At 38.1% G+C, this 102,437-nt stretch carries 104 protein-coding genes, 1 other RNA gene and 2 pseudogenes (1 of these 107 running past the window's edge); 73 read left to right on the top strand and 34 right to left on the bottom strand.

Annotated elements, in window-relative coordinates; all coding sequences use genetic code 11:
• The 4 genes from CVS84_RS04160 to CVS84_RS04150 form a co-directional block, all read right to left on the bottom strand.
• Positions 1-341 (bottom strand): Rrf2 family transcriptional regulator (locus CVS84_RS04160; RefSeq protein WP_107691280.1); only part of this gene is annotated, 341 nt, incomplete at its 3' end.
• Between the two features lie 116 nt (positions 342-457).
• A complete protein-coding gene (locus tag CVS84_RS09610; protein WP_234411892.1) occupies positions 458-601 on the bottom strand; it encodes a hypothetical protein in 144 nt (47 codons plus the stop codon).
• Between the two features lie 57 nt (positions 602-658).
• On the bottom strand, positions 659-1,078 hold the full coding sequence (locus tag CVS84_RS09605) for an NAD(P)H-binding protein (RefSeq protein ID WP_265094310.1): 420 nt from the start codon (positions 1,076-1,078) through the stop codon (positions 659-661).
• 40 nt (positions 1,079-1,118) lie between these two features.
• Positions 1,119-1,493 (bottom strand): cupin domain-containing protein, encoded by a 375-nt coding sequence (locus tag CVS84_RS04150; protein WP_107691279.1) that lies wholly within the window; start codon positions 1,491-1,493, stop codon positions 1,119-1,121.
• Between the two features lie 148 nt (positions 1,494-1,641).
• Between CVS84_RS04150 and CVS84_RS04145 the strand changes: the two genes are divergently transcribed.
• The 7 genes from CVS84_RS04145 to CVS84_RS04115 all read left to right on the top strand — a co-directional run bounded on the left by CVS84_RS04145 (position 1,642) and on the right by CVS84_RS04115 (position 7,596).
• Positions 1,642-2,526 carry an ABC transporter six-transmembrane domain-containing protein gene (locus CVS84_RS04145; RefSeq protein WP_107691278.1) on the top strand — a complete coding sequence of 295 codons (885 nt, stop codon included), beginning with the start codon at positions 1,642-1,644 and terminating at the stop codon, positions 2,524-2,526.
• Positions 2,504-3,424, top strand: coding sequence for a cation diffusion facilitator family transporter (locus tag CVS84_RS04140; RefSeq protein WP_107691277.1), 921 nt, complete (start codon positions 2,504-2,506; stop codon positions 3,422-3,424). The genes CVS84_RS04145 and CVS84_RS04140 overlap by 23 nt, the downstream gene beginning before the upstream one ends.
• A gap of 79 nt (positions 3,425-3,503) precedes the next feature.
• On the top strand, positions 3,504-5,294 hold the full coding sequence (gene lepA, locus CVS84_RS04135) for a translation elongation factor 4 (protein ID WP_107691276.1): 1,791 nt from the start codon (positions 3,504-3,506) through the stop codon (positions 5,292-5,294).
• 217 nt (positions 5,295-5,511) lie between these two features.
• On the top strand, positions 5,512-5,742 hold the full coding sequence (locus CVS84_RS04130) for a 2-hydroxymuconate tautomerase family protein (protein WP_087585995.1): 231 nt from the start codon (positions 5,512-5,514) through the stop codon (positions 5,740-5,742).
• The gene (locus tag CVS84_RS04125) at positions 5,736-6,458 is read left to right on the top strand and encodes a hypothetical protein (protein ID WP_107691275.1); all 723 of its coding nucleotides are present in this window, start codon (positions 5,736-5,738) and stop codon (positions 6,456-6,458) included. Before CVS84_RS04130 ends, CVS84_RS04125 begins: the two co-directional genes overlap by 7 nt.
• 11 nt (positions 6,459-6,469) lie before the next feature.
• The gene (locus CVS84_RS04120) at positions 6,470-7,027 is read left to right on the top strand and encodes a YajG family lipoprotein (RefSeq protein WP_107691274.1); all 558 of its coding nucleotides are present in this window, start codon (positions 6,470-6,472) and stop codon (positions 7,025-7,027) included.
• A complete protein-coding gene (locus CVS84_RS04115; RefSeq protein WP_107691273.1) occupies positions 7,027-7,596 on the top strand; it encodes a ComF family protein in 570 nt (189 codons plus the stop codon). Before CVS84_RS04120 ends, CVS84_RS04115 begins: the two co-directional genes overlap by 1 nt.
• 83 nt (positions 7,597-7,679) lie before the next feature.
• Here the strand turns inward: CVS84_RS04115 and CVS84_RS04110 are convergent, their stop codons facing one another.
• The 11 genes from CVS84_RS04110 to murJ form a co-directional block, all read right to left on the bottom strand.
• Positions 7,680-8,318, bottom strand: coding sequence for a YggS family pyridoxal phosphate-dependent enzyme (locus CVS84_RS04110; RefSeq protein WP_199906104.1), 639 nt, complete (start codon positions 8,316-8,318; stop codon positions 7,680-7,682).
• Positions 8,315-9,424 (bottom strand): RIP metalloprotease RseP, encoded by a 1,110-nt coding sequence (rseP, locus tag CVS84_RS04105; RefSeq protein WP_107691272.1) that lies wholly within the window; start codon positions 9,422-9,424, stop codon positions 8,315-8,317. The genes CVS84_RS04110 and rseP overlap by 4 nt, the downstream gene beginning before the upstream one ends.
• A gap of 76 nt (positions 9,425-9,500) precedes the next feature.
• Complete coding sequence (locus tag CVS84_RS04100) at positions 9,501-10,397, bottom strand: hypothetical protein (RefSeq protein ID WP_107691271.1); 897 nt, start codon at positions 10,395-10,397, stop codon at positions 9,501-9,503.
• 2 nt (positions 10,398-10,399) lie between these two features.
• Entirely contained in the window at positions 10,400-10,945 is a 546-nt protein-coding gene (pgsA, locus tag CVS84_RS04095) for a CDP-diacylglycerol--glycerol-3-phosphate 3-phosphatidyltransferase (RefSeq protein WP_107691270.1), read from the bottom strand.
• A gap of 31 nt (positions 10,946-10,976) precedes the next feature.
• The gene (locus CVS84_RS04090; protein WP_107691269.1) at positions 10,977-11,765 is read right to left on the bottom strand and encodes an enoyl-ACP reductase; all 789 of its coding nucleotides are present in this window, start codon (positions 11,763-11,765) and stop codon (positions 10,977-10,979) included.
• On the bottom strand, positions 11,765-12,634 hold the full coding sequence (gene dapA / locus CVS84_RS04085) for a 4-hydroxy-tetrahydrodipicolinate synthase (RefSeq protein ID WP_234411895.1): 870 nt from the start codon (positions 12,632-12,634) through the stop codon (positions 11,765-11,767). Before dapA ends, CVS84_RS04090 begins: the two co-directional genes overlap by 1 nt.
• 26 nt (positions 12,635-12,660) lie before the next feature.
• Positions 12,661-13,902: a M16 family metallopeptidase gene (locus tag CVS84_RS04080; protein ID WP_107691267.1), complete on the bottom strand. Its 1,242-nt coding sequence runs from the start codon at positions 13,900-13,902 to the stop codon at positions 12,661-12,663.
• An 11-nt stretch (positions 13,903-13,913) separates the two neighbouring features.
• The gene (locus CVS84_RS04075; RefSeq protein WP_107691295.1) at positions 13,914-14,987 is read right to left on the bottom strand and encodes a quinone-dependent dihydroorotate dehydrogenase; all 1,074 of its coding nucleotides are present in this window, start codon (positions 14,985-14,987) and stop codon (positions 13,914-13,916) included.
• Between the two features lie 53 nt (positions 14,988-15,040).
• Positions 15,041-16,765 carry an ABC transporter ATP-binding protein gene (locus CVS84_RS04070; RefSeq protein ID WP_107691266.1) on the bottom strand — a complete coding sequence of 575 codons (1,725 nt, stop codon included), beginning with the start codon at positions 16,763-16,765 and terminating at the stop codon, positions 15,041-15,043.
• Complete coding sequence (gene cysS, locus CVS84_RS04065) at positions 16,758-18,152, bottom strand: cysteine--tRNA ligase (protein ID WP_107691265.1); 1,395 nt, start codon at positions 18,150-18,152, stop codon at positions 16,758-16,760. The genes CVS84_RS04070 and cysS overlap by 8 nt, the downstream gene beginning before the upstream one ends.
• The gene (gene murJ / locus CVS84_RS04060; RefSeq protein WP_107691264.1) at positions 18,139-19,539 is read right to left on the bottom strand and encodes a murein biosynthesis integral membrane protein MurJ; all 1,401 of its coding nucleotides are present in this window, start codon (positions 19,537-19,539) and stop codon (positions 18,139-18,141) included. Before murJ ends, cysS begins: the two co-directional genes overlap by 14 nt.
• 123 nt (positions 19,540-19,662) lie before the next feature.
• Between murJ and CVS84_RS04055 the strand changes: the two genes are divergently transcribed.
• The 7 genes from CVS84_RS04055 to CVS84_RS04025 all read left to right on the top strand — a co-directional run bounded on the left by CVS84_RS04055 (position 19,663) and on the right by CVS84_RS04025 (position 26,128).
• Entirely contained in the window at positions 19,663-21,576 is a 1,914-nt protein-coding gene (locus CVS84_RS04055; protein WP_107691263.1) for a flagellar assembly protein A, read from the top strand.
• Between the two features lie 17 nt (positions 21,577-21,593).
• Complete coding sequence (gene ruvA / locus CVS84_RS04050; protein ID WP_087578896.1) at positions 21,594-22,148, top strand: Holliday junction branch migration protein RuvA; 555 nt, start codon at positions 21,594-21,596, stop codon at positions 22,146-22,148.
• Positions 22,149-22,159: 11 nt separating this feature from the next.
• Positions 22,160-23,200, top strand: a complete 1,041-nt coding sequence (locus tag CVS84_RS04045; protein ID WP_107691262.1) for a D-alanine--D-alanine ligase — start codon at positions 22,160-22,162, stop codon at positions 23,198-23,200.
• A gap of 64 nt (positions 23,201-23,264) precedes the next feature.
• Entirely contained in the window at positions 23,265-23,495 is a 231-nt protein-coding gene (locus tag CVS84_RS04040; RefSeq protein WP_021091404.1) for a type II toxin-antitoxin system Phd/YefM family antitoxin, read from the top strand.
• Complete coding sequence (locus CVS84_RS04035) at positions 23,485-24,270, top strand: alpha/beta fold hydrolase (RefSeq protein WP_107691261.1); 786 nt, start codon at positions 23,485-23,487, stop codon at positions 24,268-24,270. The genes CVS84_RS04040 and CVS84_RS04035 overlap by 11 nt, the downstream gene beginning before the upstream one ends.
• Complete coding sequence (locus CVS84_RS04030; RefSeq protein ID WP_107691260.1) at positions 24,267-25,691, top strand: Mur ligase family protein; 1,425 nt, start codon at positions 24,267-24,269, stop codon at positions 25,689-25,691. The genes CVS84_RS04035 and CVS84_RS04030 overlap by 4 nt, the downstream gene beginning before the upstream one ends.
• Positions 25,688-26,128, top strand: coding sequence for a hypothetical protein (locus CVS84_RS04025; RefSeq protein ID WP_107691259.1), 441 nt, complete (start codon positions 25,688-25,690; stop codon positions 26,126-26,128). Before CVS84_RS04030 ends, CVS84_RS04025 begins: the two co-directional genes overlap by 4 nt.
• A gap of 9 nt (positions 26,129-26,137) precedes the next feature.
• Here the strand turns inward: CVS84_RS04025 and CVS84_RS04020 are convergent, their stop codons facing one another.
• The gene (locus CVS84_RS04020) at positions 26,138-27,151 is read right to left on the bottom strand and encodes a hypothetical protein (protein WP_107691258.1); all 1,014 of its coding nucleotides are present in this window, start codon (positions 27,149-27,151) and stop codon (positions 26,138-26,140) included.
• Between the two features lie 61 nt (positions 27,152-27,212).
• Here CVS84_RS04020 and CVS84_RS04015 point away from each other — a divergent pair, with 61 nt between their 5' ends.
• The 4 genes from CVS84_RS04015 to rnpB all read left to right on the top strand — a co-directional run bounded on the left by CVS84_RS04015 (position 27,213) and on the right by rnpB (position 30,680).
• Positions 27,213-28,034 carry a thiamine-phosphate kinase gene (locus CVS84_RS04015; RefSeq protein WP_107691257.1) on the top strand — a complete coding sequence of 274 codons (822 nt, stop codon included), beginning with the start codon at positions 27,213-27,215 and terminating at the stop codon, positions 28,032-28,034.
• The gene (gene truD, locus CVS84_RS04010; protein ID WP_107691256.1) at positions 28,012-29,136 is read left to right on the top strand and encodes a tRNA pseudouridine(13) synthase TruD; all 1,125 of its coding nucleotides are present in this window, start codon (positions 28,012-28,014) and stop codon (positions 29,134-29,136) included. The genes CVS84_RS04015 and truD overlap by 23 nt, the downstream gene beginning before the upstream one ends.
• A 454-nt stretch (positions 29,137-29,590) precedes the next feature.
• Positions 29,591-30,208 carry a Type 1 glutamine amidotransferase-like domain-containing protein gene (locus CVS84_RS04005; protein ID WP_159070064.1) on the top strand — a complete coding sequence of 206 codons (618 nt, stop codon included), beginning with the start codon at positions 29,591-29,593 and terminating at the stop codon, positions 30,206-30,208.
• A 146-nt stretch (positions 30,209-30,354) separates the two neighbouring features.
• Positions 30,355-30,680, top strand: an RNA gene (rnpB, locus tag CVS84_RS04000) — RNase P RNA component class A.
• Positions 30,681-30,694: 14 nt separating this feature from the next.
• Here rnpB and CVS84_RS03995 read toward each other — a convergent pair.
• The 4 genes from CVS84_RS03995 to CVS84_RS03980 are packed head-to-tail and all read right to left on the bottom strand — an operon-like array spanning position 30,695 to position 33,454.
• Complete coding sequence (locus CVS84_RS03995) at positions 30,695-30,922, bottom strand: hypothetical protein (protein ID WP_084041079.1); 228 nt, start codon at positions 30,920-30,922, stop codon at positions 30,695-30,697.
• A complete protein-coding gene (gene fliS / locus CVS84_RS03990; RefSeq protein ID WP_035167483.1) occupies positions 30,915-31,286 on the bottom strand; it encodes a flagellar export chaperone FliS in 372 nt (123 codons plus the stop codon). Before fliS ends, CVS84_RS03995 begins: the two co-directional genes overlap by 8 nt.
• A 9-nt stretch (positions 31,287-31,295) precedes the next feature.
• The gene (gene fliD / locus CVS84_RS03985) at positions 31,296-33,056 is read right to left on the bottom strand and encodes a flagellar filament capping protein FliD (protein ID WP_107691254.1); all 1,761 of its coding nucleotides are present in this window, start codon (positions 33,054-33,056) and stop codon (positions 31,296-31,298) included.
• 2 nt (positions 33,057-33,058) lie between these two features.
• Entirely contained in the window at positions 33,059-33,454 is a 396-nt protein-coding gene (locus CVS84_RS03980) for a FlaG family protein (protein WP_072594311.1), read from the bottom strand.
• Positions 33,455-33,574: 120 nt separating this feature from the next.
• Here CVS84_RS03980 and CVS84_RS03975 point away from each other — a divergent pair, with 120 nt between their 5' ends.
• From CVS84_RS03975 to CVS84_RS03910, 14 genes are all read left to right on the top strand, one after another.
• Positions 33,575-33,919 (top strand): ornithine carbamoyltransferase, encoded by a 345-nt coding sequence (locus CVS84_RS03975; RefSeq protein ID WP_107691253.1) that lies wholly within the window; start codon positions 33,575-33,577, stop codon positions 33,917-33,919.
• On the top strand, positions 33,916-34,482 hold the full coding sequence (gene rsmD / locus CVS84_RS03970; protein WP_107691252.1) for a 16S rRNA (guanine(966)-N(2))-methyltransferase RsmD: 567 nt from the start codon (positions 33,916-33,918) through the stop codon (positions 34,480-34,482). The genes CVS84_RS03975 and rsmD overlap by 4 nt, the downstream gene beginning before the upstream one ends.
• A 64-nt stretch (positions 34,483-34,546) precedes the next feature.
• Entirely contained in the window at positions 34,547-35,599 is a 1,053-nt protein-coding gene (locus CVS84_RS03965) for a flagellar basal body P-ring protein FlgI (protein WP_107691251.1), read from the top strand.
• Positions 35,599-35,898 (top strand): rod-binding protein, encoded by a 300-nt coding sequence (locus tag CVS84_RS03960; protein ID WP_107691250.1) that lies wholly within the window; start codon positions 35,599-35,601, stop codon positions 35,896-35,898. The genes CVS84_RS03965 and CVS84_RS03960 overlap by 1 nt, the downstream gene beginning before the upstream one ends.
• 58 nt (positions 35,899-35,956) lie before the next feature.
• Entirely contained in the window at positions 35,957-36,160 is a 204-nt protein-coding gene (locus tag CVS84_RS03955; RefSeq protein WP_199906103.1) for a flagellar biosynthesis anti-sigma factor FlgM, read from the top strand.
• 13 nt (positions 36,161-36,173) lie between these two features.
• Positions 36,174-36,605, top strand: a complete 432-nt coding sequence (gene flgN, locus CVS84_RS03950) for a flagellar export chaperone FlgN (protein ID WP_021091397.1) — start codon at positions 36,174-36,176, stop codon at positions 36,603-36,605.
• 3 nt (positions 36,606-36,608) lie between these two features.
• A complete protein-coding gene (gene flgK / locus CVS84_RS03945) occupies positions 36,609-38,480 on the top strand; it encodes a flagellar hook-associated protein FlgK (protein WP_084107861.1) in 1,872 nt (623 codons plus the stop codon).
• Complete coding sequence (locus tag CVS84_RS03940; RefSeq protein ID WP_107691249.1) at positions 38,477-39,244, top strand: TIGR02757 family protein; 768 nt, start codon at positions 38,477-38,479, stop codon at positions 39,242-39,244. The genes flgK and CVS84_RS03940 overlap by 4 nt, the downstream gene beginning before the upstream one ends.
• Before the next feature lie 66 nt (positions 39,245-39,310).
• The gene (locus CVS84_RS03935; RefSeq protein ID WP_107691248.1) at positions 39,311-39,847 is read left to right on the top strand and encodes a superoxide dismutase family protein; all 537 of its coding nucleotides are present in this window, start codon (positions 39,311-39,313) and stop codon (positions 39,845-39,847) included.
• Between the two features lie 154 nt (positions 39,848-40,001).
• A complete protein-coding gene (locus CVS84_RS03930) occupies positions 40,002-40,763 on the top strand; it encodes a TSUP family transporter (protein WP_107691247.1) in 762 nt (253 codons plus the stop codon).
• Between the two features lie 65 nt (positions 40,764-40,828).
• Positions 40,829-41,512, top strand: a complete 684-nt coding sequence (locus CVS84_RS03925) for a F0F1 ATP synthase subunit A (RefSeq protein ID WP_054196701.1) — start codon at positions 40,829-40,831, stop codon at positions 41,510-41,512.
• 162 nt (positions 41,513-41,674) lie between these two features.
• Positions 41,675-43,096, top strand: coding sequence for an Asp-tRNA(Asn)/Glu-tRNA(Gln) amidotransferase subunit GatB (gene gatB / locus CVS84_RS03920; protein ID WP_107691246.1), 1,422 nt, complete (start codon positions 41,675-41,677; stop codon positions 43,094-43,096).
• Positions 43,097-43,108: 12 nt separating this feature from the next.
• Complete coding sequence (locus CVS84_RS03915) at positions 43,109-43,999, top strand: NAD(P)H-dependent glycerol-3-phosphate dehydrogenase (protein WP_107691245.1); 891 nt, start codon at positions 43,109-43,111, stop codon at positions 43,997-43,999.
• Complete coding sequence (locus tag CVS84_RS03910) at positions 43,996-45,051, top strand: glycoside hydrolase family 3 N-terminal domain-containing protein (RefSeq protein ID WP_107691244.1); 1,056 nt, start codon at positions 43,996-43,998, stop codon at positions 45,049-45,051. The genes CVS84_RS03915 and CVS84_RS03910 overlap by 4 nt, the downstream gene beginning before the upstream one ends.
• Positions 45,052-45,067: 16 nt before the next feature.
• Here CVS84_RS03910 and CVS84_RS03905 read toward each other — a convergent pair whose 3' ends face one another.
• From CVS84_RS03905 to rarD (CVS84_RS03885), 5 genes are all read right to left on the bottom strand, one after another.
• Complete coding sequence (locus CVS84_RS03905; RefSeq protein ID WP_107691243.1) at positions 45,068-46,273, bottom strand: McrC family protein; 1,206 nt, start codon at positions 46,271-46,273, stop codon at positions 45,068-45,070.
• Positions 46,274-46,289: 16 nt separating this feature from the next.
• Positions 46,290-47,975, bottom strand: coding sequence for an McrB family protein (locus tag CVS84_RS03900; protein ID WP_107691242.1), 1,686 nt, complete (start codon positions 47,973-47,975; stop codon positions 46,290-46,292).
• Between the two features lie 64 nt (positions 47,976-48,039).
• Entirely contained in the window at positions 48,040-48,492 is a 453-nt protein-coding gene (locus CVS84_RS03895) for an aryl-sulfate sulfotransferase (RefSeq protein WP_107691241.1), read from the bottom strand.
• A complete protein-coding gene (gene rarD, locus CVS84_RS03890; RefSeq protein WP_107691240.1) occupies positions 48,485-49,372 on the bottom strand; it encodes an EamA family transporter RarD in 888 nt (295 codons plus the stop codon). Before rarD (CVS84_RS03890) ends, CVS84_RS03895 begins: the two co-directional genes overlap by 8 nt.
• Positions 49,360-50,244 carry an EamA family transporter RarD gene (rarD, locus tag CVS84_RS03885; protein WP_107691239.1) on the bottom strand — a complete coding sequence of 295 codons (885 nt, stop codon included), beginning with the start codon at positions 50,242-50,244 and terminating at the stop codon, positions 49,360-49,362. The genes rarD (CVS84_RS03890) and rarD (CVS84_RS03885) overlap by 13 nt, the downstream gene beginning before the upstream one ends.
• Before the next feature lie 145 nt (positions 50,245-50,389).
• On the opposite strand from rarD (CVS84_RS03885), the gene CVS84_RS03880 reads away from it, so the two are divergent.
• The 12 genes from CVS84_RS03880 to lpxD all read left to right on the top strand — a co-directional run bounded on the left by CVS84_RS03880 (position 50,390) and on the right by lpxD (position 62,919).
• A complete protein-coding gene (locus CVS84_RS03880) occupies positions 50,390-51,730 on the top strand; it encodes a class II 3-deoxy-7-phosphoheptulonate synthase (RefSeq protein ID WP_107691238.1) in 1,341 nt (446 codons plus the stop codon).
• Between the two features lie 24 nt (positions 51,731-51,754).
• Positions 51,755-52,711 (top strand): NAD(P)/FAD-dependent oxidoreductase, encoded by a 957-nt coding sequence (locus tag CVS84_RS03875; protein WP_107691237.1) that lies wholly within the window; start codon positions 51,755-51,757, stop codon positions 52,709-52,711.
• 2 nt (positions 52,712-52,713) lie between these two features.
• Positions 52,714-54,966: a vesicular transport factor Uso1p gene (locus CVS84_RS03870; RefSeq protein ID WP_107691236.1), complete on the top strand. Its 2,253-nt coding sequence runs from the start codon at positions 52,714-52,716 to the stop codon at positions 54,964-54,966.
• Positions 54,963-55,670, top strand: coding sequence for a tRNA1(Val) (adenine(37)-N6)-methyltransferase (locus tag CVS84_RS03865; RefSeq protein WP_107691235.1), 708 nt, complete (start codon positions 54,963-54,965; stop codon positions 55,668-55,670). The genes CVS84_RS03870 and CVS84_RS03865 overlap by 4 nt, the downstream gene beginning before the upstream one ends.
• On the top strand, positions 55,667-56,032 hold the full coding sequence (locus CVS84_RS03860) for a YkgJ family cysteine cluster protein (RefSeq protein WP_084107877.1): 366 nt from the start codon (positions 55,667-55,669) through the stop codon (positions 56,030-56,032). The genes CVS84_RS03865 and CVS84_RS03860 overlap by 4 nt, the downstream gene beginning before the upstream one ends.
• The gene (locus CVS84_RS03855; protein WP_107691234.1) at positions 56,011-57,276 is read left to right on the top strand and encodes a tetratricopeptide repeat protein; all 1,266 of its coding nucleotides are present in this window, start codon (positions 56,011-56,013) and stop codon (positions 57,274-57,276) included. The genes CVS84_RS03860 and CVS84_RS03855 overlap by 22 nt, the downstream gene beginning before the upstream one ends.
• Positions 57,273-58,058, top strand: a complete 786-nt coding sequence (gene trpC, locus CVS84_RS03850; protein WP_107691233.1) for an indole-3-glycerol phosphate synthase TrpC — start codon at positions 57,273-57,275, stop codon at positions 58,056-58,058. The genes CVS84_RS03855 and trpC overlap by 4 nt, the downstream gene beginning before the upstream one ends.
• Positions 58,058-58,540: an HIT family protein gene (locus tag CVS84_RS03845; protein WP_021091390.1), complete on the top strand. Its 483-nt coding sequence runs from the start codon at positions 58,058-58,060 to the stop codon at positions 58,538-58,540. The genes trpC and CVS84_RS03845 overlap by 1 nt, the downstream gene beginning before the upstream one ends.
• Entirely contained in the window at positions 58,527-59,534 is a 1,008-nt protein-coding gene (gene mnmH / locus CVS84_RS03840; protein ID WP_107691232.1) for a tRNA 2-selenouridine(34) synthase MnmH, read from the top strand. Before CVS84_RS03845 ends, mnmH begins: the two co-directional genes overlap by 14 nt.
• A gap of 270 nt (positions 59,535-59,804) precedes the next feature.
• A complete protein-coding gene (locus CVS84_RS03835) occupies positions 59,805-61,499 on the top strand; it encodes an acetolactate synthase large subunit (protein ID WP_199906108.1) in 1,695 nt (564 codons plus the stop codon).
• A gap of 5 nt (positions 61,500-61,504) precedes the next feature.
• Entirely contained in the window at positions 61,505-61,966 is a 462-nt protein-coding gene (ilvN, locus tag CVS84_RS03830; protein ID WP_223154204.1) for an acetolactate synthase small subunit, read from the top strand.
• Positions 61,966-62,919: a UDP-3-O-(3-hydroxymyristoyl)glucosamine N-acyltransferase gene (lpxD, locus tag CVS84_RS03825; RefSeq protein ID WP_107691229.1), complete on the top strand. Its 954-nt coding sequence runs from the start codon at positions 61,966-61,968 to the stop codon at positions 62,917-62,919. The genes ilvN and lpxD overlap by 1 nt, the downstream gene beginning before the upstream one ends.
• 148 nt (positions 62,920-63,067) lie before the next feature.
• On the opposite strand, the gene CVS84_RS03820 is transcribed toward lpxD, so the two are convergent.
• Together CVS84_RS03820 and pta are read right to left on the bottom strand one after the other, a co-directional pair.
• Entirely contained in the window at positions 63,068-64,264 is a 1,197-nt protein-coding gene (locus CVS84_RS03820) for an acetate kinase (RefSeq protein ID WP_107691228.1), read from the bottom strand.
• Between the two features lies 1 nt (position 64,265).
• Entirely contained in the window at positions 64,266-65,633 is a 1,368-nt protein-coding gene (gene pta, locus CVS84_RS03815) for a phosphate acetyltransferase (protein ID WP_107691227.1), read from the bottom strand.
• A gap of 68 nt (positions 65,634-65,701) precedes the next feature.
• Here pta and flgH point away from each other — a divergent pair, with 68 nt between their 5' ends.
• The 16 genes from flgH (at position 65,702) to hypA (ending at position 80,923) form a co-directional block, all read left to right on the top strand.
• Positions 65,702-66,409, top strand: coding sequence for a flagellar basal body L-ring protein FlgH (gene flgH, locus CVS84_RS03810; protein ID WP_107691226.1), 708 nt, complete (start codon positions 65,702-65,704; stop codon positions 66,407-66,409).
• A 345-nt stretch (positions 66,410-66,754) separates the two neighbouring features.
• Positions 66,755-67,900: a hydrogenase small subunit gene (locus tag CVS84_RS03805; RefSeq protein ID WP_107691225.1), complete on the top strand. Its 1,146-nt coding sequence runs from the start codon at positions 66,755-66,757 to the stop codon at positions 67,898-67,900.
• A gap of 9 nt (positions 67,901-67,909) precedes the next feature.
• Positions 67,910-69,628, top strand: coding sequence for a nickel-dependent hydrogenase large subunit (locus tag CVS84_RS03800; RefSeq protein ID WP_107691224.1), 1,719 nt, complete (start codon positions 67,910-67,912; stop codon positions 69,626-69,628).
• Between the two features lie 9 nt (positions 69,629-69,637).
• On the top strand, positions 69,638-70,318 hold the full coding sequence (cybH, locus tag CVS84_RS03795) for a Ni/Fe-hydrogenase, b-type cytochrome subunit (RefSeq protein ID WP_084107890.1): 681 nt from the start codon (positions 69,638-69,640) through the stop codon (positions 70,316-70,318).
• Positions 70,318-70,860, top strand: a complete 543-nt coding sequence (locus CVS84_RS03790; protein ID WP_107691223.1) for a HyaD/HybD family hydrogenase maturation endopeptidase — start codon at positions 70,318-70,320, stop codon at positions 70,858-70,860. Before cybH ends, CVS84_RS03790 begins: the two co-directional genes overlap by 1 nt.
• Positions 70,857-72,329, top strand: coding sequence for a hypothetical protein (locus tag CVS84_RS03785; protein ID WP_107691222.1), 1,473 nt, complete (start codon positions 70,857-70,859; stop codon positions 72,327-72,329). Before CVS84_RS03790 ends, CVS84_RS03785 begins: the two co-directional genes overlap by 4 nt.
• A complete protein-coding gene (gene hypF / locus CVS84_RS03780; RefSeq protein WP_107691221.1) occupies positions 72,313-74,529 on the top strand; it encodes a carbamoyltransferase HypF in 2,217 nt (738 codons plus the stop codon). Before CVS84_RS03785 ends, hypF begins: the two co-directional genes overlap by 17 nt.
• Positions 74,530-74,583: 54 nt before the next feature.
• On the top strand, positions 74,584-74,997 hold the full coding sequence (nikR, locus tag CVS84_RS03775; RefSeq protein ID WP_021091291.1) for a nickel-responsive transcriptional regulator NikR: 414 nt from the start codon (positions 74,584-74,586) through the stop codon (positions 74,995-74,997).
• Positions 74,998-75,013: 16 nt separating this feature from the next.
• Positions 75,014-75,382: a Na+/H+ antiporter NhaA gene (locus tag CVS84_RS09810; protein WP_107691220.1), complete on the top strand. Its 369-nt coding sequence runs from the start codon at positions 75,014-75,016 to the stop codon at positions 75,380-75,382.
• 95 nt (positions 75,383-75,477) lie between these two features.
• The gene (locus tag CVS84_RS03765; RefSeq protein WP_107691219.1) at positions 75,478-76,737 is read left to right on the top strand and encodes a DUF2157 domain-containing protein; all 1,260 of its coding nucleotides are present in this window, start codon (positions 75,478-75,480) and stop codon (positions 76,735-76,737) included.
• Entirely contained in the window at positions 76,734-77,339 is a 606-nt protein-coding gene (locus tag CVS84_RS03760; RefSeq protein WP_107691218.1) for a GDYXXLXY domain-containing protein, read from the top strand. The genes CVS84_RS03765 and CVS84_RS03760 overlap by 4 nt, the downstream gene beginning before the upstream one ends.
• Positions 77,340-77,441: 102 nt before the next feature.
• Positions 77,442-78,254, top strand: a complete 813-nt coding sequence (gene hypB, locus CVS84_RS03755) for a hydrogenase nickel incorporation protein HypB (RefSeq protein WP_107691217.1) — start codon at positions 77,442-77,444, stop codon at positions 78,252-78,254.
• Positions 78,254-78,493, top strand: coding sequence for a HypC/HybG/HupF family hydrogenase formation chaperone (locus CVS84_RS03750; RefSeq protein ID WP_054196671.1), 240 nt, complete (start codon positions 78,254-78,256; stop codon positions 78,491-78,493). The genes hypB and CVS84_RS03750 overlap by 1 nt, the downstream gene beginning before the upstream one ends.
• A complete protein-coding gene (gene hypD, locus CVS84_RS03745; RefSeq protein ID WP_107691216.1) occupies positions 78,493-79,581 on the top strand; it encodes a hydrogenase formation protein HypD in 1,089 nt (362 codons plus the stop codon). Before CVS84_RS03750 ends, hypD begins: the two co-directional genes overlap by 1 nt.
• An 8-nt stretch (positions 79,582-79,589) precedes the next feature.
• On the top strand, positions 79,590-80,582 hold the full coding sequence (gene hypE / locus CVS84_RS03740; RefSeq protein WP_107691215.1) for a hydrogenase expression/formation protein HypE: 993 nt from the start codon (positions 79,590-79,592) through the stop codon (positions 80,580-80,582).
• Entirely contained in the window at positions 80,582-80,923 is a 342-nt protein-coding gene (gene hypA / locus CVS84_RS03735) for a hydrogenase maturation nickel metallochaperone HypA (protein ID WP_107691214.1), read from the top strand. The genes hypE and hypA overlap by 1 nt, the downstream gene beginning before the upstream one ends.
• Positions 80,924-81,145: 222 nt before the next feature.
• On the opposite strand, the gene CVS84_RS03730 is transcribed toward hypA, so the two are convergent.
• A complete protein-coding gene (locus tag CVS84_RS03730) occupies positions 81,146-83,611 on the bottom strand; it encodes an AsmA-like C-terminal domain-containing protein (protein WP_107691293.1) in 2,466 nt (821 codons plus the stop codon).
• 73 nt (positions 83,612-83,684) lie between these two features.
• On the opposite strand from CVS84_RS03730, the gene mltG reads away from it, so the two are divergent.
• The 11 genes from mltG (at position 83,685) to sdhE (ending at position 95,150) form a co-directional block, all read left to right on the top strand.
• The gene (gene mltG, locus CVS84_RS03725) at positions 83,685-84,629 is read left to right on the top strand and encodes an endolytic transglycosylase MltG (protein ID WP_107691213.1); all 945 of its coding nucleotides are present in this window, start codon (positions 83,685-83,687) and stop codon (positions 84,627-84,629) included.
• Positions 84,630-84,712: 83 nt separating this feature from the next.
• Positions 84,713-86,887 (top strand): NADP-dependent isocitrate dehydrogenase, encoded by a 2,175-nt coding sequence (locus tag CVS84_RS03720; RefSeq protein ID WP_107691212.1) that lies wholly within the window; start codon positions 84,713-84,715, stop codon positions 86,885-86,887.
• A 4-nt stretch (positions 86,888-86,891) separates the two neighbouring features.
• On the top strand, positions 86,892-87,785 hold the full coding sequence (locus CVS84_RS03715) for a lactate/malate family dehydrogenase (protein ID WP_107691211.1): 894 nt from the start codon (positions 86,892-86,894) through the stop codon (positions 87,783-87,785).
• A gap of 8 nt (positions 87,786-87,793) precedes the next feature.
• The gene (locus CVS84_RS03710) at positions 87,794-88,105 is read left to right on the top strand and encodes a 4Fe-4S dicluster domain-containing protein (RefSeq protein ID WP_107691210.1); all 312 of its coding nucleotides are present in this window, start codon (positions 87,794-87,796) and stop codon (positions 88,103-88,105) included.
• Entirely contained in the window at positions 88,102-89,232 is a 1,131-nt protein-coding gene (locus CVS84_RS03705; protein WP_021091355.1) for a 2-oxoglutarate synthase subunit alpha, read from the top strand. Before CVS84_RS03710 ends, CVS84_RS03705 begins: the two co-directional genes overlap by 4 nt.
• Positions 89,222-90,067, top strand: a complete 846-nt coding sequence (locus tag CVS84_RS03700) for a 2-oxoglutarate ferredoxin oxidoreductase subunit beta (protein WP_107691209.1) — start codon at positions 89,222-89,224, stop codon at positions 90,065-90,067. The genes CVS84_RS03705 and CVS84_RS03700 overlap by 11 nt, the downstream gene beginning before the upstream one ends.
• Complete coding sequence (locus CVS84_RS03695; protein ID WP_107691208.1) at positions 90,064-90,615, top strand: 2-oxoacid:acceptor oxidoreductase family protein; 552 nt, start codon at positions 90,064-90,066, stop codon at positions 90,613-90,615. Before CVS84_RS03700 ends, CVS84_RS03695 begins: the two co-directional genes overlap by 4 nt.
• A 4-nt stretch (positions 90,616-90,619) precedes the next feature.
• On the top strand, positions 90,620-91,075 hold the full coding sequence (locus CVS84_RS03690) for a heat-shock protein (protein WP_234411891.1): 456 nt from the start codon (positions 90,620-90,622) through the stop codon (positions 91,073-91,075).
• A gap of 377 nt (positions 91,076-91,452) precedes the next feature.
• The gene (gene sdhA, locus CVS84_RS03685) at positions 91,453-93,315 is read left to right on the top strand and encodes an 8-methylmenaquinol:fumarate reductase flavoprotein subunit (RefSeq protein WP_107691207.1); all 1,863 of its coding nucleotides are present in this window, start codon (positions 91,453-91,455) and stop codon (positions 93,313-93,315) included.
• Between the two features lie 9 nt (positions 93,316-93,324).
• Positions 93,325-94,290 (top strand): 8-methylmenaquinol:fumarate reductase iron-sulfur subunit, encoded by a 966-nt coding sequence (gene sdhB, locus CVS84_RS03680; protein ID WP_107691206.1) that lies wholly within the window; start codon positions 93,325-93,327, stop codon positions 94,288-94,290.
• A gap of 2 nt (positions 94,291-94,292) precedes the next feature.
• Positions 94,293-95,150, top strand: coding sequence for an 8-methylmenaquinol:fumarate reductase membrane anchor subunit (gene sdhE, locus CVS84_RS03675; protein ID WP_107691205.1), 858 nt, complete (start codon positions 94,293-94,295; stop codon positions 95,148-95,150).
• Between the two features lie 136 nt (positions 95,151-95,286).
• Here the strand turns inward: sdhE and htpG are convergent, their stop codons facing one another.
• A complete protein-coding gene (gene htpG, locus CVS84_RS03670) occupies positions 95,287-97,143 on the bottom strand; it encodes a molecular chaperone HtpG (protein WP_107691204.1) in 1,857 nt (618 codons plus the stop codon).
• A 248-nt stretch (positions 97,144-97,391) separates the two neighbouring features.
• Here htpG and CVS84_RS09805 point away from each other — a divergent pair.
• Together CVS84_RS09805 and CVS84_RS09800 are read left to right on the top strand one after the other, a co-directional pair.
• A pseudogene (locus tag CVS84_RS09805) lies at positions 97,392-98,288 on the top strand (Cache 3/Cache 2 fusion domain-containing protein); the annotation flags it as partial.
• A 27-nt stretch (positions 98,289-98,315) separates the two neighbouring features.
• Positions 98,316-99,368: pseudogene (locus CVS84_RS09800) on the top strand (methyl-accepting chemotaxis protein); the annotation flags it as partial.
• Between the two features lie 145 nt (positions 99,369-99,513).
• Here CVS84_RS09800 and CVS84_RS03660 read toward each other — a convergent pair.
• The 5 genes in view from CVS84_RS03660 to purC are tightly spaced (at most 8 nt apart) and all read right to left on the bottom strand, a layout consistent with a single transcriptional unit that may run on beyond the window.
• Positions 99,514-100,188, bottom strand: a complete 675-nt coding sequence (locus tag CVS84_RS03660; protein ID WP_199906102.1) for a lysophospholipid acyltransferase family protein — start codon at positions 100,186-100,188, stop codon at positions 99,514-99,516.
• Positions 100,169-101,464 (bottom strand): SH3 domain-containing protein, encoded by a 1,296-nt coding sequence (locus tag CVS84_RS03655; RefSeq protein WP_107691201.1) that lies wholly within the window; start codon positions 101,462-101,464, stop codon positions 100,169-100,171. The genes CVS84_RS03660 and CVS84_RS03655 overlap by 20 nt, the downstream gene beginning before the upstream one ends.
• The gene (purQ, locus tag CVS84_RS03650; protein WP_107691200.1) at positions 101,458-102,123 is read right to left on the bottom strand and encodes a phosphoribosylformylglycinamidine synthase I; all 666 of its coding nucleotides are present in this window, start codon (positions 102,121-102,123) and stop codon (positions 101,458-101,460) included. The genes CVS84_RS03655 and purQ overlap by 7 nt, the downstream gene beginning before the upstream one ends.
• A complete protein-coding gene (purS, locus tag CVS84_RS03645) occupies positions 102,120-102,356 on the bottom strand; it encodes a phosphoribosylformylglycinamidine synthase subunit PurS (RefSeq protein WP_107691199.1) in 237 nt (78 codons plus the stop codon). Before purS ends, purQ begins: the two co-directional genes overlap by 4 nt.
• A gap of 8 nt (positions 102,357-102,364) precedes the next feature.
• On the bottom strand, positions 102,365-102,437 hold the 3' end of the coding sequence (purC, locus tag CVS84_RS03640) for a phosphoribosylaminoimidazolesuccinocarboxamide synthase (RefSeq protein WP_107691198.1). Its footprint extends 638 nt past the window's final position; only the last 73 of its 711 coding nucleotides appear in the window; its start codon lies off the right edge, out of view; it ends in the stop codon at positions 102,365-102,367.

The raw sequence follows: 102,437 nt of genomic DNA, 5'->3' as shown, positions 1-102,437 counted from the left end.
TTTAAAAAGTGACCGGTTAAAAGTCCCTCGATCTTGCCGCCAAGTGGGCAGGCTTTAGGTGAGTCAGAGTGGATCTTAAAAAGTTTTTCTTTATCATTTACTGCGTTAAAAATTTGAAGGAGGGTTATATCTTTTGGCTCTTTTGCAAGACTCACACCACCAACTCCAGCTACAACATTCACAAGTCCTGCAGCCTTTAGAGTGCCAAGCAGACGCCTAACTATGACAGGATTTGTGTTTATGCTACCTGCTATAAATTCGCTTGTGACTTTTTCGTCTTTAAAAAAACAAGCTGCTAAAACTACATGGATCGCGGTTGAAAACTTGATCCCTACTTGCATGATTGTCCTTGAAATTTTCTCTGATTATACTTTAAATTTTTACTAAAAAGTAGTTTATTTTTTAGTTTAGATTTGACAAGCCGGCTTTTTGTGCCAGATATGTCAAATCTATAATTTTATGCTCGCTCGCCAATTGCTGTGAAACGTTTTTGTGTAAATTTTTTGTTTTTTAGCTCGTCTATGATCGCAAGCGTAAGGTCTGCATAGCTTATATAGCTCTCATTGTTTGAGTTTAAGATGAGATTGTCTCCACCAAGCACGTATTTACCAGTACGAGCACCATTTGCGTCGTAGTCACCTGCTGGACTTACATACGTCTAAAGTACGTCCGATTTAGTTTTTAGCTCGAAAAACGACTCCGCAGCTGCTCTTGCCACTCCCATATATTCATGTGGGAAGTCAGGCGTATCCATAGCCATCGTACCTTTGTCATCCACCAGTAGTGTGCCGGTGCCACCAACTATGATGAGCCTTTTACTGCTACCACTTAGTAAATTTGTAAGATGGATTGCTACCTTTTTATATAAAGGGAAGGTCACATCAGTAAAAGTGCCAAGTGCGCTAATAACGGCGTCAAGGCCCGCCAGATTCGCCTTTGTAAGCTCAAATATATCTTTATAAAAAACCTTAACACTACTATTTTTATACTCTTTGTTTCTAACGATCGCTGTAATGTCGTAACCTTGTTTTATGGCTTCATTTACTAAATTTACGCCGCTCTTGCCGTTTGCGCCTATGATTGCTATTTATATTGTTTATCCTTTGGGATTTTTAAATTTATAGCCAACTTGGCTTGATGTCTGTGACTATCACACCATCGCTCATAGTGTATTGCTCTAAGCTACCTTTTTTGCTCTGTATGCAGATCATTTTTATGCCGTTTTTGCCAGCTCTAAAACACCTTTTACCTTCTGGGTCTATGCGTAGTGCGTCACCTTTGCTTACTTTTAGCACTTCACCGTCGATGAAAAGCTCACCATCACCTTCTAAGATAATATAAAGCTCCTCGTTTTGTTTGTGTGAGTGGACAAATGGTACGCTCACATTTGCTGGAAGCTCGTTTATAGAAACTTCACAGCCGCTTAAATTTAAAGCTTCTTTTAGCTCGATTCTTGGCTCGTTAGCGATCTTTGTAACTTGATAATTTTTCATTTTTTTCTCCTTTTTTGTTGTAATATTTTTATTTACAACTGATGAGCGAAGTATAATATTTTTTAGTTGTAATGTCAATAGTTACAACTAATTTTTTCAAATTTTTATAAATTTGGCTAGAATTCGCAAAAAATTTTTAGGAGTAAATTTGCAAAATAACGCCTTTAAAACGCTAAAGAGCATAGCGACCGAGCACAATAAAAAGCTTATACTGACCTTCGCTTTGGTGCTAGCCGAGAACGGACTTTTTCTAGCCTACCCGATATTTGCGGGCTTTGCGATCAACGCAATCATGCAAGGAAACACGTTAAATGCCCTTGTTTACGCACTTTTTGTGCTTATAGCGTGGCTTGTTGGAGCTATCAGACGCCGCGTGGATACGCAAGTCTTTGCAGGCATCTACGCAAAGCTCGCCGTAAACGTCATCATGAATGAAAAACAAAACGCCAAAGACGACTCCGCTATCATCGCTAGAGTGGCACTTTCACGTGAGTTTGTAAATTTCTTTGAGACGCACTTTCCGATGTTTTTTACCTCGGTTATTTCTATCATCGGCTCAGCGTTTATGCTCATCTTTGTCGAGCCAAAGGTCGCTGTGGCGTGCTTTGCTGTGATGATCGTTTTTCTTATATTTTTGCCAAGATATGTTAAGAAAAATGATGATCCTTATCTTCGTTTAAATGACCGATTAGAAAAAGAGGCGAAAGTTATAGGTGTTTTTAACAAAAGCACGCTAGATAGGCACTACGACGTCGTTTATAAATTTCGCATAGCGATCTCAAACAGGGAAGCGGTGAGCTATTTTATCATCGGTATTAGTGCTTCAGTACTCTTTTTAGTGGCGATAATAGTGCTAAGCTCACAGCAGACAAATGCCGGCCACATCTACTCCGTGATGACTTACATTTGGAATTTTGTCATCAGTCTTGACGACTCGCCAAAGCTCATCGAGGAGTTTTCAAATTTAAAAGATATCGGTAAGAGGATCGATGCCCAAAAAAAGGACAATAATGCACAACAAGAGCGTTCTTAGAAATTCGTTTTTACTTATTTTTGCGTTTATGGTGGTCGAGGCTATCTTTGGCTTTCTCTCAAACTCGCTTGCGCTCATCGGCGACGCCTTTCACATGCTCTCAGACGCAGCCGCACTATTTTTTTCGCTCATGGCGTTTAAAATTTCAGAAAAAAGAGCAAATTTAAAAAAGACCTTTGGCTATAAAAGAGTTGAGATCATCGCTGCTTTTGTGAATGCCTCGGCTCTTATTGCCCTAGGTATTTTTGTGATAATTGAAGCGGTTGTGAGACTTTTTAGCGAGCCGCAGATCGAAGCCAAAACAATGCTTGCTATTAGCATTTTGGGACTTATTATAAATTTGATCGTAGCTATTTATATGCATAAAAGTAGCGATATAAAAGAGAATTTAAATATAAAAGGAGCTTATCTTCATGTCCTTGGTGATACGCTTGGTTCCGTTGGAGCGATTATTGCAGCACTAGTCATAATGAAATTTGGCCTTACGCAAGCTGATAGTATTGCAAGTATATTTGTTTCGATACTTATCATAAAAAGTGGCTTTGGCTTACTAAAAGATAGCTTTAATATCCTTATCGAAGCCGTGCCAGTCGATCTTAATACGGATGAAATTTTAGCTATCATAAAAGGCGTGGATGGCGTTAGACAGGTGCATGATCTACATATTTGGGCGATAAGTGCCGGTTCAAATGCACTCATAGCCCATGTGGTGGTGGATGACGCGCTAAGCGTGGACGAGATCTCAAAGATGATAAAGCAGATCGAACACGAGCTATCTCATGTTAGCATCGGCCATGTTACGCTTCAGTTTGAGAGCAAGGCCATTGGGCATAAAGATGAGCTCATCTGCGAGATAAAAGGCAAAGAAGAGCACGGACACTTTGGTCACAAGCATTAACATTGCTTTTCTTATGCAAATTTTAAATCAATTTTAGGCAAAATAAAAGCCAAAAATTTAATCAAGAAGTAAAATTTAAATGAAAAACATCAGAAATTTTAGCATCATCGCTCATATCGATCACGGCAAAAGTACGCTCGCAGACCGCCTGATCCAGGAGTGCGGCGCCGTGAGCGACCGCGAGATGAGCTCACAGATCATGGACACGATGGATATCGAAAAAGAGCGCGGCATCACGATAAAAGCTCAGTCTGTTCGCCTAAACTACATGTTAAATGGTGAAAATTTTGTTCTAAATTTGATAGACACTCCGGGCCACGTAGACTTTAGCTACGAGGTGAGCCGATCTTTAGCCAGCTGTGAGGGCGCACTGCTAGTCGTGGACGCTTCTCAGGGCGTGGAGGCGCAAACCATCGCAAACGTCTATATCGCGCTAGAAAACAACTTAGAGATCATTCCAGTGATAAACAAAATCGACCTACCAGCGGCTGATCCTGCTAGAGTAAAAGACGAGATCGAGCACATCATAGGACTTGACTGCTCAGGGGCGATTGAAGTGAGTGCAAAAAGCGGTATCGGCATAAAAGAACTGCTTGAAGCAATCATCACGAGAATTCCAGCACCAAATGGCGACGCAAGCAAGCCAACAAAGGCGCTTATTTATGATAGCTGGTTTGACAACTATCTTGGCGCGCTTGCACTTGTGCGTGTTTATGATGGTGAAATTTCAAAAAATGATGAAATTTTAGTTATGGGCACAGGCAAAAAACACATCGTGCTAGATCTCATGTATCCAAATCCTATCGCTCCTATAAAGACAAAGAGTCTTTCTGCTGGCGAAGTAGGCATCGTTGTACTCGGACTTAAAAATGTTAGTGACGTCCAGGTGGGCGATACGATTACGCAGGCTAGAAATCCATTAAAAGAGCCAGTAGGTGGCTTTGAGAGGGCTAAGCCATTTGTTTTTGCGGGGCTTTATCCTATTGAAACTGATAAATTTGAAGATCTGCGTGACGCGCTGGATAAGCTAAAGCTAAATGACAGCTCCATAAGCTACGAGCCAGAGACCTCGGTCGCGCTTGGGTTTGGCTTTAGGGTTGGCTTTTTAGGTCTTCTTCACATGGAGGTCGTCAAAGAGAGGCTGGAGCGTGAGTTTGACCTTGATCTCATCGCCACAGCGCCAACTGTGACTTATGAAGTCATCCAAACTGATGGGCTAAATTTAAAAATTCAAAACCCAAGCCAGTTGCCGCCTGTAAATAAAATAGACTCTATCCTTGAGCCATATGTGAAAGCGACTATCATCACGCCAAGCGAATTTTTGGGCAACATCATCACGCTTTTAAACAACCGCCGTGGTATACAAACAAAGATGGACTACATCACGACTGACCGCGTTTTGCTTGAGTATGACATACCGATGAACGAGATCGTGATGGACTTTTACGACAAACTAAAATCAAGCACAAAAGGCTACGCGAGCTTTGACTATGAGCCGAGCGACTACCGCGTGGGCGATCTAGTAAAGCTTGATGTCAAAGTGGCTGGCGAGACGGTCGATGCACTCTCTATCATTGTACCTGAGAGCAAGGCGCAGACAAAGGGCAGGGACTTTGTAAAGGCGATGAAAGAGATCGTGCCGCGTCAGCTCTTTGAAGTGGCGATACAAGCTAGCATCGGTAATAAAATAATCGCTCGTGAGACCGTGAAATCAATGGGTAAAAATGTCACAGCCAAGTGCTATGGTGGCGACATCACTCGTAAGAGGAAGTTGCTTGAGAAGCAAAAAGAGGGTAAGAAACGGATGAAGGCGATAGGTAAGGTGAATTTGCCACAGGAGGCATTCCTATCGGTATTAAAAATAGACTAACGGCTTATCTTTTGTGTCCTTTTGAAAGAGTTAGTAAAATTTTGGCTTGATGAACTATCTGTTCTATCTGCGCCAAAATTTCACGTCACAACTTTCAAAATCATCTCAAAATATTTCGCCTTATTGTGAACTGGCGATACTGCCGCAGCAAGGATCTTATTTTGGCAAATAGGTTTTTGATTAAAATTTAAATGCTAAATTTGTAAAAAGGAGTACTATGCCGTTTGTGAAAATTTGTGTGACAAAAGAGGGCGATAGTCCGAGTGTAGAGCAAAAAGAGAAGATGATAAGTGGAGTTACAAAGCTAATAAGCGAAATTTTAGGAAGAAATGCTCAAAATACTGTTGTTATCATTGATGAGATAGACACTAATAATTACGGCATAGCAGGAGAGAGTGTGAAAAATCTTCGTAAAAAACAAAACGAGCAAAAGGAAGTGAAATGCTAAGAACAACACTACTAACGGCACTTATGGCTATTTTTATGACGGGCTGTATGGCTAAAGCCAGCCTTTGCCTCTCATGTGAGGGTATAGACGGCATGCAAAGTGCGAGCATAAACAGCGAAGATAAGATGTATTTTGAAGAGGTTATGAGGATACCGGCTGATTGCAGTGCTTGTAAAGGTAGGGGCGATGCCCTTTTCATAAATGGCGTCAAATACAAAAGTGATGTAGCGATAAACTGCTGCTTAGAAAAAAATATGATCGATGCTAACGTTGGATTAAAAAAAGTTTATTTCCACAGGATCGTCGATGCTAGAAGTAGTGCAAGATCGATTTACTACACAGGCGTTGAAGGAAATAGTGCAGTTTTTAACTCAAACCCACGCCTTGAAGTGCTTTTTTACATGTTTTTGCAGCGCGAGTTAAATTCTCGTGGTATCGTTGTTGTCGATACTCAAACATCGCCATATACATATAGGCTTGATTTTAGATTTGACGAGCTTAGAGGAAGTTACTCAGGAGCTTCAGAAATTTTAAATGGTCATCTAAATGGCCTTCTTGTGCTTTCAAATATAAATTTCAAAAAAACTTTACCTATCTCGACTAGGCACCATGTAGAGAAGCTTGAGGCTTCAAAATCTGAGCAGTTTGACTTTTTTATCGCACTTTTAGTTAAACAAGCTGCGATAAAAGTAGCCGATGAGATCACTAAACTTTAAAAGGAAAAACGATGAATAAATTTAAATTTTTGACTATTTTTGGACTTTTTGTTTTGCTTTTAACCGGTTGTGCACCAAGTCAAAGTGTTGTCGCATTTGATCCGTATAAGACTGCTGCGAGCCAGCAAAATAGCGGCTTTGAAGCTTATATAAGCGCAGTGCATGACAACCGCAAAAACAAAAGTACCATTGCTACGATCACTGATGGCAAAGGTACTGTAAAAGAATATGTTGTGCTTCAAAACGATCTTGCTACTTATTTTAGCGATTCGCTCAAAAAAGAGCTTATGGCGCGCGGTGCAAATGTAAATGGCATGGGTGGAGTCGTGGTTGAAATTTTTATCAACGAGTTTGAAGCAAATATGAGTGGATACGGTACTGATAATACAAAAGGTAATATTAAGATTACACTTAAGATCCAAAAAGGCGATCAAAGTATCGTTAAAAATATTTCAAATAATCAAACCAAATTTGAGTTAATTCCCACAGGTGGGGCATTTAAATCATTTTTGACTGAAATAATAAATGACGCTATCAAACGCACTGCAATTGCTATCTTAAATAGCTAATGTTTTGTGCGTTTTGCAAGAGCTTTACGCTAAATACATTTTGTAAAATTTGCTCACAAATTTTAAGCGAGCCAAGCCCGATAGTAAGAGAACTAGAGGGCTTTAAAATTTATAGCTTTTACGGCTACTCTGAAATAAAAGAACTCATCCACTCCAAGCACCAAATGCACGGATATCTTATATATAAAAACTTAGCCAAATTTGCATTTAATAAATTTGCTAAAAGCTTTAGCTTTCCGGAGAAAGTCTATGCTCTGCCTATAGATGATAGAGTTCATTTTGGCTACTCACACACGGCTATTTTGGCAAATGCACTAAGGGCTAAAAATCTAAAGCCCATATTTCATGCACTGCATGCAACCAGTAAGATCAGCTATAGTGGTAAGGATTTACAATTTAGACAAAATAACCCAAGAAATTTTAAAATCCTAAAAAAGATCACTGCGCCAGTTATTTTAGTAGATGACATTGTAACCACTGGCACTACGATACTTGAAGCTAGAAATACTCTAGAAAAAGCTGGCGTAAAAGTACTTTTTGCTCTAGTTTTAGCTGACGCTAAATATTAGATTTTTAATTTTTCGCTCAAGCCTTTTTAGTAAAAATTTATCAAGCTCCAGCAGCAGAGGCAAATCAGACAAAAGCGATAAAATTACAGATAAAGCATAGTGCCAAGGCGGATCATATTTGAGCCACATTTTATCGCTAGCTCGAAGTCACTACTCATGCCCATCGAGCAGATAGTTGCGCCTTTTGGCTTTAGGCTATCAAAAATTTTATATGTTAGCTCAAAGCTTTTTTGAATCTCTTTTGGCTCATCCACATGCGCTCCGATACTCATCACGCCTTTTAGATTGATATTTTTACACTCGCTTTGGATGCGCTCATAAATTTCTGCCGCATTTACTACGCTTACGCCTTGCTTTGTATCTTCATCAGCCGAGTTTATTTGAAGCAAGGTGTCTAGCTTATAGCTAAGCCTTTTATCGACCTCTACGGCCCTTTCAAAGCTATCACAGCTTTGCCAAAGTGTGGGCTTTAGGCTTATCATTTGATTTATTTTGTTATTTTGCAAGCGGCCGATCATATGCCATTTTATATCAGTAAAATTTTGTAGTTCTAGCTCTTTTTTGGCTAGCTCTTGGACTCTATTTTCGCCAAAATTTCTTTGCCCTTGCGCGTAAAGCTCTCTTACTTCAGTGCATGTCACATTTTTGCTAACGGCGATGAGCGTCACATCTTTGCTTAAATTTTCTATCTTTTCAAGCAGCTCTTTTAAAACTATCATCATAAACCTCCACTTAATCTCATAATATCATTAAAGGTTGCAAGTACCATTATACCAAGCAGTAATGCCCAGCCGCAGTAGGTAAGCGTCGTGAGCACTCGCTCATTTACCTCGCGTCTAAAAATTAGCTCATATAAGTTAAAAAGTATGTGTCCGCCGTCAAGCGCTGGGATGGGGAATAAATTTAAAACGCCTAAATTTACTGAGATTAAAGCGACGATCGTCAAAAGTACGCCAAGACTTATTTTTGCAGCTTTTGAAGTGACATCAGCGATCTGCACGATACCACCGACCTCTTTTAGTGGTACAGTTCCACTTACTAGTTTGGTAAAGCTTTTAAAGATTAGTTTTGATGCCTCGATCGTCTCACTAAAGGCAAAATTTATGCCTGCAAGACCAGTGTGGTAAATTTTTATCACTTCTCCATTTGGAGAAATTCCGATCAGTGGGCGCTGTACCTTTTCATTAAATAGATTTATCGTCTCGCCTATCTTTGGTGTTAAATTTATAGTCATTTGCGAGCCGTTGCGATCTATCAAAATGGTGCTTGGCTCTAATTTTACATTTTTACTGATCTCATCCCACTCGTTTATCTTTACGCCGTTTATGGCTAAAATTTTATCGTTTTTCATAAGTCCAGCGCTGGCAGCCGCCGAGCCGTCAGCTATGTGTCCAACGCTTGGCGCAAGTCTCTCAACACCGATAAATCCAAGCAAAATGTAGATAAAAAAGGCCAAGATAAAGTTAAAAAATGGTCCTGCAAAAAGGATATAAATTCGCTTTAGTGGGCTTAGCACGTTGTAGCTATCACGGTCGTAGTTTTTGGCCTTTGGGTCGGTGTCGTCTTGACCTTTTAGCTGCACGTATCCACCAAGTGGGATCGCGCTTAGGCAGTAGTCGGTGCCGCCAACGCTTTTGGTGTAAATTTTCTCGCCAAAGCCGATGCTAAAGGTGTTTATCTTTACGCCAAGCGTTCTTGCTGCCAAAAAGTGGCCAAGCTCGTGAAAAAATATAAGAAAACTAATGGCTAAAACAGTCACTAAAAAATAAAACGAATATGCATAAAGCCCAAGACAAAGTAGGACTAGCGTGAAGAGAATACCTTTCAAAACTTACCTTTTTTTGAAAAAATTGATGAGATTTTAGCTAAAGTTTATAAATTTACTCTCAAATTTACCTTGCCATTTAGGCGAAAATTTCCTTTAGCCAAGAGAGTGTTTTGGCTCTATTTAACCCTTTGCTGACACTAAAATAAGTTTTGTCTTTATCGTCTAGGTCAAATTTTAGATCAAAATGTGATTTTACTTGATCTATAAATGGTTTTAAGTTTAATATATCAGGATAGGGCAAAATCTCTTTCGGTAGCTCTTGCAAAAAGCTTATGCCGTCATCATTAAAATTTATTCTAGCCCTTGGCACAGCGTCGTTTCTAAGCTCTATCTCAAATGTATGGTCATTTATAAAAGGGGCAAAAAGGAGAATTTCTAAGTGAAATTTACCGGCTAGCTCATCATCGCTTAAGCCTTGATTGCTAAACCAGTAGCCAAAATTTACAGCTTTTAGCGAGATATCAAAATCATAAGGATCAGTAGGGTTTACGCCGATACGTTGTAAAAGCTCATATATGGGCAGTTTTGCTTGTAAGCCACCATAATAGTCATAAAGCTTGGCAAGTAACGGATGTGTGCGGCCGGCTTTCTCTTGCAAGCGTAAAATTTCAAAAATATATCTATGCGCAAACGAGCGGTGTGATACCGAGCGAGTAGCTTGCATGTTTAGATAGTCTAAAATGTCAAGGCTTTTTGTAAAGCTCATCGCACTCCAAATACCACGCAAGGTCTCTACGTCGTTATCAAACGTATCAAATTTATCTGCATGGGTTTTGTCGTATTCTAAAGCGCAACTTAATAAAAATTCATTTAGCTCAGGGCTGATCACAGCGCCAATTTTTTCTAAATTTTTAGCATCGTGATAAAAATTTGTGTTGATGATCTTTTGATTTAGTTTTTTGGCTTGTTTTTGCAGTGCTGGCTCTAAATTTGCAGTGCGTTTTAAAATGATCTCTTTTAATTCGTAGCTCAAATTTAGCTCTTTTTTATCGCTTTTACGTAGGCAAAAATGTACTCAAACCCAGAATAAAGCGTGAGCGCAACAGCTATCCAGAGCAAAAGTTCGCCACCAGGCCAGCTCATCAGTAAAAATCCAACCGCAAACATCTGTGAGACTGTTTTTACTTTGCCTGCCATCGAGGCCGCGACCTCTACGCCATCACTTGCCATAACGACACGAAAGCCAGTTATGAAAAATTCCCTCACCAAGATGAGATAAACAGCCCAAGCGCTAGCCCTTCCAAGCATCATAAGGCCTAAAAATGCCGCAAGTATCAGCATCTTGTCTGCCAGTGGATCAAGGATCGCTCCAAGTTTAGTTTTTTGATCCCAGCTTCTTGCGATGTAGCCGTCAAAAAAGTCAGTCACTGAGGCGATCACAAAGATAAGAGCTGCGAAGTAGTTTATCCAACTTATGTGAATTTGCGTAAAAATTCCTGGCGCATTTACGAGCATAAAAAACATAAGCGGAGCCAACAGTATCCTAAAAAACGCTAAAGAATTTGGTAAATTTAAACTCACAAATATGCCTTTATGCTTAGAAATTTCACTCTCATTTAAAAGTCGTGCCACCATCTATTATAAATGTATGTCCAGTCACCCAGCTAGCTTTTGGTGAACACAAAAATAGACATGCTCCAGCTAGATCAGTTGGCTGTCCCATGCGGTTTAGCGGGCTAAGCTTTGCCGTCATATCGCGCACCTCTTCGTAGTTGGTAAAGGCTCTTAGCGCGTCTGTCTCGATAGAGCCGCCGCTTACGACGTTTACACGGATATTTTTCTCGCCAAGCTCGGTCGCAGCATATCTTGCCATGGCTTCAACTGCTGCTTTTGCTGTGCCGTGACCTGCGTAGTTTTCGATATATACTAAATTTCCAGTCGATGATAGGCTGATGATGCTACCACCACCCACTTTTTCCATGCGTTTTGCAGCTTCTTGAGTGCCTACGACAAAGGCATTTACTGTTGCCGTAAAGATATTGTTTATGCCTCTTGGTTTTAGCTTCATAAATTTAGTGTATCCACCAGCTACTGCGCGACCTGAAATAATTGCATTTGATATAAAAAAATCAATCCTGTCAAAGTCCTCGTCTATCTTTAAAAATAGCTCTTTGTATGTTTCTGGCTCGAGGATATTTAGCGCATACGCTCTGGCTTTTATCTTGTAAATAGCCTCAAGCTCTCTTGCTTGCTCATTTGCAAGTTCTTCGTTTGAGTTATAGGTAAATGCTATGTTTACGCCAGCTTTTGCAAATTCTTCAACTATGGCTCTACCGATACCTCTAGTGCCACCACTGATAACTAGCGTTTTACCTTTAAATTCGTTTAGTGTGTCCTTCATTAAAATCCCTTTATTTCATAATTTTTTATTACTTCTTCGATTTTTTTAAAATTTTCTTTACTTGGTTTGCAAAGTGGCAAGCGATACTCTAAAGAGTCGATGAGTCCAGCTAGATACATCGCTGCTTTGATCGGTATCGGATTGCTTTCACAAAAGAGTGTTTTATTTATCGTGTATAGATTGTCGTTTATTAGTTTTGCTTTCTTGTACTCTTCGTTCATCGCAAGGTGCGTTAGCTGAGAAATTTGATCTGGCAAGAGGTTTGCAGTAACTGAGATAACGCCTTTGCCTCCATTTGATATGATAGGATAGTTGATCGCATCTTCGCCGCTGATGACTACTAAATTTGGCTCGTGAGCTAGTAGATCGACGCATCTATCTATGCTGCCTGTAGCCTCTTTGATGCCATAGATATTTTTGCACTCTTTAAAAAGTCTAAAAACGGTCGCTGGCAAGATATCCACGCCAACTCTACCTGGAACATTATAAAGAAGCACAGGAATTTCAATGCTATTTGCAATGGCTTTGTAATGCTCATAAAGCCCTTCTTGCGTTGGTTTGTTGTAATAAGGCGCAACTGAAAGGATGCCATCAGCACCATGAGCTTGGGCAAATTTAGCGATACCAATAGCCTCGTGAGTGGCGTTGCTACCAGCACCAGCAAGCACTTTAACGTCTGTGCCTTTGCATGCATTAACAGCTATTTCGATACAAATTCTATGCTCATCATGAGTTAGAGTTGCGCTTTCGCCAGTGGTTCCTACTGGTACGACTACATCGATGCCATGTTTTATCTGTCTTTTTATCAGTTTCTCAAAGCCAGCTTCGTCTAATTTTTGATTTTTAAATGGCGTAATGAGTGCTGTCATCGCACCTTGAAGCGAATTTTCCACATTTATTCCTTTTTTAAAATTATTGTCGTGCTAGTTTTTTCATTAAAATATCTATTTGCTATATCTTTTAAAAGTTTTGCATCGATTTTATCGATATTTTTTTCAAGTTCATAAAGTGGCTTTATGTCACCTCTAGCAAGGTACGAGCCGTATAAATTTGCAACCTTACTTGCACTTTCAAACGAATAGATAAAGTCGCTTTTGATTAAATTTTTAACTCGCAAAACATCGTTTTTGTCGATAGGTTTGCTTTTAATATCCTCTATAATCTTTAAAATTTCAGCCTCAACCGCAGTTGCCTCGACATCTGGGTTGCAAACTGCTAAAAATATAAATAAATTTTCATCAACACAACTCATATTGTAAGCGTAAATTTGATTTACAAGCATGAGTTCATCGACTAATTTTTGCTGTAAAACCGAGCTTTTGCCAGTAGCCAGATATTCACTGATCGCATTTAGACCTACTTGATCAGAGTGTTTGAAATTTGGGATTTTGTAAGCGATAGCTAGCATTTGTGTTTGGCTATCTTTGTAGATAATGGCTCTTCTAGCTCCATCTTGCTCAGGTTCTTTACAGTGAGATTTTGGGATGGCTCTTTTGTTTTTTATGCCACCAAAATTTTTCTTAGCTAGCTTAAATGTCTCATCCTTGTCAATGTCGCCACTTATCATTAAAATGGCGTTTTTTGGCTGATAATATGTAGCGTGAAATTCTTTTATGTCGTTAATATTCCAGTTTTCTATATCTTTTATAAAACCTATCGGAGTCCAGTGGTATGGATGGTAGATAAATGCGTGATTGTAGAGTCTAAAGTAGAGGTATCCCATAGGGTTGTTGTCTGTTCGCCACCTACGCTCTTCATGCACCACGTCTCGCTCTGGTTGAAATTCTTTGTCTTTTAGGCTTAAATTTTTCATAAGCTCAGCAAAAAGACCAAGCGTTTTGTCTAAATTTTCATTTGAAGCTTTTATAAAGTAGTGTGTGCAGTCAAAGCCTGTACTTGCGTTATTTACGCCGCCAAAGCCTTTTACAATTTCGTCAAATTCGCCAGCTCGTAAATTTTTGGTTGATTTAAAATTTAGATGCTCTAACATGTGAGCGATGCCGCTTTTGCCCATCACTTCGTTTCTTGATCCAACTTTATAAAAGACATCGACGCTTATCACTTTTGAGCCTGGATTTACTGGTACGTGATAAATTTCAAGTCCGTTTTCTAGTTTTGTTTTATTAAATTTTATCAATCTTTTGCCTTTTATTTTTTAACATCTATGCCGACCGCTTCGCTAATAGAGGCAAAGCCATCTCTTTTTAAAAGTTCTAAAATTTCTAAATTTATATCTCTTGCGATCATCGGCCCTTTAAAGATAAAGCTTGTAAAAATTTGAACCAAATTTGCTCCCATTTTTATGCGTTCATACGCCTCTGCACCGCTATCTATGCCACCACATGCGATAAGCGTCGTCTTGCCATAAAGCTCGTCTGCTACGGCTTTAAAGATCTCTTTTGACTTTTGAGCTATCACTTTGCCACTTAGTCCGCCAAAATCCTTTAAATTTGACGAGTGAGAGAGCGAGTAATCAACACTTGTATTTGAGACAAGCATGCCGCTAGCGCCGTTTTCTACCGCGCAACTACAAAGCCTGATCGCATCTTCGTGGCTCATATCAGGAGCGATTTTAAAGATGATTGGTTTTTTGGTAAGTGGTAAAATGACGCTAAAAAGCTCTTTTATGAAGCTCTCATCTTGCAAAGCTCTTAAATTTGGCGTGTTTGGCGATGAGACGTTTATGACAAAGGTGTCGCAAATTTCACTAAATTCTCTTACTAAAATTTCATAGTCTTTTATTGCATCTTCGTTTGGTGTAACCTTGTTTTTACCGATATTTGCCCAGATAGGTATGGTGAAAGGATAGATCTTTTTTACTCTATTTTTGATAGCCTCACAACCGTCGTTGTTAAAGCCCATCGCATTTTGAATACTCTCTTCATCTATGAGCCTAAAAAGTCTTGGTTTATCGTTGCCAGGTTGAGGTTTTGGAGTAAATGTGCCAAATTCTAAATACCCAAAGCCAAGAGCCGTGAGTGCTTCAAACATCGTGGCGTTTTTATCAAAGCCACCTGCTATGCCAACTGGATTGTGGTAAGTGCTTGAGAATAAATTTTGTTTTAGCGCATTGTCATCGACCACGCACTTATTTGCTACAAAGCTTAATGATCCTGGAAAAATTTTATTTGCTCCGATCATTGCAAGTTCTGCGATCTTGTGGGCAGTTTCAGGATCAAATTTAAAAAATATAGATTTTAAAGTTTCGTAGTTTAAGCTCATTTTAACCTCTTTAAAATGCCTAAAATTTTGTGCAAATCTTAGCAAAAATCGCCTTAAACTAAGGCTTTGCCTTTAAGTTTTGCATAAATTTCATTTCTCTTACTAAGCTCTTCATCACTTCCAGTATCAACTATCCTTCCGTTGCTTAAAACTGCGATCTTATCAGCACTTTCAACCGTACTTAGACGGTGAGCGATGACAAAGATGATCTTTTTGCTTCTGAGATTGTTTATAGCCTTTGTGATCTCTTTTTCACTCTCATTATCAAGTGCTGAGGTAGCCTCGTCAAAGATGAGAATTTGTGGGTTTTGATAAAGCGCTCTAGCTATTGCGATACGTTGTCTTTGACCGCCTGAAAGGTTTGTGCCAAATTCGTTTAAAGTAGTGTTTATGCCGCCTTCTAGTTTGCTCACAAACTCATAAGCATTTGCCATTTTTAAAGCGTTTATAACGGCATCTTCGTCAAATTCCCTGCCGTAAGCTACGTTTTTAGCGATCGTGTCATTAAAGATATAGACGCGCTGGGTGACAAGTCCGATATTTTGGCGAAGTGAGTGAATTTTGATATCTTTTAAATTTATGTCGTTTATTAAAATTTCTCCGCCATTTACGTCGTAAAATCTCATAAGCAAATTCATAAGCGAGCTTTTTCCGCCACCACTTGAGCCAACAAGGGCTATAAATTCTGACTTATTTGCCTCTAAATTTATCCCTTTTAAGACCTCTTTGTCGCCGTAGCTTAGGCGGACGTCGTTAAATTTGATCAAATTTATCTCTTCGTTTAGCTCTTTTTGGCCATCTTTTATCTGGCTTACCTTATCCATCAGGAAAAAGGTCCTCTCGCTCGCTGCGATGGCATCTTGCATTTTATTGTATATATTTACGATACGTTTTAGCGGGGTGTAGAGCATGAAAAGCGCAGTTAAAAACGAGAAAAATGCACCCATATTTATATTTCCATCGATGACGTCTTTGCCGCCTATTATGATGACAGCTGCCACGCCGATTGAGCCAATTGTTTCCATTAGTGGGCTTACTAGTTGCTCGATTTTTACGGTTTTAAGGTTTAACTTAAAAAATTTGTTATTTTCTTCAACGAAACGTGAGTGCTCGTATTTTTGGGCATTATTTGCCTTGATGATCTCGATATTTGTAAAAATTTCACTCAAGGCTGAGGTGATATCAGATGTCTTTTCTTGCGATTTTTTTGAGATTTTTTTCATCTTTTTAGCAAGGCGCGAGATCGGATAAATCGCTAATGGCATAACAACAAGTGCAAAAAAGGCTAATTTAGGGCTTTGATAGATGACTACACAAAGCAGACCTATGATAGTTACAAGCTCCCTAATAAGCTCAGGTATGATGCTTGAAACAATAGATCTTATGCGCTCTATGTCGTTCGTGGTTCTGCTTATTAGCTCGCCTGTTCTAAAATCATTAAAAAATTTCATGTCCAAATTTAGTAAATTTTCGACCATCTTTTCACGAAATCTTCTAATCGTATCTTGACCAATATACGCGGTAAAATAGGCCTGCATAAAAGTTCCAACATTTTTTAACAGATAAATAGCAATGATCGCACATGGCAGCATATAAAGCAATGTTTCGTTTTTTTCAACAAAAATTTTATTAAGTACTGGCTCTACTAGATATGCACTGACCGCTGTTCCGCCACTTGCAAGCCCCATGCCAATGAAGGCTAGGATGAAGTGCGGAATGTAGTCTTTAAAATATGGACCAAAGCGTTTTAGTACATCTTTTAAGCCAAAGTTAGTCATTGTTTTTCTCCCAAACTGCGCCGTTTGGTGTATCCATGATAGAGATATTTAGACTGGAAAGCTCATCTCTTATCTCATCAGCCCTTGCAAAATTTCTCTCTTTTTTAGCTACCGCGCGTTCGTCAAGAAGTTTTTGGATATGCTCTTTTTGCTCGTCACTTACGCCAAACTGAAAATACTCCACATAGTTTGTGATAGCAATGCCTAAAATTTCGCCTATGAGCTCTAAATTTGCCACCACTTCGGCCTTATATGCTTTATCTTTTGGGTTGTTATCAAGTCTTTCATTTGCCGTTTTTACAAACTCATCGACGCTTGCAAGCGCCTTTGAAGCGTTTAGATCATCACTAAGTGCCTCAAGTAGCTCGCTTTTAAAGCTCTCATTTGCCATGCCGGCTTGTACGCCATCAACCCTTTTTTTGAGGCGGTAAATTTTATCAAGCCTCTTTTTTGAAGCCACTAGATCTTCGTCTGAATAGTTAAAATGCGCTCTGTAATGGCTCGTAAGCAAATAATATCTAAGCACTTCACCATGAACGTTTTTTAGGGCGTCCTTTACAAAAAAGCTGTTATTTAGGCTCTTGCTCATCTTTTCGTTATTTACTTTTATAAAGCCGTTGTGCATCCAGTATTTGCTTAAATTTTTATGATAGGCACATCTGCACTGGCTAGCTTCATTTTCGTGGTGCGGAAAGAATAGGTCGATGCCTCCAGCGTGGATATCGATCTCAAATTTATCATTTTCTTTGTCGCTTAAAAACTCCCTTATCATCGCCACGCACTCGGTGTGCCAGCCAGGGCGACCCTTGCCAAATGGGCTCTCGTACCATTTCTCGTCAAATTTCCAAAGCACGAAGTCTTTTTCATCTCTTTTCTCACCAAAACTTGCCACTCGTGCGATTAGATCGGTGTTATTGTCCTTGCCGCTAATGCTAAAATAACCACTATCCTTGCTCGTATCAAAGTAAATTCCATCGCTGGTTTTATACGCCACACCTCTATCCATAAGCACCTTGATGTAGCTGATGATCGCCTCCAAGCACTGCGTAGCCTTTGGTTTAAAGTCTGGGTCAAGCACGTTTAAAGCGTTCATGTCGCTCTCATAATGTGCTATATACTTGTTTGTGATCTCTTCTAAGCTTTGGCCAGTTTGCGCCATTTTATTTAAAATTTTATCGTCGATGTCGGTGTAGTTTCTTGCAAATTTGACCTTGTAGCCAAGCGCTTTTAATACCCTTCTTAAAAGATCAAAGCTAACGGCTGATTTTGCATGTCCCAAATGCGCATCATCATAGACCGTTGGACCACACAGATAGATGCTAACTTCACCTTCTCTTATCGGGCTAAACTCAACCTTTTCTCTTTTAGAAGTATCAAAAATTCGCATTAAATATATCCTTTAAAAATGTTAAGCCAAAATAGAGCAAAACCGCTAAAACAGCGATAGCAGCTATAAATTTAGGCTCGATTATAGCTAAAAATCGCTTAGCTCCAAAGGCTCTTATGTATAAAATAAGCTGTAAAAATCCCCCAAGCGAGCTTGCAAATGCAAGACCAGCTGCTCCAAATTTCTGCATCAAAATGACAGCTAGGATCAAATTTATCACAAGGCAGATGATGGAAATTTTGGCTGCCTCTTTTTGCTTCATATTTGCATAGAGCCAAAGTGAGAAAATTTTAGCCAGCCCAAATGGCGTAAGCCCTACCAAATAGGCACTTAGCACCTTGGCGCATTCAATGGTATTTGCCCTTACAAAATTCCCTCTTTCAAACAAGAGCCAGATGATAAACTCGCTTAGCACTACGCCTGTGATCGTAGCTGCTAGCAGGGCGCAAAGGAGTAGATAAAAGCTCTTTTTTGTCCAAACTAGGGCGTTTGCCTCGTCTTTTTGCTTTAAAAGTCTGGTGATCTTTGGAAAGAGTGCTTGAGAGAGCGCGATCGCAAAGATAGCAAGCGGAAGCTGAAAAATTCTATTTGCATAAAAAAGATAGCTTATCGAGCCACTTACCAAAAAGCTAGCTAGCCAAGTGTCCATAAATGCGCTTATTTGCATCGCACTTGAGCCAAGTAGGCCGTGATAAAAATTTATAAAAAAGCCTTTGCTACTAGCTTTTTTGCCTTTAAAATATCCGCTTATTCCGCCCCAGAAAATTTTATTTAAGGCGTTAAATTTCATAGCGATTAGATGCACCAAAACCTGCAAGATGCCACCTGCAACGACACCAAAACTAAGATAAAATGCGACCACGCTTTCACTCTTGCCACGAGCCAAAAGTAGCGATGCGATCATGGCTAAATTTAGCAGTGCAGTAGAAAACGCAGTCGTGGCAAAGTGCCCTTTATACTGAAGCAGCGCACCCATGAAAGTAACGATATAAACAAGAGCTAGATAGTAGAAATTTATACACACAAGCGGCACTGCATCGGTGATATTTTGTTCACTTAAACCGCTTGCGATGATCTTTATAAAGTAGGGCGTAAATAAATTTACAAGAAGCGTTAATGCGCCTATAAAAAGTAGAAATTTGATGAAAATTTCAGCCTGAAAGATCGCTTTTTTCTTGCTATTTGCAAAATTTGGCAAAAATGCCTGCGTAAAGGCACCTTCTCCAAAGATACGCCGAAATAAATTTGGTATTTTAAAAGCGATAAAAAAAAGATCGCTAAATATGCCAGCTCCAAGGATGGAAGCTGTTAAAAGGTCTCTTATAAGTCCAAGAATTCTTGAAACCATAATGCCAACTGAGTTTGAAAAAAAACCTTTTATAAACATCGCTCACCTAAATTAAATTTGAAAACGCAATAGTAACAAAAGATGCTTTAAAGCTTACATAACCCAAATTTAATAAAATTTTGGCGATAATAAGAGCCAAATTTTATGTGAAATGGATCAATTTTGAGCGAGAACGTGCAAGAAAACGAGAGATTTTTACCGCCAACGCAAATTCAAACTTCAACACCTTATATATCGCTTAAAGAATTAAGCAAGCAACACAGCGTACCGGTAGAATTTATAGATTTTAAAATTTTAGGCATTTTGACTTATTATAAAAATAAAGATAATGAAGAACCAGTTTTTGTCCCTGAAGAAACTTTAAACTTTTTTGATGATAATGCATTTTATCTTGACGAGACACTAGAGATCGAGCAGGTCTATGATGTGGAATTTTTTGATGTTAGGCTAAATGCTGTGCCAAAGCTTCCAAAGATAGAAATCGGTGTAAATTCAACGGTTACAAAAGTAGTCGCAAAGGTAAAAGCTACAAAAGATTGTGAATACGAACAGCATTACGAAGATAAACTTTTTGAATATATCGCTAAACAGCTTATGAAGGCTCAAATTTTAATAGGTATAAGGATCGGCAAACTAAAAGACGAGCTAAAACAAATCGCCTCAGTTGTGCATGTAAAGGGCGAACTTGATAAAGACTACATACTAAACATAACACAAGGTATAAATCCAAAAAAAGCTACCGATGCAAAGATACTTTACTACTACAAAGATAAACTTGATGCGATAAAAGAGGAAGATAAGGTTGATTACGCTGATAGAGGTTTTGTTTTTGGCGTGGCACAAGATGAAGTGATAATGGAAGAGAAAAAGTCTCACGAAGGGCAAAATGGCCGTGATGCGAGGGGTAAATTATTAGCAGTAGAAAAGCCAAAAGAAGATACTGGCAAAGAGATAAGTATAAGCGAAAATATAGAGAGAGTAGAAAATGACGATAGCATAATATACATCGCTAAAAAATCAGGATATGTAGTTGAGAAAAATGGCTCATTTGACATTGAAGAGCGCATAGAGATAAATGAGGCAAATTTTAAAACAACTGGCTCTATTCAAGCAGGCACTGATACAAATGTGACTTTAGTGGTTAGGGAAACTGACACTATAAAAGATGCCATCGGCACTGGCATCATCGTGGAGGCTGACGAGATCGAGGTTAAAGGAAATGTCGGCGCAAATGCGATGGTTAAAGCAAATGAAGTAATAATCGGCGGTCAAACACACCAAAAGGCTAAAATTTATGCAAAGAATGCAAAAATTTCTATCCATATCGGTAAGGTTGAAGCTGAAAATGTCGAGATAGATAGGCTAGAAGGCGGAAACGTCGTAGCAAAAAGAGTTAAGATAAATAGCGTCGTTGGTGGCTCTATAACTGCTCAAAATATCCAAATAAATACGCTTGGCTCAAACTGCACTATCACAGCTTCACACTTAATAGACGTAAGATATCTAAGAGGCACTGACAATAAATTTATAATCGATACTAGCAAAATGCCTGAGAGTGCTGAGGCTACGCAAGAGCAATTAAATAAGATCGAATATACAAAAGCAGAGCTTGCCTCACTTCTAAAAAATATTGAAACAAAGAAAAATGTCATAAATGAAAATAAAGACTCGATTTATACCATAAAAGCAAAGGTAGAAGAGCTCTCAAAAGCTAAAGTGATACCGCCAGTTACCTTTATGAAAAAGCTAAAAGAGTATCAAGGTCTAGTCAATGAATACAACACTTTGCTAAAAATTTTTAAAGATAAAAAAGAGTTGCTAGCTACTCTAAAAGATGAGCTTGAGATCATGCAAAATGGAATATTTTCTGCAAAAGTGATAAATAGAGGCAACTGGGTTGAACTAAATGAGATTAGATTCGTTATCGTTGATCCTCCACAAAATGTCACTTATATCTCAAAGCAAAATGAAACCGCTCATGCCATTACTTTAGAGAAGATCGGCGATGGCGATGAGGCTGAGTATAAGATCAAAAAGTCAAATAAATTAGAAGACTACACAGATACAAATTTCTAAGAATAAAAGGTTAAAGGATGATAAAAGCGATCGAAGGTATCGTCAGCAAAAAAGATCCCGCATTTGTGATACTTAAGACAAATAGCGGCGTAAGTTATGGGATTTTCATTTCGCTTTTTTGCTCAGCCAAGCTTAGCAAGGGCGAAAAAGTCGAGCTTGCCATAACACAGATCATAAGAGAGGACGCAAATTTACTTTACGGCTTTTTGGATGCAAATGAGCAAAAGATGTTTGAGATGCTTATAAAGCTAAATGGCATCGGAGCTAGCACGGCTATGGCAGTTTGCTCAAGTCTTAGCTCGCAAGCATTTACAAATGCCATAATAAGCGGTGATGCAGATACCTTTAAAAGTGTACCAGGTATCGGACCAAAGACTGCTAGACGCATTATAGCCGAGCTAAGCGACGCAAAACTAATAAGTGATGAGAGTGTACCAAGCTATCAAAATGAGGCACTTTTGGCACTTGAGGCGCTTGGCTTTAAACGTGAGAAGATAGTGAAAATTTTGCCTGAGTGTAAGAGTGAAAATACGAGTGATCTTATAAAAGAAGCATTAAAGAAATTAGGATAAGGATTAAAAAGATGAATTTAGGTGTGATATTTGGAGCAAAGAGCTATGAACATGAGATAAGCATAGTTAGTGCAATAGTTTTAAAAAATGTCCTAAAACAAGAGCTAAAATTTATATTTTGCGACGCAAATAGAGATTTTTATCTTATCGAAGAGAAAGATATGAGAGCAAATTTCTTTAGCTCTGGCAAATACAAAAATTCAAAAAAGCTCATTTTGTCTAAGGGTGGATTTTTCATACACTCTCTCTTTGGCGATAAAAAAGTAGAGTGTGATGTTATTATAAATTTGATCCATGGCATGGACGGCGAAGATGGCAAGATAGCAGCGCTTTTTGACTTTTACGGCATAAAATATATAGGTCCAAGGCTTGAAGTAAGTGCACTTAGCTACAACAAAGAGCTTACTAAATTTCTAGCGCAAAAAGCTGGCGTAAAGGCGCTTGACTATGAGATGCTAACTCGTGAGAGCCAGCCAAAATTTCACTATCCTATTATTTTAAAGCCAGCAAGACTTGGAAGTAGTATCGGCGTAAATATAGTGCATGACGCCAGCGAGCTAGCTTATGCAAAAGACATAGCATTTGAGTTTGATAAAGATGTGCTTGTCGAGCCTTTTATAAAGGGAGTAAAAGAGTATAACCTTGCAGGCTGTAAGATAGATGGAAAGATAAAATTTTCTATCATCGAAGAGCCAAAAAAGAAAGAATTTCTTGACTACGAGCAAAAATATCTTAGCTTTTCAAATGAAAACAAGGTAAAAGAGGCTGAAATTTCTGAGGAGCTAAAACAAAAGCTTAAATTTAACTTTTCAAAAATTTATGATTGCGGTTTTGACGGAGCGATCATTAGATGCGACTTCTTTGTGATAGATGATGAGGTCTATCTAAATGAGATAAATCCAAACCCAGGAAGCCTTGCAAACTATCTATTTGAGGATTTTGAGAGTACTTTAAATGCTCTTGCAAACTCACTTCCAAGAGAGCGTAATATAAAGATCGATTATAGCTTTATAAACTCGATCACTTCAGTAAAAGGTCGTGGGAAAATTTAGACCATTTAGTAGATTATAAAGTAGTTTGTGATATTTTACGTAAAATTTTACACAAAGAGCGACAATGGTAACTTTTACCAAAGATGAAATTTATACAGCAACTGAAGTGGTTAGAAATTTTAGTTCGGTACTCTCTCGTGTGGGAGCTAATGAATTAAAAAGAGCGGTTATTGTAAAAAATAATAAATTTGAAGCAGTGCTTTTAAATATGGAAGAGTATGAGCGCCTTTGCGAAGCAGTGAGTGTGCTTGAGAGCATTTATACTGCAAAAAAAAGAGAGAACGATGGCGAGTAGGGCGGTAAAGTACGGCTCAGACGAGTATGAGATCAGCTACGAAGTAGTAAATCCGAAATGCAAAAAAATAGTGCTTTTCTTGCACGGCTGGGGTGCAAACAAAGAGATAATGAAAAAGGCTTTTGGGCACTATCTAAACGAGTTTTGCCACGTTTATATCGATATGCCAGGTTTTGGTAAAAGCTCAATTACTGATCCTTTAAAAACAAGTGATTATGCAAAAATCGTTGAAAATTTTTGCGCTGAGCTTGGCATAAAGCCAGATATTATAGTAGGTCATAGCTTTGGTGGCAAGGTCGCAACGCTTCTAAAGCCGCCATATCTTGTGCTTTTGAGCTCAGCTGGCATAGTTGTCAAAAAGCCATTTATCGTGCGCACAAAGATCTCTATTTTTAAAATTTTTAAGCTTTTTGGATTTGGAAAATTTTATAAACTCTTTGCCACAAAAGATGTGAGCGGTATGAGTAGAGTGATGTATGAGACCCTAAAAAACGTAGTTGATGAGGATTTTACGAAGCATTTTGCTGACTTTAGTGGCAAGGCTTTGATATTCTGGGGCGAAAATGACAAGGCAACGCCTATAACAAGCGGGGAGAGTATACATAAGCTCATAAAAAATAGTTCATTTTTTCCGCTTAGTGGTGATCATTTTTTCTTTTTGCTTCACGCTAAATTTATAAGCGAAGAGATAGAAAAAGGGATAAATTTTGAGCTAAATGAGGCTAAAAATGTCGTGATAGATGACGATGAGAGCGGGATCGAGGAGATAAGATGAATATATTTTTAAGCATAAGCACAGTTTTATTTATCTTTGCGCTCGCTTTTTATGTGATTACTTGCTTTCAGTGGTTTTCATATAAGCCTGAGCGCGTACTCTTTCACTTCACAAAGCCCGCTTGGCACGTCTTTTTCTTCATCGTGCCTTTGGTGCTATTTTACACGACTGGCAAGTGGTTTTTTATCTATTTTTACTTTGCACTTTTGCCAGCACTTTATATGTGGCATAAAAAACTTGATAAAAAGTTAGTTTTTACTGCTAGGATCAAGCATTTTTTTGTGATCCTTGCTTGTGCTATCATCTTAAACTACGCTTTAAATTTCATCATCCACAAGGCGTTTTTGGCTCCTATGCCACTTTTTGTCTTGGTCGTGAGCCTATTTTTTAGTGAAATTTTAGAAAAGATAAAATTTCAAGGCTTTAAAAATAAGGCACTTAAAAAACTGGGTACAAATAAAGATCTAAAAATCATCTTGATCACAGCAAGCTACGGCAAAACTAGCATCAAAAATTTTCTTTTTGAAATTTTAAAAGATAGCTTTGACTGCTACAAAACGCCTCGCAGCGTAAATACAATGGCTGGCATCATCAAAGATATCAATGAAAACTTAAGCGAGCAAACGCAAATTTACATCGCTGAAGCAGGCGCTAGGCTAAAGGGCGACATCCTAGAGATCACAAAATTTCTAAACCCGCAAATCGTCATCGTTGGCGAGATCGGCGCGCAACACATTGAGTATTTTAAAACGCTTGATAATATCCGCTCTACCAAGCTTGAAGCACTTCAAAGCGCTCGCTTGCAAATGGCATTTTTACATAGCTCGACAAAGAAAGAGCCAAGCCAAAATTTAGAAATTTACGATGAAAGTCTAAAAGATATCAATGCAAATTTAGATGGAATTTCATTTATACTTGATGGCAAAAACTATGCTTCGCCACTGCTTGGTAAATTTAATGCTACAAATTTAGCCGTTTGCATCAAGGTGGCAAAATACCTAAAGATGAGCGATGAGACGGTAGATAGAGCACTATCTAAGATGAAAAACGTAGAGCACCGCCTAAGCAAGATCGAGGCTGGCGGCAAGCTGATAATTGATGATAGTTTTAATGGAAATTTTTCAGGCATGAGTGCAAGCTACGAGCTTGTAAGCACCTACGCTGGCAGAAAAGTGCTGCTAACGCCTGGTATCGTCGAGAGTGATGCGGAGCAAAATGCAAATTTAGCCAAGGTGATAAATGAAATTTTTGACCTTGTTATCATCACAAGCTCGCTAAATGCCGAAGTTTTGCTAAAACACATCATAAAGCCAAAGATCATCATCTTAAAGGATAAAAATAAAATGCAAGAAATTCTAGCTCAAAATACGCGTGCTGGCGATCTCATACTATTTTCAAATGATGCACCGAGCTTTATATGAAAAAGATAGTTTTTTTAATCCTAGCTTTAAATTTAGCATTTAGCTTTGACATCGATGATTATGACAGAGGTATTGAGGCGCTAAATGCCGGAGATTACGCAACTGCGTATGAAATTTTCTATGATGGCTGTGAGCAAAAAGATGTGCTTTCATGCGAGGCTTTGGGCGATATGTTTGTAAATGAAGAGATAAATGAGCAAATGGATAGTGATCTAAAAAAGCACTCAAATATCGAGCTTGGCGTGAGTTATTATATGAAAAGCTGTGACCTTGGCTACCAAAATGCTTGTGATGATGTGATGAGCTTAAGGGACGATTTAAATATAAGCCTACCAGCTGGTGTTTATGAAAATGCCAAAGCAAGATACGATGAGATAAAGCAAGAAGACGAAAAAGAAGAAGCCTTAAGCGAGCAAAATGCAACTTTGCAAAAATAAATTTTTAGGTTAGACTAGATTTACTTTTAGCGTATGCTCTTTTAAGCTTGCTGGAATTTTGCCATTTTCAAGCTCGATCAGTTCGCCAACTCTTAAAATATAAAAATCCTGCAAGCTTCTGTTTGCAAATTTTTCAAGCTTTTTTGAAAGCGTGTCAAACATATAAAACTCAGCATCATTGCTAGCTAGTAAAAAATCAGCCCCGCTATCAAACGCATTAAAGATGGTCTTACTAGCAAATGCAAATGCAAGCTTTTCGTTTACTTTTAAAAGCTCAAATCCACAAGGAAATTTATTGTTTAGATTTATAAAATTTGCTCTAAATTTATCTAAATGTTGAGGGATTTTATCGCTTATGGCTATTTTGAACTCTTTAAATTTATCCAAACTTTTTATATTTTTAAGCTCGTTTTTTGCGGTTTCGTCCTCTTTTATCCCTAAAATTTCTTTAAAAAACCTAATCGCTTCGGTATAAATTTCGCTTCCGCCAAAGATAAAATCATCAATCTTGCAAGCTATCAAAATACCATTTTCATTGTTGATAAGCCTCATGATCTCATCATTTTTTTCTTTTTTATAAAGATGATGAGCTAGTATGATGGCTGCTGCACCTATAAAATTTGGCTCGTAGTCTCTCACAAAATCAGCATAAAAATATGGCTTTAAGCTTGCATAAAATTCTTTGCCTGCTTGATCACAAAATTTCTCAAATGGTTTAAATTTCTTCCAAAAGTCATCATCATTTATCTCAAGATCTAAAACCGCTCGTTTTTCATCAAGTGGCGAAATCACAAGCTCGCCCGCAAATTTTTCATATAAATTCTCTAATGGTTCAGCAGTACTCACTACGACATCATTTACTTTCACAAAGCCAGTTGTTGGCTGAAAATACGGATCAATCTTTTTAATATACAAAAATAGCTCGTCAAGGTTTGCGTAATCTAAAATTTCTAAAAAATATGGTTTAAAATACGACAAAATATCCTTTTTTGCATTAAATCTAAAAATTTCTATTTTTTGCATTTGGCTCCTTTTTTGGCTTATTTTATCCTAAAATTAAAAGGAGTTTCATTATAATGGCCCGATGGATAAAGAAAATTTCACGATTGAATGCTTTGGTAACGCTTATATTGGCGATGACGCAGCTGTGATTGGCAAGCATGTCTTTAGCAAGGATATTTTTGCCCAAAACTCGCACTTTAAGCATGGCTGGCTAAGCCTTGAAGAGATCGGCTATAAGGCGATGATCGTAAATTTTTCAGATACAATCGTGATGAATGCTAGGCCAAAATTTGTCCTTCTTGGACTTAGCTTGCCAAAAAATTTCACACCGCAACAAATCAAAGAGCTAAGTAGCGGCATAAATAGAGCGTGCGAGGAGTTTGGTGTAAAGATAATCGGTGGCGACACGATAAGTAGTAAAATTTTAAATATAAGTGTTAGTGTAATCGGCGAGCTAAAGGGCAGGGCTGTGCTTAGGAAAAATGCAAAATACGGCGATCTGGTAGCTTTTACTGGCGAGCTTGGAGGCAGCCAAAAAGGGCTAAATTCACTTCTAAGGCTAGCTAAAATTTCAAAAAATTCACGTTTTAAAAAGCCTATTTTAAGAGATAAATTTTTCTACAAAGCAGCTCATCTTGTAAACTCAGCTATGGATATCTCAGATGGGCTAAATACCGATCTTGCTAAGCTTTTAAAGACTAGCAAAAAGGGTGCTAAATTTACAAAAAAACTAAGTAAATTTGAGCTTAGTAGCGGCGAAGAGTATGAAATTTTATTTACTTTTTGTCCTAAAAATTTAAATGCCATCAAAAGGATCGCCGCAAAAACACGGACAAGGATTAGCGTCTTTGCAAAAATTTCAAATAAAAGGTTAAGACAAAATGCAAGAAGCCACCACTTTTAAGCCGCTCTATGCGCTAACTCATGCGCCCATCGAGGCATATTTTTCTAAAAATTCAGATGATTTTGTCGTGCGCGAGATACCACTTTATGAGTTTAGTGGTGACGGCGAGCACTTGATCGTTGAAATTTCTAAAAAAGATATGACGACAAGCGACGCTTTGCACGCCTTAAGCGAGGTTACAGGGGCAAAAATGCGTGACTTTGGCTATGCTGGACTAAAGGACAAGCAGGGCATGACGACGCAGTTTATCTCGATGCCTCGTAAATTTGAGAACGCGCTTGCAAACTTTAGCCATGAAAAGATGAAAATTTTAAATTTAAACGTGCATAAAAACAAGCTTCGCATCGGACATCTAAAGGGCAATAGCTTTTTTATCCGCTTAAAAAAGGTGCTACCAAGTAGCGCTAAAAAGCTCGAGCAAGCCTTTATAAATATCGATAAAATGGGCTATGCAAACTACTTTGGCTACCAGCGCTTTGGTAAATTTGGTGATAATGCTGAAACTGGGCAGGAGCTACTTAAAAACGGCACGATAAATGGCAAAAAGAGCAAAAATGTAAAGCTAAATGACTTTTTGATCTCAGCCTATCAAAGCGATCTTTTCAACCGTTGGCTTAGCAAACGCGTGGAGATTTCGAAGTTTGCGCAGGATTTTAGCCTAGGCGAGCTAGCTCAAATTTATCCATATCTTGATAACGCGATTTTGAAAAATTTAAAATCGCAAAAGAGATTTTTTAAGCTGATGGAGGGCGAAGTTTTGGGCCACTATCCGCACGGTAAGTGCTTTTTGTGCGAGGATTTGGACGCGGAGGGCGCGCGCTTTGACGCTAGAGATATCACTAGCTGCGGGCTGATCGTGGGCGCAAAGGCGTATGAGGCGCAGGGTGCAGCAAAAACAGTAGAGGATGAAATTTTTGCTCAGGCAAATGAATTTAAGGCTAAAATGACTGGCTCAAGGCGTTTTGCGTGGTGCTACTTGGAGGATGCAAGCTATAAATACAACGAGGAAAAAGCGCACTTTACGATAAATTTTACGCTGCAAAAAGGCAGCTACGCGACGGTCGTGCTAGAAGAAATCTTGCATAAAAATATCTTTGAGTAGGGCGGCGGCTTGTCTTGCGAGCGCTTTTAAATGATTTTTGCATCTATGCTCGCAAGTGCAAGCAGAGCATAAATTTTGCTCTGCGATAGGCTGTATGCCTTATTTTTGGACGAAATTTACTTCTTTTGTTTAGCTACGAGCATAGCGACACAGAAAACACTTAAAACCATCTCGCAAAACTTCGCCTTAACTTTCAAGTTTAAATTTCACAAATCAAAATCTGCCTTGCCTAACGCTTTTTAAAAGCTGTGAGCAAAACGGGGTAAAACTTTGCCTTGTCGTTTTAAGCTCAAATTTGAGGCTAAATTTATCGCAATTTTATGCACTAAGACCCATATCTTAACATCACTAAATTTTACCCGTGGAGCAAGACGCGAGCGACGTGAAATACAAGCGTTTCTAGGCTCGTTTAGATATAATGGGTTTGCAAATTTATATTTTAAAAGGATTAAAAATGGCGAATATTTTTCTTTGTTCTTATTTTACGGAGATTGCGAGCAAGATCAATGAATTGGTGAAATTTAGTGGCAAGAAAGTTGCTTTTATCGATACGGCAGCAAAATTTGAAGAGGTAAATTTTTACGTATATGAAGCGGTGGAAATTTTGGAAAAATTTGGTGCTAAGCTAAGACACCTTGACGTCTCTTGCGCCAATGATTCGGCAGCGCTAGTATCTAGCCAAGATGAGCCATCTTGTGAAGATAAAATTTTATCTACCATTAGTCAGTGCGATATCATTTACGTTAGCGGCGGAAATACATTTTATCTTCTTAGTGAGTTACGAAAGTCGCATGTTGCACAAACCATCAAAGATGCAGTTCAAGCAGGCAAAATTTATATCGGTGAGTCAGCAGGAGCGATCGTGGCGGCACCAGATACGAGATATGCTACGCTAATGGATGAAAATAGCCCAAATATGAGCGATTTTACAGGGTTAAATTTGGTTGATTTTTACGTCGTACCGCACTTTGGCTGTGAGCCTTTTGTAGAGGCCACGCACGAGATAATGGAGAAATTTGGGAACTTGTACGATTTACGACCTATAAATAATGCTGAATTTATTGCACTTTGAGATAAATTTTTAACAAAACATATGCTAAATATTTACTCAAAGCACTCTATCTGTTTGCAAATCTGCCTTTTAAATAAAAAACATAAAGTTAAAAGTCTAAAGCTTTTAAAGCTAGAAATTTAAGCCAAAGGCGCTATAATTTCGCTCTGGCACGGTAAGCGATCGCTTTTGTTTTTGCAAAAGAGGAAAGTCCGAGCTGCGATAAGACAAGGTTCCATCTAACGGATGGCTAGGGAAACCTAAGGGATAGTGTAACAGAAAGTAGACTTCCGCTTCGGCGGTAAAGGTGAAACGGCGGAGTAAGAGCCCACCGGCACGCTTGGTAACTTGCGTGGCCATATAAACCCAACCTGCAGCAAGAAGGGATGGTTTTGGTCTTATATTAAAACCCTTCGCTAGAGTTTGTTTGTAAAAGCAAGCGTAGATAAATGATCGCTCAAGACAGAACTCGGCTTAACGCCGTGCCTTTAAATTTATAAAAATTGATTAGTTTGTTACGTATTTTTGAGCTTTTTGTAGTTTTATAAGCTCATTTTGAATATGTGAAGACTTGCTTTTTAAAAGCTCTATTGCACCGCCGATTAATGCTTGTGCTTCTTGCGCTGAAGCTAGGCTCGTAAACATATCTTCACTAAAATTTTGTGATAAAGCAGCTATCTTGCTCGTGTCTTCGTTTATCAATGCTAATTTAAATTCATTGATCCAGCTATTCACCTGATGTTACCTCTCTCCATGCTTCAGATAGTTGCTTTACGACATTAGTTACTTCATTCAAAGCTGCGATATCGTTTTGTATATTTGCCATAGCAAGAAGCTGCATCTGTCTTGTATAGAGGCCGCTAAGATAGTGAGCTACATCGCCTTGAGAATAATCAAGCGAATTTAAAAGCTCAACAAAAATAGCATTTGTTCTATTTATATAATAAACTTTTTTCTCTATATCTCCAGCTTCTATCGCCTTTTTGGTACGAAATATAAATTTTAAAATTCCGTCATAAAGCATTTCTATTAATTTAGTTGGGGACTCAATGCCCCCAAAACTAGACTGTGCGTATGCACTATATGCACTTTGATTCATCTTTCTCTCTTATTTTCTGCTATTTATCTCTGCATCGATCATTGATTTTAGTGTTGAGAACTGATTTTCTAAACTCGCGATGATAGCGTTATACTTGATAAAACGCTCTTGCATTGTTGTATATTTCTCATCTAAGAGCTTTTGTGTGCTCTCTTTGTTTTTTGTGATCGACTCGTTTTCGTCTTTTAGCTGATTTTGCATAGCGATCATTGTGCCTTTTTTACCAACGACACCATCAAGCATTTTAGCTAGCTTTGTAAATAGCCCATCTGTTTTTTTAGTTACTGAATTTACAGTTGCTTCGCTCATGCCTAGAGTCGTTAGAGCAGGAGCTTTACCTTTTACTTCGATATTTTCACCATCGCTTCTTTTTAAGACGATTCTTTTGCCACTGTTATCAAGACTGGCTGTAACTCCAGTTATGCCAGCGTCATTTATGGCTTGTTGAAGTTTTAGTGCATTTTCTTCGGCTGTGGCTGTGGCTGTAGTTGAAAATGTAACTGACTTACCGTTTATTGTAAGATCACCAGCTTTTATGTCTAATGCTCCAGCACTAACAGTCGATGCTCCCATATAGCTTATTGGCTCGATCTTACTTGATCCCATGAAAAATTTCTGAATCTCTTCAGGATCTTTGCTAAGAGCTGCGTTAAATTTATTTAGATCAAGCTGAAGCTGACCGTCTTTATCAGGCACTATGCCATATTTACTTAATGCTTTACCTTCGCTGTCTTGTCCATTTACAAGACGACCAATGTTTGATCTTAAGCTTGAAATTTCGCTAACGCCTTGGAAAGTGCCAGCTCCCTTTTCCTCGTCATATTTTGTGGCTATACCAAGGTTCATGGTCATTAGGTTGTAGTCTTTGATAAATTCTTCAACCGCTTTTATTACCTCTTTTGTATCCTGAGAAACGCTTACGTTTGTTTTACCAGTTTCATTTAATGTAATAGAAATTCCCGGCCTTAAGTCGTTGAAGGTATTTTTGCTTCTTTTTACATTTACTCCGTTATATGTAAATTCCGCATCTTGTGCCTTTAAAATTCTATTCTTTTCAAAATTTGATGTCATCTTTGGTGTGCCATCAGGATTTGTTAGTAGAGTGCCATTTGCATCTTTATCTTGAAACTGCGTACTATCCCAGCCAAGTTTATCTAAAACACCAGCTGTATCATTTGAAAATTTAATAGTCTGTGTTGCGCCAGTGTTGCCTGATTGAAGCATGATTTGATTTGGCTTATCTCCGCCAACATTTAAAATTCTAGCTTGTAATTTACCACCACTGATATCATTTATCTTGTCTACAATATCTTGATATGTGGTTGATCTAGTTACGCTAATAGAAAATTTTTGTCCATCGATCTCAACATCAAAAGAGCCGTTATTTGTCGCACCTATCAAGCTTGAAGCGTTTTTGAAATTTGAGCTTTGAAATGTATCTTTTTGAGCAAGTTTTTGCACATCGATACTAAAATTTTGCACGCTAACGCCATTTGCTGCTGAGGCTGTTACGCTTTTACCAGCGTTATTTGTAGTTCTTTTTAGATAAAGTGCCTCTCCGCCAAGTGTTTTGCCACTTATGTTTACGTTGCTAACTAGAGTTTTTAGCGCTGCAAGGTCTTTTTGCTTTAGATCATTTCTTTCTAGCCTTTTTGTTAAAGGCTTGATCTGTCCTGCCTCATCTGCTTCTTTTAATTTCTTGATAAGATCATCATTTAGCCCGCTATTTTTTGTACCGATGCCTAAATTTGTTACGTTACCTACTGCCATTTTTAACTCTCCTTGTCAAAAAGTATTCCTATGCTTTCTTTGAAATACTCACTTATTCTTATAGCTTCTTTACTTGGAAGTTGTGTTATCTCTTCGCCAGTTTTAGCATCTTTTACTTGCACAACCATTAAATTTAGCTTCTCATTGTAAGCAAATCTTACATTAGTATCAAGCTGCTGCATTTGATAGTTTAGTCTGTCAGTGACCTCTCTTGTTCTTTTGGCAAGCTCTTCGTTGCTAAGTCCGTCTAGCTCGTTAATGTCTTTTGTTTCGTTATTTTTATCAGCACTTAATTTAACATCAGAATGCTCGATAGGTCTGCTATCTATTTGACGCTGAGCGGATGTGCTCATGCTCGTATCTAGTACCTGATTTGCTGCTGCCTTAAAGATTTCCATAGTTTTACTCCTTAAAACTTACGTTAGCTTCTACATCGGTAAAATTTTAAAATCCTTTAGTGTTTATACAAATTTTTGATTATTTAGGCTAAAATCGAGCAAAAATTTATAGGAAGAGATATGAAAATTTCATTTGAGTGCGAGTGTATTTTACTTCAAAAGACACTGCTACTTTTTTGTGGAAATTTAGCTGCTCATCATAAGGATTGTGATTTTGTAGTGAGTGACCGCGAGATCGTGACAAAAAAACCGCTATTTATAATAGGAAAAAATGCTCATCTTTCTCATCCTTTTACCAAGACAACACTTCTTGATACGCTTGAAGAATTTTACTCAGCTATGCAAATTTCAAAAGCAAATGAGCTTAATGAAACTAAAAATGAAAATAGCTTAGAAGAGAAAATTTCACTTTTAATAGATAAATTTAAAGCTGATCTTCTTGAAATTTTAAGGGCAAATCAGTGAAGCTATACACCAAAATTTCAAGTGGCAAATTTAAAGGCAAAAGGCTTGAGTTGCCAAGCTTAAGCACGACTAGAAGCACTAAAAGTATCGTAAAAGAGTCTTTTTTTAATGTCATTAGAGATGAAATTTATACTCTTACATTTATAGAGGGCTTTGGTGGAAGTGGCGTGATGGCATGTGAGGCCGTTAGTAACGGAGCACGTGAGGCTATCGCTATCGAAAAAGATAGAGCCGCTTTTAAGATCACGCAAAGCAATCTTAAAAGTCTAGAGAGTGCTAATTTAAAAGCGATAAATGGCGACACCTTTGCCATCTTACCTGATCTTGTAAATTCTCAAAGTGGCAAGGTCTTGCTCTATCTGGATCCGCCATTTGACATAAGAGCTGGCTTTGATGATATTTACGTCAAGCTTGTAAATTTGATTTCGCAGCTAAAAAAAGAGAAAATTTATATGATAGTTTTTGAACACAACAGCGACTTTAAATTTAGCAATGAAATTTTTACATATAAACTTGTAAAATTTAAAAAATTTGGAGCTACTTCACTCTCTTACTTCCAATAATTTATAAAAATTTGGAACATCTTTTGCTTTAAAAACCTAAAATAGCTAAATTTTAGGAAAAAATATGAAAAAATTTTTATCTTTTGTAGCAGCTTCAGTGATAGCTACTTCAGCCTTTGCTACGCAGATAAAAGAGCTTGCAAGCATAGTTGGCGTAAGAGATAATCAGCTAATAGGCTACGGCCTAGTTGTAGGACTAAACGGCACAGGTGATGGCTCAACGTCAAAATTTACGATACAGTCTCTATCAAACATGCTTCAAGGTGTAAACGTAAAGATAAATCCAGATGATATCAAGTCAAAAAATGCAGCTGCTGTTATGGTAACAGCTAAGCTTCCTGCATTTGCTAGGCATGGCGACAAGCTTGATGTCGTGATCTCATCTATTGGTGATGCAAAAAGCTTGCAAGGTGGCACCCTTCTCATGACGCCACTAAAAGGCGTTGATGGTGATATTTATGCTTTGGCTCAGGGTGCTTTAAGCATCGGCGGAAAAAGCATGGGTAGATCAGGTGGCAACCACCCAACCGTTGGCTCTATCCTAAATGGAGCTTTGGTTGAGCGAGAAGTAACTTATGACATTTACAATCAAGATAGTATAAGACTAAGCCTAAAAGATACAAATTTTAAAACCGCTCTTGATATCCAAAATACTATAAATGCAAATATCTCTGATGATGCCGCAAAGGCGATCGATCCAAGAACGGTTATCGTTAAAAAGCCAGATGATGTTAGCATTATCGAGCTTGCAAGTGCTGTGCTAGATCTTGATGTGGAGTATAAGCCAGATGAAAAGATAGTGGTTGATGAAAGAACTGGCACGATAGTAAGTGGCATAAATGCCGTAGTTAGTCCAGTTGTCTTAACGCATGGTGCAATCACAATAAAAATAGAGCCGAATAGCTACGATGAAGCAGCGCAAAATGATGTAAATATAGGAAGTGATACATCTGTCGCACCTAGCCAAAATTTACTTAAAATTTCAGGCGAAAAAACAACTGTTGCAAATGTAACAAGAGCTTTAAACAAGCTCGGAGCAACACCAAGTGACATCATCTCGATACTTGAAAATTTAAAACGAGTTGGTGCGATACAGGTTGATTTGGAGATAATATAATGCAAATAGATAACACCTTAGCGTTAAATTCATACAATGAAATTTCGGCAAATAAGATAAAAAATACAAATGCTAAACAAGATGCACTTTTAAAAGAGCAAACTGATGCATTTGAGGCATATATGGTAAAGGCTGTACTTGATATTGCTTTAAAAGAAGACGAGCACAACTCGCTATATCCAAAGGCTGCTGGTAGTGATATTTATAGGTCGATGTATAACGATGCAATGAGTAAAGCATTGAGCGGAAATCTTGGTTTTTCAGAACTTTTGTACGATTTTTTAAAGAGAGACTCTTAAGTAAATTTATATTCTGCCGATGTAGTGATATAAACATTTTATTTTAAGAGGTATGAATATGATAAGGCCTTTGAACCAAAGACCAAATTTTCAGGCAAATGCGCTAAATAAAAATAGCGATGCCAAGGTCGAAACTCAGAATAAAGAAGTAAGAACAAACGAAAACGCAAAGCTAAAAGAGATAGCTGATGCCATAGCAAATGGCACTTATCAGGTTGATATCTCAAAAACGGCTAGGGCTGTGGCTGATGCATTACTGTAATTAAGGACTTTAAATGATAAAAAAGCTTTTGGACGAGGCTATAGGCGAGCTTGATGAGCTTATAAATTTAACTATACAAGATATCGCAAATATAAAAGAGGCAAAGCACTCAAGCGTTGATGAGAGTGTAAAGAAAAAAAATGCCTTAGTTCGTGCATTTGAAGATACCAAAAGAGCACTAGATAAAGAGCTTTTAAAGGTATCAAAAGAGAGCGGTACGACTACACTTGCTAGCGTTTTAGACGATGAAGTGAAGTCAAAGCTTGTTCTTATGCGTTCAAAGCTTGAAAATTTACATAAAGTAAATAAAGAATATGCAAGACATGTTGTTGCTGTTAAAGAATTTTTTGACTCACTTAATGAAAAAATTTTTGGTACTAAAGCAAGTGAATACGGCCAAGATGGAAATAGCATAGATAATAATTTTTATAAATCAAGGGTTTAAAAAATGGCTAATATTTTTATGTCATTAGGCACGGGTGTTTCAGGACTAAATGCAGCCCAGCTTCAAATAAGTACAACCGGAAATAATATCGCAAATGCCGATAGCAACTACTATACAAGGCAGCGTGTTGTCCAATCTGCATCTCCAGCGATGAATACAGTCCCTGGCGGAGTTGGCACAGGCACACAAGTAGATACTATAACAAGGCTTCATGATGAGTTTGCCTACTCAAGACTAAAATACTCATCGTCAAATTTAGAAAATACAGCCTATAAACAAAGAATTTTACAAGAAGCTACAAAATATTTTCCTGACCTAAAAGATAATGGAATGGTGAAAGATATTCAGGAGTATTTTTCCGCATGGAATAACTTTGCTTCAAACCCTAATGCAGGTGCTCAAAAAGTAAATTTGATAAATAAAGCAAGTGTATTGACTGCAAGTATTAACCGCTCGTCAAAGATGCTTTATGATATGCATGAAAAGATTGATGAAACGATAAAAATAAATATAAATGAGATAAATTCGCTAGGCAGGCAAATAGCAAATATTAATAAGCAAATCCAAAGAATAGAATCAGGCGCGGACGCTGGTATAAAAATAAATGCAAATGATCTTCGTGATAAACGTGATGAGCTTGAGCTTGCGATGTCAAAGCTGGTAAATACAGCAGTTTATAAAAGTGATCTAAAGAGCAATTCTAGGGTAGATACAGGAATAACAGATCAAGGAAAATACTACAATCTAAATATTGGCGGTGTAAGTATCGTTGATGGTGTAAATTTTCATGAAATTTCTATGAGTTCAACTGAAAGTGGACGATATACAAAAATTTATTATGAAAGAGAAGATGGCAGAAGAATCCCAATGGAAGAAAAGATTACAGGCGGTAAAATCGGAGCTGCACTTGATCTTAGGGGTAGAAACTACGAGCCAGATAATGATAAATTTAGCGATGGAACGATCCAAAAATACATTGATAATTTAAATACATTTAGTAAAACCTTGATAACAAGTACAAATAATATCTATGCCGAATCCGCAGTTGAAATTTCTAACTCAGATCCGATAAGTTATTTAGAAGGCGATAAGACGTTGATGAATCATGATAATAGTATAAGAAACGGAAGTTTTGAAGCTATTGTTTATGATAACAAAGGCAATGTCGTGGCCAGAAAAACTATAAATGTAAATGGTACGACGACGATGAATGATACAAGATATGGCAACTCTATCGTCAAAGACTTTAACTCAAACTCAGATGACAATAAAGACAATAATATGCTAAATGACGTTGATGACTTTTTTGAGGCGTCATATTTTTATGATAAAAATACTAAAAAAGGCACATTTTCTCTCATTCCAAAACAAGCTCAAGGGCTTTATAGCATATCGATAGTCGATCACGGCACAAATTTTCCAGGCGCTGTTGGCATAAATAGATTTTTTTCAGGTACTGACTCAAATAGTATCGGCATAAATCAAAATTTTACCCAAGACCACACAAAGCTTCGTGCCTACTCAAAGCCAGTTATCGGAAATAATGAAGTTGCAAATAAAATGATCCAGCTTCAGTATCAAAAGCAGACCTTTTACTCAAGTGGCATAGCGCTTGATAGAGATGAGACGATCGAGGGATATTACCGCTATCTTACGACTGACATGGCGAGTGATACAGAGGCGAATAATACGATCCACGATACAAATACGTCTTTGCAAAAGACAGCTGAAGAGGAATTTCAATCAACAAGTGGCGTAGATACGAACGAAGAGCTTACAAATTTGATCCGCTTTCAAGCAAGTTACGGCGCAGCGGCAAAGATCATCACGACCGTTGATCAGATGCTTGACACACTTCTTTCACTAAAACAATGAGCGAACTAAAGAGCCTTTTAGACTCGCACGTACTTAGTAAAAATACAAACTCGGGGCTATTTGACGCCCCAGACCCACTCCAAGTCGCCTCTAAATTTAAAGAGCCAAATATAGCGCTCATTTGTGCGTTATTTGCATATGGCAACGCAAAAATGATAGTAAAATTTCTAAATTCGCTTGATTTTAGCTTGCTTTATGAGAGTGAGAAAAATATCAAGAAAAATTTATCAAATTTCAAATACCGCTTTCAAAATGAAAACGACGTAAAAGAAATTTTTATCACTCTCTCACGCCTTAAAAAAGAGGGCGAGATAGAGGAAATTTTACGTCAAGGCCTTGCAAAAAATGGCGAGATGATAGAGGGCGTAAATGAGCTTATCAAATTTATATATAAGCTAAATTCTTACCGCTCGGACGGATATGAGTTTTTCTTTGGTAAGAGTTTTGATAAAGAGCCACAAAGCCCATATAAACGCTATAACATGTATCTTCGCTGGATGGTAAGGGATAGCGACATCGACCTTGGATTATTTAAAAATTTACCAAAAGATAGGCTTTTGATGCCGCTTGATGTTCATACGCATAGAGTTTCTTTAAATTTAGGACTTATAAACAGAAAGAGCTACGATTTCAAAGCAGTCATGGATCTTACAAAAAAACTTAGAGAATTTGACGAGCTAGACCCGATAAAATACGACTTCGCGCTTTATAGAATAGGGCAGAGTAAAGAGTTAGAAACTATCATAAAAAATCTCAAAAAATAAAAATTATTGCTAAATTTTTAAATTTAGGGTAGACTTGCCATACAATTTTATCCATAAGGAGCTTGTATGAAAAAAATCGTTTTACTAAGTGCAGTTCTAGGAACTTTGCTTTTTGCTCACGAAGGTCATCACTTTGATGCAAAAGCTGGAGAGCATCTAGTTATACCTGTTAATGAACTAAGCGAGAAGGGCGATAAGAGTGTCGGCGAAGTAGTAGCTGTTAAGACAAACTACGGCGTTGCATTTTTTCCAAATTTAAAAGGACTTACTGCAGGACTACACGGATTTCACATCCATGAAAATGCTGACTGTGGTGCGACTGAAAAAGGCCTTGGTATGAAAGCAGGCGGTCACTGGGATCCAGCTGGCACAAAGATGCACTCTTTTGCATGGGACGACAAGGGTCACAAAGGCGATTTGCCAGCACTTTACGTAGATACTGAGGGCAATGCGAACTATCCAGTGCTAGCTCCAAAGATAAAGAGTCTTGACGAGCTAAAAGGTCACTCACTAATGGTTCATGTTGGTGGTGATAATCATAGCGACAACCCAAAAGCACTTGGCGGTGGCGGTGCTAGAATGCTTTGTGGCGTTATTAAGTAGTCACTTTAATAAACGAGTCTTTGAGCTAGATCTAAAGGCTCGTTTAAATTTATAAATTTTAAAAATCTCTCATTTTAAATATAAAAATTTTACAAAAAGATAAGTACAAATAAATTACAATCTGCTTTTATTTCAATTATCAAAAGAACAAAAAATGGAATTTGATCTACTTAGCTATGTCGTTTTTTTTGTAGCTGCATTTTTAGGCGGTTTTATCGATTCTATCGCTGGTGGAGGTGGGCTTATAACGCTTCCAGCTATTATGGCGATGGGTGTGCCACCACACCTTGCACTTGGCACAAATAAGCTTCAAGGAGTTTTTGGTAGCTTTACAGCGACTCTAAATTTTACAAAACGGGGATTAATTAATTATAAAGAGTGCTTTGTAGGTATCGTTTTTACTTTCATTGGAGCTATCATCGGAGCGGTGGTTATCCTATTTTTAAATACAAATTTTTTAAAGATAATTATCCCATTTTTACTGATTGCTATTTTTATCTATACACTTTTTATGCCAAAAGTCGGTGAAAATGATAGAGTTGCAAAGATGAATGAAAAGCTATTTTATGTAGTTTTTGGACTAATGCTTGGCTTTTATGATGGTTTTTTTGGTCCAGGAACAGGCTCTTTTTGGACATTTGCGATAGTAGTATTAATTGGGCTAAATTTAAAAAAGGCTGTCGCTCATACAAAACTCTTAAATTTTACTAGCAATATCGTTGCCCTTGGCATTTTTATAGCTGGTGGGCAGATGCTTTGGGCTGTTGGACTTTTGATGGCAGTTGGTCAAATTTTAGGCGCATATTTTGGATCAAATCTTGTCATTAAAAGAGAAGTAAAATTTATTAGAACAATGTTTCTAATGGTAGTTGCAGTGACCATTTGCAAACTGCTTTTTGACTACTTCAAGGCTTAAAATTAAAAATGTTTTAACAATAATTTTGTTACAATCACGCAAAATTCTAAATCCAAGGTAAATTAATGAAAGATTTGTTTCTATTTTCAAATTTCCTAAATAGCTCCCACGCCTTTATCTATGCGTTTCACTTTCTGCTTGTAGCTTTGATTGTTATCATAGTTGCTTATATAGCAAGGAGTAAGATGCAGCTTGTACCAAGAGGTCTTCAAAATATAGTTGAAGCTTATTTAGAGGGTGTTATATCTATGGGAAGAGATACTTTAGGTAGTGAAAAACTAGCAAGGAAATATCTCCCACTTGTTGCAACTATCGGTTTTATCGTATTTTTTTCAAATGTTGTAGGTATTATTCCTGGATTTGAGTCACCAACATCAAGTCTAAATTTAACTCTAGTTTTGGCTTTAGTTGTATTTGTTTATTACAACTTTGAGGGCATTAGAGAAAATGGATTTTTCAAATACTTTGGGCACTTTATGGGGCCGAATAAATTTCTAGCTCCTATTATGTTTCCAGTTGAAGTCATCTCGCATCTTTCACGTGTAGTTTCGCTATCATTTCGTCTTTTTGGTAACATCAAAGGCGATGATTTGTTCTTACTTGCGATGCTTACACTTGCGCCTTGGTTTGCTCCACTTCCAGCTTTTGCGCTTCTAACGCTTATGGCTGTTTTGCAAACATTTATCTTTATGATGCTAACTTACGTTTATCTAGCTGGTGCCGTTGCTATTAGTGAGCACGAGCATTAAAATTTAAAGCCATATTTTTATATGGCTTTTACTTTTTAAAATTCTTTAAATTTCTAAATCACCTTCTTTATTTTCCAGTCAAAACGCTCATTTTTAGATATTTTAAAAGAAAGTATCGCTAAAATATGCCTTAAAAATTTGCATAAATTTAAAGGTAAAAATATGTTTGAAGTCGTTATCGGTTTAGAAGTTCATACTCAGCTTAATACAAAAACTAAAATTTTCTGCTCTTGCTCAACTAGCTTCGGTGACGAGGCAAATACTCACGTTTGCCCAACCTGCCTAGCACTTCCTGGAGCGCTACCTGTGCTAAACAAAGAAGCTGTCAAAAAAGCGATCAGCTTTGGTACGGCGATAAACGCTAAGATAAATAAAAAATCAGTCTTTAATAGAAAAAACTACTTCTATCCGGATCTCCCAAAGGCCTATCAAATTTCACAGTTTGAGATTCCTATCGTAGAAGGTGGCGAGCTAATAATCGACGTAAATGGTACTAAAAAACGCATCGGCGTAACAAGAGCACACCTTGAAGAGGACGCTGGCAAGAACATCCACGAAGAAATCGAGAGTCTGGTTGATCTAAATAGAGCTGGCACGCCGCTTCTTGAGATAGTTAGCGAGCCAGACCTTAGAAGTAGCGACGAGGCGGTGGCTTATCTTAAAAAACTACACTCAATCCTTCGCTTTTTAAATATCAGCGACGCAAATATGCAGGAAGGTAGCTTCCGCTGCGACGCAAACGTCTCTATCCGTCCAAAAGGCGATACCAAGCTTTATACAAGAGTTGAGATAAAAAATCTAAACTCATTTAAATTTATCCAAAAAGCGATCGATTACGAGGTGGAGCGCCAAAGTGCAGCTTGGGAAGATGGCAAATACGACCAAGAAGTCTATCAAGAGACAAGGCTGTTTGACACGACAAATTTAGTGACAAGATCTATGCGTGGCAAAGAGGATAGTGCGGAGTATAGATACTTCCCTGATCCTGACTTGCTGCCAGTTGAGATCCCAGAAGATATGTATAACGAAGCGATAAAAATTCCAGAGCTTGCCGAGCAAAAGGTCGCAAGATATGTTAGTGAGCTAGGCGTAAAAGAGAGTGATGCACTAAATTTAACTCAAAGCGTTGAGATGGCTAGATATTTTGAAGAGCTGATCGCTGCTGGAATTCAACCAAAGCTCGCTACTACGTGGCTCATAGTCGAGCTTCTTGGTCGCTTAAATAACGGCGTAACGATCGAGACAAGCCCAGTTGGCAGCACCAAGATGATAAATTTACTAAAACGCATAGAAGATGGAACGATAAGTGGCAAGGCTGCAAAAGAGGTGCTTGACTACCTTATGGAAAATGACGCGGACGTCGATAGTGTCATCGAAAAGCTTGGCTTAAAACAAGTGAGCGACGACTCAGCGATTATTGCGATCATAGATCAAATTTTGGCTGCAAATACTGACAAAGTCGAAGAGTATAAAAACGGCAAAGATAAGATGTTTGGCTTCTTTGTCGGTCAGGTGATGAAAGAGGGCAAGGGTGCCTTTAATCCAGGCAAGGTCAATGAGCTTTTAAAGGCCAAAATAGGCTAAAAAAGGGCTAAAATGAGCATAGCAGTTATTGGAGCTGGCAAGTGGGGCAGTGCGCTATTTCACGCATTTAGTGAAAATAACGAGTGCGTCATCAGCTCAAGAACGCCAAGAGAGATTTCAAATTTTGTAAGCTTGGATGAAGCTTTGGAATGCGAATATCTAGTCTGCACGATCCCAACTCAAGCTACAAATTTATGGCTAAAGCAAAACTACAAAAACAAAGGCCAAAAGATCTTAGTCGCTAGCAAGGGCATAGACACGGCAAATCTTAAATTTTTAAATGAAATTTATGAAGACTTTGTTGATAGAGAAAATTTGGCCTTTCTCTCAGGACCGACCTTTGCAAAAGAGATCATGCAGAAGCTTCCTTGTGCTTTGGTGGTAAATTCTAAAAATGAAAATTTAGCTTTAAAATTTGCCTCATTTTTTCCAAGCTATATGAAAGCCTATACCTCAGATGATGTGATTGGAGCTGAAGTGTGTGGGGCGTATAAAAACGTGATCGCCATAGCTGGGGGTATCTGTGACGGACTTGGTCTTGGTAACAATGCAAGAGCAAGCCTTATTTCACGAGGGCTTGTTGAGATGGCTAGATTTGGCAAATTTTTTGGTGCAAAAGATGATACATTTATGGGGCTAAGCGGTGCAGGTGATCTTTTTTTGACTGCCTCATCGATACTTTCGCGCAACTACCGCGTAGGTCTTGGTATCGCAAGGCACGAGAGATTAGAAAAAATTTTAAATGAGCTTGGCGAAGTGGCTGAGGGCGTCGATACTGCAAGGGCTATTAGCAAGATCGCCAAAGAAAAGGGTATATATGTGCCTATCGCTAGCGAGGTTGAAAATATGCTAAATGGCAAAGACGTTTTTGAGAGTGTAAAATCACTTTTAGGAAGAAGATGAAAGCATTAAAATTTATACTTTTTGTGGCCATTTTTGCTTTGGGGCTTAATGGCGCAGAAGTGAGCCTAAGAGCCAAAGTCTCGCAAATGATAATGGTTGGCTTTAACGGAGCTAGTACAAAAGACGCTGCGTTTCGCGCGATGTTAAGTGACGCTGGATATGAGAGATTTGGCGGTGTGATGCTACTTGGCAGAAACATCACCAACAAAGTCCAGCTAAAATCTAGCATAAAAGCAATCAAAGAAAAAAGTCCTAAAATTTTTATCGCTATTGACGAAGAGGGCGGCAATGTAAGCCGCATGAAGGATAAGAGCTTTGACGGCCCATATCCTAGCGCATACGAGGTCGCAAGTACGCTTGATATCAAAAGTGCATACGATCTCTACTTAAAAATGGCTATAAATTTAAAGGAGTGCGGCATAAATTTAAATTTCGCCCCAGTGGTCGATCTGCACGATGAAAGCTCTCCGATTATCGCTGCAAAGCAAAGGGCGTTTAGCGAGTATGCAAGCAAGGTGGTGATCTATGCTGATGCTTTTATGGACGCATTTAAAGAGCAGAGCATCCTAACGACGCTTAAACACTTCCCAGGGCACGGCAGCTCAAAAGAGGACTCACATAAAAATAAGAGCGAGGTCACGTTAAGCAAAGATGCGCTACTGCCATACAAAGACGCGATAAGCACAGGTAGAGCGCAGATCATCATGATTGGACACCTTTTTGTAAAGGGCATCGACGAGGACAATCCAGCCACACTTTCTAAAAAAATAATAACCGATCTCTTGCGAAATGAGCTTAAATTTAATGGCGTGGTTATCAGCGATGATATACTGATGAAAGGCGTTGGCGACGAAGCTTTAGCGCAAAAAGTGGTGAAATTTATAAACGCTGGTGGCGACATCTTACTTTTTAGCGAGTTTAAGATAAATAACCAAAGAACAGCCGATCTAGTCACTCAGATCATAATCGATGCTGTAAATGAGAAAAAGATCAGCAAAGAGCGAATCGACGCTTCATACAAGAGGATAATGGCTCTAAAAGCGAAGCTTTAAATTTGGCTTTTATAAATTAGGCCAGTAAATTTGCGTTATTTTCGTCTTTTTCAAGATCAAAGTATAAAATTTCAAGTTGCATATCTTTTTCATATTCAAATTTCATAGAATCTTGTTCTATGCCGTCTATCTTTGGGTAAATGAGATAAAGCTCGCCACAATTATATTTTTTACCATAAACATATAGCTGATATAGGTCAGCTTGTGAAATATCGTCTTTTGATTTGACGATCTTCCATTTTGTGTCGGCTATATAATTTTGGTTTTTATATTTTAAAAATATATCTGGTTTTAACCCGAAGTCTCTTCTTGGTTCTTCAATAAGATATTTTCCTTTATGCTGCAATATAGCACTCGAAAGCTTTTTCTTTATAAAATTTCCGACATAGCTTTCAAAAAGCGTATTTATATCAAACAGCAAAGCAAAAGCCACATCGTTACCTCTATATGGACTAAACGACTTATTTTGTAAAAATATCTTACTCCATAAAAGCGCTTGCTCATAGTGTTTTGTTTGGCGATTTAGTTTTAAGCGGTTAAAGTCCGCGTTTATATCGGAGCTAGATGAAATTTCATCAAAAATAAATAAGTATTCCCTAATAAGTCGTTGATTTTTGCTTGATTTTGAGCGCTTGTATAAAAACTCGAGTGCGCTTTTTATGAGACGATTTTCGGCCATATCTATGGAAAACTCTTGATAGCAAATGTAAAACCTCTCTTTATGGATGATATTTTTACGTATTTGCTCCGATATTTTTAGCTTTCCTTTTAAAAATTTTAGATTATCTTCCAGTTCCACATAGTCACTTTTTATGCCTATTTTTATGAGTTTTGATACTTCATCTAGGAACATCAATATAAAAATTTCAAGAAGTGGTAGATTCAAACTTTTTAAATTCGCAATGTTTATATTTTTAAATGGATGATTTTTTAAAGTTTTTAACATTCTTAGTAAAATTCTTTTAGAATTTTCTACCGCTTCTTTATTGTTGCCATTGTCGTTATCGTGGATCTTTGGAAGTATTTCAAGGCTATCGCCGCTTTTTGTCTGGATAATACCGACGTAGTTTTGAGCTTGTAAAAAATCGCCCTTTTTGTCTCTACCGGGCCTTAAAAATTCTACTGCGGCAAAATTTTCTCTAGTAAATGCATCTACGGCTTTAAATAGGTCTTGGTTATCTTCCGGGCGAAATTTTTCAAACTCTATTAAGTATTTGGTCATTGCTTTGCGTTTCGTTTTATTCGTAAATTTTTATATAGTTTTCTGGTTCTTTAAAGGCTTCAAATTTTATCTCATATAAAATTTTATCAGTTTCGTATTCTTTGCCATCCAGCACAAGCAATTTTCTATCTTTCCCTTTTTCTTTTATAAACCCATTATCTCCTAGTACTAGCCTTATCTTTTCCCAATCGTCGTAAAAATACTCTTGCAGTAACGGTAAAATTTTATTTTTAAAGATCGAAGCTAATTCTGATATATCCGCACTATCTTTTAGCGACATAAAATAAGCATGCCCTATCGTGTGGTCTCTGTCATAAAGATATTCTATACGCTCGTTTATCGTTTTAAGCATTTCATTGAGCTTTATGTCGGTGTCATCTCCGTTTTTAATGATCTTAATATCTTTTAGAAGTTCCGGTTGTGGCATCATCTCTACAAACTCAAACCTTCTTCTAAGTGCCGTATCCATAAGGGCTATGCTGCGATCTGACGTATTCATCGTGCCTATTATGTATAAATTTGACGGCACTCCAAATTTCTCTTTTGAATATGGCAGCTTCACCATTATCTCGTCATCTGCACCGAGCCTTTTTGACGGCTCTATTAGAGTTATAAGCTCACCAAAAATTTTGGATATATTTCCGCGGTTGATCTCGTCGATAAAGATGGCATATTTTGGTGTGCTGTCATTAAAAAAATTTTGTCGCTCATCTTTTGGTAAATCGCAAAAATCACTAAGCTTGCCTTTGTATCCACTAAGAAGCAGGGCATTTTCGCAGCACTGATAAAAAATTCCTTTTGATATCTCATAAGTTATATCGCCATCTTCGTTTTCGCTATCAAATACAGGCTTTATGCCCTCAACAAATTCCTCATATCCATAGCTTTGGTGAAATGTTATAAATTTTATTTGCCCACTTCGTATATATCCATCAAATTTCTTTTTTAGATCATTTCTGTTTTCGCTTATATCAACTTTTCTTTCTTCTATTATCTCGATAGCTTTTGTCACTGTACTGTATGTCTTTCCAGTTCCTGGAGGACCATATAATATTTGATTAAGTGGATAAGTTGATTTTTTGTCATCATCGGTCATTTCATATCCTTTGCTATCACTATTATTTTGTCTGTTGTGTTCTATGTTTTTATAAAATTTGTCATATGTCAGCTGATATACGTTTGTTAGTGCATTAAGTAAGCTTGTGTAGTCAAGAGTTGTAAAAGTATCTACACTCTCTATAGCAAAAAATATATTTTTTTCAAATTCAAATTCAAATTTATCAAGCTTAAAACCATCAACATGTATCTTTTTGCATTCTGACTCTAGAAAGTTATATATTTCATCTTTCAGTTTTTCTTCTGTATCGCTTAGTTTTGTATCAATTAGTCCTATGGATATATAAAAATTACTTGGTTTTGCTAAAACGGCAAAATAAATAACTAAATGAGATTCGTTTTTAAAGGGCTTATATCTATTCCATATATATTTTGAAATATTTCCGCTATTTTGCCACTTCCCATGATCTACGGTTTCAAAGCCATTAAATATATTATTAGAAAAAATTTTTAAATTTTCACAAAAATTACTTAATTTGCGGCGTGTTGTTTCGTCGTTTTTGCGATAAGTTATATCTTGAGCGTATCTATTTGTAAAATACTTAAACCCATCTAAAATTTTATTTTTTAAATCATCGTTTATCATATTTCTCTCCTGTAGTTTTTGATTACTCCCATTATTCTATAGCTTACACTTTTTAAGTATCTTTTTACAACTCATCAAATTCTCTTTTGAGTTCGTCTCTTAAGCTTTCGGCTCTATTTTCGCCGTCTTTGAAATTTGCCCTTACAAAGCCATCAAGCTCGTCCAAGATCGCAAAGAGCTCACTCTCCCAGCTTAAATTCTCTTGCTTTGATAAAGTTTCCAGTTTTTCTCTTATTTGCTCTAAGGCATCTAATGCTTTATCTTTATCAGACTCACTATTTAGTGCATCTTCAAATAAAATATCTTGCCTTAAGGTGTTTATCTTTTTAAATATTACGTTGCAAAATTTTGGATATTTCTCAGCATTGCTTAAATTTTCTAAAACCTCTTGCGCAGCCTTTTGATAAGCTGGCACCGCTCCCTCTTCGTCGAGCTTTTTGGTTAGTTTTTGTATCTGAAAATATAAAATAAGCGCCGCAAAAAACGCAAGCAGCAAATAAATCGTTACGCTATTCATTTTTACTCCTTTTTCTAAATTTATCTATGCTAATTATCGCAAGTGCCAGCCAGATCATACAAAACGAGATGACCTTGTAGCCGTCTAAATTTTCGCCGTAAATGAAGACCGCACAAAGGATCGCGATGGTCGGCGAGATGTATTGCAAGTAGCCAATCGTTGTTAAATTTATCCTTGTTGCCGCTGCGTTAAAAGCGACAAGCGGCACGATAGTTACGATGCTTGAAGCAATCATTAAAATCGAGTCTTCGTTTAGTCCAAAGTGGCTTTTGTCTAAAAATGCTATGTAAAGTATGTAAGCAAGTGCAAATGGGAACATAAAAAATGTTTCTATAAAAAGCCCGTTAAATGCGCTAATCTTTGCCATCTTTCTAACTGCTGCGTAAAATCCAAATGAAAGCGGCAAGATAATGGAAACTAATGGCAATCCGCCTTGGGCATAAATTTGTACGCTAATGGCTAAAACGACTATGCAAATGGCTAAAATTCCGCTTTTATTTAGCCTTTCTTTAAAGATGATAACACCAAGGAGCATGCTTATTAGGGGATTTATAAAATAGCCCAGGCTTGTATCTAAAATTTTTCCATTGCTAACCGCATAGACATAAACGCCCCAGTTTGTGGTGATAAATATGCCACTCAAAAATAGGATTTTTAGCGAACGAATATCTTTAAGTAAAGTAAAAATTTCACCCATTTTGCCACTAAAATAAAGCACGCCAGCCATCAAGAAAAACGACCAAATGACCCTATGAGCTAAAATTTCATAAGCATCGACATCTTTGCTAAAGAGGTTAAAATAAACTGCTAAAAATCCCCACATAAAAAACGCACTAAGTGCGAAAGCAACGCCTTTTTGAGCTTCGTTTAGTTTTTGCATTTTTTATCGCTTTTTATGGAATTTATGCTATCAATCATCAAGAGCGTAACCGAAATAGCAAGGCATATCATCAAAAAGTAAGAGCTTTTCTCCAGCCTTTCGCCGATAGCAAAAGAGACAAAAAGCATCATTATAGGCTCAAAATATGTAAGCAAACCTAGTACATTTATCGGCACGAGCGTGCTTGAGAGGATCTGGGCGATGAGGGCTATGCCGCTGATAGCACCAAGCAAGATGAGCAGATAGTAGATGTTTGGATTTTGGCTCATCACGTAGTTCATATCGGCTGTGAGCGCAAAATAAAATGAGAATAAAAACATAAAAATTATCTCTATAACAAAGCTTGAGAAATTTGCAAGGTTGTAGTACTTTCTAATGGCAAAATAGACTGGATAAAGGCAAAAAACTACAGCGCTCTCCCACGAGATGCCGCCGCTTAGTATAGCTGTGCTAAAGACGCCAAGGGCTGCAAAAAATATCGAGGCTAGCTTTGTTTTAGAGAGGTGCTCTTTAAAAAATATCCGTCCAAAAAGGACCATGACTATTGGCATGATGAGGTAGCCGATAGAGACTTTTAGTGCTGATCCGTTGCTTGGAGCCCAGAGATAGAGCCACATCTGAAATGAGACAATGAGCGAGGTAGCTAGTAAAACTAGTAAAATTTTAGGTTTTAGCTTTATTTTTAGAAGTAAAAATTTGAAATTTCGCTGCTGTTTTAACAAAAAAATGGCTGCGATGACAAAAGGCATGGCAAAGATCATGCGGTATCCAACAAGAGCTTGCGTGCTGATGGGGTTCATGAGCACTGACATGTAGTAGATGCAGTTAAACAAAACAGATGCCAAAAGCGAATAAAATATGCCTTTTATCATGAAAAAAATTCTGCTCCTTTTTGGGTAAATTTAAAGTAGCGATTGTAGGCAAAATATCTTTAATAGCCTATTAATGGCTTTTATTTTTTAAGTTTGCCGTGATATAATCAGCGTCTAATTTAAGGCAAAAAAGATAGGAAAATAAATGACTTGGAACCGCGATAGCTGGAGAGAATTTAATATCTTGCAACAACCAAAATACCCAGATTTAAAAGAGCTTAAAGAGGTCGAAGAAAAATTAAAATCGCTTCCTCCTTTGGTCTTTGCTGGCGAGGCTAGAAGTTTAAAAGAAGAACTTGCAAAAGTTTGCAATGGCGAGGCATTTTTGCTTCAAGGTGGCGACTGCGCTGAGAGCTTTACAAATTTTAATGCAAACAACATCAGAGATATGTTTAAGGTTTTACTTCAAATGGCGATAGTTTTAACCTTTGCTGGTGGCTATCCAGTGGTCAAAGTGGGCCGCGTAGCAGGGCAGTTTGCAAAGCCTAGAAGTAGCGATTTTGAAGAGGTAAATGGCGTTAAGCTTCCAAGCTATAGAGGTGACATCATAAATGGCTTTGAATTTGACGAAAAAGCAAGAGTGCCTGATCCAAAACGCATGATCGAGGCGTATTATCAAAGTGCATCTACGATGAACTTACTTAGAGCCTTTTCAAGAGGCGGTTTGGCCGACCTACATCAAGTGCATAAGTGGAATTTAGGCTTTGTTAAAAAGCCAGAGATCGGCGAGAAATACGCAAAACTAGCTGATGAGCTAACAAAGACGCTTTCATTTATGGCAGCTTGTGGCATCACTTCAGCAAATACGCCAGTCATAAATCAAACCGCGGTTTATACATCTCACGAGGCACTTTTACTGCCTTATGAGGAGGCTTTAACTAGAGTTGATAGTCTTAGTGGTGAGTGGTACGACTGCTCGGCTCATATGCTTTGGATAGGTGAAAGAACGCGTGGTATAAATGATGCTCACGTACATTTTTTAAGTGGTGTGAAAAATCCTATCGGTGTAAAGATCGGACCAAGTGCAAAGGCTGAAGATGTCGTCGCACTTGCAAATAAACTAAATCCAGAAAATGAAGCTGGCAGACTAAATGTGATAATCAGAATGGGCGCTGACAAGATAGGCGAAAATTTACCAAAAATTTTAAGAGAGCTAAAGCGAGAAGGGCTAAATATCGTTTATAGCATCGATCCGATGCATGGCAACACTGTAAAAACATCAAATAACTATAAAACCAGAGAATTTGACAATATAATAAGCGAAGTTAGAAGCTTTTTTGAAATTCACAAAGCTGAGGGCACAAGAGCTGGCGGTGTGCATCTTGAGATGACAGGGCAAGACGTGACTGAGTGCACGGGTGGGGCATTAAATATCACTGAAAGCTCGCTTGAGCAAAGATATGAAACACAATGTGATCCAAGGCTAAATGCCGATCAGGCACTTGAACTTGCATTTTTGATGGCTGATCTGGTTAAAAAAGCTTAAAATTTATAAAATTTGGAGAAAAAGATGGTAAATGTTTATGATCTAATTGTTGTTGGTGGCGGACCTTGTGGAATTGCTAGCGTAGTTGAGGCAAAAAGAAATGGCTTAAACAACGTTTTGCTTCTTGAAAAAGGTGATAATCACAGCCAAACGATAAGAAAATTTTATAAAGATAATAAACGCGTAGATAAAGAGTATAAAGGGCAAGATAGCACGATACATGGTGTAGTTTCATTTGAGGATGGCACGAAAGAGAGCACGCTTGATTATTTTGACAAGCTGCTTGATACTGAAAAGATTGAAGCTTTTTTTAACTCTGAAGTAGAGAGTGTGAAAAAAGATGGAGAAATTTTTAAAGTAACTACCTCAAAAGCCGTATATGAAGCTAAAAATGTGATGATATCAATTGGCAAAATGGGACGACCAAATAAGCCTGATTATAAAATCCCACCTTCACTAAACGCGGTTGTAAATTTTAACCTTGATAGCTGTACAAACGGCGAAAAGGTGCTTGTCGTAGGTGGCGGAAACTCAGCAGTTGAGTATGCGATCGAGCTTTGCCAATACAATAAAACCACAATCGCTTATAGAAAAGATAATTTTAGTCGCGTAAATGAGACAAATTTAAGTGCACTTTGGGAGCTAGAAAAGCACGGTAAGATAAAAGTTAGGCTAAATCACGATATAAAAGAGATAGATAACGAATCAGGCAAAGTTAGAGTGCATTACGAAAATGGCAAGATCCGCGTTTATGACAGAGTTGTCTATGCAATAGGCGGCTCAAGTCCGGTTGATTTTTTACAAAAATGTCAGATAAAAATCGATGAAAAAGGCACTCCAATAGTTGATAGTAACTACCAAAGTAGCGTACCAGGACTTTATGTGGGCGGTGACATCGTGCTAAAAAATGGCGGCTCAATAGTCGTTGCGCTAAATCACGCTCATCACGTCATAAAAGATATTTTAAAGGGCAAGGCATAAGCTTGATAAATAAAATTTTACTAGCTATTTTTTGTTTGATAGCTGGCTTTTGTCTATCGTTTTTTAAATCTCCAAAAGAAGATGAGATACCAAAAGATACTAATCAAACGATTTATTCCATAAATTTTGATAATTTGCCAGAAGAAGAGAGACAAAAATACATCAGTAAAGACGATCTTTACGAATATGGCGGATATATAACTCCAAAAAGCTATATCCAAAATTTTACTGAAACGAATGATCAAAATTTATCAAATGATGTAAACGAACTTCAAGAACAAGTTCGTGAGCTAAGTAAAAAAAATAAAATTTTAGCTACTGATAATGTCGATATCAGCGAGAAGAATTTAGACTTTATAAGCAAAATTTCAGAGATGAAAAAAAATATCGAAAATGAAAAAAATGAGATAGTTGAGAAAAACCAAAAGACGCTAGGCGAGCTTGAAGCACAACACTTTGAAAATATACAAACTCTCACAAAACGGTTAAATGAAGCTCAAACTGATATGATTGAGAGCTCAAAAGCCTATGAAAAAAAGATAATAGACCTTGAAAATGCGATAAATGAGGCAAAAAATGGCGATGAAAGTAAGGTAAAAGATATCGAAGCAAATTTTGCTAAATTTAAAGAGGCAGCTGAGGCAAATTACACGGCTTTAAAAGAGCAAAATATAGAGCTAAATACGACACTGGCTCAAAAAGATGCACTAATAAAAGAGTATGAAAATACTCAAAATGAAAAAGATAAAAATGAAAAAAAAGAAATTTTGCTTTTAAAAGAGGAGATCGAGCGAGTAAAAAATGACGCTAAGACACAAAAATTTAGCTATGAAAAAGAGATAAATGCACTAACTGATGGCTTTGAAACGCAAAAGAGTGTTATGGAGGATGAGCTTTCAAAAAAGGCAAATAAGATAATTGATCTTGAGGAGGCTCTTGAGTCAAGCAAGACTGCCTTAAAAGATAGAATTTATGAGCTTGATGAGATAAAGAAAAATTTAAACTCAAAAGATTTGGCAGTTGAAAACTACAATGGTAAAAATTTAGAGCTAAATGCCTCTCTTGCGGCACTTCATAAAAGTTTTAATGATTTAAAAGAAAAAAATCTTAAAAGTGAGCAGGAAAATAAACTCGCAAATGAAAATATAAATTCGCTTAAAAAAGAGCTTGAACGGGTAAATTTGATAAACAAAAAGCTAGAGAAGCAAAATTTAGATGCAAATGCAAGTTTAGGTGAGCTAAATAAAAAACTAAATTTAAGTGAAGAGAGTCTTAAAAATGCACGAGATGAGCTAAAGACGCTTGATACAAAGACAAATAAATTTTTAAAAACTTTATTTGAGCAAAATCAAACTATCTCTTTGCAGACTCAAAAGCTTGGTTTAAATGACAGCGAGTTAAAAAATTTAAGTGCAAAGATAAACTTAAAAGATGAAAAGATAAAAGAGCTAGAAAATAATCTCACTCAAACAAGCCAAATGCTAGCAGCAAAGCAAAGTGAGCTAGAAGCTCAAAAAAGGACGCTAAAGATCGATATGCAAAACTATGAAATTTTGCGTCAGCAAATAAATATTTTACAAAAAAAGATAGCTGATACGTCGGCTCTTTTTGCTGATAGCAATAAAAGTGGTGGTAAAAATTTACTAAGTTTACAAAATGAGCTTGAAAGTGCAAAACATAAGTTAAACGAGAGTAATAAGACGATTGAGAGGTTAAATTCTAAAATAAATGAACTTAGCTCATCTAGCGTAAAAGGAAGTCCAGTAAATGCCAAGATCATCGAACTTCAAAAAGATATCGAGCAAAATTTAAATAGGCAAGATGAACTTGAAAATGAAAATGTGAATTTAAAAAATATCTTGCAAGCGACAACTAAGCCAGAGACGCCAACAAAGCTAGTTTTGATCTCTAGCCTTGAGTGTGATGACATGGATGTAAAAGATAAGGTTAGCGTGATGTGTAAGAATAGAGTGAGCGAATTTTTGCAAAGATTTAACTCAAACTACCTTTATGAGATAATTCCGATCGTTGATAAGAAAAATTTTGTGATTCCGTCAAATGTGGCTCAAAGCATCAAAAAAGACGATCTTGGCAGGCTAAATAACTATGTAAATTATGGCGTTGGTAAAGAGCGCGCAAAGGCAGCAGCCGAGCTTATAAAAGAAGAATTTGGCGATTTTGCAAGGATCAGCTTTAGCTCTGAAGTGATCGTAAAAGATGTCACGCGTGGCTTTATCATCAAGGTTTATAGATGATCTTGGCTCAGCTAAAAAGTGGCTATCGCTACAACAGCGATACGCTGGTACTTTATGATTTTATAAGCTCAAGTTTGAAAAATTTTTCAGGCAGGATTTTAGACGTTGGCGCAGGGTGCGGGATATTAGGACTTTTGCTTAAACGCGACTTTAAAAATTCCAGCCTAAGCTTGCTTGATATCTTGCAAATAAATGGTGAAATTTCTAAATTTAATGCCAGTAAGAACGGCTTGGAGGCAGAAATTATAAATGCTAATTTTGCAGATTTTAAAGATAGTGAGAAATTTGACCTCATCGTATCAAATCCGCCATTTTATCACGAGGGTACGAAACAAAGCGAAGATGAGCATATAAAGGCTAGTAGATACACAAGCTCTTTGGGTATAAAAGACTTTATAAGAGGTATAAGCATAAATTTAAAGCCTCACAAAATGGCGTTTTTTTGCTATGCTCCTGATGATATTGGTGAGATCGCAACGTGTCTAAAAGAGTTTAAGCTAAATTTAGTAAGTATAAAATTTATCCACACAAAGGCTGATAAACCAGCAAATTTGGCTCTATTTGAGGTAAGAAATAATTCAAACTCAAAGTTAAAAATTCTGCCACCTTTAGTGATGAGCGAAAATGGTTCGCATACAAAAGAGGCGATTGAAATTTTTAAAAAAGCTGATACAAACAGCGTTGATTATCAGGAGCTAGCGTGAGAGTGCAAGGCTTTAACTATGAGTTTGATGCGAGTTTTTGCGAGAGCTGTGGCGGCAAGTGTTGCACGGGAGAGAGTGGCTACATCTGGATAAACGAAGAAGAAATTTCAAAATTTTGCACCGCATTTCATATGAGTAAAGATGAGTTTGAAAAGCAGTTTTTAATAAGAGTTGGGCTAAGGTGTAGCATAAAAGAGAAGCCCTATGAAGATGGCTTTGCTTGTGTATTTTTTGATGAAAAAAATAAAAACTGCTCAGTCTATGAGCTAAGGCCACAGCAGTGTAGGACTTTTCCATTTTGGAATTATTTTAAAAAAAATTTAAAGGAGCTAAAAGCAGAATGTATTGGCGTAAAATTTTAGTATTTTTTATGAGCGTATTTTTTAACTCGCAGCTACTTTTGGCTGACGATAATAAAAGTATAAATTTACGTCTAATGCAGGCTTTATTATTTCAAGATAGTGGAGATGTGAATGCTAGCATTCAAGCTTACTCAAACATTTTTAAAGATACAAATCAAAAAGCTTATTTAAAAGAGGCGATCAAACTCGCCTTTGCTACAAAAAATGAAAATTTAGATGCTTTGATAAGTGAAGGCGAAAAAAGCTTAAAAGACGACAGCGATTTTATCCGTATAAAGGTGGCAAATTTAGTAAATCTTTCAAAGCTAAATGAAGCTAAAAGCTTAATGCAAGAGCTTGCTACAAAAGAGCCAAATGCCCAAAATTTACTCATGCTTGGCACTATTTGTATGATGCAAAATGAAACAACGACTGCGCTAAAATACTTTGAAGAGGCATACTCGCTAAAGCAAGAAGAAGAAAATTTGCTCCGTATCGTTGATATTTTGATAAATCGCATGGATAAGATAAAAGACGCTACAAAATATCTTGAAAAATTTAAAGATGAACAAGGTTGCACGCTAAAGACTTGCGAGCTTTTGGCTGAAATTTACTCCCAGCAAAGAAATTTCCCAAAAGTGATCGAACTCTTTGAAGAGCTTTATGAGCTAAATCACGATACTTCTTATCTTGATAAGATCGTGCAGTTTTTTATCTATGATAAAAATTACAAAGCAGCAATTGAAATTTTAAAAAAATATAGCTACAACGATGTGGCACTTATGGATCTTTATGCGGCGACTAGTAATTTCGGTGACGCATACATACTTGCTGTTAAAATTTATAACGATAGCAGGGATTTAAATTTTTTAGCAAAAGCCGCGATTTACGAATACGAGATGAATAAAGATAACTTGAACGAACAAAAAATGGCTGAAATTTTAGATAAATTTGAAGCTAGCGTGCCAAAACTAGAAAATGATATGTTTTTTAACTACTATGGCTACTTGCTGATAGATCATGATATTGACCCTAGAAAGGGTATAGAGCTTGTGCAAAAGGCGCTTGTTATCTCGCCTGAGTCGCCTTATTATGAGGATTCGCTAGCGTGGGGATATTTCAAGCTTGGTGAGTGCAAAAAGGCAAAAAGCATTATGCAGCACGCAATGAAAGATATTGATTTTAGGACTTCAAAAGAGGCAAAAGAGCATTTGCACCTAATAGAGCGCTGTATAATAAATCTAAACAAAAGGCTTAAAAAATGATACTTGATGAGATAATAAAAAAGACTAAAGATGATCTTGAAAAAAGAAAAGCAGACTTCCCTGAGGAGTGGTTTGGTCGCTCGCTCGCGTATAATCCATACGTGCCAAGAGATGTTTTAAATGCACTTAGAGCAAGTCAAAATGAGCCGATAAAAATCATAGCTGAGATCAAAAAAGCAAGCCCAAGTAAGGGCGTGATAAGAGAAGATTTTGAGCCAATAAAAATCGCTCAGGAATACGAGCCATACGCAAATGCCTTTAGTATCTTGACTGAACCACATTGGTTTAAAGGCAACATCGAGTATATCACTCAAGTCCGCCGCTACGCCTCAAGGCCGATCCTTAGAAAAGATTTTATCGTTGATAAGTATCAAATTCTTGAAGCTCTTGTTTATGGGGCAGACTTTATCCTGCTTATAGCCAAGGTGCTAACACAAGGCGAGCTAAAAGAACTTTTAGACTACGCTCATCATTTAGGGCTTGAAGTTTTGGTTGAAACTCATGACGCGAGTGATGTGAAAAAAGCGATCTTTGCAGGAGCAAATATAATAGGTATAAATCACAGAAATTTAGATGATTTTACGATGGATATGAGTCTTTGCGAGAAGCTCATACCGCTTTTACCAAATGGCAAGATAATAGTCGCTGAAAGTGGTCTTTATGAGCATGAACAGCTTAGGCAGCTAAGCAAAATAGGCGTTGATGCTTTCTTGATAGGAGAGCATTTTATGAGACAAGATGATATAAAAAATGCCGTCAAAAAGATAAAGGAGGGCGAGTAATGCAGCACCTTTGTGCCCCTTGGAGAAGCGAATACTTTAGCGCTAAAAAAGATAGCTGTGTTTTTTGTGATGTTATAAACTCAGATGATGATGATAAAAATGGTGTGCTTTTTCGAGCTAAACATTGTTTTGGGATTATGAATTTATATCCGTATTCTCCAGGGCATTTTATGATAATACCAAATCAGCATACCGACAAGATCGAAGAGCTTGATGAGCAGACTTGGTTTGAGATGAGTAAATTTGTAAGGCTTGGAGTTGAAATTTTAAAAAAAGAGCTTTATGCTAATGGCGTAAATATAGGTATGAATTTAGGCAAGGCAGCAGGAGCTGGCATAGCTGAGCACGTGCATTATCACCTTGTGCCAAGGTGGAGCGGAGATACAAATTTTATAACCACTATCTCTGATGTGAGAGTAAATGGCACGCCATTTCATCCACTTTTTGAGAAACTAAAAAAGGCATTTAGTGCCGTTATTTGAGCTTGATGCAGAGCAGTGGCTAGAGAAAAGAAGCTCTTTTGAAATTTTAATAGACGTAAGATCGCCGCATGAATTTTTATATTCACACATAAAAGATGCTATAAATTTATACGCTTTAAATGATGCAGAACATAAAGAGGTAGGCACGCTCTATAAAAGCGATAGATCCCTAGCAAAGAGCCTTGGCGCAAAATATATCTGCAAAAATTTACAAAATATCATTGATGAGGTTTATAAAAGAGCCAAGGTTGGTTCAGCTATTGGCATCTACTGCGCTAAAGGTGGGCTTAGATCAAATTCTGTTGGCTATGTTCTAAGCATGATAGGATATAGAGTTTTTAGGCTTAGTGGTGGCTATAAAGCTTATAGAAATCACGTTTTAGAATTTCTAAATCGACCTTTAAGCACGAAATTTATCACTCTTTTTGGAAATACTGGCTGCTATAAAAGTAAGCTCATAAGGGCTCTAAGTCCGTCAATAGACCTTGAAGCTATAGCAAATCATTTAGGATCTGTCTTTGGGGCGATAAATGGCGCGCAGCCAAGTCAAAAAAGCTTTGAAGATGCGTTATTTGAAAAGCTCATCACGCTAAAAGATGAAATTTGCTTTATTGAGGGTGAGAGCAGAAGGATAGGCTCATTAAGCTTGCCAAAAAGTCTTTATGAGGCAATGCGTAGTGGCATAAATGTCGAAGTGAGCGCAAGTTTAGAAAAAAGAATTTCTTGTATAGTAGATGACTATAAAAGTGTGGATAAGGCCTTTTTTGACGAGTGTATGAAGAAAATTTCACCATTTATCGATAAAAAAGCTAGAGATGAAGCTGTGGCTAAATTTAATAAAAATGACATTACCAAAGTAGCTGAAATTTTACTCACAAAATACTACGATAAAGTCTATAAGAAAAATGAAAATATTAATGTTTTCATAAATTCTGATGACTTTGAAGAGGCCGTTAAAAAGCTAAATGATATAAAAAATGAAGCAAAATTTTAGGCTTATTTTAATTAAAAAATTAAGCCTAAAATTTATACAAATGAGTTTTAGCTCTTAAAATTTTATAGTCTTTGCTCACTTAAATTTATCAATTTTACTAAAAATAATATGTTTAATTTTATGTAAAATATTTTGTATTATTCTTCTAAACTAGATAAAAATTTTTCAAGAAAATCAAAACGATACCTAAAATTCGCTAGAAAGTTAAAATGGATTTAAAATGCTTTGGGATATAATCTGCGATAAATTTATCAAAAGGCTAAAGTGATGATAAAACAGATTTCTGGTTCACAGATGATAAGCGAGGCCTTGCACGAAGAGGGCGTTGAGATAGTTTTTGGCTATCCTGGCGGTGCAGCTTTAAATATCTACGACGAGACATATAAACAAACTTATTTTAAGCACGTTTTGGTTCGCCACGAGCAAGCAGCCGTTCATGCGGCCGATGGATACGCTAGGGTTAGTGGTAAAGTTGGCGTTGCTTTTGTGACAAGTGGCCCTGGCTTTACAAATGCAGTCACTGGCCTTGCCACAGCTTACAGCGATAGCATACCGATCGTGCTTATAAGCGGTCAGGTGCCGACATTTATGATCGGTACGGACGCATTTCAGGAGATCGACGCGGTTGGAATTTCACGCCCATGCGTTAAGCATAACTTTTTAGTTAATAGCGTTGAAGAGCTACCTCGTATCATAAAAGAGGCCTTTTATATCGCAAGATCAGGCCGCCCAGGACCAGTTCATATCGACATTCCAAAAAATATCACATCAAAGCTTGGCGATTTTGTATATCCAAAAGAAATTTCTATTCCAAGTTACAAGCCGACCTATAAAGGCAACTCAAAACAGATAAAAAAGGCAGCAGTTGCGATAAACGAAGCTAAAAGACCACTTCTATACATCGGTGGTGGTGCGATAGCATCTGGAGCTAGCGATATCATCCGCAAATTTATGCAAAAAACAGGCATTCCAGCGGTTGAGACACTGATGGCTCTTGGTGTGCTTGACACAAAAGATAAGCTAAATTTAGGCATGGCTGGTATGCACGGCAGCTATGCTTCAAATATGGCACTTAGCGAGTGCGACCTTCTCATCTCGCTTGGAGCTAGATTTTGTGACAGGATCACCGGCAGGACGGATGAGTTTGCCAAACATGCAAAGATAATCCACATCGATATCGATCCAAGCTCTATCTCAAAGATCATAAATGCTCACTATCCAATCGTTGGCGATCTTACAAACGTGCTAACTGAGCTTTACGAAGAAGTCAATGCAAAGCCTGAAAACTACGCACCTTGGAGAGAAATTTTAGATAGATATTCTAAGTTAAATCCACTTGGCTACACAGATAGTGACAAGGTCTTAAAGCCACAATGGGTCATCGAAGAGACGGCGAAGATAGTAGGAGCTGATGCGATAATCTCAACAGACGTTGGACAGCATCAAATGTGGGTGGCGCAGTTTTATCCGTTTAACCGAGCAAGACAGCTTGTGACAAGTGGTGGACTTGGCACAATGGGATTTGGCCTCCCTGCAGCGATCGGCGCAAAATGTGCAAAACCAGATAATCTTGTTATAAATTTTACAGGCGATGGCTCAATACTTATGAATATCCAAGAGTTGATGACAGCTCATGAGATAAATATGCCTGTTATAAACATCATTTTAAACAACAACTTCCTAGGTATGGTGCGCCAGTGGCAAACATTTTTCTATGAAAAACGCTACTCATCGACTGATCTTAGCTTGCAGCCTGATTTTGTAAAAATCGCTGAAGGATTTGGCGGAGTTGGCTTTGTTTGCAAGAGCAAGGATGAGTTTAAAAAGGCTTTAAAAGAAGCGATCGATAGCAAAAAATCAGCGATGATTGACGTTAGGATCGACCGCTTTGAGGACGTGCTTCCTATGGTTCCAGCAGGGGCTGCGATTTATAATATGATATTAAAGAGCAAGGAAGAAAAATGAGCAGTATAAGAAGAACGATATCAGTTATAGTTTTAAATGAACATGGCGTTTTGGCTAGAATTTCTGGGCTTTTTGCAGGCAGGGGCTACAATATCGACACGCTTACAGTTGCTCCAATACCTGAGAGCAACTTCTCAAGGCTAAGCATCGTAACTAGTGGCGACGAGAGGGTCTTAGAGCAGATCGTAAAGCAGCTTCATAAGCTCATACCAACATATAAAGTCATAGAAAGTGGCGAATTTGTCGAAAAAGAGATGGCTCTTGTGAAAATTCCGCTTGGTGAAAATTTTGCTGGTCTTGAGGCGATACTAAAGTCGTACAATGGCATCGTTACAAATACAAATGAAAACTACATCGTTGTCATGGTGGCTGACGATGCGAGTAGGATTGAGAGCTTTTTAAAATCAATAAAGAAATTTAACCCAGTTGACGTCGTACGCGGCGGATCTGTGATAATGGATATATGATGAAACTAAGTGAAATAGCCTCAAAAGCAAATGCTACTTTTAGCGGAGAAGATATAGAAATTTTTGCTCTAAATTCTTTAAAAAATGCAAATAAAGCTGAGCTAACATATTGTGACGGCGAGAAAAATGCAAAATTTATAAGTACGTCAAACGCTGGAGCTATCTTGGTGACAAAATCGCTTTTAGACTTGGTGCCAGCTGGCATGGTCGCACTTGTGTGTGATAACCCACACCTTGCATTTGCCTTGCTTAGTAAAGATTATGCTAAGCCACTTTTTTGCGAGCCAAAGCCATCAAATATCGCCAAGAGTGCAAAGATAATGCCAAATGTCTACATAGGCTCAAATGTTAGTGTTGGTGAAAATACGATAGTTATGGCTGGAGCATTTTTGGGCGATAATGTGACTATCGGCAAAAACTGCATCATCCACCCAAACGCAGTCATTTATAACGACTGCGTCATCGGTAACGAGTGCCACCTACTAGCAAACTGTGTGATTGGAAGTGATGGTTTTGGCTATGCGCATACAAAAACTGGTGAGCATGTAAAAATTTATCACAATGGCAACGTAGTTTTGGGTGATTATGTCGAGATTGGTGCTTGCACGACGATAGATCGTGGTGTTTTTGAGAGCACGATGATCGCAAACTACACAAAGATAGACAATCTCGTTCAAATAGGTCACAACTGTGAGCTTGGAAATGGCTGCCTAATAGTCTCACAAACTGGCCTTGCTGGCTCAACAGTGCTAGGCAGGAACGTCGTAATGGGCGGGCAAAGCGGCTCAGCTGGTCATGTAAAAGTGGGTGACTTCGCGCAGATCGCTGCACGTGGAGGCGTTAGCAAAGACCTACTTGGTGGCAAAAAATACGCTGGAGCTTATCCGATAATGGAGCTTTCAGATCAGTTTAAACTTCAAGCAAAAATTTTGAGATTTTTTAAGAAAAATTGATTACAAGCTTTTGCGAGCTTAAAATCGCAAAAGCTTTTTATCTAGCAGTATAAAAATAATGCTAATTTTATTTTAAAACGAGTTAGACTTAAAATTTATATGTTAAGTTTGGCAAAATACAAATTAACTATTTTATTTTAGCTTCTATTTATTTGGCTTTGTTCTCTTTTATTACTCTAGCCGTTTCTATCGCGATTTCTAGCTCTTCATTTGTTGGGATGATGAGCGTTTTTATCTTAGCGCCTTCTTCATCTATACACCTCTCGCCTCGCTCGTTTGAGAAATTTAGCTCGTGGTTGATGTGGATGCCAAGATGCTTTAGATCATCACAAATTTTTTGCCTTGTATTTGGTGCATTTTCGCCGATGCCGCCAGTAAATATGAGTGCATCAACATGCCCTAAAATGGCGTAGTATGAGCCGATATACTTTTTTACTCGGTAGCAAAACATCTCAAATGCAAGCTTTGCGCGCTCGTCGTCTTGCATCCTAGCTACGACCTCTCTCATGTCACTTGAGCCACAAATTCCAAAAAGTCCGCTTTTTTTGTTTAAAAAGTTATCGATCTCGTTCCACTTTAAAACACCGATATTTAGCAAGTAAATGACCACAGCTGGGTCCATATCGCCACTTCTTGTACCCATTATGAGCCCTTCAAGTGGGCTAAGCCCCATCGAGGTATCGATACTTTTGCCATTTTGTACTGCACAGGCTGAGGCGCCGTTACCTAGATGAAGTGAGATAGCGTTAAATTTATCAAATTCTATGCCAAGCATTTTGGCCGCTTGCTTGCAAACATATCTATGTGATGTGCCGTGAAAGCCATATTTTCTGATGTGATGAGTCTTGCAAACGTCATAAGGTAGAGCGTAGCGGTAAGCGTGCTCTGGCATGCTTTGATGAAATACCGTGTCAAAAACGACCACGTGAGGCACATTTTTGCTCTCTTTCATCGCATTTTTGATGCCAGCAAGGTGCCCTGGGTTGTGAAGAGGGGCAAGTGGGCTTATCTCCTCGATCTTTTTAATAACGCTCTCATCAACGATCATCGAGCTAAAAAAACTCTCTCCGCCGTGTACTATCCTGTGTCCGATACCATCAAGCTCGCTTAGATCGTGCAGAGTGTGTGAAGTAACAAAGAGCTCGTTCATCGCCTCAAGTCCGTCATGGTGGTCTTTTATGAAGCGTTTTATCTCGTAGGTTTTGCCATTTGCTTTTAGTACCGCTCTTGAGCTGGAGCTACCGATTTGCTCGACCAGACCGCTTGCTAGGCTCGTTTTGGTATCCATTGCAAAAAGTTGAAATTTTATCGAACTACTACCTGAGTTTAAAACCAAAATTTTCATATTATTCTCCTGCTTGTATAGCGCTGATTAAGATAGTATTTACCACGTCTTCAACGAGGCAACCGCGGCTTAGGTCATTAACTGGCTTTTTTAATCCTTGAAGTATTGGACCCACAGCTAGAGCGTTTGCGCTTCGCTGAACTGCTTTATAACAGATATTTCCGCAGTTTAAATTTGGAAAGATAAAGACATTTGCATGCCCAGCAACCTCTGAGTTTGGCATCTTTTTACTAGCCACGCTTAGATCAACTGCTGCATCAAACTGAATGGGCGCTGCGATCTTTAAATTTGCATCAAGCTCGCTCGCCTTTTTGGCAGCTTCTTTTACAAACTCCACATCAGCCCCACTTCCACTCTCAGCTGTAGAGTAGCTCAGCATAGCGATCTTTGGGCTAAGGCCAAATGCACTTGCCGTTTGAGCGCTACTTAGCGTGATGCTAGCAAGCTCATCTGCGTTTGGATTTGGCGTGACAGCACAGTCTGCAAAGAGTAAAATTTCTTCTTCAAGTGCCATGAAAAATGCCCCGCTTACCACACTTACATTTGGCTTTGTCTTTATGATCTGTAAAGCTGGACGGATCGTATCGGCCGTGCTCATAGTAGCGCCACTTACTAGTGCGTCTGCCAAGCCTTCATGAATTAGCATTGTGGCAAAGTAAATTTTATCTTTTGCAAGCACATTTGCCTTGGCTTCATCAACGCCTTTATGCTTTCTAAGCTCATAAATTTTCTTTGTAAATTCATCTGTCAGCTCGTTTTGCGCTGGATTGATCACTTTGGCTTTGCTCAAATTTAGCCCAAAAGCAGCTGCCTTTTTTGAAATTTCGCTCTCAAGTCCTAGTAAGATGATATTTGCCGCATCTTTTTCTAGTACGATGTGAGCTGCTTTTAATATCCTCTCATCATCGCTTTCTGGCAAAATAACGGTCTTATTTGCCATTTTAGCTCTTTTTAGAAGCAAACTTTGAAATTTAAAAGGAGTGACGATCTGGGCTTGATAGTTTAAAATTTCATCTATCTTATCGGTGATTAGAAGCTTTGAGTTTGGATTTAGCGCCCTTAGCTCGGTTGCATTTTCGTCAAAAATTGGCGTATTTAAATTTCTTGCTAGCTTTAAATTTAGCTCACTTTTACCAAAGACACTAAAGCTCTCACAGCCAAGAACTATAACAAAGTCGCTTTTGGCCTTTAGCTCTTCAAATTTGTCTATAAATTTAAGAAAAAACTCTTTTTCATTTGAGCTTATTAAGTTATTTTTATCGTTTTCATCTGGGATTATTTTAAAAATCTCAACTTTTTTGAATTTTGTAGCTATAATTTCTTGCAGATGTGCTAAATTTTTGTCTGTAAAAACGTAACAACTTTTCATTTGCGACCTTTTTAGGAACTTAAATTGCTTAATTCTAGCACAAAGATACTTATTTTAAGGCATTTTTTATGAACCATAAAACGATTTGGCTCGTCTTATCTGCGGGCATTATTTGCACTGGCTGCACACCAAGCGCTGATCCTCATATCAATATGAAACCCCCAGTTTATGTCGAGCAACTCCCTTCAAAAGATAGTGGAACCGGACAAAGCAACGCTGGCAGCCTCTTTGGAAAGGGCGAAAATCCTCTTTTTTCAGATAGAAAAGCGATGAATGTAAATGATATCGTGACTATCGTTATCTCAGAAAATGCAAGCCAAACTTCAACTGGTAGCAAAAGTACCAACAAAGATAGCACCGTTTCGCTTGGCGGAGGTGTATTTACGGCTGGAGCCGCTCCACTTTCAAATATAGCTGATAATCTAAACAAATATGGCGACATCGGCTTTAAAGCAGGCGGTGGCAATAAATTTACAGGAAGTGGCACGAGCAACAGAAGCGAGAAATTTACCGCAACCATTTCAGCTAGGATCATAAAAATACTAAATAACGGCAATTACTTTATCGAGGGTAGCCGCGAGCTACTTATAAACGGCGAAAAACAGATCATGCAAGTAAGCGGCGTTATCAGACCTTACGACATCTCACAAAACAACGAAATCGACTCAAAATATATAGCTGACGCTAAAATTTTATATAAAACAGAGGGTGAGCTAGACAAATCTACCAAAAAACCTTGGGGCACAAGGCTTATGGAAGCTATCTGGCCATTTTAATGCAACTTTAAAAGCCTAAATTTCATCCATTTGGGCTTTTAAAAATTTTTATCTCAAAAATTTCTCTCGCCTTAAATATGCTAAATTTTTAAAAATCATTAAAAATTATAGTTGATATTTACTTTCAGAATAATATGCTTAAAATATTGAAGATTCATCAAAATAAAATAAAATTTCTCAAAATATTATTTTTTATATTTTGAAAATATATCGTGAAAAAAGGGATTTTAAATTTTTTAGTTAAAATTTATTTAATTACAAATATTAATTTTATAAAATAATTTTTTACTTCTTTAAACAAAGATATTATTAACAAAAGTAAAATTTTCAAGCAAAGGAGCTTATATGAATAATGACTTGCGTCAAAAGATAGATAGACGCTTAAGTGAGCTTAGTGCGTTGCCTAAGATAAAAAGCGACTCGAGTATTGCGCAGCTTTTAAAAGAAAAGGGCTTTACGAGGCGTGATTTTATGAAGTGGGCTGGTGCGATGACAGCTTTTATGGCTCTACCAAGTGCTATGACACCGATGGTTGCTCGTGCTGCTGAGCTTAGCGATAGGCTTCCTGTGATATGGCTTCATATGGCAGAATGCACAGGCTGTAGCGAGAGCTTACTAAGAACCGATGCTCCAAGCATAGATAGTCTTATATTTGACTACATAAGCCTTGAATATCACGAAACTATCATGGCAGCTTCTGGTTGGCAGGCTGAAGAAAATTTAGAGAGCGCGATCGAAAAATACAAAGGTAGATACATCCTGCTAGTTGAGGGCGGTATCCCAACTGGTGCGACTGAAAATTTCTTAACAGTTGGACCTCATGGCACAACAGGTAAAACTCATGCCGTAAATGCTTCAAAAGACGCAGCTGCTATCTTTGCGATCGGTACCTGTTCTAGCTTTGGTGGCATTCAAGCTGCAAGGCCAAATCCATCAAATTCAGTGGGACTTTCAAAGGTCACTGATAAGCCAGTTATTAATGTTGCGGGCTGTCCACCAAGTGAGAAAAATATCGTTGGCAACGTGCTTCATTTCTTGCTTTTTGGCACACTTCCAGCACTTGATGTTTACAATAGACCAAAATGGGCTTATGGCTTAAGAATTCACGATCTTTGCGAAAGACGTGGTCACTTTGACGCTGGCGAGTTTGTCCAAAACTTCGGTGATGAAGGCGCAAAAAATGGCTACTGCTTATATAAAGTAGGTTGCAAAGGTCCATATACATTTAATAACTGCTCACGCGAGAGATTTAACCAGCACACATCATGGCCAGTTCAAGCGGGACACGGCTGTATAGGCTGCTCAGAGCCAGACTTCTGGGATACGATGGGACCATTTGAAGAGCCTATGGCAGACAGACTCTTTGATACTGTTTTAGGTCTTGGAGCTGATAATGTAAGCGATAAAGTTGGCATTGGAATTTTAGCTCTTACAGGCATTGGCATAGCAGCTCACGCTGTTATAGCTTCTATGAGTAAAGATAAAGAATAAGGCGAAAAAATGAGTGAAAAAAGAATAGTAATAGACCCTATAACACGTATCGAGGGACACTTAAGAATAGAAGTTGTCGTAGATGAAAATAATGTCGTAAAAGAGGCGTATTCTGGCTCAACTCTTTGGCGTGGCTTAGAGCAGATCGTAAAAGGCAGAGATCCAAGAGATGCTGGCTTTTTTATGCAAAGAATTTGTGGCGTTTGTACATACTCACACTACCGAGCAGGCATTATTGCAGTTGAAAATGCCCTTGGCATCAAGCCTCCATTAAATGCTGAGCTAACTAGAACGCTGATGAACGCAGCTTTATATCTTCACGATCACATCGTGCATTTTTATCAGCTTCATGGCATGGATTGGGCGGACGTCGTCTCTGCACTAAGTGCAGATGTGCATAAAGCTAGCGAAGAGGCGTTTAAATATACTGATCTGCCATTTGCCACGGGAGCTGACAAGCTAAAAGATGTAAAAGAGAGGGTTGAAGCATTTGTTAAAAAGGGCAACCTTGGACCATTTGCCAACGCATACTGGGGACATAGCACATATAAATTTACGCCAGAGCAAAATTTGATCGTTCTCTCTCACTACTTAGAGTGTTTAAGAATCCAAAGAACTGCAGCTCAGATGATGGCTATCTTTGGCGCGAAAAACCCACATCCACAAAGCTTAACAGTTGGTGGCGTGACCTGCGTAATGGACCTTATGGATCCAGCTAGAATGGGCGAATATATGAGCAAATTTGCCGAGATCAAAGAATTTGTTGATAGAGCTTACTATCCAGATATCTTGATGGCAGCTAAAGCTTATGGTAATGAGCCAAGCGTTCTAAACGACGTTGGTGTGGCAAATTTACTCTGCTACGATGAGTTTTTGATTGGTAAAAATGATCATCTATTTAAAGGTGGCTATATCTTAAATGGCGATCTTAACAAGGTTTATGATATCGATGAAAATAAAATCACTGAAGAGGCTACTAGGTCTTGGTATAAAAACGACAAAGCGCTCCACCCATACGACGGCGAGACAGAGGCAAACTACACAGGTCTTATTGACGGCGAGAGCATAGACGCCGAGGGCAAACTAGCTCACAGCAAGCTTTTTGACACAAAGGGTAAATATAGCTGGATCAAAGCACCAAGATATGATGGCTTGCCTATGCAAGTGGGTCCAATAGCAAGTATCGTTATAAACTACGCTAGAGGCAACGAGAGAGTTAAAAAAGTAGTTGATGAATTTTTAGCAAAGAGCGGCTTACCGCTAAGCGCAGTTTTCTCAACTCTAGGCAGAACCGCTACTCGTATGCTTGAGGCAAAAGTAGTAGCAGAGCACACAATGGACGCATTTAATGCCTTGGTAGAAAATTTAAAATCAGATCAAGAGACTTGCGCAAAATATGTAATCGATAACAAAAAAGAGTACAAAGGAAATTTTCAAGGCAATGCTCCAAGAGGTGCGCTTAGCCACTGGTGCCGCATAAAAGATGGTGTTATCACAAACTGGCAAGCAGTCGTGCCAAGCACATGGAACGCCTCTCCAAAAGACTCACAAAATCAAATGGGAAGCTACGAAGCGTGCTTAGTTGGTTTAAAGATCGCTGATCTTTCAAAGCCACTTGAGATAATACGAAAAATTCACTCTTATGATCCTTGCATCGCATGCGCTGTGCATGTTATGGATACAAAGGGAAATGATTTGAGTACTTATAAGATAAATCCAAATTTGTAAGGAGAGAATATGTCACATAAAAATGCTGACAGGATCAGCGAATACGAATTCTCCATCGGCGTTAGGCTGACACACTGGATTAGATTTGCAGCGATCACACTTTTAGTTGTGAGTGGCTACTATATCTCATACGTTTTTGTGAGTCCAGAGATCACGAGCGAGCCTACAAATTTTATGCAAGCAAAGTGGCGTATGGCTCACCAGATCGCTGGTTTTGTGCTAATAGCGGCGTTTATCTTTAAATTTTATCTATTTGTCTTTGATAAACATAGCAAAAAAGAGTGGATGAGTGTGGTTGATTTTCTAAATCCAAAAATTTGGATCGCACAGATCAAATACTATCTTTTTATGGGGCCACATCCGCATTTAAGGGGCGTTTATAATCCTTTGCAGTTTGCCTCATACTTTTTCTTTTATCTTGTTTTGACTCTTATTTGCCTAAGCGGTCTTGTGCTTTATGTTCATGTTTATCATGAGGGACTTGGCGGAGCGCTTTATGAGCCAGCTAGGTTTTTTGAAGAGCTTATGGGCGGACTAGCAAATGTCAGAACGATACATAGAATTTGTATGTGGGTCATTATGATTTTTGTACCTATTCATGTTTATATGGCAGTATTTAACGCTGTTAAAGGCAAAAATGGAGCGATGGACGCTATCGTTAGTGGCTATAAATTTGTAAAAGAACACTGATGAGAGCGCTAGTTCTTGGTATCGGCAACGTGATGTTTGCCGATGAGGGCATAGGTGCTCATTTTGTAAATTTGATGGCCAAAAACTACAAATTTACAAGTTCTAAAAACGAGCTTACTCTAATGGACGGGGGCACTTTAGCCCTCGCCCTAACTCACATAATAAGCGAATTTGACTATCTTATCGTCGTTGATTGCATTAGCGCAAATGGCGCAAGCGTGGGCGATGTTTATTTTTTCGACTTTCTAAATGTACCAAATTTTATCAGCTGGGACGGCTCGGCTCACGAGATAGAGATGCTCCAGACCCTTCATCTAATGGAGCTTGCGGGCGATAGACCTACGACCAAAATTTTAGGCATCGTGCCTAGCCGCATAGAATCATCAAATTTTAGCCTCTCAGATGAGGTTATAAACGCTTCTAATATTTTAGAAAAAACGCTGCTTTATCACTTAAAAGAGCTTGATTTTAAGTGTGAAAAGGTGGCAAATTTTACCCTAAATGATATCGTTGATGAATACGCTAAAAAAGGTTTAAAATGATACTTGCTTTTAAATTTACTTGCCACAAGGACGCTTCGTTTCTGGTGCCATTTTTACGCTTGCTTGCTGGTGATCTATTTCATAGTCTAAAGTGCAAAGATGATGAAATTTGTCTAAAGGTAAGTGGCAATACCAGCGAGCTTGAGAGCGTGGCAAATAAAGCAAGTGTGCTCTTGCCATTTAGTCTTTTTATAAAGCACAGTGAGGTCTTGGCTGCAAGTGAGCTTGATGAAGATAGCAAGATAAATAAGATAAAATTTGGTGGTCTAACTCCGACTCAAGCGAGCACATTTTTGGCTAGCGAAAAGGCTATCTTAAATGAAAGTGGCGTGCTATGTGAGAGTAAATTTGAAGGCGAGATAACGCTTGATAATTTTAATGAAAAGCTAAAAACCTGCCTAAATTTACTGCAAAATGGCAAGAGCGTTTGCATAGAGCAGGACGAAAATTTATATGAAATTTCTCTTGGGGCAAATTTTGACACAAATTTTTTGATGCCTGTAAATTTAAAGCAGCTACCAAAAATTTTTATCGCTGATGATAGAGTTTTGACATTTCTGGCTAGTTTTGAAAAGCCACTTTTAGCACTAAAGACGACAACCATTTATAGACAAAATCACGAGGACACGCCACTATTTTTTGACGTGATGGCACCAAACGATCTTTTTCTTTACGCCGTTTGCGAACAGCTAAATAAAGAAAATTTTGGCTTTTTAAGCGTTAGTGTAAAAGAGCAAAAAAATGCTCTTTCAAGGCTAGTGTTACTCGAAAATAGCGCACTTTTAAGCCCATTTTTCTATGCAAAAAACGAGGAATTTGAGCTTAGTAATTTTAGCGATATAGCTTTGAGCCTAAAATTTAGCAAATTTAGCGATGATGAAATTTGCCTGCTTTCAAAGACGAGCAAAACCCAGCTTCTCTTTTTACCTAAATTTAGTAGCTTTGAAGAAATTTATGAGTTTATAAGAGCCCAGGAAGGTGGTGAAAGGCTACTTGAAAATTTCAGCAAAGAACATACTTTACCGAGCGGTAAATTTAGCTCAAATGCTAGCTTTTTCTCGCTATTTTGCATAGCTGGACGCTTACTTGGCTTAAGCGATGACTTTAAAAAAGCAGGGGAGAAATTGCTATTAATGGCAGCTGATTTTAGCGGTAAAAAGGGCGTTAGGATTGATTATAAGATGAAAGATGACTTTGGTTTAGACGGGGTTAAGTTTGTAAAAAGTATTATTTCATTTATCCTTGCTGGCGCTGGAGAGAAGAATATCAGCTTTGGTTGCACTGAGTCTTTGGCGCACTTTTTGAGCGATTTTAGTTATGAAAAACGAGATAAATTTAACATTAAAAATGTTACTTTAAGCGGGGATTTATTTTATAATAAAGTAGTTAGCAACTTGATAAAAAAGCACCTAAACCCAAATATAAAAACAGATTTTGATCCCGGATTTGGCATTGAGATCAAGCTTTAGATATGAGATCAAAGGCTTAGTTCAAGGTGTGGGCTTTAGACCTTTTGTCTATACTTTAGCGGATAAACTTAAGCTTGTTGGCGAAATTTACAACGACGACGAGGGCGTAAAGCTAAATTTTAGTGGCGATGAGGCTAGTTTTTTGGCTTTTGAAAAGGAGCTCTATGAGAAGCTACCAGCCCTTGCTAGGATCGATGAGCTTAGTAAATTTAAGATAGATCAAATTTATGAAAAACTTGAGATCATCGCCTCAAAATCAGCGACCAAACAAGCGCCTATCTTGCCTGATTACGCACTTTGCGATGACTGTTTGCGCGAGTTTTATGACCCAGCAAATCCACGCTACAAGTATCCGTTTATAAACTGCACCAACTGCGGACCGAGATTTTCCATCATCAAAGCCTTGCCATACGACAGGGTAAATACGACAATGAACGAGTTTCAAATGTGTGAATTTTGCGGTGGCGAGTATAAAGACCCGCTTAATCGTCGCTACCACGCAGAGCCTATCTCTTGCCCAAACTGCGGGCCAAAGCTATATCTAAAAGATAAATTTGGCAAAGTCTTGGCTAGTGGGAACGAAGCAGCCAAAGAGGCGGCTAAGCTCATAAACGAGGGTAAAATTTTAGCCATTAAAGGGCTTGGTGGCTTTCATTTGGTTTGTGACGCGACAAATGAAGCCGCAGTTTGCGAGCTAAGAGCTAGAAAACACCGCCCAAGCAAGCCTTTTGCACTGATGAGTAAAAATTTAGAAAACGCTAGAAAAATAGCAAAAATTTCAGAGGCAGAGGCCGAGCTTCTTAGCTCAAATTTAAAGCCAATCGTCTTACTTGAAGCAAAAAGTGGCTCAAATATCGCAAAAAGTGTCGCTCCAAATTTAAACAAGCTTGGCGTCATGCTTGCATTTAGCGGCATACATCTTTTGCTTTTTGAGTATCTCAAGCACGACATCATCGCAACTAGCGCAAATATCTCAGGCGAAGTTGTGATAAAAGATGAGAGCGAACTAAGAGAAAAGCTAGGTGATGTCATAGACTTTTACCTTGATCACGACCGAGAAATTTACTCACCGAGTGACGATAGTATCGCATTTTGCGTTGATGATGAGACAATTTTCACAAGAACGAGCCGTGGCTTAAATCCAAATTTTATCCATACAAATTTTAAGCAAAAAGGGACATTTTTAGCCCTTGGAGCGGAGCTAAAAAGCTCATTTTGTATCTACAAAGACGGCCTTTTAATGGTTAGCCCATATATAGGAGATCTTAAAAATGTGGCGACTTTTGATAGGTTTAAAGACATTTTTAGACTCTTTGAAACGACTTATGATCTAAAAATCGACAAGGTCATAGCCGATCTGCATCCAAATTTTTTAAATACAAAATGGGCAAAGGATCAGGGCTTTGAGCTAGTTTATTTGCAGCACCACTACGCACATCTACTAAGCGTAATATTTGAAAACGATCTAGCAGATAAAAAGTACATTGGCTTTTGTTTTGACGGCACTGGATACGGGGAAGATGGCAAAATTTGGGGTGGCGAGGTCTTTAGGCTAGATAAAAAGAATTACGAGCGAGTTTATCATTTTGATGAATTTAGCCTATTTGGGGGCGAAAACAGCATCAAAAATATTTATCTAATCGCATATTCTATTATTTTAAAATACTCTCTTGAGGACGAAGCTGGTAAATTTTTAGTAAATTTTGATGAAAAAATACTTCATAATTTTAAAAAAATGGAGCAAAAGGGGCTAAATTTGGTTCGCACCAGCTCGCTTGGTAGGATATTTGACGCATTTGGTGCTATTATCTGTGGTTTTTTTCACTCAAGCTTTGAGGGTGAGAGTGGTATGAGACTTGAAGCACTTTATGATAAAAATTTGGATGTGTGTTATAAATTTAGTCTAAATGATGGAGTTATCGGCTTTAAAGAAGCCTTTAAAAATGCCTTAAAAGATGAGCCAAGAGTGGCTGCAACGGCATTTATAAATGGTATAGCTGATATTATTTTTGAAATTTCTAAAAATGAGAAAAAGGAGATTTTATTAAGTGGCGGAGTTTTTCAAAATAAGACTTTACTTGATATCATTTACAAAAAATTTACTAAAGTAAATTTGAAATTTCATATCAATAAAAAATTCTGTAGCAACGATTCTAACGTAAATTTAGGGCAAATTTATTATTATTTATCCACATTTTAAAATAACTGATGTATAATGATTGTAAACGGTAATCAAACGAGAAAGGAGCAAAAAATGGATAGTGTTATACGTTTTAGTGTTTCTTTGCCTAGTCAGTTACTAGACGAACTAGATAAAAAGGTTAGCGAACAAGGCTACGCTTCTAGGAGCGAATTTACGAGGGATTTGATACGCGAAAAGATCGTAAGTGATAGCTGGAAGGACGCTAGTGAGGAGTTGATCGGGGTTTTGACGCTCATTTATATGCATCATCACAACGATTTGGTGAATAAAAAGATGGATATAGAGCATAGCTCTGATGTGAAAATCATCTGTACAAACCATGTTCATGTCGATCACCATAACTGCTTAGAAACGATTTCAATAAGAGGCGAGGCTGGCAAAATTGAACGCTTTGCTGAAAGGATCGCCGGCTTAAAGGGTGTAAAATTTTCTAAACTCACAAGGGCAGCTATTCCTAGGTTTTAGTTTTTTAAGGGTCTTTATGGAGTTTAGGAATTTTTGGGATTTTTTTATAGGTGAAGCTAGCGGTGGTATCTTTCTTATCGCTGCTGCTTTAGTGGCATTTATCTTTGAAAATATTTTTTTAAGCAGTTTTTATAACTCATTTTTACAAATCGATACAAGGCTAAATTTTGGCAAATCGCCGATACAAAAGCCCCTTATTATTTTTGTAAATGATAGTTTGATGGCCGTTTTTTTCTTTTTACTTGGGTTTAGACTTAAGCGAGAAATTTTTAAAGCAAAGTTTAGGAGTCTGGCCCAAGCTACCTTGCTAAAAATTTTTATTATCGGTAGCATTTTAGCTTCTGTATTTTTTTATATTTTAAATCACAATTATATTTTTTGTTGAAAGACTAAGGCAGTATCAATGGACATAAATACGGTATTTAAGGTACTGGCTAGAAATTTGGTGTTTTGTATATCTTATAAAAGAAAGTGTGAATAATGAACTTTTTAAATAGAATTTTTTTAATAAAAGAGCTGGATCGGTGGCAAAGTGATGGAATAGTCGATAAAGAGACCGCTATAAAAATAGCAAATTTATATGACATCGACCCTGATGCCCATAGTGACAAGATAAGTTTTGTCCTAAAGCTCGTAGCATATCTTTTTTTTGCGCTAGCCTTTTTTACGCTCGTTGGTGCAAACTGGGAAGAGATACCAAAACTAGGACGTTTGGCACTTGTGTTATTTATACTTGGGCTTGTAAATTTTGGTGGAATTTACTATCTTGCAAAGGGAAAGGAAAATCTATCAACGGCGATGTTTTTTCTTGGAAATTTCTGCTTTGGTGCGGCGATTGCTCTTATTGCTCAAATTTATAACATTAGCGATGAGCCAAGTGGCGGTATCTTGCTTTGGAGTATCGGAGCGTTTGCGGTTTCTTTTGCTAGTAAAAAAGGTGTGTTGGTAGCCCAAAGCCTTATCTTTGCGACAGTTTGGTTTTTTATGATAGCTTATCAGGGCGACTTTGGTTTTGGCTTTATCATTTTTATAGTACTTGGCGCATATACGCTTTACAAAGACGACTCAAAATGGCTTGCTTTTGTCCTTTTTATGGATATTTTTATATACATCATTTCATTTTGTGGCTACATTAGTGGTTTTAGGGCGATATTTGATTATGGCTTTTTGTTTGGACTTCCGATGGTTGCGATCATATCGCTATCTTATGCACTTTTACTTATTAGCATTTCACCGCTACTAGATAAATTTAGAGTAGGGCTTGGCGCATTTACGAAAGAATTTGGTAAAAATTTTGGCGTTTTTGTGTTGTTGCTTTGTCTGCTTTTATTTGAAGAAAGAAATTTATTTGAGATTGGAGATGAAAAGCTTTGGTTTGTGAAGTCATTTTTTAAAAGCAACTTTGGCTTTGTCTTTATCTTATTTAGCGTTGCTTATTTTGCACTATTTTTTAAAGAAAAAAATAAGAGTGGTTTGCTACTTGGGGCACTTCTCGTGTCGTTGCCATTTGTCTTTAGCTACGGGCCTGGCTATGCAAATATATTTTTCTCGCTCGCAAATATCATAACAGCTGCAGTCCTTATAAAAAAAGGTGAGTTAAAACTTGGTCTTTGTATGATATTTTTGGTTGCAGCCGTGAGGTACTTCCAGCTAATGGGTGATTATATTGGTGCTACGGCGCTATTTATGGTGTTTGCTTTCATAGTGCTAGTTGTCGCTAGAAAAGGACGTAAAAAATGAAGATAAAAGTATTAATAGTAGCTATAGTTTTTCAAATTTCACTTATTGGCATTATGCTTGGCTACGCACTTATGCCACTTTATTTTGGGCAAGAGGTAAGAGTAAGGGTAAGTCTTTACGATCCAAGAGATCTTTTTCGTGGAAACTATGTTGATTTAAACTATGAATTTTCAAATTTTCATTTAAGAAATTTTGACGAAAATGATAAAGATGACCGCCATATCGACCAATACGATGAGAGAGTAAGAGATGGGGCTAGAGTTTATGCTGTTTTAAAGCCAGATACTAATGGCACTTACAACTTTGCTAAATTTAGTATAAGCAAGCCAGATAATGGAGTGTTTTTAGCTGGTAGATATGACGGCTACTCACTAGTAAAATACGGCATAGAGCAGTTTTATATGTCACCTGATAGTGCGGCTAATACTGAAAATGAAATGAGAGAAGAAGACGTTGATGCATATGCTGTTTTGATGGTGATGGATAATGGCAAAGCTAGACTAAAGAATCTAATAATCCAAAAGAATGCCCAAAAAAATAGCAAAAAACTACTCGGTGATAAAAATTTTGATAAGTTGGATGAGATTAGGCAAAAAGAGTAAGGTAAATTTAGTCAAAGCATTTGTAAAAAATCCTAAAAATTTAATTTTATTTTTAAATTTAAGAGTTAAAATCTCCATAAATTAATAAAAAAGGATGAAAAAATGTGTAAAGATTGCGGTTGTTCAATGGGTAATCACGCCCACGTTCACACTCACGCTGATGGCACCACTCACTCGCACCCACACACTCATGATGGATATACAGATCACGCTCATGACGCGCACGAACATAGCCACGAGGCTCACGCACACCCTGTGCTAAACGAGAGTAAAACCATAGACGTGATAGAGAAAATTCTCTCTGAAAACGATAAAGAGGCCGCCCACAATAGAGCTCATCTTGATGAGAAAAAGATACTTTGTGTAAATTTGATGAGTAGTCCTGGTGCTGGTAAGACGACGCTTTTAGAGGCTACGATAAAGGCTGGTAAGTTTAAAATAGGCGTTGTTGAGGGCGATTTGGAGACAAATCAAGACGCCGACCGCATCGTAAAGGCTGGCGCAAAGGCTCATCAGATAAGCACAGGTCAGACCTGTCACTTGGATGCTTTTATGGTTCACGAAGGCCTTCATTACTTGCCACTAAACGAGCTTGATCTAGTCTTTATAGAAAATGTTGGAAATTTAGTTTGCCCTGCAAGCTACGACGTTGGCTCGCATTTTAACGCTGTGCTTCTTTCGGTGCCAGAGGGCGATGATAAGGTGAGTAAATATCCAGTGATGTTTAGAGCTGCTGATGTGCTTCTCATTACAAAAGCTTCGCTTGTGCCACACTTTGACTTTGACATCGAGCGAGTGAAAAACGACGCTAGAAAGCTAAATCCAAAGGTTGATATCTTTGTGATAGACAGCAAAACAGGTGAGGGCATCGATAAATGGATAAGTTATTTGGAATTTAAAAAAGAGCTAAGATAATGTGCCTCTCAATCCCTTCAAAAGTAATAGAAATAGATGAAAATAACGTTGCTACCGTTGAGACTCTAGGTGTTACTAGAAAGGTAAGCCTTGATCTCATCTCTGAAGAGGTAAAAGTTGGCGAATATGTGCTAATCCACGTTGGATACGCTATGCAAAAGATTGATACGCAGTTTGCGCTTGAGAGTTTAGAGGTCTATCAAAAGATCGCTGATGATATGAACGCGGGGAAAATTTGATGGATCTTATCAATGACTTTCGCGATAAAAATTTAATCCTAGCCCTTTCAAAACTTATAAAAAAAGAGAGCACAAAGCCCTTAAATATCATGGAAATTTGTGGCGGCCACACGCATAGCATTATGAAATTTGCACTACCAAGCTTGGTAGGAGAGCATATAAATTTTATCCACGGCCCAGGCTGTCCAGTTTGCGTGATGCCAAAGAGCCGCATAGATGAGGCCTGTAAGCTTGCTAGCATGGATAATGTGATCTTTTGCACGCTAGCTGATATGCTAAGAGTGCCTGGCTCAAAGACAAGCTTGCAAAAGCTTCGTGGCGAAGGACACGACATAAGAGCGCTTTACACGCCACTTGATGCGCTAAATATCGCTAAGCAAAATCCAGATAAAAAGGTCATGTTTTTTGCCATAGGCTTTGAGACGACGACGCCAATGAGTGCAAATTTGGTTGAAAAAGTGCTTCAGCAGGGCATTAAAAATTTATATTTTCACATAAATCACGTAACCGTCCCAGCTCCAGTTAGAGCGATAATGAGCGATGAAAACGTGAAGATAGACGCATTTTTAGGCCCAAGTCACGTGAGCGTCATCACCGGTAGTAAAATTTACAAAGAGCTAGCAGATGAGTTTAAAAGACCGATTGCCATTAGCGGTTTTGAGCCGCTTGACATCATGGCAAGTGTCTTAAATTTAGTCCGTCAGCAAAATGCAGGCACACATGAAGTCTACAACGAGTACGCAAGGGCTGTCAAAGAAGAAGGTAATGTTAAGGCAAAAGAGCTCATAGCTAAATACTTTGAGCCATGCGACTTTGTCTGGAGAGGCCTTGGTGAGATAGCACAAAGCGGTATGAAGCTAAGAGACGAGTTTGCCTATCTTGATGCCAGAGTGCAGTTTGACTGCAACGTAGAGAGTGCGGGAGATAGCAAGGCTTGCATTTGTGGGCAAATTTTAAGAGGGTTAGCAAAACCGACAGAGTGCAAAGTCTTTGGCAAAGTTTGCAATCCGCAAAATCCGATAGGATCGTGCATGGTCTCAAGCGAGGGTGCTTGTGCGGCATATTTTAAATACGCAAGAGTTGGTTAAGGAATTTAATGAAAAAGATAATGCTAAGCCACGGCGGCGGTGGCGAGGAGATGAACTCGCTTATAAACGAGACAATATTTAAAATTTTTGATAACGAAATTTTAAGGCAAAGCAACGACTCTGCGATATTAAATTTAAGCGGCAAGATCGCATTTAGCTCTGATAGCTTTGTGGTAACTCCCATTTTTTTTAGTTGCGGCGATATCGGCAAGATCGCAGCTTGTGGCACGATAAACGATCTTGCGATGGTTGGTGCAAGCGCAAAATACCTAAGCTGTTCGCTCATAATCGAAGAGGGGCTTAGTATAGAAGAGCTCGAGCGTGTGCTTGGCTCGCTTGCTAAAACTTGCAAAGAGAGCGGTGTAAGCGTAGTTTGTGGCGATACAAAGGTCGTACCAAAGGGCAAATGCGATAAAATTTTTATAAACACAGCAGGCATTGGCGAAATAGTTTGCGAAGGTGTGGAGCTTAAAAATTTAAAAGCAGGGGCTAAAATTTTAATCTCTGGAGATGTTGGCAGACACGGCGGCGTGGTGCTAGCAGCAAGAGAGGAATTTGAGCTCGGACTTGATCTAAAAAGTGACTGTAAGAGTCTAAAAGAGGTTGCTTTAAAGCTATTTAGCGCTGGCATAAAGCCGCAGTGCATGCGTGATGCGACAAGGGGCGGACTAAGTGCGGTGCTAAATGAGTGGGCTAAATTTAGTAAATTTGACATCTTAGTTTTTGAAGAAAATATCAAAGTGTCAAACGAAGTTATGGGCGTTTGCGAGCTATTTGGTTTTGAGCCTTATGAGCTTGCAAATGAGGGCACTTTTGTGATGGCTGTTGATGAGAACGAGGCCGAGGCTGCGCTTAAAATTTTAAGAGAATTTGATCAAAACGCGATGATAATAGGCGAGGTAATGGAGGCTAAAAACGAGCGTGTCATCATTGAAAACGCCTATAAATCAAGAAGATTTCTCGAGCCGCCAAAGGGCGAGCTACTACCAAGGATCTGCTAATGCACGAGCTTAGTATCGTTCAAAATTTAGTTAGCCTTTGCGAGAAAAATGCCGCCAAAGAAAACGCCAAAGAGATAAGCAAGATCGAGATAAAGGTCGGCCGTTTAAGTGGAGTGGAGCCTCATTATTTGCAGAGCGCTTTTGATGTTTATAAGGCTGGTACGATCTGCGAAAACGCCGAACTTGTGATAAATTTACAAGGCATTGTTATTGAGTGTTTGGATTGTGGATTTGGCGGGGAGCTTAATGAAAATGACTTTACTTGCCCAAAGTGCAAAAGCCAAAATTTAAAGGTGACTGACGGCGAGGATATGTATCTGATGCGCCTTGAGATGAAGTAAATTTTACATATTTTTATATGTAAAATTTTATGTTTTTATCAAAATATTTTAATGGTTATAGTATCAAAAAATAGCTATCAAAGCCTTGATCTTTAGCTTTTGATATCCTTTTTACGCGCTTTGCGAGCCGAGGATAATATATATAATCAAAAATGAGCACCAGTCTTGGCTTTAGAAGCAGCCAATAATTTTTCTATAATTTCTGTGTGTTGTAGATTTAAACTACTCAAATATCAAAAACGGAGCCTGAATCACGTTTCTTATTATCTTTAGTGGCGAAAGCAGGGCGTCTTGCAGGATCTGCGTCGAGTACTCAGGCTTGTCGGTAGTGCCTCGTATGGCGATGACAGTTGAGAGCGAGCGGTCCTTGCCAAGGATTATTTGATTTACCAGTGGAATTTTATCAATGATACTGCTAGCGTCTTTTAGTAGCTTTAGCTCAAGGTCGATGTTTATCTTTTTACTCTTTAGATCGATCGTGCCACGCCCGCCGATATCAGCACTTGTGCCTATCATTTCAATCGCCAAAAACTCGATCATATCGCCATTTCTAGTGAGCAAAATTTTACCATTTTTAACAGTAAAGCCCTTGTCGTTAAAGTCAGGTGTTTTAAAGCTAAGAAGCGATGGAACGGAGTTTAGGAAGCTAAGCAGCTTTTGATAAAAGATGTAGTCTTTGAGATATGTTCCAAAAAATCTCACCTCTGCCTTAAAATCTTTTGTGCTTTCTCCAAGAAGTTTTAGGCGAAATTTACCGCCCTCAAAGCTCTTGATGCCAAAAAGGTCGTTGATAAATTCTCCGCTTATGTCGGTTGCGTCTAAATTTATACTTTTTTCATCGTTAAAATAGCCAACTCTTCCTTGTTTTGCTAGCCCATTTAGCGAGGTGCTTTTGCCCTTTTTCTCGGCACTAAAGCTAGCAAATGGCAAGGTCTTGTTTAGATCCCTTAAAATGATATTGCCATTTTTTGCTAAAAGCTCAAGCGGCGTGATTTGCTCGCTGGTTTTGTTATCGTCAAGCACTAGCAAATTTAGATCTTTAGTTTTTACGTTTATGGCTTTTTCTTTTATGTCTAGGCTTAACTTTTTACTTGCGCTATCTACCTTCACACCAGTTTTTGAGACTAAAATTTTAAGATCGTCATTTTCGTACTTTGAGCCATTTTTATCTAAAAACGGCAAATCAAAGTTTGCCTCTTTGGCAAAAATTTCAAGATCAGTAAAATCCTTGCTTTTTATGCTAAGCTCATCAAAACCACGCACTCCATTTTCCTTTAAAACAGGCGAGCTTTCTATGAAAAATTTACTATTTTTTGTTGATATTTTACTTTCACTGCCAAAGCTCATATCAAGCCCAAATGGCTCTATCTTAAGCAAAGTTTCATCAGCCTTGCTAAAGTCCAAAAATGCGTTAAATGGCTCATTTTTAAAGGCTAAAATTTCATCATTTTTTTCTTTTAGATCAAAGCTTTCTATCACGCCTTTTATCTCGCCAGTACTTTTTTGTAAATTTATATCGGCCTTAGCATTTGCTTTAAAAAACTCAAGCCCAAAGCCAGTAGCATCGATGTTTAAATTCGTCGTATTTATGAGCTTTACGAGAGCATTTTTGGTATTAAATTTACTTCCAGCTATTTCTAAAACCGCATCACTTAGCTTAAATTCTCCATTTGCAATGACGCTTTTTTCATCAAAATTTTCTAAGCTTTTCTCGTCTAGTTTTATCAAAATTTTTAAGCTAGCATCCATTTTTCCGCTAAGCTGTTTTACTGGCACGACGATCTTATAGGCTTTTAATATCTCATTTATAGCTTCATCATAAATTGATTTTGTCTTTATAAAAAGCTCTAAATTTGCGCTTTTTTCATCAAAGATATTATTTATCACAACGCTTGAGCCATCAAGCTTTTTACCCTTGTAAATAGGCGAAATAAGATCAAATTTAAGCTTTGAGTTTTTAAGCGTGATATTTGTCTCACCTACATTTACGGCTGGTAAGCCTTTTTCAAATTTAACGAGCAAATTTTTAGTATTTGCGGTGGCATTTAGATCATTTAGATAAAAGTTATTTTTAGCTAGATCAGCCTTGCCATTTATCTCTTTTAGCTCGTAATCATCAGCAACGATGTATCCATATATCCAGTTTTTAACTTCACTATTTAGCTCTATGCGTCTATCAAGCTCATCGATGAAGTTTTTAATGCTTCCAGCCTCGACATCATAAGCTTTGTAGGTTAAAAATGTATCTTTTAGGGCAAAATTTAGCTTACCACGCAGCTCATGAGAGGTGAAATTTCCCTCAAATTTATAGTCATTTTTATCAAAATCTGCACTCCCTTCGCCGCTAATGCTTACATTAAAATCCTTAAAGCTTAAATTTCTAACGCTAAAAAGATCTATTCCGTCTTGCTGTTCGTTTTGGAATTTTATATCCACGTTTAAATAAGGGCTATCAACAAAAAATATATCATCTAAAAATAGAATTTTTAGTTTAAAATCATCTCCTATTTGCACATTTTCAAGTGAAATTTCTTGAAAAATCGTATCTATAAAATCTACGCTTTTACTAAGATTTAAAAGGCGCTCATCGCTGCTTTTTTGCTTGCTTTCTTTCTTAAAATTTGGGAGCTTTATCTGCTTTGCTCTTGCAATTATTTTTTTATCTAATTTTATATATAATTGCTCCAATTTTACGCCGTAAAACTCGAAATCGTTAATTTTTATGCCGTATTTTAAAAGTAAGATAAATGAAAGAATCAAGATGATAAAAAATTTTATGAAAAAGCCATATTTAGACATTTTTTTTGATATCGTAGCCATCATTTTCCTAAGTGTTTTTGTCTATTTGGCACGCCCTATAAACACAAGCAAGGTCGTTTTTATACCAAAGGGAAGTGTGGGCGAGATTATATCTTATTTAGCTAATCGCAACTTTAACTTAAGCGTGATAGACAAATACGCCATACTTTTTATCGGCTCTCCGCAATCTGGCTGGATAGAGATCGGTCAAGATAAAATTTCAAGGGTTGATTTTTTAAAAAAACTTGCAAAATCAAAAGCAGCTTTAACCGAGATAACGCTAATACCAGGCGAAACGACTATCGTTTTTTTAAACCAGATCGCCGCCCAGCTAGGACTTGATCCAGTTAAGCTAAATAGCGAATATAATGCCCTTGCTCCAGTGAGTGATGGCTTTTTGATGCCAAATACATATAAAATTCCAATAGGTATCAGCGAAAGGCACCTTGCTTTTTATCTTGTAAATTCATCAAAAAAGGCTCAAAGCGAGATCAGCAATAAAATTTTTGGCGAATACAACGAGAAAAAATGGTTTAAAATTTTAACGATCGCTTCGATCATTCAAAAGGAAGCTGCAAATGATGCTGAAATGCCACTTGTCGCCTCAGTCATTTATAACCGCCTAAATAAAGGCATGAGGCTGCAAATGGACGGCACACTAAACTATGGAATTTATTCACACGATGTGATCACGGCTGAGCGCATAAGAAGTGATATGAGTGAGTTTAATACCTATCTAAACGACGGCATTCCGCCAAGTCCGGTCTGCTGCGTCTCGATAAGCGCGATCAAAGCGGCGATAAATCCTGCAAAGAGCGATTATTTATACTTTGTGCTTGATAAAAAGGCGAAAAAGCATATTTTTTCAAAAACCTTAAGCGAGCACAACCAAAATATAGGAAAATAGAGCTAGAATTTGCGGCAAATGCCTAAAATACAACGAGATTTAATAAAGAAAGTGATAAATTTTAAAAAAATAAAAGGGCTAAAATGAGTGATATTATCTGGACTAAAACCGACGAAGCACCGCTTTTTGCAAGCTACTCTCTCTTTCCTATCGTTAAGAGCTTTTTATCCCGCGCTGGCATTAGCATAACAAAGGCTGATATAAGCTTGGCTGGACGAATTTTATCTCTTTTTAACAAAGAGCTTGGGCTAAACAAGGCCGATGAGCTAGAGCTTTTAGGTGAGCTAACCGCGCACAAAGAGGCAAATATAATAAAACTGCCAAACATCTCAGCCACGCTCGTTCAGCTAAAAGCGGCGATCGAGGAACTTAGAAGCAAGGGCATAAACGTGCCGTTTTATCCAGACGAGATCATCACAGACTACGACGAAGAGATCGCTAAAAAATACCAAAAAGTGCTAGGAAGCGCGGTAAATCCAGTGCTTAGGCAAGGAAACTCAGACAGAAGAGTCTTGCCACCGGTTAAAGAATTTGCCAAAAAGCACCCATATAGCAACGGTAACTGGGACAAGGCAAATAAAACTAAAATTTGCTACATGCAAAATGGCGATTTTTATGAAAATGAGCGCTCAATAATCGCTAGTAAAGATGAGAAATTTTATATAAATTTCATAAGCTTAGAGGGTAAAAAAGAGCTTTTAAAAGAGCTTGCTGTCCAAAGTGGCGAGATCGTAGATGCTACCTTTATAAGCGTAGATGAGCTAGATAAATTTTATGAAAGCTGCTTTGAGACGGCGCTAAAAGAGAATTTGACCCTTAGCCTTCATCTAAAATGCACGATGATGAAGGTTAGTGACCCAGTCATCTTTGCCCACGCGATAAAGAGCTACTTTAAAGAGGTTTTTGAGCTATTTGGTGAGGAATTTAAGGCTCATGGCGTTGAGGCAAAAAACGGCTTAAAAGATATGTTTGCTAAAATTTCAACTCTTAAAAATAAAGATGAAATTTTGGCTAAATTTGATGAAATTTTGAGCAAAAAGGCAAAAATTTGGGCACTAAATGAAAATGCCAGCAACTTTGACGTGCCAAATGATGTTATCATCGATGCCTCCGTGCCAGCGCTCATTAGAAACTCTGGCAAGGTAAAAGATAGAAGCGGCGAGCTAAATTTCTCACTTTGCATGATCCCAGATAGGACCTACGCTAGGGTTTATGAGGCCTGCGTGGCGGACTTTAAGGAGCATGGCGCGCTTGATGTAAGCAGTATAGGCAGCGTAGCAAATGTGGGTCTCATGGCTAAAAAGGCCGAAGAGTATGGCAGCCACGATAAGACCTTCATCGCAAAAGAGGACGGAGAATTTGTAGTTTTTGATGAGGCGGGCAAGAGCGTCTTTAAATTTAGCGTCAAAAGTGGCGACATTTTTAGGATGACGCAGGCAAAGGATGATGCGATAAATGCGTGGTTTGAGCTTGCTTTAAAAAGAGGCGAAATTTCAAAAGATGAGCTTATATTTTGGCTAGATAGTAGCAGGGCGCATGATAGAAATTTGATAGCTAAATTTGAAAAATTTAGAGATAAATTTACTAGTGCTGGTGTGAAATTTGAAATTTTAAACTACGAGCAAGCGATGCTAAGATCGCTTGAAGCAATAAGAGCTGGCAAAGACGTCATAGGCGTAACTGGCAACGTTTTAAGAGACTATCTAACCGATCTTTTCCCGATATTTGAGCTAGGTGGCAGCTCAAAAATGCTCTCAGTTGTGCCGCTACTTGCTGGTGGAGCGATGTTTGAAACAGGTGCTGGCGGAACGGCCCCAACGCTTGTAAAAGAGCTAAAAGAGAAAAATCACCTACTTTGGGATAGTCTTGGCGAGTTTTTAGCGCTTAGTGCTTCGCTCGAGCATTTGGCATTTGTTAAGCAAAAAAAAGAGGCAAAAGAGCTAAGTGATGCGCTAAATAGAGCGGTTGCTAGCTATCTAGATAAAAATAAAACGCCAAATGCCACACTTGATACTAGAGAGTCGCACTTTTATTTGGCACTTTTTTGGGCAAGAGAGATGGTAAAAAGTGGCGGGATTTTAAGTAAAATTTTTGAAAATTTAGCAGACGAGCTAGAGAAAAATGAGAGCGAAATTTTAAAAGAGATAAGACAAAATGATGGTGCAAGCGTGGAATTTGGCGGATATTATTTGCCAGATGAAGTGAGGGCAAATGAGGTCATGAGACCAAGCAAAATTTTAAATCAAATAATAGGATGAGAAAATGAAAATAAGTATAGTTGGAGCTGGAAACGTCGGTGCAAGCATAGCTTATGCGCTTTGCATGAGAGAAGTTTGCGATGAGATTGCGCTTGTGGATATATTTGGTGACGTGGCACGCGCAAAGGCTATCGATCTAGCGCAGTCAAGCTGCGTTTTTAATGCTAAAACTACCGTTTGCGGTGGCGATGACTTTATGCTAATAGAGGGCAGTGATATCGTAGTGGTAACTGCTGGAAGCCCAAGGAAAGAGGGTCAAACAAGAGAGGACTTACTTCTTAAAAACGCCGTAGTCGTAAAACAAACGGCTCAAAATATCGCAAAATTTGCACCAAATGCGGTGATAATCGTCGTGACAAATCCGCTTGATATGATGGTCTGGACGGCTCATAAATTTAGTGGTTTTAGCAAAAATAAAGTGATCGGCATGGCTGGTGAGCTTGATGGGGCAAGATGCAGATATGAGCTAGCGCTTCTAAAAGACAAGGACGCAAAAGAGCTAAAGACAAAGATAATTGGCGCTCACAACGACGAGATGATCGTATCTGCTAGTAATATCAGCGAAAATTTAAATGAAAATGAGCTAGCAATTCTTAAAAAAGAGACAAGCACAGGTGGCGCAAAGATCGTTAAGCTTCTTGGCACTTCAGCTTACTACGCACCAGCGGCTGCAGTTGTGAAAATGTGTGAAGCGATCATGGGCAAGAGTGATGAAATTTTAAGTGCTAGCGTGCTTCTTGATGATGAGCTAAGTTGCGGCAGGCTAGTAAGGCTTGGACGTGAGGGCTTAAAAGAAATTTTAGAGCTAAATATAAATGAAAGCGAGCAAGAGCAGCTAAGTAAAAGCGAAGCTGATATTAGAAAAAACATTAAATTTTTAAAAGAAAATTTGGATTAGGAATATAGATGATAGTAAAAGAAAACGTACCTGTTTGGGTCGATGAGAGCAGGTGTAAAGCCTGTGATGTCTGTGTGAGCTACTGCCCAGCAGGCGTGCTAGCGATGAGGCTTGAGCCAAAGGCGGTGCTTGGCAAGATGATAGAGGTCGTCTATGCTGACTCATGCATAGGCTGTCGCGACTGCGAGCTTCACTGCCCTGATTTTGCCATTTATGTGGCTGATAAAGGCTTTAAATTTGCAAAGCTAACCGCTGAGAGCAAAGAGCGAGCCGCTGCCGTAAAGGCAAATAAATTTGCAAAGCTTGGAGAGAGCGCATGAGAGAGCTAGTATCAACTGGAAATGCCCTAGTAGCAAGGGCTGCGGTCGAGTGCGGCTGTAACTTCTTTGGCGGATATCCGATCACTCCAAGTAGCGAGATCGCCCATGAGCTAAGCGTGCTTTTGCCAAAACATGGCGGTACATTTATACAAATGGAAGATGAGATAGCTGGAATTTCAGTTTCTCTTGGTGCAAGTGCGAGCGGAGCTAAGGCGATGACTGCTAGCTCAGGGCCTGGAATTTCACTAAAGGCTGAGCAAATAGGCCTTGGCTTTATCGCTGAGATACCACTTGTCATCGTAAATGTCATGCGCGGCGGCCCTTCAACTGGCTTGCCAACCCGCGTCGCACAAGGCGATATCTTGCAGGCTAAAAACCCAACTCATGGCGATATAAATATGATAGTGCTAGCCCCCAGCAGCCTCGAGGAGTGCTATACGCAGACAGTTCGAGCATTTAACCTCGCAGCTAGGTTTATGACGCCAGTTATGCTGCTACTTGATGAGACGATAGGACACATGCAAGCAAGGGTGCGTTTGCCTGAGATTAGCGAGCTAGAAATTTATAAAAGAAGAGAATTTGGTGGCAAGCCAAAAGAGTATAAACCCTACGAGGCAGCACCCGATGAGCCAGCTACGCTAAATCCTTTCTTTAAAGGCTACCACTACCATATCACTGGGCTTCATCACGGCGCTACTGGCTTTCCAACAGAAGATGGCAAGATCGTTGAATACTCAATGAACAGGCTATTTGATAAGATAAATTTACACACTGATGAGTGCGAGAAATTTGAAGAGTTTATGCTTAACGACGCTGAAATTTGCATCATCGCCTTTGGTAGCGTGGCGCTTTCAGCCAAGCAAGCGATCTTAAATTTACGTGAAAGAGGGCTAAAAGTAGGGCTGTTTAAGCCACTCACACTTTTTCCAGCTCCAGCTAAAAAGCTAAAAGAGATATCAAATAAATTTAATAAAATTTTAGTCTGCGAGCTAAATTTAGGTCAGTATAGTGGCGAAATTTCAAAAATCATATTAAGAGATGACTTTGCAAAACTGCTAAAAGCAAACGGCAGACCGATAAGCCCAAGCGAGATCGAGGCGAAGATAGGAGAAATTTATGGCTTTTAATTACGATAAATATTTACGAACAGATAAAATGCCTACTCTTTGGTGCTGGGGCTGTGGCGATGGCGTCATACTAAAGGCGCTCATCCGAGCTATCGACACCATGGGCTGGGATATGAACGACGTTTGCGTGGTCTCAGGTATAGGCTGCTCTGGTCGCTTTAGCGGATACCTCGACTGCAACACCATTCACACAACTCACGGTAGAGCCGTAGCCTACGCCACTGGCGTAAAGATGGCAAATCCAGACAAGCACGTAATCGTAGTAACTGGCGATGGCGACGGACTAGCGATCGGAGGCAACCACACGATACACGGATGCCGCCGAAATATCGGGCTAAATCACATCCTAATTAACAACTTCATCTACGCACTAACAAACTCTCAAACCAGCCCAACCACGCCAAAGGGCATGTGGACGGTCACAGCGCAATACGGCAACATCGATCCTAGCTTTGACGCCTGTAAGCTCGCAACCGCCGCAGGTGCTAGCTTTGTCGCGCGTGGTAGCGTCATCGAGCCAGAGAAGCTTACAAAGCTCTTTGTAGAGGGCTTTAGCCACGATGGATACAGCTTTTTTGATGTATTTTCAAACTGCCACATAAATTTAGGTCGCAAGAACAAAATGGGCGAGGCGGTCAAAAATTTAGAGTGGATAAAGGGCCGTACGACGAGCAAGGTCAAATTTGATATGCTAAGTGACGAAGAAAAAAAGGGTATTTTCCCACTTGGCGTATTGCACAAAGACGAAGAGAAGATAGAGTATACCAAGGCTTACGACAAGGTAAGAAAAGCTGCTATGAGTGGTGAAGCGATAAATTTTGAGGAGCTAGTATGAAGTCACAATTAAGATTTGTCGGTGTTGGCGGACAGGGCGTCATACTAGCAGGCGAGATCCTCTCAGCTGCCAAGATAAAAGCAGGCGGATACGGCGTCAAGGCATCTACCTACACATCTCAGGTGCGTGGCGGTCCAACGAAGGTCGATATCATCCTTGATGAGAAAGAGATTTTATACCCTTATGCAAACGAGGGCGAGATAGACTTCATGCTAGCAACTGCACAGATAAGCTACGATGCCTTTAAAAGCGGTGTGAAAGAGGGCGGTGCGATCGTTGTCGAGCCAAATTTGGTAAAAGTAAGTGACGAAGATAAAAAGCACTGGAAAATTTATGAAATTCCTATCATTTCTATCGCAAAAGATGAGGTTGGTAACGTCATCACTCAAAGCGTCGTGGCTCTTGGTGTGGCTGTGGCGATGAGTGGGTGCATGGATGAAAATTTAGTGCGTGAAGAGATGCTAGCAAGCGTGCCTGAAAAGGTCAAAGAGGCAAACGCAAAAGCTTATGAGCTAGGCCTAAAATACGCAAAAGAGCTTTTAAAATAGAAATTTGGCTAAATTTGATTTAGCCAAAACCTACAACATGGATCAGATAAAACTAGAAAATTTCCGCAAAGAGCATAGCTTTGATATGCCTATCATTAGGAGCTTGCCTCCTAGTGAGTGCTTAAAGATAAAAGAGAATTTACTTCATAAATTTAGCCTTGATGATATAGATCAGTTTTTTAAAATGGAAAAATTTAGCAAGCTTGATGGCTTTAGTGCGGACGAAGTAAATTTTGACCTAACTGCTGCTTTCAGCGATCTTGACATTGCCACACCGAATGAAATTTGCATAAATTTTAATAAATTTGAGAGTATTGATATTTTACATTTTGATGATCTATCTAAATTTTTTAGCGATATTTGGTATCCGTCACTAGATGATGTTGAGATATTTGATCTAAATTTAAACTGGATCATCTCAGTCAGACACTACGGTCGAATATACTACGTAAAGTTATAAATTTAGCTTTTTTGATAATAAAACAATTTTTATCCTATTTTTACATATTAGTTCATTTTATTTATAAATATTTAATATTTTTGTTAAAAATACGCTGAATAGGTCTTTTTATTTATTTTTATCTTTTTAACATAAAAAATACAAATTTTATTTTATAAAATAATTAAACCTTACAAAAATAGCCATTTACTGGTAGTTTTAGCAAATTTATTTCACATATAAAATCTAAAAATAAATTTTATGTAAAATTTAAGTAATTTTGATGTAAAGTTATATCATTAATTTTTTAATTAATATACTTATTTTAAAAAAAAGTAAGAAAATGAACTTGCGGTGCGTTTTATACGCTAGAAATTTATCAAAATAGGAAGTTATCAATGAGTGAAAAATTTACTAGAAGAGAATTTCTACAAAGTGCCTGTATCAGCGTAGGTGCGCTAGCTACAACGGCTGGCGCGACCAATGTTTTTGCTGGTGAGTTGCCAAAAGGCAATGAAAATGGCTTGCCATCTGTGGATGTGCTGATAATTGGCTCTGGCGGCGCAGGACTTCGTGCAGCAACAGCTGTTCGTAAACAAAATCCAAATTTAACAGTCGTAGTTGCTACAAAAATGATGCCATCTCGCAATGCAACCTGTATGGCAGAGGGCGGCATAAACGGAGTTACTGACTTTAGTAATGGCGATAGCTTCAAGCTTCACGCCTACGATACTGTAAAAGGTGCGGCCTATCTTGCTGACCAAGATGCTGTAGTGAAATTTTGCGAGGCAGCAGGCGCGGTCATCCATGAGCTAGATCACAACGGTATGCTCTTTTCTCGTATAGATAATGGCGACATATCTCGTAAAGATAATGGCGATGTTGCATTTCGCTTTATGGGTGGCGCTAGCAAAAAACGCTGTAACTACGCAGCTGATAAAACTGGCCACGTTTTGATGCATGCGTGCTTGGACGATGCGATCACAGCTGGTGTTAAATTTCTAATGGATCATGAGCTACTTGAGATAGGCCTTGAAGATGGCAAGGTCGAAGGTGTCGTACTTCGTAATATCCAAGATGGTCAAATTTACCCAGTCCTTTGCAAGTCACTTGTCATCGCAACTGGCGGATATACTAGAATTTTCTATAACCGCACTTCAGTTCCATTTATAGCAACAGGCGACGGCATTGCAGTAGCTCTTCGTGCTGGTCTTGGCTTTGAAGACCCTGAGATGATCCAGTTTCACCCAACCGGTGTTCAAAACGGCGGCACACTTATCACAGAAGCCGCTCGCGGCGAGGGCGGATACTTGCTAAATAACAAGGGCGAGCGCTTTATGAAAAACTATCACGAAAAGATGGAGCTTGCTCCTCGTGACGTCGTCGCTCGTGCTATCGAGACAGAAATTCGCGAGGGCAGGGGCTTTGGTGAGGGCATGAGCTCTTACGTGCTTTGCGACGTTCGCCACCTTGGTAAAGAAAATATCATGAAAAAGCTTCCAAAAATTCGCCATACAGCGATGCTCTTTCAAAACATCGACCTAGTCGAGCAGCCAGTGCCTATCCGTCCGACAGCTCACTACTCAATGGGCGGTATCGAAGTGGCTAAATTTGATGATATGAGCACAAAAATTCCTGGAATTTATGTAGGCGGCGAGGCCTCATGCGTATCTATCCACGGTGCAAACCGCCTTGGTGGCAACAGCCTAACTGACGCAGTGGTCACCGGCGATCTAGCTGGAAAAGGTGCTGGTGCATACGCAAAAGATGCTAAATTTGCAAGTGGTAAAAAAACTTCAGAGCTAGCTAAAATGTGGCATGATAAATTTAAAGCCATAGCAACAGGTGAGGGTGGTGTAAACGATATGTATGCGCTTCGCGAGGAGCTTGGTAAAAATAACTGGGATTTAATGGGAATTTTTAGAACAGGCGACAAGCTAGATCAGCTCTCTAAAAACCTTGAAGCTATCCAAGCAAAATACGACACCATAAAAGTGCCAAATAAAAATCCAGTAATGAACACTGCCTTTACAGACTATGTCGAGCTTGGCAACCTTATTCTCCTTTCTCGTGCAGCCTGTCTTGCAGCGCAAAAACGCCTAGAGAGCCGTGGCGCTCACACAAGAGAAGACTATCCAAAAAGAGATGATGCGAATTTCTTAAAACACAGCATCGTTACATTAAATGACGGCAAGCTCGAACTTGGCTACAAAGACGTTGTGACAGGCATATTTTCACTTGATGGCAAGAAACCAGAGTAAGGAGCTAGGATGAAAATTATTATCGACCGCTTTGACGGAACTAAAAAATATGAATCAACTTATGAGCTAACAAATGAAGAGATCAAAGGCAAAACTCTTTTAACAGTGCTTCTTGATATCAAACAAAAAAAGGATGCGACGTTAAATTTCACAGCATCTTGCCGCTCAGCGATATGTGGAGCGTGTGCTGTTAGAGTAAATGGCCACTCATATCTAGCTTGCGATACGAAGATGAATGAGCTTTTGGCTGAGTATGACAATCCAGAGAGCATAAGAATTTCTCCACTTGGAAATTTTAAAGTGATCTCAGACCTCATGGTGGACTGGGAACCAAGTATTGAAAATTTACGCAAGATTAAGCCTAGTATCACTGCTAAGTCAGAATTTAGCGCAGAAAAAGGCTGTAAGCAAAGTCAAAAAGAGTATGACAAAGTAGCTCTTGAATGGGACTGTATACTTTGCGGAGCGTGCGCTAGCGAGTGTAATAAACTAGAAGCTGATGCAAGCGACTATATGCAGCCATTTGTATTTGTGCATGCTTATAGAGCGGCGTTTGACTCACGCAACAAAGATCCTATGCCGCACTTAAAGCCAGCTATAGATAATGGCCTTTGGATGTGTGTAAAGTGCCAAGAGTGCGCTGATCGCTGTCCAAAAGGCATAAGCGCATGCAAAGATATAACTGATCTTCGCATTATGGCTATACAAAAAGGCTTTGATGATGGTATGGGACCAGATCACGCTGAGGCGTTTTTAACCGATCTAGTTGATGGCTCAGGCAGGCTAAATGAGATCAAGCTTGCACTTCGCTCTGAGGGAGTGTTTAGAAATATGGGCAAAATGGATATCGCTGCAAATTTAATGCTTGCAGGCAAGATGAATCCGCTTCATATTTTCGGCGAAGAGGACATTGAAGGACATGATGATCTAGTAAAAATGATAAATGCGGCTCGAAAAGCTGCTAGTAAGGAGTAACTATGCAAAACGAATTCGCTTTTTTCCCAGGATGCGTACTTTCTCAAGCAGCTAAAGAGGCTAAGATGTCGCTTGAGGCTATCGCTCCGATACTTGGCTGGAAGCTTCACGAGATAGAGGGCTGGAGTTGCTGTGGTGCCCAACAAGCACAAGACGTCGATCCTATCGCTACGCTTGTGGCAAATGCTAGAAATATAGCGCTTGCAGAGCAGATGAATATGCCGATGCTTACGACATGCTCAACTTGTATGCTAACTTTAACAAGAGCCAAAACTACACTTGATAAGGGTGCAAAGGGCCGTATAAATACTTTCTTGGCTGAGGGCAATATGAAATATAATGGCTCAACCGAGATCACAAGCCTTCTTTGGGTGCTTTATCAAAACGTAGAAACGCTAAGAGCAAAGGTTGTTAAGCCACTTAGTGGGCTAAAAGTAGCGCTATTTTATGGCTGCCACAGTCTAAGGCCTGAAAAAGATCTGCACAATAGAGAAAGCTCGGTCAACCCAAAGAGCTTTGAAACCGTTGTAGGCGCACTTGGCGCTACTATTGTGCCATTTGAGAAAAGACTTGACTGCTGTGGTTTCCACGCTAGTTACCCAGCTGGCACATCTGTAAGGAAAATGTCAAGCCAGATCGTAAATAATGCCGATGAAAACGGCGCTGACGTAGTTGTCACACCATGCCCACTTTGTCAAATGCAACTTGACATCTACCAAGAGAGATATCAAGATGAAAACCATTCAAACGTGAGAAAGCCAATCATTCACCTATCTCAGCTTGTAGGTCTTGCACTTGGACTATCTGTTGAAGATCTTGGACTTGATCTAAACATCATCGACGCTACCAAGATAGCGTAAATTTTGTCCCACGTCTTTTGGCGTGGGAAATTTGACTTACACAATTAAATTTTTACTGCAATAAAGACAATAAATATAGGAAATTAAATTTATAGAAGTAGGTTAAAGCCCAGAATTTCTCTTGGGCTTTATAAATTTAGATAGCTTTTATCATAACTTTCGTTAATAGCTCTGAAAATTTAGCAGGATTTTCTAGGCTCATGCCCTCATTTAGCCTTGCCATATCAAGAAGTAAAGGCGCTATGTCATAAATCATCGCCTCATTTTTCTCAAGTTTGGCAAAAATTTCATGATCAGCATTGATCTCCAAGATAGGCTTAACTTTTGGAGCATTTGCGCCTTGCCCCATCTGTTTTAGCATCTCTTGCATAGCGTAATCAGGATCGTTTTTGTCATAAATTAGCACCGCAGCCGAGCTTGATAGTCTTGAGCTTAGTCTTACATCCTTTACCTCGTCTTTTAAAATTTCTTTCATTTTAACAAGCGTATTTGCAACCTTGCTCTCATCAACCTTCTCATCACTTTTGATCTCGTCATTTATATCAGCGTGTGAGACTGATTTTAGAGGTGTTTTGTCAAATTCATTGACCATTGGCATTACGATCGTATCGATCTCTTCGTCCATAATAAGCACTTCTATGTCGTTTTTCTTAAAGCTTTCTAGAAGTGGAGAATTTCTTAGCATATTTTCATTGTTACCACTGATGTAGTAGATCGACTTTTGATCCTCTTTCATCGCTTCTTTGTACTCTTTTAGGCTGATAAGTCCGTCTCTTCTTGAGCTTTTAAATAGGCAAAGATCTAAAATTTGCTCTTTTTCAGCACTAAATCCATAAAGACCTTCTTTTAAAACCTTACCAAATAGTTTGTAAAATTTTATGTATTTTTCACGATCGTTATCTTTTACCTTTGCAAGCTCGCTTAAAATTTTCTTCACGCTTTGCTCTTTGACACTTCTCATGATCGCATTTTCTTGTAAAATTTCACGGCTCACATTTAATGGCAGATCCTCGACATCAATGATACCCTTGATAAATCTTAAATATGGCGGCAAGAGTTCTTTTGCATCATCTGTGATAAAAACTCTTTTTACATAAAGCTTTACGCCACTTTGATAATCAACCCTAAATAGATCAAATGGCTCGGTGCTTGGCACATAAAATAGAGTTGAGTACTCGATCTTGCCTTCAGCCTTTGTATGAATATAAAGGAGAGGATCGCTACTGTCGTGAGAAATTTGCTTATAAAAGTCGTTATAATCTTGCTCTTTAAGGCTAGCTTTATTTAGTCTCCAAAGCGCATTTGCCTTGTTTATTTGCTCGTTTTTGATCTCATATGTGCCTTCTTTTTCGCCTTCTTTTGGAGCGACATAGCTTTGTTTATCCATAAATATAGGATAAGGAATGTGGTTTGAATACTTCTTGACTATCTCTTCAATACGCCAAGAATTTGCAAACTCATCATCGTTTAGATACAAAGTGATATCAGTGCCAAAGCTCTCTTTGCTGGCCTCTTCTATCTCGTAGCTTTTTGCATCAGATGTCCATTTGTAGGCCTTATCGCCAAGTGCTCTTTGACTGATGACTTCGATCTTGTTTGCTACCATAAAGGCTGAGTAAAAGCCAACACCAAACTGGCCTATTAGTGAACTATCTTTTTTTGCATCGCCACTTAAATTTTTCATAAAGCCTTTTGTGCCGCTTCTTGCTATTGTGCCCAAATTTGCGATAAGCTCATCTTTATCCATACCAATGCCGTTATCACTGATAGTTAGTGTTTTGACTTTTTCATCGATTTTGATATCGATCCTTGGGGTATAGTTTAGATTTTTATATTTTTCATCAGTTAAACAAAGATAGTTTAGCTTATCTAGTGCATCGTTTGAGTTTGAGATAAGCTCTCTTAAAAATATCTCTTTGTTTGAGTAAAGAGAGTGAATCATTAAATTTAGAAGGTCATTAACCTCGGTTTGAAATTCAAATTTATCTGCCATTTTGATTTCCTTTTTTTAAAATTTTTGGCAGATTATAACATAAAGTGATAAAAATATACTTAACCTTGATAGTAATACTATCAAGGTTTTTAAAATAATTTTTTAAAATGATTTCAAAAAAGTTATAGTTTATGAATAAAATAATAATGATAATTTATTAATTATTATTAATTATGCATTCTTGTATAAAGTTTATTTAAAATAGTGCTATAATCAAGGCGAAAATTTTTGAAAAAAAAGGAAACAAAATGAATTTACGAAGCATTTTGGTAAAAGTTTCAGCAACGATTGCTACGGTTTTGGCAGTATCTATGACATGTTTTGTCATATATACATCAAATATTTTAGAGCGCGAGATAAAAGATGGTGTGCTTACGACAGTAGAACAAAACGTCCAGCTTGCTATGAATACGGTTAAATTATTTGAGAAAGATAATGTAAGTAGTGCAGAGCTAATAATGAGTGTTTTTAAAGAGATGATCGGAAAAATTTCAACTAATCACCAGATGAGCAAGACTGACAAATACGAAGCGATAGATCTAATATCTCAAAATGGTATTTTAAACAACAACTACGATATTCTGGATAAATTTAATAAAGCTACAAAAGGTGGAATTTCAACGATTTTTGCAAAATCGGGTGATAATTTTTTAAGAGTTAGTACATCGGTGACGAAGGCTGATGGTAGTAGAGCTGTTGGTACGATGATTGACAAAAACGGTCAAGCCTATAAAAATATCATGAATAAAGAGAGGTATGTAGGTGTTGTAAATTTATTTGGACGCAACTATATGAGTATTTATGATCCTATTATTGAAAATAACGAGGTAATAGGAATTTTATTTGTTGGTTATGATCCTACCGAGGGATTAAACAATATGAAAAAGACTTTTTCTGAGATGAAACTTGGTAAGCATGGATATTTTTCTCTTTACAATACTAAAACTGGAAAATTTGACTTTCATCCAACCAAGGCAAATCAAGAGCTAAGTAGTGAATTAAAAACTACTATGGATAATATTGTTAAAAAAGGAAAGGGTATTGAGCCTATTATAATTGATGGGGTTGACTGCATAGTTGCTTTTGAGTCATTTGATAAGCTAGACTGGATGGTTTTAGGTTCAGCTGTGACTGATGATTTTTTAACACCATTAAAAGTAGTTAGTAAAAATTTCATCATAGCAAGCGTCATAGTTACCTTACTTTTGATAGCTGTTTCGATGTTCTTGCTTAAGAAGATGGTTGCAAGTCCTATCGATAGACTAGGAACAAATTTAAATGCGATAACATCTGATTTTACAATTAAAATTCCTATTTATGGTAAAGACGAGATAGCTAAAATAAGTAAAGATATAAATGATTTTATTGAAAGGATAAGGGTATTAATAAGTGATACAAAGCACCTTTCAAGCGAAAATAGCTCCGTTGCAAATGAGCTTAGTTCCACATCTCTTCAGACAGGCAAACGTGTAGAAAAATCAACTGAAATAGTAGAAGAGACAAATCAAAGATGTAAAGTAATGCAAGAAAATATGAAAGAATCTTTAGCAGTAGCTCAAGCTGGCAAAGATGATCTTCAAAAGGCAAGCACGCATATAAAAACGGCAACTGAAGCTATAAGATCGCTATCAGCACAGATTATTGACTCTGCTAATGTAGAAAATCAAATGGCTGATAAGATCGATCAGCTTAGTCGTGATGCCGAGCAGGTAAAATCAGTCCTTGTTGTTATCAATGATATAGCTGATCAGACAAATTTACTTGCACTTAACGCAGCTATCGAGGCCGCAAGAGCTGGCGAGCATGGACGTGGCTTTGCCGTTGTTGCTGATGAAGTTAGACAGCTAGCTGAGAGGACTCAAAAGAGTTTAACTGAGATAAATGCAACTATCAATGTCATCGTTCAAGCGATCAATGATAGCAGTGAGCAAATGGGTATCAACTCTAAACAGATCCAAGAGCTAACTCACGTGGCAAGTGATGTTGAAAAAACTATAAATGTTATGAGTGAGACGATGAATAACGCTATAGCAATGTCTGATAAGACTATGCAAGACTACATCGCAACCGGCAAAAATGTAAATGAAATCATGGAAGGTATCTCAAATATCAACCAAATTTCATCTGAAAATGCTAGAAGTGTCGAAGAGATAGCTTCAGCAGCAGAACATCTAAACAAGATGACAGATGCATTAAATTCAAAACTTAGTGTCTTTAGAACTTAAGAACTTATCTACAAGCTAATATTTTTAGGTCTAGCGGGAGCTAGACCTTTTTAAATTTATTGATAAAAATTTCTAGTATATAAAATCAAATTTTTATAGATAATGATATAGAAGCAGGGGGCTTTGTAAATTTGCAAAGCCAAATTTATTTTCTATTTTCGTCTAGGACTTTTTGCATATTCTCTCTAGTTGCCTCTAGCCAGTTGTCTTTTGAAGTATCGACTAAATCAAGACAAAAGAGCTTGATATCTGCTTTTTTAAAGCTAAATTCTTTTACTTTCAAAGCGTCACTTCCAATGATTACGATAGGCTGAACCTTTAAATTTAGCTTTTCTACAAGCATTTTAGCTCCACCTTTAAATGGTAAAAGCTTGTTAGTTTGTGATCTTGTTCCTTCTGGAAAAATAGCTAAAACACGACCATTTTCAACTCTATCTTTAGCCTCTTTTAAAAGTTTTATTAAAGAGTGCTTATTTTCACGCTCAACTGCTATCATCTTTGGCAGGCTCAAAATTTTACCAATTATAGGAATTTTACCGATCTGTGCCTTTGCGATCCAGCAGACATTTTCTGGGTGTAGCTCTTCTATGACTATGATATCAAGCATACTTTGGTGGTTTATGAGCAAGATATTTGCTTCATCACTAAAATTACCTATCACTTCAAGTTTATATCCACCAAAAAACCTTTGCGATCTTCCCCAAAATTTTCTTATGGCTCTATTTTTATCATTAAATAGCCACATAAAAAAGACGACTAGAACAACACTGATAACAAACTCAATAGCAAAAAATAAAGCTCTAATTTTTGACAAGATCATCCTTTTTTACCCAACCGATTTTACCATCAGCAAATAAAATTTTTGAGTAGTCGCCTTTTGTGTCTAAAATTTCTACATTTTCATTTTTACGAGATGTGTAAAAGATGGTTGAGTTTTTTGTAGGTAAGATCGAAACGCTAATATCTGGTTTTAGAATAGCCTTACCAAAAGGGTTGTAGGTATAAATTCCAAGTGCAATAAAAACAGCTGCCACAAAAAAGTAGCTAAGCCTTCTGCGCCAAATAGCTAATAATATAAAAATTACGACACAAGAGTATATCGTGATATCTTTATAGGTGCTAAACTCGCTTTGTTTTGGGTTTAGTCCGATTTGTGTGCTGACATCGTCATCTTCGACACTCACTGGCAAAGAAAAGCTTTCAAATTTAGCCTTTTTTAGGTTGTAATAATTAAAGTCAAGCGATTTTTTATTTGGCTTAAATACTGCAAAATAATATGCACTTTGTGAGTTAAAGTCGCCATTTATCGTATCTACGCCTTGCTTTAAGATTGTCTTATTTTCTATATTAAAAGCACTTAGATCTACGTTGTTACCATAAATTTCTACAACCATGATATTGTTTATATCATCAAATTTAGTCGTTTTAAATTTCTTTACCTCAAGATTATCAGCCACGATATGGTTGTAATTCTCATCGCTTCTAAGCTCTTTTAGCTTTGGCAAGAAGATATTTATACTTGAGTTTTGATAGTTTTCGCCATTTCTTTTTAGATCCAAGTTAACTTTTAAAGTCTTTGCATCAATGCTTGTTGCCTCAAGATAAAAAGTACCTACATATTTGTTGTCTTCGCTTTTTACCCATTGAAAATTTTTCTTATTTAGCCATTTGATATTTGTTTCATCAAGCTGTGTCTCAAACTCAAACTCAAAGTCATTTTGTGTATCAGCCACTATCTCAACACTAAAAATTTCTCCTATAACAACATTTTTTGGTATATTTGTGGCTTTTAAAAGAAGCTCTTTTACTTTGATCTTGTCATATACTTGATTGTCTGGGACGCTAATATCTGGCTCGTTTGTTGGCACGATGTTTCGCATCTGCTCTGGAGTGATACGCTCTGGCTGTGGTGATACAAATTTTCTTGAAAAATCTTGTTCTTTTGGCGGTTTTTGAGTTTTTGGATTTGAAGTAGGGCTATTTACAAATTTATCCTCCCTAGCTTCATCCATCATGTCAAAAACGCTTACCTCGTCGGTATTTACAGCAAATAAATTTAGTACGAGTAGGGAGATAAAAAGAAAATGTTTTACCAAACTAGACCTTTTAGCATCTTCATACCATCATCTGTACCTAAAATTTTCTCACAAGCACGCTCGGGATGGGGCATAAGGCCAAATATTCTTTTACTTTCATCGCAGATTCCAGCTATATTGTCGACTGAACCATTAGGATTTATTTCGTTGCCTTTAGCATCACAGTATTTTAGTAACACTTGATCGTTGTCGTAAAGGCCTTTTAGAGTGGTTTCGTCAGTATAATAGTTGCCCTCGCCATGAGCAATAGGGATATTAACCACTTCATTTTTGGCTAAATTTGCTAAGAATTTATTGTTATTTGAGATTACCTTTAGGTGGTGATATTTTGAAACAAAATTTAAATTTTCATTTCTTCTCATCGCACCCTTTAAGAGTCCAAGCTCAAGCAGCATCTGAAAACCATTGCAAATTCCTAAGATATAGCCGCCTTTTTTTGCATGCTCTTTTACAGCTTGCATAGCTGGGCTAAATTTAGCTATCGCAGCTGTTCTTAGATAATCTCCATAGCTAAAACCACCTGGAAGTACGACCAAATCAGCTTCTATTTTATCTTCTTTGTGCCAGATTATTTGTGTTTGGCATCCAAGTAATTTAAATGCGTGAGCTGTGTCTTCTTCGCAGTTTGTGCCAGGAAAAAGTATTATCGCTACTTTCATAGCACGATCTCGTAGTCTTCGATGACAGTGTTAGCCAGAAGCTCTTCACACATAACTCTTAGCTGCTCTTTTGCTTTGTTTTTATCGCTCTCGTCTATGTCTAAAACGATTTGTTTGCCTATTCTGACATTTGACACACCACTAAATCCGAGAGAATTTAGAGCATGCTCCACTGCTTTACCAGCAGGGTCAAGGACCCCACTTCTTAATGCTATATTTACAACAGCTTTCATCTTCGTCCTTACGATAAAATTCTTTTTAAAACTTCTTCATAAGCGACTTTTACGCTACCAAGGTCTTGTCTAAATCTATCT

Origin of the sequence: Campylobacter concisus (genome assembly GCF_003048575.1) — a bacterium.
Lineage (GTDB): Bacteria > Campylobacterota > Campylobacteria > Campylobacterales > Campylobacteraceae > Campylobacter_A > Campylobacter_A concisus_U.
This window is presented reverse-complemented; position numbering and strand designations above follow the sequence as displayed.

Excerpts from the sequence above, each read along its gene's own strand:
- CVS84_RS04150 (WP_107691279.1), bottom strand. The coding sequence starts at position 1,493 with ATGAAAAATTATCAAGTTACAAAGATCGCTAACGAGCCAAGAATCGAG.
- CVS84_RS04140 (WP_107691277.1), top strand. The coding sequence starts at position 2,504 with ATGCACAACAAGAGCGTTCTTAGAAATTCGTTTTTACTTATTTTTGCG.
- lepA (WP_107691276.1), top strand. The coding sequence starts at position 3,504 with ATGAAAAACATCAGAAATTTTAGCATCATCGCTCATATCGATCACGGC.
- CVS84_RS04130 (WP_087585995.1), top strand. The coding sequence starts at position 5,512 with ATGCCGTTTGTGAAAATTTGTGTGACAAAAGAGGGCGATAGTCCGAGT.
- CVS84_RS04125 (WP_107691275.1), top strand. The coding sequence starts at position 5,736 with ATGCTAAGAACAACACTACTAACGGCACTTATGGCTATTTTTATGACG.
- CVS84_RS04120 (WP_107691274.1), top strand. The coding sequence starts at position 6,470 with ATGAATAAATTTAAATTTTTGACTATTTTTGGACTTTTTGTTTTGCTT.
- CVS84_RS04115 (WP_107691273.1), top strand. The coding sequence starts at position 7,027 with ATGTTTTGTGCGTTTTGCAAGAGCTTTACGCTAAATACATTTTGTAAA.
- CVS84_RS04110 (WP_199906104.1), bottom strand. The coding sequence starts at position 8,318 with ATGATGATAGTTTTAAAAGAGCTGCTTGAAAAGATAGAAAATTTAAGC.
- CVS84_RS04090 (WP_107691269.1), bottom strand. The coding sequence starts at position 11,765 with ATGAAGGACACACTAAACGAATTTAAAGGTAAAACGCTAGTTATCAGT.
- dapA (WP_234411895.1), bottom strand. The coding sequence starts at position 12,634 with ATGACAGCACTCATTACGCCATTTAAAAATCAAAAATTAGACGAAGCT.
- CVS84_RS04075 (WP_107691295.1), bottom strand. The coding sequence starts at position 14,987 with ATGAGCTTAAACTACGAAACTTTAAAATCTATATTTTTTAAATTTGAT.
- CVS84_RS04070 (WP_107691266.1), bottom strand. The coding sequence starts at position 16,765 with ATGACTAACTTTGGCTTAAAAGATGTACTAAAACGCTTTGGTCCATAT.
- cysS (WP_107691265.1), bottom strand. The coding sequence starts at position 18,152 with ATGCGAATTTTTGATACTTCTAAAAGAGAAAAGGTTGAGTTTAGCCCG.
- murJ (WP_107691264.1), bottom strand. The coding sequence starts at position 19,539 with ATGTTTATAAAAGGTTTTTTTTCAAACTCAGTTGGCATTATGGTTTCA.
- ruvA (WP_087578896.1), top strand. The coding sequence starts at position 21,594 with ATGATAAAAGCGATCGAAGGTATCGTCAGCAAAAAAGATCCCGCATTT.
- CVS84_RS04045 (WP_107691262.1), top strand. The coding sequence starts at position 22,160 with ATGAATTTAGGTGTGATATTTGGAGCAAAGAGCTATGAACATGAGATA.
- CVS84_RS04040 (WP_021091404.1), top strand. The coding sequence starts at position 23,265 with ATGGTAACTTTTACCAAAGATGAAATTTATACAGCAACTGAAGTGGTT.
- CVS84_RS04035 (WP_107691261.1), top strand. The coding sequence starts at position 23,485 with ATGGCGAGTAGGGCGGTAAAGTACGGCTCAGACGAGTATGAGATCAGC.
- CVS84_RS04030 (WP_107691260.1), top strand. The coding sequence starts at position 24,267 with ATGAATATATTTTTAAGCATAAGCACAGTTTTATTTATCTTTGCGCTC.
- CVS84_RS04025 (WP_107691259.1), top strand. The coding sequence starts at position 25,688 with ATGAAAAAGATAGTTTTTTTAATCCTAGCTTTAAATTTAGCATTTAGC.
- CVS84_RS04020 (WP_107691258.1), bottom strand. The coding sequence starts at position 27,151 with ATGCAAAAAATAGAAATTTTTAGATTTAATGCAAAAAAGGATATTTTG.
- CVS84_RS04015 (WP_107691257.1), top strand. The coding sequence starts at position 27,213 with ATGGATAAAGAAAATTTCACGATTGAATGCTTTGGTAACGCTTATATT.
- truD (WP_107691256.1), top strand. The coding sequence starts at position 28,012 with ATGCAAGAAGCCACCACTTTTAAGCCGCTCTATGCGCTAACTCATGCG.
- CVS84_RS04005 (WP_159070064.1), top strand. The coding sequence starts at position 29,591 with ATGGCGAATATTTTTCTTTGTTCTTATTTTACGGAGATTGCGAGCAAG.
- fliS (WP_035167483.1), bottom strand. The coding sequence starts at position 31,286 with ATGAATCAAAGTGCATATAGTGCATACGCACAGTCTAGTTTTGGGGGC.
- fliD (WP_107691254.1), bottom strand. The coding sequence starts at position 33,056 with ATGGCAGTAGGTAACGTAACAAATTTAGGCATCGGTACAAAAAATAGC.
- CVS84_RS03980 (WP_072594311.1), bottom strand. The coding sequence starts at position 33,454 with ATGGAAATCTTTAAGGCAGCAGCAAATCAGGTACTAGATACGAGCATG.
- CVS84_RS03975 (WP_107691253.1), top strand. The coding sequence starts at position 33,575 with ATGAAAATTTCATTTGAGTGCGAGTGTATTTTACTTCAAAAGACACTG.
- CVS84_RS03965 (WP_107691251.1), top strand. The coding sequence starts at position 34,547 with ATGAAAAAATTTTTATCTTTTGTAGCAGCTTCAGTGATAGCTACTTCA.
- CVS84_RS03960 (WP_107691250.1), top strand. The coding sequence starts at position 35,599 with ATGCAAATAGATAACACCTTAGCGTTAAATTCATACAATGAAATTTCG.
- CVS84_RS03955 (WP_199906103.1), top strand. The coding sequence starts at position 35,957 with ATGATAAGGCCTTTGAACCAAAGACCAAATTTTCAGGCAAATGCGCTA.
- flgN (WP_021091397.1), top strand. The coding sequence starts at position 36,174 with ATGATAAAAAAGCTTTTGGACGAGGCTATAGGCGAGCTTGATGAGCTT.
- flgK (WP_084107861.1), top strand. The coding sequence starts at position 36,609 with ATGGCTAATATTTTTATGTCATTAGGCACGGGTGTTTCAGGACTAAAT.
- CVS84_RS03940 (WP_107691249.1), top strand. The coding sequence starts at position 38,477 with ATGAGCGAACTAAAGAGCCTTTTAGACTCGCACGTACTTAGTAAAAAT.
- CVS84_RS03935 (WP_107691248.1), top strand. The coding sequence starts at position 39,311 with ATGAAAAAAATCGTTTTACTAAGTGCAGTTCTAGGAACTTTGCTTTTT.
- CVS84_RS03930 (WP_107691247.1), top strand. The coding sequence starts at position 40,002 with ATGGAATTTGATCTACTTAGCTATGTCGTTTTTTTTGTAGCTGCATTT.
- CVS84_RS03925 (WP_054196701.1), top strand. The coding sequence starts at position 40,829 with ATGAAAGATTTGTTTCTATTTTCAAATTTCCTAAATAGCTCCCACGCC.
- gatB (WP_107691246.1), top strand. The coding sequence starts at position 41,675 with ATGTTTGAAGTCGTTATCGGTTTAGAAGTTCATACTCAGCTTAATACA.
- CVS84_RS03915 (WP_107691245.1), top strand. The coding sequence starts at position 43,109 with ATGAGCATAGCAGTTATTGGAGCTGGCAAGTGGGGCAGTGCGCTATTT.
- CVS84_RS03910 (WP_107691244.1), top strand. The coding sequence starts at position 43,996 with ATGAAAGCATTAAAATTTATACTTTTTGTGGCCATTTTTGCTTTGGGG.
- CVS84_RS03905 (WP_107691243.1), bottom strand. The coding sequence starts at position 46,273 with ATGACCAAATACTTAATAGAGTTTGAAAAATTTCGCCCGGAAGATAAC.
- CVS84_RS03900 (WP_107691242.1), bottom strand. The coding sequence starts at position 47,975 with ATGATAAACGATGATTTAAAAAATAAAATTTTAGATGGGTTTAAGTAT.
- CVS84_RS03895 (WP_107691241.1), bottom strand. The coding sequence starts at position 48,492 with ATGAATAGCGTAACGATTTATTTGCTGCTTGCGTTTTTTGCGGCGCTT.
- rarD (WP_107691240.1), bottom strand. The coding sequence starts at position 49,372 with ATGCAAAAACTAAACGAAGCTCAAAAAGGCGTTGCTTTCGCACTTAGT.
- rarD (WP_107691239.1), bottom strand. The coding sequence starts at position 50,244 with ATGATAAAAGGCATATTTTATTCGCTTTTGGCATCTGTTTTGTTTAAC.
- CVS84_RS03880 (WP_107691238.1), top strand. The coding sequence starts at position 50,390 with ATGACTTGGAACCGCGATAGCTGGAGAGAATTTAATATCTTGCAACAA.
- CVS84_RS03875 (WP_107691237.1), top strand. The coding sequence starts at position 51,755 with ATGGTAAATGTTTATGATCTAATTGTTGTTGGTGGCGGACCTTGTGGA.
- CVS84_RS03865 (WP_107691235.1), top strand. The coding sequence starts at position 54,963 with ATGATCTTGGCTCAGCTAAAAAGTGGCTATCGCTACAACAGCGATACG.
- CVS84_RS03855 (WP_107691234.1), top strand. The coding sequence starts at position 56,011 with ATGTATTGGCGTAAAATTTTAGTATTTTTTATGAGCGTATTTTTTAAC.
- trpC (WP_107691233.1), top strand. The coding sequence starts at position 57,273 with ATGATACTTGATGAGATAATAAAAAAGACTAAAGATGATCTTGAAAAA.
- CVS84_RS03845 (WP_021091390.1), top strand. The coding sequence starts at position 58,058 with ATGCAGCACCTTTGTGCCCCTTGGAGAAGCGAATACTTTAGCGCTAAA.
- lpxD (WP_107691229.1), top strand. The coding sequence starts at position 61,966 with ATGAAACTAAGTGAAATAGCCTCAAAAGCAAATGCTACTTTTAGCGGA.
- CVS84_RS03820 (WP_107691228.1), bottom strand. The coding sequence starts at position 64,264 with ATGAAAATTTTGGTTTTAAACTCAGGTAGTAGTTCGATAAAATTTCAA.
- pta (WP_107691227.1), bottom strand. The coding sequence starts at position 65,633 with ATGAAAAGTTGTTACGTTTTTACAGACAAAAATTTAGCACATCTGCAA.
- flgH (WP_107691226.1), top strand. The coding sequence starts at position 65,702 with ATGAACCATAAAACGATTTGGCTCGTCTTATCTGCGGGCATTATTTGC.
- CVS84_RS03805 (WP_107691225.1), top strand. The coding sequence starts at position 66,755 with ATGAATAATGACTTGCGTCAAAAGATAGATAGACGCTTAAGTGAGCTT.
- CVS84_RS03800 (WP_107691224.1), top strand. The coding sequence starts at position 67,910 with ATGAGTGAAAAAAGAATAGTAATAGACCCTATAACACGTATCGAGGGA.
- cybH (WP_084107890.1), top strand. The coding sequence starts at position 69,638 with ATGTCACATAAAAATGCTGACAGGATCAGCGAATACGAATTCTCCATC.
- CVS84_RS03790 (WP_107691223.1), top strand. The coding sequence starts at position 70,318 with ATGAGAGCGCTAGTTCTTGGTATCGGCAACGTGATGTTTGCCGATGAG.
- CVS84_RS03785 (WP_107691222.1), top strand. The coding sequence starts at position 70,857 with ATGATACTTGCTTTTAAATTTACTTGCCACAAGGACGCTTCGTTTCTG.
- nikR (WP_021091291.1), top strand. The coding sequence starts at position 74,584 with ATGGATAGTGTTATACGTTTTAGTGTTTCTTTGCCTAGTCAGTTACTA.
- CVS84_RS09810 (WP_107691220.1), top strand. The coding sequence starts at position 75,014 with ATGGAGTTTAGGAATTTTTGGGATTTTTTTATAGGTGAAGCTAGCGGT.
- CVS84_RS03765 (WP_107691219.1), top strand. The coding sequence starts at position 75,478 with ATGAACTTTTTAAATAGAATTTTTTTAATAAAAGAGCTGGATCGGTGG.
- CVS84_RS03760 (WP_107691218.1), top strand. The coding sequence starts at position 76,734 with ATGAAGATAAAAGTATTAATAGTAGCTATAGTTTTTCAAATTTCACTT.
- hypB (WP_107691217.1), top strand. The coding sequence starts at position 77,442 with ATGTGTAAAGATTGCGGTTGTTCAATGGGTAATCACGCCCACGTTCAC.
- CVS84_RS03750 (WP_054196671.1), top strand. The coding sequence starts at position 78,254 with ATGTGCCTCTCAATCCCTTCAAAAGTAATAGAAATAGATGAAAATAAC.
- hypD (WP_107691216.1), top strand. The coding sequence starts at position 78,493 with ATGGATCTTATCAATGACTTTCGCGATAAAAATTTAATCCTAGCCCTT.
- hypE (WP_107691215.1), top strand. The coding sequence starts at position 79,590 with ATGAAAAAGATAATGCTAAGCCACGGCGGCGGTGGCGAGGAGATGAAC.
- hypA (WP_107691214.1), top strand. The coding sequence starts at position 80,582 with ATGCACGAGCTTAGTATCGTTCAAAATTTAGTTAGCCTTTGCGAGAAA.
- mltG (WP_107691213.1), top strand. The coding sequence starts at position 83,685 with ATGATAAAAAATTTTATGAAAAAGCCATATTTAGACATTTTTTTTGAT.
- CVS84_RS03720 (WP_107691212.1), top strand. The coding sequence starts at position 84,713 with ATGAGTGATATTATCTGGACTAAAACCGACGAAGCACCGCTTTTTGCA.
- CVS84_RS03715 (WP_107691211.1), top strand. The coding sequence starts at position 86,892 with ATGAAAATAAGTATAGTTGGAGCTGGAAACGTCGGTGCAAGCATAGCT.
- CVS84_RS03710 (WP_107691210.1), top strand. The coding sequence starts at position 87,794 with ATGATAGTAAAAGAAAACGTACCTGTTTGGGTCGATGAGAGCAGGTGT.
- CVS84_RS03705 (WP_021091355.1), top strand. The coding sequence starts at position 88,102 with ATGAGAGAGCTAGTATCAACTGGAAATGCCCTAGTAGCAAGGGCTGCG.
- CVS84_RS03700 (WP_107691209.1), top strand. The coding sequence starts at position 89,222 with ATGGCTTTTAATTACGATAAATATTTACGAACAGATAAAATGCCTACT.
- CVS84_RS03695 (WP_107691208.1), top strand. The coding sequence starts at position 90,064 with ATGAAGTCACAATTAAGATTTGTCGGTGTTGGCGGACAGGGCGTCATA.
- sdhA (WP_107691207.1), top strand. The coding sequence starts at position 91,453 with ATGAGTGAAAAATTTACTAGAAGAGAATTTCTACAAAGTGCCTGTATC.
- sdhB (WP_107691206.1), top strand. The coding sequence starts at position 93,325 with ATGAAAATTATTATCGACCGCTTTGACGGAACTAAAAAATATGAATCA.
- sdhE (WP_107691205.1), top strand. The coding sequence starts at position 94,293 with ATGCAAAACGAATTCGCTTTTTTCCCAGGATGCGTACTTTCTCAAGCA.
- htpG (WP_107691204.1), bottom strand. The coding sequence starts at position 97,143 with ATGGCAGATAAATTTGAATTTCAAACCGAGGTTAATGACCTTCTAAAT.
- CVS84_RS03660 (WP_199906102.1), bottom strand. The coding sequence starts at position 100,188 with ATGATCTTGTCAAAAATTAGAGCTTTATTTTTTGCTATTGAGTTTGTT.
- purQ (WP_107691200.1), bottom strand. The coding sequence starts at position 102,123 with ATGAAAGTAGCGATAATACTTTTTCCTGGCACAAACTGCGAAGAAGAC.
- purS (WP_107691199.1), bottom strand. The coding sequence starts at position 102,356 with ATGAAAGCTGTTGTAAATATAGCATTAAGAAGTGGGGTCCTTGACCCT.